Source organism: Kosakonia sp. MUSA4 (genome assembly GCF_013085925.1).
Lineage (GTDB): Bacteria > Pseudomonadota > Gammaproteobacteria > Enterobacterales > Enterobacteriaceae > Kosakonia > Kosakonia sacchari_B.
The window spans coordinates 4,734,739-4,847,296 of the sequence record NZ_CP025697.1; the positions used below are offsets into that span (position 1 = coordinate 4,734,739).

General features: G+C 55.2%; 115 protein-coding genes, 1 tRNA gene, 1 other RNA gene and 1 riboswitch (2 of these 118 running past the window's edge). Of the genes, 61 read left to right on the forward strand and 56 right to left on the reverse strand.

All coding sequences use genetic code 11. The annotated features are described in order from the left end of the window. Positions 1-210: the start of a formimidoylglutamate deiminase gene (locus tag C0557_RS22435; RefSeq protein ID WP_208661268.1), read on the reverse strand. Its footprint begins 1,158 nt before the window's first position; 210 of the gene's 1,368 nt are visible here — the first part of the coding sequence; it begins with the start codon at positions 208-210; its stop codon lies beyond the left edge, outside the window. A 110-nt stretch (positions 211-320) separates the two neighbouring features. Between C0557_RS22435 and hutC the strand changes: the two genes are divergently transcribed. Both hutC and C0557_RS22445 read left to right on the forward strand, forming a co-directional pair. After that, positions 321-1,082, forward strand: a complete 762-nt coding sequence (hutC, locus tag C0557_RS22440) for a histidine utilization repressor (protein ID WP_208661270.1) — start codon at positions 321-323, stop codon at positions 1,080-1,082. Beyond that, positions 1,079-1,633: a HutD family protein gene (locus C0557_RS22445; protein WP_208661277.1), complete on the forward strand. Its 555-nt coding sequence runs from the start codon at positions 1,079-1,081 to the stop codon at positions 1,631-1,633. Before hutC ends, C0557_RS22445 begins: the two co-directional genes overlap by 4 nt. Here the strand turns inward: C0557_RS22445 and C0557_RS22450 are convergent. Genes C0557_RS22450 through C0557_RS22485 form a run of 8 tightly spaced genes read right to left on the reverse strand, consistent with a single transcriptional unit; the run spans position 1,630 to position 9,398 of the window. Beyond that, the gene (locus tag C0557_RS22450) at positions 1,630-2,397 is read right to left on the reverse strand and encodes an enoyl-CoA hydratase-related protein (RefSeq protein ID WP_208661279.1); all 768 of its coding nucleotides are present in this window, start codon (positions 2,395-2,397) and stop codon (positions 1,630-1,632) included. The genes C0557_RS22445 and C0557_RS22450 overlap by 4 nt on opposite strands. After that, positions 2,390-3,286, reverse strand: a complete 897-nt coding sequence (locus tag C0557_RS22455) for a 3-hydroxyacyl-CoA dehydrogenase family protein (protein WP_208661281.1) — start codon at positions 3,284-3,286, stop codon at positions 2,390-2,392. The genes C0557_RS22450 and C0557_RS22455 overlap by 8 nt, the downstream gene beginning before the upstream one ends. A gap of 11 nt (positions 3,287-3,297) precedes the next feature. Next, positions 3,298-4,494, reverse strand: a complete 1,197-nt coding sequence (locus tag C0557_RS22460; RefSeq protein ID WP_208661284.1) for a CaiB/BaiF CoA-transferase family protein — start codon at positions 4,492-4,494, stop codon at positions 3,298-3,300. After that, a complete protein-coding gene (gene hutH, locus C0557_RS22465) occupies positions 4,487-6,046 on the reverse strand; it encodes a histidine ammonia-lyase (protein WP_208661286.1) in 1,560 nt (519 codons plus the stop codon). Before hutH ends, C0557_RS22460 begins: the two co-directional genes overlap by 8 nt. Before the next feature lie 14 nt (positions 6,047-6,060). Beyond that, complete coding sequence (locus C0557_RS22470) at positions 6,061-6,942, reverse strand: ABC transporter substrate-binding protein (RefSeq protein ID WP_208661288.1); 882 nt, start codon at positions 6,940-6,942, stop codon at positions 6,061-6,063. A 33-nt stretch (positions 6,943-6,975) separates the two neighbouring features. Beyond that, the gene (locus C0557_RS22475) at positions 6,976-7,656 is read right to left on the reverse strand and encodes an ABC transporter permease (RefSeq protein ID WP_208661290.1); all 681 of its coding nucleotides are present in this window, start codon (positions 7,654-7,656) and stop codon (positions 6,976-6,978) included. A 3-nt stretch (positions 7,657-7,659) separates the two neighbouring features. Continuing rightward, positions 7,660-8,304 (reverse strand): ABC transporter permease, encoded by a 645-nt coding sequence (locus tag C0557_RS22480; protein ID WP_208661292.1) that lies wholly within the window; start codon positions 8,302-8,304, stop codon positions 7,660-7,662. Next, complete coding sequence (locus C0557_RS22485) at positions 8,301-9,398, reverse strand: ABC transporter ATP-binding protein (RefSeq protein ID WP_208661294.1); 1,098 nt, start codon at positions 9,396-9,398, stop codon at positions 8,301-8,303. Before C0557_RS22485 ends, C0557_RS22480 begins: the two co-directional genes overlap by 4 nt. A 468-nt stretch (positions 9,399-9,866) precedes the next feature. Here C0557_RS22485 and hutU point away from each other — a divergent pair, with 468 nt between their 5' ends. Genes hutU through hutG form a run of 3 tightly spaced genes read left to right on the forward strand, consistent with a single transcriptional unit; the run spans position 9,867 to position 13,594 of the window. Further along, positions 9,867-11,543 (forward strand): urocanate hydratase, encoded by a 1,677-nt coding sequence (gene hutU / locus C0557_RS22490; protein WP_208661296.1) that lies wholly within the window; start codon positions 9,867-9,869, stop codon positions 11,541-11,543. Between the two features lie 49 nt (positions 11,544-11,592). Then, a complete protein-coding gene (hutI, locus tag C0557_RS22495) occupies positions 11,593-12,801 on the forward strand; it encodes an imidazolonepropionase (RefSeq protein ID WP_208661299.1) in 1,209 nt (402 codons plus the stop codon). Next, on the forward strand, positions 12,794-13,594 hold the full coding sequence (gene hutG, locus C0557_RS22500; protein ID WP_208661301.1) for an N-formylglutamate deformylase: 801 nt from the start codon (positions 12,794-12,796) through the stop codon (positions 13,592-13,594). Before hutI ends, hutG begins: the two co-directional genes overlap by 8 nt. A gap of 46 nt (positions 13,595-13,640) precedes the next feature. Here the strand turns inward: hutG and parE are convergent, their stop codons facing one another. From parE to nudF, 5 genes are read right to left on the reverse strand one after another with little or no spacing between them, the layout of a single operon-like run. After that, complete coding sequence (gene parE, locus C0557_RS22505) at positions 13,641-15,533, reverse strand: DNA topoisomerase IV subunit B (protein ID WP_208663098.1); 1,893 nt, start codon at positions 15,531-15,533, stop codon at positions 13,641-13,643. A 41-nt stretch (positions 15,534-15,574) separates the two neighbouring features. Next, the gene (gene yqiA / locus C0557_RS22510; RefSeq protein ID WP_208661303.1) at positions 15,575-16,150 is read right to left on the reverse strand and encodes an esterase YqiA; all 576 of its coding nucleotides are present in this window, start codon (positions 16,148-16,150) and stop codon (positions 15,575-15,577) included. Continuing rightward, the gene (cpdA, locus tag C0557_RS22515; RefSeq protein WP_074772472.1) at positions 16,150-16,977 is read right to left on the reverse strand and encodes a 3',5'-cyclic-AMP phosphodiesterase; all 828 of its coding nucleotides are present in this window, start codon (positions 16,975-16,977) and stop codon (positions 16,150-16,152) included. Before cpdA ends, yqiA begins: the two co-directional genes overlap by 1 nt. A 24-nt stretch (positions 16,978-17,001) precedes the next feature. Continuing rightward, positions 17,002-17,424, reverse strand: a complete 423-nt coding sequence (locus C0557_RS22520) for a DUF1249 family protein (RefSeq protein ID WP_007370088.1) — start codon at positions 17,422-17,424, stop codon at positions 17,002-17,004. Further along, the gene (gene nudF / locus C0557_RS22525) at positions 17,421-18,053 is read right to left on the reverse strand and encodes an ADP-ribose diphosphatase (RefSeq protein ID WP_007370087.1); all 633 of its coding nucleotides are present in this window, start codon (positions 18,051-18,053) and stop codon (positions 17,421-17,423) included. The genes C0557_RS22520 and nudF overlap by 4 nt, the downstream gene beginning before the upstream one ends. A gap of 208 nt (positions 18,054-18,261) precedes the next feature. Here nudF and tolC point away from each other — a divergent pair, with 208 nt between their 5' ends. The 3 genes from tolC (at position 18,262) to C0557_RS22540 (ending at position 21,696) form a co-directional block, all read left to right on the forward strand. Continuing rightward, positions 18,262-19,713, forward strand: coding sequence for an outer membrane channel protein TolC (gene tolC / locus C0557_RS22530; RefSeq protein WP_208661311.1), 1,452 nt, complete (start codon positions 18,262-18,264; stop codon positions 19,711-19,713). A gap of 148 nt (positions 19,714-19,861) precedes the next feature. After that, entirely contained in the window at positions 19,862-20,530 is a 669-nt protein-coding gene (locus C0557_RS22535) for a DUF1190 family protein (protein ID WP_035887827.1), read from the forward strand. A 5-nt stretch (positions 20,531-20,535) separates the two neighbouring features. Beyond that, positions 20,536-21,696 carry a glutathionylspermidine synthase family protein gene (locus C0557_RS22540; RefSeq protein ID WP_074774050.1) on the forward strand — a complete coding sequence of 387 codons (1,161 nt, stop codon included), beginning with the start codon at positions 20,536-20,538 and terminating at the stop codon, positions 21,694-21,696. An 80-nt stretch (positions 21,697-21,776) separates the two neighbouring features. Here C0557_RS22540 and C0557_RS22545 read toward each other — a convergent pair whose 3' ends face one another. The 5 genes from C0557_RS22545 to ygiD form a co-directional block, all read right to left on the reverse strand. After that, a complete protein-coding gene (locus C0557_RS22545; RefSeq protein WP_074772463.1) occupies positions 21,777-23,063 on the reverse strand; it encodes a TRAP transporter large permease in 1,287 nt (428 codons plus the stop codon). Positions 23,064-23,088: 25 nt separating this feature from the next. Beyond that, positions 23,089-23,598, reverse strand: a complete 510-nt coding sequence (locus tag C0557_RS22550; RefSeq protein WP_074772460.1) for a TRAP transporter small permease — start codon at positions 23,596-23,598, stop codon at positions 23,089-23,091. A gap of 74 nt (positions 23,599-23,672) precedes the next feature. Beyond that, the gene (locus tag C0557_RS22555; RefSeq protein ID WP_208661313.1) at positions 23,673-24,650 is read right to left on the reverse strand and encodes a TRAP transporter substrate-binding protein; all 978 of its coding nucleotides are present in this window, start codon (positions 24,648-24,650) and stop codon (positions 23,673-23,675) included. A 125-nt stretch (positions 24,651-24,775) separates the two neighbouring features. Beyond that, the gene (locus C0557_RS22560) at positions 24,776-24,958 is read right to left on the reverse strand and encodes a hypothetical protein (RefSeq protein ID WP_208661315.1); all 183 of its coding nucleotides are present in this window, start codon (positions 24,956-24,958) and stop codon (positions 24,776-24,778) included. 8 nt (positions 24,959-24,966) lie between these two features. Next, the gene (gene ygiD, locus C0557_RS22565) at positions 24,967-25,755 is read right to left on the reverse strand and encodes a 4,5-DOPA dioxygenase extradiol (RefSeq protein ID WP_202626016.1); all 789 of its coding nucleotides are present in this window, start codon (positions 25,753-25,755) and stop codon (positions 24,967-24,969) included. Positions 25,756-25,951: 196 nt separating this feature from the next. On the opposite strand from ygiD, the gene zupT reads away from it, so the two are divergent. Then, the gene (gene zupT / locus C0557_RS22570) at positions 25,952-26,728 is read left to right on the forward strand and encodes a zinc transporter ZupT (protein WP_074772448.1); all 777 of its coding nucleotides are present in this window, start codon (positions 25,952-25,954) and stop codon (positions 26,726-26,728) included. 34 nt (positions 26,729-26,762) lie between these two features. Here zupT and C0557_RS22575 read toward each other — a convergent pair whose 3' ends face one another. Beyond that, complete coding sequence (locus C0557_RS22575; protein WP_007370077.1) at positions 26,763-26,936, reverse strand: hypothetical protein; 174 nt, start codon at positions 26,934-26,936, stop codon at positions 26,763-26,765. Between the two features lie 235 nt (positions 26,937-27,171). Continuing rightward, complete coding sequence (ribB, locus tag C0557_RS22580; RefSeq protein ID WP_208661317.1) at positions 27,172-27,825, reverse strand: 3,4-dihydroxy-2-butanone-4-phosphate synthase; 654 nt, start codon at positions 27,823-27,825, stop codon at positions 27,172-27,174. Positions 27,826-27,931: 106 nt separating this feature from the next. Continuing rightward, positions 27,932-28,081, reverse strand: a riboswitch (FMN riboswitch). Between the two features lie 122 nt (positions 28,082-28,203). On the opposite strand from ribB, the gene ubiK reads away from it, so the two are divergent. Further along, entirely contained in the window at positions 28,204-28,500 is a 297-nt protein-coding gene (ubiK, locus tag C0557_RS22585) for a ubiquinone biosynthesis accessory factor UbiK (protein ID WP_007370074.1), read from the forward strand. Positions 28,501-28,566: 66 nt separating this feature from the next. Here the strand turns inward: ubiK and hldE are convergent, their stop codons facing one another. The 3 genes from hldE to C0557_RS22600 are packed head-to-tail and all read right to left on the reverse strand — an operon-like array spanning position 28,567 to position 34,211. Further along, positions 28,567-29,997: a bifunctional D-glycero-beta-D-manno-heptose-7-phosphate kinase/D-glycero-beta-D-manno-heptose 1-phosphate adenylyltransferase HldE gene (hldE, locus tag C0557_RS22590; RefSeq protein ID WP_208661319.1), complete on the reverse strand. Its 1,431-nt coding sequence runs from the start codon at positions 29,995-29,997 to the stop codon at positions 28,567-28,569. 46 nt (positions 29,998-30,043) lie between these two features. Then, positions 30,044-32,893 carry a bifunctional [glutamate--ammonia ligase]-adenylyl-L-tyrosine phosphorylase/[glutamate--ammonia-ligase] adenylyltransferase gene (gene glnE, locus C0557_RS22595; protein WP_208661321.1) on the reverse strand — a complete coding sequence of 950 codons (2,850 nt, stop codon included), beginning with the start codon at positions 32,891-32,893 and terminating at the stop codon, positions 30,044-30,046. A 16-nt stretch (positions 32,894-32,909) separates the two neighbouring features. Continuing rightward, positions 32,910-34,211, reverse strand: coding sequence for an inorganic triphosphatase (locus tag C0557_RS22600; protein WP_208661323.1), 1,302 nt, complete (start codon positions 34,209-34,211; stop codon positions 32,910-32,912). Between the two features lie 240 nt (positions 34,212-34,451). Here C0557_RS22600 and C0557_RS22605 point away from each other — a divergent pair, with 240 nt between their 5' ends. Then, a complete protein-coding gene (locus C0557_RS22605) occupies positions 34,452-35,066 on the forward strand; it encodes a TIGR04211 family SH3 domain-containing protein (RefSeq protein ID WP_064563527.1) in 615 nt (204 codons plus the stop codon). A gap of 64 nt (positions 35,067-35,130) precedes the next feature. Further along, the gene (locus tag C0557_RS22610) at positions 35,131-36,372 is read left to right on the forward strand and encodes a multifunctional CCA addition/repair protein (protein ID WP_208661331.1); all 1,242 of its coding nucleotides are present in this window, start codon (positions 35,131-35,133) and stop codon (positions 36,370-36,372) included. Positions 36,373-36,383: 11 nt separating this feature from the next. On the opposite strand, the gene bacA is transcribed toward C0557_RS22610, so the two are convergent. Both bacA and folB read right to left on the reverse strand, forming a co-directional pair. Then, positions 36,384-37,202, reverse strand: coding sequence for an undecaprenyl-diphosphate phosphatase (gene bacA, locus C0557_RS22615; RefSeq protein ID WP_208661333.1), 819 nt, complete (start codon positions 37,200-37,202; stop codon positions 36,384-36,386). 105 nt (positions 37,203-37,307) lie between these two features. Next, positions 37,308-37,676 (reverse strand): bifunctional dihydroneopterin aldolase/7,8-dihydroneopterin epimerase, encoded by a 369-nt coding sequence (gene folB, locus C0557_RS22620; protein WP_074772426.1) that lies wholly within the window; start codon positions 37,674-37,676, stop codon positions 37,308-37,310. A gap of 161 nt (positions 37,677-37,837) precedes the next feature. Here folB and plsY point away from each other — a divergent pair, with 161 nt between their 5' ends. Further along, positions 37,838-38,449 (forward strand): glycerol-3-phosphate 1-O-acyltransferase PlsY, encoded by a 612-nt coding sequence (plsY, locus tag C0557_RS22625; protein ID WP_074772423.1) that lies wholly within the window; start codon positions 37,838-37,840, stop codon positions 38,447-38,449. 35 nt (positions 38,450-38,484) lie between these two features. Here plsY and tsaD read toward each other — a convergent pair whose 3' ends face one another. Then, positions 38,485-39,498 (reverse strand): tRNA (adenosine(37)-N6)-threonylcarbamoyltransferase complex transferase subunit TsaD, encoded by a 1,014-nt coding sequence (tsaD, locus tag C0557_RS22630; protein ID WP_043956478.1) that lies wholly within the window; start codon positions 39,496-39,498, stop codon positions 38,485-38,487. A gap of 237 nt (positions 39,499-39,735) precedes the next feature. On the opposite strand from tsaD, the gene rpsU reads away from it, so the two are divergent. The 3 genes from rpsU (at position 39,736) to rpoD (ending at position 43,867) form a co-directional block, all read left to right on the forward strand. Beyond that, positions 39,736-39,951: a 30S ribosomal protein S21 gene (rpsU, locus tag C0557_RS22635; RefSeq protein ID WP_001144069.1), complete on the forward strand. Its 216-nt coding sequence runs from the start codon at positions 39,736-39,738 to the stop codon at positions 39,949-39,951. A gap of 171 nt (positions 39,952-40,122) precedes the next feature. Beyond that, a complete protein-coding gene (gene dnaG, locus C0557_RS22640; RefSeq protein WP_074772420.1) occupies positions 40,123-41,868 on the forward strand; it encodes a DNA primase in 1,746 nt (581 codons plus the stop codon). A gap of 157 nt (positions 41,869-42,025) precedes the next feature. Continuing rightward, positions 42,026-43,867 (forward strand): RNA polymerase sigma factor RpoD, encoded by a 1,842-nt coding sequence (gene rpoD, locus C0557_RS22645; RefSeq protein WP_208661335.1) that lies wholly within the window; start codon positions 42,026-42,028, stop codon positions 43,865-43,867. Between the two features lie 58 nt (positions 43,868-43,925). Here the strand turns inward: rpoD and mug are convergent, their stop codons facing one another. Further along, positions 43,926-44,432 carry a G/U mismatch-specific DNA glycosylase gene (gene mug, locus C0557_RS22650; protein WP_208661336.1) on the reverse strand — a complete coding sequence of 169 codons (507 nt, stop codon included), beginning with the start codon at positions 44,430-44,432 and terminating at the stop codon, positions 43,926-43,928. Between the two features lie 126 nt (positions 44,433-44,558). On the opposite strand from mug, the gene C0557_RS22655 reads away from it, so the two are divergent. Continuing rightward, positions 44,559-44,634 (forward strand) — tRNA-Ile (locus tag C0557_RS22655). A 593-nt stretch (positions 44,635-45,227) separates the two neighbouring features. After that, positions 45,228-46,172 carry a hypothetical protein gene (locus C0557_RS22660; protein ID WP_208661338.1) on the forward strand — a complete coding sequence of 315 codons (945 nt, stop codon included), beginning with the start codon at positions 45,228-45,230 and terminating at the stop codon, positions 46,170-46,172. 43 nt (positions 46,173-46,215) lie between these two features. Here C0557_RS22660 and C0557_RS22665 read toward each other — a convergent pair whose 3' ends face one another. Then, on the reverse strand, positions 46,216-46,608 hold the full coding sequence (locus C0557_RS22665) for a helix-turn-helix domain-containing protein (protein ID WP_074778433.1): 393 nt from the start codon (positions 46,606-46,608) through the stop codon (positions 46,216-46,218). A 98-nt stretch (positions 46,609-46,706) separates the two neighbouring features. On the opposite strand from C0557_RS22665, the gene C0557_RS22670 reads away from it, so the two are divergent. Further along, positions 46,707-47,438 carry an SDR family NAD(P)-dependent oxidoreductase gene (locus tag C0557_RS22670; protein ID WP_208661340.1) on the forward strand — a complete coding sequence of 244 codons (732 nt, stop codon included), beginning with the start codon at positions 46,707-46,709 and terminating at the stop codon, positions 47,436-47,438. Positions 47,439-47,678: 240 nt separating this feature from the next. Then, positions 47,679-48,848, forward strand: a complete 1,170-nt coding sequence (locus C0557_RS22675) for a DNA repair protein (protein WP_208661342.1) — start codon at positions 47,679-47,681, stop codon at positions 48,846-48,848. 35 nt (positions 48,849-48,883) lie between these two features. Here C0557_RS22675 and C0557_RS22680 read toward each other — a convergent pair whose 3' ends face one another. Beyond that, positions 48,884-49,654, reverse strand: a complete 771-nt coding sequence (locus tag C0557_RS22680; protein WP_208661344.1) for a siderophore-interacting protein — start codon at positions 49,652-49,654, stop codon at positions 48,884-48,886. 236 nt (positions 49,655-49,890) lie between these two features. Between C0557_RS22680 and C0557_RS22685 the strand changes: the two genes are divergently transcribed. Continuing rightward, positions 49,891-50,412: a PadR family transcriptional regulator gene (locus tag C0557_RS22685; RefSeq protein ID WP_208661346.1), complete on the forward strand. Its 522-nt coding sequence runs from the start codon at positions 49,891-49,893 to the stop codon at positions 50,410-50,412. On the opposite strand, the gene C0557_RS22690 is transcribed toward C0557_RS22685, so the two are convergent. After that, on the reverse strand, positions 50,409-51,971 hold the full coding sequence (locus tag C0557_RS22690) for a methyl-accepting chemotaxis protein (RefSeq protein ID WP_208661348.1): 1,563 nt from the start codon (positions 51,969-51,971) through the stop codon (positions 50,409-50,411). The genes C0557_RS22685 and C0557_RS22690 overlap by 4 nt on opposite strands. Positions 51,972-52,416: 445 nt before the next feature. After that, positions 52,417-53,937 carry a PAS domain-containing methyl-accepting chemotaxis protein gene (locus tag C0557_RS22695; RefSeq protein WP_208661358.1) on the reverse strand — a complete coding sequence of 507 codons (1,521 nt, stop codon included), beginning with the start codon at positions 53,935-53,937 and terminating at the stop codon, positions 52,417-52,419. A 431-nt stretch (positions 53,938-54,368) separates the two neighbouring features. On the opposite strand from C0557_RS22695, the gene ygjG reads away from it, so the two are divergent. Continuing rightward, positions 54,369-55,748: a putrescine aminotransferase gene (ygjG, locus tag C0557_RS22700; protein WP_208661360.1), complete on the forward strand. Its 1,380-nt coding sequence runs from the start codon at positions 54,369-54,371 to the stop codon at positions 55,746-55,748. A gap of 86 nt (positions 55,749-55,834) precedes the next feature. On the opposite strand, the gene lsrG is transcribed toward ygjG, so the two are convergent. Together lsrG and lsrF are read right to left on the reverse strand one after the other, a co-directional pair. Continuing rightward, positions 55,835-56,128 (reverse strand): (4S)-4-hydroxy-5-phosphonooxypentane-2,3-dione isomerase, encoded by a 294-nt coding sequence (gene lsrG, locus C0557_RS22705; protein WP_208661362.1) that lies wholly within the window; start codon positions 56,126-56,128, stop codon positions 55,835-55,837. Further along, positions 56,125-57,012 (reverse strand): 3-hydroxy-5-phosphonooxypentane-2,4-dione thiolase, encoded by an 888-nt coding sequence (lsrF, locus tag C0557_RS22710; RefSeq protein ID WP_007370001.1) that lies wholly within the window; start codon positions 57,010-57,012, stop codon positions 56,125-56,127. The genes lsrG and lsrF overlap by 4 nt, the downstream gene beginning before the upstream one ends. Positions 57,013-57,151: 139 nt before the next feature. Here lsrF and lsrK point away from each other — a divergent pair, with 139 nt between their 5' ends. Together lsrK and C0557_RS22720 are read left to right on the forward strand one after the other, a co-directional pair. After that, the gene (lsrK, locus tag C0557_RS22715) at positions 57,152-58,726 is read left to right on the forward strand and encodes an autoinducer-2 kinase (protein ID WP_208661364.1); all 1,575 of its coding nucleotides are present in this window, start codon (positions 57,152-57,154) and stop codon (positions 58,724-58,726) included. Positions 58,727-58,883: 157 nt separating this feature from the next. Continuing rightward, the gene (locus C0557_RS22720) at positions 58,884-60,905 is read left to right on the forward strand and encodes an NADPH-dependent 2,4-dienoyl-CoA reductase (RefSeq protein WP_208661366.1); all 2,022 of its coding nucleotides are present in this window, start codon (positions 58,884-58,886) and stop codon (positions 60,903-60,905) included. A 269-nt stretch (positions 60,906-61,174) separates the two neighbouring features. On the opposite strand, the gene rlmG is transcribed toward C0557_RS22720, so the two are convergent. Then, positions 61,175-62,302, reverse strand: coding sequence for a 23S rRNA (guanine(1835)-N(2))-methyltransferase RlmG (gene rlmG, locus C0557_RS22725; protein ID WP_208661375.1), 1,128 nt, complete (start codon positions 62,300-62,302; stop codon positions 61,175-61,177). A gap of 70 nt (positions 62,303-62,372) precedes the next feature. On the opposite strand from rlmG, the gene C0557_RS22730 reads away from it, so the two are divergent. The 4 genes from C0557_RS22730 (at position 62,373) to C0557_RS22745 (ending at position 65,509) form a co-directional block, all read left to right on the forward strand. Next, a complete protein-coding gene (locus tag C0557_RS22730) occupies positions 62,373-62,864 on the forward strand; it encodes a M48 family metallopeptidase (protein WP_007369996.1) in 492 nt (163 codons plus the stop codon). A gap of 69 nt (positions 62,865-62,933) precedes the next feature. Further along, positions 62,934-63,413: an Lrp/AsnC family transcriptional regulator gene (locus C0557_RS22735; protein WP_007369995.1), complete on the forward strand. Its 480-nt coding sequence runs from the start codon at positions 62,934-62,936 to the stop codon at positions 63,411-63,413. Positions 63,414-63,664: 251 nt separating this feature from the next. Next, positions 63,665-64,279, forward strand: a complete 615-nt coding sequence (locus tag C0557_RS22740) for a YitT family protein (protein WP_074778460.1) — start codon at positions 63,665-63,667, stop codon at positions 64,277-64,279. Positions 64,280-64,315: 36 nt separating this feature from the next. Further along, complete coding sequence (locus C0557_RS22745) at positions 64,316-65,509, forward strand: amino acid aminotransferase (protein ID WP_208661383.1); 1,194 nt, start codon at positions 64,316-64,318, stop codon at positions 65,507-65,509. A 38-nt stretch (positions 65,510-65,547) separates the two neighbouring features. Here the strand turns inward: C0557_RS22745 and C0557_RS22750 are convergent, their stop codons facing one another. The 5 genes from C0557_RS22750 to C0557_RS22770 are packed head-to-tail and all read right to left on the reverse strand — an operon-like array spanning position 65,548 to position 69,291. Continuing rightward, positions 65,548-66,309, reverse strand: coding sequence for an SDR family NAD(P)-dependent oxidoreductase (locus tag C0557_RS22750; protein ID WP_208661385.1), 762 nt, complete (start codon positions 66,307-66,309; stop codon positions 65,548-65,550). Between the two features lie 2 nt (positions 66,310-66,311). After that, positions 66,312-66,770, reverse strand: a complete 459-nt coding sequence (locus tag C0557_RS22755; protein ID WP_208661386.1) for an S-ribosylhomocysteine lyase — start codon at positions 66,768-66,770, stop codon at positions 66,312-66,314. Between the two features lie 16 nt (positions 66,771-66,786). Further along, on the reverse strand, positions 66,787-67,464 hold the full coding sequence (locus tag C0557_RS22760; protein ID WP_208661388.1) for a methionine ABC transporter permease: 678 nt from the start codon (positions 67,462-67,464) through the stop codon (positions 66,787-66,789). After that, positions 67,457-68,464, reverse strand: a complete 1,008-nt coding sequence (locus tag C0557_RS22765; RefSeq protein WP_208661390.1) for a methionine ABC transporter ATP-binding protein — start codon at positions 68,462-68,464, stop codon at positions 67,457-67,459. Before C0557_RS22765 ends, C0557_RS22760 begins: the two co-directional genes overlap by 8 nt. Before the next feature lie 8 nt (positions 68,465-68,472). Further along, complete coding sequence (locus C0557_RS22770; protein ID WP_208661393.1) at positions 68,473-69,291, reverse strand: MetQ/NlpA family ABC transporter substrate-binding protein; 819 nt, start codon at positions 69,289-69,291, stop codon at positions 68,473-68,475. A 196-nt stretch (positions 69,292-69,487) separates the two neighbouring features. On the opposite strand from C0557_RS22770, the gene C0557_RS22775 reads away from it, so the two are divergent. The 3 genes from C0557_RS22775 to C0557_RS22785 all read left to right on the forward strand — a co-directional run bounded on the left by C0557_RS22775 (position 69,488) and on the right by C0557_RS22785 (position 72,976). Continuing rightward, the gene (locus C0557_RS22775; RefSeq protein WP_208661406.1) at positions 69,488-70,669 is read left to right on the forward strand and encodes an aminotransferase class I/II-fold pyridoxal phosphate-dependent enzyme; all 1,182 of its coding nucleotides are present in this window, start codon (positions 69,488-69,490) and stop codon (positions 70,667-70,669) included. Between the two features lie 94 nt (positions 70,670-70,763). Next, positions 70,764-71,762: a Gfo/Idh/MocA family protein gene (locus C0557_RS22780; RefSeq protein WP_208661408.1), complete on the forward strand. Its 999-nt coding sequence runs from the start codon at positions 70,764-70,766 to the stop codon at positions 71,760-71,762. 245 nt (positions 71,763-72,007) lie between these two features. Continuing rightward, positions 72,008-72,976: a TerC family protein gene (locus C0557_RS22785; protein WP_208661411.1), complete on the forward strand. Its 969-nt coding sequence runs from the start codon at positions 72,008-72,010 to the stop codon at positions 72,974-72,976. Positions 72,977-72,987: 11 nt separating this feature from the next. Here the strand turns inward: C0557_RS22785 and C0557_RS22790 are convergent, their stop codons facing one another. The 3 genes from C0557_RS22790 to uxaC form a co-directional block, all read right to left on the reverse strand. Then, positions 72,988-73,539, reverse strand: a complete 552-nt coding sequence (locus C0557_RS22790) for a YgjV family protein (protein ID WP_208661413.1) — start codon at positions 73,537-73,539, stop codon at positions 72,988-72,990. A gap of 119 nt (positions 73,540-73,658) precedes the next feature. Beyond that, positions 73,659-75,146 (reverse strand): UxaA family hydrolase, encoded by a 1,488-nt coding sequence (locus C0557_RS22795; RefSeq protein WP_074778482.1) that lies wholly within the window; start codon positions 75,144-75,146, stop codon positions 73,659-73,661. A gap of 17 nt (positions 75,147-75,163) precedes the next feature. After that, a complete protein-coding gene (gene uxaC, locus C0557_RS22800) occupies positions 75,164-76,576 on the reverse strand; it encodes a glucuronate isomerase (protein WP_074778484.1) in 1,413 nt (470 codons plus the stop codon). Between the two features lie 465 nt (positions 76,577-77,041). Here uxaC and C0557_RS22805 point away from each other — a divergent pair, with 465 nt between their 5' ends. The 11 genes from C0557_RS22805 to C0557_RS22855 all read left to right on the forward strand — a co-directional run bounded on the left by C0557_RS22805 (position 77,042) and on the right by C0557_RS22855 (position 84,325). Then, positions 77,042-78,340: an MFS transporter gene (locus C0557_RS22805; RefSeq protein ID WP_208661415.1), complete on the forward strand. Its 1,299-nt coding sequence runs from the start codon at positions 77,042-77,044 to the stop codon at positions 78,338-78,340. Positions 78,341-78,471: 131 nt separating this feature from the next. Then, complete coding sequence (gene exuR, locus C0557_RS22810) at positions 78,472-79,248, forward strand: transcriptional regulator ExuR (protein ID WP_074778488.1); 777 nt, start codon at positions 78,472-78,474, stop codon at positions 79,246-79,248. A 337-nt stretch (positions 79,249-79,585) separates the two neighbouring features. Further along, positions 79,586-80,248, forward strand: coding sequence for a DedA family general envelope maintenance protein YqjA (gene yqjA, locus C0557_RS22815; protein ID WP_007369977.1), 663 nt, complete (start codon positions 79,586-79,588; stop codon positions 80,246-80,248). Positions 80,249-80,252: 4 nt separating this feature from the next. Further along, positions 80,253-80,639, forward strand: coding sequence for an EnvZ/OmpR regulon moderator MzrA (gene mzrA, locus C0557_RS22820; protein ID WP_208661424.1), 387 nt, complete (start codon positions 80,253-80,255; stop codon positions 80,637-80,639). 147 nt (positions 80,640-80,786) lie between these two features. Beyond that, positions 80,787-81,155 carry a DUF1090 domain-containing protein gene (locus tag C0557_RS22825; protein WP_074778651.1) on the forward strand — a complete coding sequence of 123 codons (369 nt, stop codon included), beginning with the start codon at positions 80,787-80,789 and terminating at the stop codon, positions 81,153-81,155. A 39-nt stretch (positions 81,156-81,194) separates the two neighbouring features. Beyond that, positions 81,195-81,497 (forward strand): YqjD family protein, encoded by a 303-nt coding sequence (locus tag C0557_RS22830; RefSeq protein WP_043956442.1) that lies wholly within the window; start codon positions 81,195-81,197, stop codon positions 81,495-81,497. Between the two features lies 1 nt (position 81,498). Further along, positions 81,499-81,897: a phage holin family protein gene (locus C0557_RS22835; protein WP_007369973.1), complete on the forward strand. Its 399-nt coding sequence runs from the start codon at positions 81,499-81,501 to the stop codon at positions 81,895-81,897. Continuing rightward, complete coding sequence (locus tag C0557_RS22840; protein ID WP_208661426.1) at positions 81,894-82,184, forward strand: YqjK-like family protein; 291 nt, start codon at positions 81,894-81,896, stop codon at positions 82,182-82,184. The genes C0557_RS22835 and C0557_RS22840 overlap by 4 nt, the downstream gene beginning before the upstream one ends. 194 nt (positions 82,185-82,378) lie before the next feature. Further along, entirely contained in the window at positions 82,379-82,771 is a 393-nt protein-coding gene (locus C0557_RS22845; protein ID WP_074778494.1) for a DoxX family protein, read from the forward strand. 76 nt (positions 82,772-82,847) lie between these two features. Beyond that, entirely contained in the window at positions 82,848-83,834 is a 987-nt protein-coding gene (locus tag C0557_RS22850; protein ID WP_071921582.1) for a glutathione S-transferase family protein, read from the forward strand. A gap of 125 nt (positions 83,835-83,959) precedes the next feature. Next, complete coding sequence (locus tag C0557_RS22855) at positions 83,960-84,325, forward strand: DUF805 domain-containing protein (protein ID WP_074778498.1); 366 nt, start codon at positions 83,960-83,962, stop codon at positions 84,323-84,325. Positions 84,326-84,331: 6 nt separating this feature from the next. Here C0557_RS22855 and C0557_RS22860 read toward each other — a convergent pair whose 3' ends face one another. After that, positions 84,332-85,228: a LysR family transcriptional regulator gene (locus C0557_RS22860; protein WP_074778500.1), complete on the reverse strand. Its 897-nt coding sequence runs from the start codon at positions 85,226-85,228 to the stop codon at positions 84,332-84,334. A gap of 106 nt (positions 85,229-85,334) precedes the next feature. Here C0557_RS22860 and C0557_RS22865 point away from each other — a divergent pair, with 106 nt between their 5' ends. Together C0557_RS22865 and C0557_RS22870 are read left to right on the forward strand one after the other, a co-directional pair. Next, entirely contained in the window at positions 85,335-86,036 is a 702-nt protein-coding gene (locus C0557_RS22865; protein ID WP_208661428.1) for a pirin family protein, read from the forward strand. A 25-nt stretch (positions 86,037-86,061) separates the two neighbouring features. Beyond that, positions 86,062-86,220 carry a hypothetical protein gene (locus C0557_RS22870; protein ID WP_208661430.1) on the forward strand — a complete coding sequence of 53 codons (159 nt, stop codon included), beginning with the start codon at positions 86,062-86,064 and terminating at the stop codon, positions 86,218-86,220. Between the two features lie 143 nt (positions 86,221-86,363). On the opposite strand, the gene C0557_RS22875 is transcribed toward C0557_RS22870, so the two are convergent. From C0557_RS22875 to C0557_RS22900, 6 genes are all read right to left on the reverse strand, one after another. After that, on the reverse strand, positions 86,364-87,119 hold the full coding sequence (locus C0557_RS22875; RefSeq protein ID WP_208661432.1) for a glutamine amidotransferase: 756 nt from the start codon (positions 87,117-87,119) through the stop codon (positions 86,364-86,366). A gap of 314 nt (positions 87,120-87,433) precedes the next feature. After that, positions 87,434-87,813: RNase P RNA component class A (gene rnpB, locus C0557_RS22880), an RNA gene on the reverse strand. A 32-nt stretch (positions 87,814-87,845) separates the two neighbouring features. Next, positions 87,846-88,991, reverse strand: coding sequence for a glycerate 2-kinase (garK, locus tag C0557_RS22885; RefSeq protein WP_208661434.1), 1,146 nt, complete (start codon positions 88,989-88,991; stop codon positions 87,846-87,848). Positions 88,992-89,095: 104 nt separating this feature from the next. Further along, positions 89,096-89,986 (reverse strand): 2-hydroxy-3-oxopropionate reductase, encoded by an 891-nt coding sequence (gene garR, locus C0557_RS22890; protein WP_035887912.1) that lies wholly within the window; start codon positions 89,984-89,986, stop codon positions 89,096-89,098. Between the two features lie 31 nt (positions 89,987-90,017). Then, positions 90,018-90,788 carry a 2-dehydro-3-deoxyglucarate aldolase gene (garL, locus tag C0557_RS22895; RefSeq protein ID WP_007369961.1) on the reverse strand — a complete coding sequence of 257 codons (771 nt, stop codon included), beginning with the start codon at positions 90,786-90,788 and terminating at the stop codon, positions 90,018-90,020. A 27-nt stretch (positions 90,789-90,815) separates the two neighbouring features. Beyond that, positions 90,816-92,153, reverse strand: a complete 1,338-nt coding sequence (locus tag C0557_RS22900) for an MFS transporter (RefSeq protein ID WP_208661436.1) — start codon at positions 92,151-92,153, stop codon at positions 90,816-90,818. A gap of 425 nt (positions 92,154-92,578) precedes the next feature. Here C0557_RS22900 and garD point away from each other — a divergent pair, with 425 nt between their 5' ends. The 8 genes from garD to C0557_RS22940 all read left to right on the forward strand — a co-directional run bounded on the left by garD (position 92,579) and on the right by C0557_RS22940 (position 100,654). Next, positions 92,579-94,150, forward strand: a complete 1,572-nt coding sequence (gene garD, locus C0557_RS22905; RefSeq protein WP_043956430.1) for a galactarate dehydratase — start codon at positions 92,579-92,581, stop codon at positions 94,148-94,150. Positions 94,151-94,339: 189 nt separating this feature from the next. Further along, entirely contained in the window at positions 94,340-95,194 is an 855-nt protein-coding gene (locus C0557_RS22910) for a tagatose bisphosphate family class II aldolase (RefSeq protein ID WP_208661438.1), read from the forward strand. Positions 95,195-95,238: 44 nt separating this feature from the next. Continuing rightward, positions 95,239-96,510: a tagatose-bisphosphate aldolase subunit GatZ gene (gene gatZ / locus C0557_RS22915; RefSeq protein ID WP_208661446.1), complete on the forward strand. Its 1,272-nt coding sequence runs from the start codon at positions 95,239-95,241 to the stop codon at positions 96,508-96,510. A 14-nt stretch (positions 96,511-96,524) separates the two neighbouring features. Beyond that, a complete protein-coding gene (gene gatA / locus C0557_RS22920) occupies positions 96,525-96,989 on the forward strand; it encodes a PTS galactitol transporter subunit IIA (RefSeq protein ID WP_208661454.1) in 465 nt (154 codons plus the stop codon). Between the two features lie 29 nt (positions 96,990-97,018). Then, positions 97,019-97,303, forward strand: coding sequence for a PTS galactitol transporter subunit IIB (gene gatB / locus C0557_RS22925; RefSeq protein ID WP_208661461.1), 285 nt, complete (start codon positions 97,019-97,021; stop codon positions 97,301-97,303). Between the two features lie 4 nt (positions 97,304-97,307). Continuing rightward, positions 97,308-98,681 (forward strand): galactitol-specific PTS transporter subunit IIC, encoded by a 1,374-nt coding sequence (locus tag C0557_RS22930; protein WP_208661463.1) that lies wholly within the window; start codon positions 97,308-97,310, stop codon positions 98,679-98,681. 45 nt (positions 98,682-98,726) lie between these two features. Beyond that, a complete protein-coding gene (gatD, locus tag C0557_RS22935) occupies positions 98,727-99,770 on the forward strand; it encodes a galactitol-1-phosphate 5-dehydrogenase (protein WP_208661465.1) in 1,044 nt (347 codons plus the stop codon). A 110-nt stretch (positions 99,771-99,880) separates the two neighbouring features. After that, the gene (locus tag C0557_RS22940; RefSeq protein ID WP_074778522.1) at positions 99,881-100,654 is read left to right on the forward strand and encodes a DeoR/GlpR family DNA-binding transcription regulator; all 774 of its coding nucleotides are present in this window, start codon (positions 99,881-99,883) and stop codon (positions 100,652-100,654) included. 62 nt (positions 100,655-100,716) lie between these two features. On the opposite strand, the gene rsmI is transcribed toward C0557_RS22940, so the two are convergent. Beyond that, positions 100,717-101,574 (reverse strand): 16S rRNA (cytidine(1402)-2'-O)-methyltransferase, encoded by an 858-nt coding sequence (gene rsmI, locus C0557_RS22945; RefSeq protein WP_007369950.1) that lies wholly within the window; start codon positions 101,572-101,574, stop codon positions 100,717-100,719. 62 nt (positions 101,575-101,636) lie between these two features. On the opposite strand from rsmI, the gene C0557_RS22950 reads away from it, so the two are divergent. From C0557_RS22950 to dolP, 4 genes are read left to right on the forward strand one after another with little or no spacing between them, the layout of a single operon-like run. After that, on the forward strand, positions 101,637-103,754 hold the full coding sequence (locus C0557_RS22950; protein WP_208661467.1) for a penicillin-binding protein activator: 2,118 nt from the start codon (positions 101,637-101,639) through the stop codon (positions 103,752-103,754). Further along, on the forward strand, positions 103,712-104,107 hold the full coding sequence (locus tag C0557_RS22955) for a YraN family protein (RefSeq protein WP_064563423.1): 396 nt from the start codon (positions 103,712-103,714) through the stop codon (positions 104,105-104,107). Before C0557_RS22950 ends, C0557_RS22955 begins: the two co-directional genes overlap by 43 nt. 22 nt (positions 104,108-104,129) lie before the next feature. Then, complete coding sequence (gene diaA, locus C0557_RS22960) at positions 104,130-104,720, forward strand: DnaA initiator-associating protein DiaA (protein ID WP_043956418.1); 591 nt, start codon at positions 104,130-104,132, stop codon at positions 104,718-104,720. A gap of 9 nt (positions 104,721-104,729) precedes the next feature. Continuing rightward, the gene (dolP, locus tag C0557_RS22965; protein ID WP_043956417.1) at positions 104,730-105,305 is read left to right on the forward strand and encodes a division/outer membrane stress-associated lipid-binding lipoprotein; all 576 of its coding nucleotides are present in this window, start codon (positions 104,730-104,732) and stop codon (positions 105,303-105,305) included. Between the two features lie 68 nt (positions 105,306-105,373). Here the strand turns inward: dolP and C0557_RS22970 are convergent, their stop codons facing one another. Continuing rightward, positions 105,374-106,411: a permease gene (locus C0557_RS22970; RefSeq protein ID WP_208661469.1), complete on the reverse strand. Its 1,038-nt coding sequence runs from the start codon at positions 106,409-106,411 to the stop codon at positions 105,374-105,376. A gap of 52 nt (positions 106,412-106,463) precedes the next feature. Next, complete coding sequence (locus tag C0557_RS22975; RefSeq protein WP_208661477.1) at positions 106,464-107,117, reverse strand: NAD-dependent epimerase/dehydratase family protein; 654 nt, start codon at positions 107,115-107,117, stop codon at positions 106,464-106,466. A gap of 121 nt (positions 107,118-107,238) precedes the next feature. On the opposite strand from C0557_RS22975, the gene C0557_RS22980 reads away from it, so the two are divergent. Then, positions 107,239-107,757 carry a type 1 glutamine amidotransferase domain-containing protein gene (locus C0557_RS22980; RefSeq protein WP_007369943.1) on the forward strand — a complete coding sequence of 173 codons (519 nt, stop codon included), beginning with the start codon at positions 107,239-107,241 and terminating at the stop codon, positions 107,755-107,757. On the opposite strand, the gene C0557_RS22985 is transcribed toward C0557_RS22980, so the two are convergent. Continuing rightward, positions 107,743-108,180, reverse strand: coding sequence for a YhbP family protein (locus tag C0557_RS22985; protein ID WP_208661484.1), 438 nt, complete (start codon positions 108,178-108,180; stop codon positions 107,743-107,745). The two genes, C0557_RS22980 and C0557_RS22985, sit on opposite strands and share 15 nt — an antisense overlap. 54 nt (positions 108,181-108,234) lie before the next feature. On the opposite strand from C0557_RS22985, the gene C0557_RS22990 reads away from it, so the two are divergent. After that, positions 108,235-108,528 (forward strand): GIY-YIG nuclease family protein, encoded by a 294-nt coding sequence (locus tag C0557_RS22990; RefSeq protein ID WP_208661487.1) that lies wholly within the window; start codon positions 108,235-108,237, stop codon positions 108,526-108,528. Here the strand turns inward: C0557_RS22990 and C0557_RS22995 are convergent. Beyond that, positions 108,515-109,018: a GNAT family N-acetyltransferase gene (locus C0557_RS22995; protein ID WP_074778538.1), complete on the reverse strand. Its 504-nt coding sequence runs from the start codon at positions 109,016-109,018 to the stop codon at positions 108,515-108,517. The two genes, C0557_RS22990 and C0557_RS22995, sit on opposite strands and share 14 nt — an antisense overlap. Continuing rightward, complete coding sequence (locus tag C0557_RS23000; RefSeq protein WP_208661489.1) at positions 109,012-109,536, reverse strand: SCP2 domain-containing protein; 525 nt, start codon at positions 109,534-109,536, stop codon at positions 109,012-109,014. Before C0557_RS23000 ends, C0557_RS22995 begins: the two co-directional genes overlap by 7 nt. 239 nt (positions 109,537-109,775) lie before the next feature. Between C0557_RS23000 and C0557_RS23005 the strand changes: the two genes are divergently transcribed. The 3 genes from C0557_RS23005 to C0557_RS23015 all read left to right on the forward strand — a co-directional run. After that, complete coding sequence (locus C0557_RS23005) at positions 109,776-110,771, forward strand: peptidase U32 family protein (RefSeq protein ID WP_208661491.1); 996 nt, start codon at positions 109,776-109,778, stop codon at positions 110,769-110,771. 7 nt (positions 110,772-110,778) lie between these two features. Next, positions 110,779-111,657 carry a U32 family peptidase gene (locus C0557_RS23010; protein ID WP_208661493.1) on the forward strand — a complete coding sequence of 293 codons (879 nt, stop codon included), beginning with the start codon at positions 110,779-110,781 and terminating at the stop codon, positions 111,655-111,657. Positions 111,658-111,798: 141 nt separating this feature from the next. Then, on the forward strand, positions 111,799-112,558 hold the 5' portion of the coding sequence (locus C0557_RS23015; RefSeq protein WP_007369936.1) for an LLM class flavin-dependent oxidoreductase. The gene runs 248 nt beyond the window's last position; the window shows 760 of its 1,008 coding nt (coding positions 1-760); it begins with the start codon at positions 111,799-111,801; the stop codon falls past the right edge of the window.

Sequence of the window (112,558 nt, forward strand, 5' to 3'; positions counted from 1 at the left end):
TTCGGTCAGCCCGGCCATGGCGCGCTGAAACGCGTGCGAATGCAGGTTTGGCATACCTGGCACCAGGAAACCGTCCAGGCGAATTGTGTGGTCGTCTGGCTGACTACCGCTTTCCAGCGCGGTGATGATGCCCTGCGCGGAAACCGTAATGCGGACATTCTCCGCCCAGCCCTGCGGCAACAATGCTTTTGCCGCGAAATATACCGTCATATATCCCCTCACCGCCTGCCGTTATAGAAGATGTATATACATGTTTATATATATACATCCAATTGTGCGTAGAGTAAACTTCAACGGTTATCCGGCCGAGGAAAGGGTTAATGGAGCAAAGCGAAATTTTTAAAGCAGTCGCAGGCGAGACGCATCTCGATCAGCCCGCCCCTTTCTATGAAAGGGTGAAGAGCATGATCAAAACCAATATCCACAGCGGTGCCTGGCCGGTGAACTACCGCGTGCCGTCCGAAAGCGAGCTGGTCAGCCAGTTTGGCTACAGCCGGATGACCATTAACCGCGCGCTGCGTGAACTGACCGCCGAAGGGCTGCTGGTGCGCATGCAGGGCGTTGGCACCTTTGTCGCCGAAGTGCGCGGGCAGTCGGCGCTGCTGGAAATCAACAACATTGCCGATGAGATTGCCAGCCGCGGCCATCGTCATCACGCCAGAGTGCTGGAGCTGACCCAATTGCATGCGGATGCCCAGCAAGCGCTCTCCTTTAATCTGCCGAAAGGCAGCCGCCTGTTCCATTCGCTAATTTGTCATTATGAAAACGGCGTTCCGGTGATGCTGGAAGACAGGCTGGTGAATGCGCTGATTGTGCCGGACTATCTGCAACAGGATTTCACCCGTATCACCCCGAATGCCTATCTCTCTTCCATCGCACCGATTATCGAGGGCGAGCATATTATCGAAGCCGTGAACGTGCCCCGCAGCGAGTGCGTTTATCTGGAAATCGATGAGCACACCCCCTGCCTGCAAGTGAACCGCCGCACCTGGACCGGTCGTCAGGACAAGAAAATCGTCACCAGCGTGCGCCTGGTCTATCCGGGTTCGCGCTACCGCCTGGAAGGAAGCATGCGCAAATGATACTGCTGCCTTACAGCGGCTACGCAGAGATGCGCTGGAAAAATGGCCAGGGCGTCACCCGCGAAGTGTGCCGTTTTCCCGCCAGCGAACAGTATGACTGGCGCATATCGGTGGCGACGATCCGCGAAGATGGCGCGTTCTCACGTTTCTCCGGCTACCTGCGAAATATCAGCGTGCTGGAAGGCGAAGGCATGTTTCTGACGGTTGATGACCAGCGCAGCGCGTTAATCCCGCCTTTTCAGGCAACGGATTTTAATGGCGACAGCGAAGTGTTTTGCGAGGTCGTCGGCGGGCCGTTACTCGATTTCAACGTGATTTATCGCCGTGAAACCACCCAGGCAACGGTGCGCTGGCTGCGCGATGGCGCATGGCAGCATCAACAGGGAACGATGCTGCTGTTCAACGCCGGAAAGTCGCTTGATGTCACCGTCGAAGGTGAACGCCATACTCTGCAACATTACGACAGCCTGCTTATTGATACCCCGGCGACGGTTGCCGTCCCCGCAGGCAGCGACACGCTTTTCGCCTGCGTGACGCTGGCATCCCGTTAACGCCCGCTAAACTGCGGCGTCTGCCGGTTCTGAAACGCCGCCAGCCCGGCGGCGCGATCTTCACTATCGGCAATCAGCGCCGAGAGCGCCCGCTCATACGCCACGCCCGCACTTAATGGCATTTCGTAGCTGGCCAGCACCGCTTTTTTGATCATCGCGGCCGCCAGCGGCGCGGCTTTGGCGATTTGTCGCGCGACGCTTAGCGCCTGCGCTTCCAGTTCATCCGGCTGAACCAGTTGGCTAAGCAGCCCCGCCTGGCGCGCCTCTTCGCCATTGATGCGTCTGGCGCAAAGCAGCATCTCCATCGCCAGCGATTTCCCGACCGCGCGCACCAGCCGCTGGGTGCCTCCGGCGCCCGGAATAATGCCGATGTGGCTTTCCGGTAACCCAAACTGCGCCGTGGTGTCGGCAATAATGATGTCGCACAGCAGCGCCAGCTCCAGCCCACCGCCGAGCGCGTAGCCTGAAACGGCAGCAATTAATGGTTTTTCGATGGCGGCAATACGATCCCATTTCTCGCTAAAACCGCTGCGCCATAAGGTGATGGCGGAAGCCGACGCCAGCGTGCCGGTATCCGCTCCGGCGGAGAAGGCTTTCGGGCCGCCCAGCAGCACAATGGCGCGCACCTGCGGATCCTGCTCAAGCTGCTGAAGCGTGGTGACCAGCGCATCCAGCATTTCTGCGGTCAGGGCGTTATATTTCTGCGGGCGATTCAGCGTAACAATGGCGACGGCATCTTCATGGCGGCAAACAATATCATTCATTGTCCGCGCTCCTCGCCGTCAGGCGGGTGACGATCGCTTCACGGTGACGCATTGCCGCCGCCGCGCTTTGCTCGTCCCAGGAATAAAAGCCTTCCCCGCTTTTCACTCCCAGTTGTTTCGCCGCGACTTTCTCCAGCAGCCAGGACGGCAACACCGTGCTGTTATCCAGCGCGGGCAGCAATATCCCGGCGACTTTCTCGACCGTATCCAGCCCGGCGAAATCCATCAGTTTCATTGGCCCCATCGCCGCCCAGCGCGGTGCCAGCGTACGCTGCACTGCACGGTCAACATCCTCAACCGAGCCAATCCCGGCGCTCACCAGGTAGAGCGCCTCGCGCAGCATGGCGTATTGCAGGCGATTGATAATAAAGCCCGGAATGTCCTGATTCACGGTGATGGTCTCTTTACCAAGTTGTTCGCACAAATCGCGAACGCGCTGGCAAACGTCGTCAGCGGTTTTCTCGCCGCGCACAATTTCAATCATCGGCATGGTATCTGCCGGGTTAAACCAGTGCATACCAATCAGCCGCTGCGGGTTACTGAGCACCGATGCCAGCTGCGTGATGGAGACGCTGGAAGTATTGGTGGTCAGCAGGCAGTCGGCGGAAACCTGTGGCTCAATGAGGCTAAACAGGTGCTGTTTGAGCGCTACATCTTCCGCCACGTTTTCCGACACCATATCCGCGCCTGCCAGGCAGCTTTCCAGCGATGTGCTGTACTGCACATCGGCCTGAGCGACCCGCGATTCGACAATCGCCTGAGCGTTATCCAGCGTTTCCTGCGAGCGGGAATAGAGACTGACGCGACAACCCGCGCGGGCCATCACGACAGCAATACGTGCGCCCATGGTTCCGGCGCCAATCACCGCTACATTGTTAATTTGCGACATGCTTTTCTCCACTAAATCACGCCCTGCGTTTGCAGTTGCGCGAGCGTTGCCTCATCCATACCCAGCACTTCACGTAATACCGAGAGCGTATGTTCCCCCAACACTGGCGGGATCAACGCCGGTTCGCCCGGCGCACCGCTCATTTTCACCGGCTGCGGCACAATGGAGATCGCGCCTGCACGCGGGTGCTGGGTCTGTTTCACCAGTTCGCGTTCCTGAGCGTAATCGCTGTCAAGGATCTGGTCGAGGCGCAGCACCGGCGAGGCCGGAACGCCAGCGCGATCCAGCACTGCCTGCGCGTCGCTGACGCTTTTATCTGCCAGCCAGCGTTCAATCTCTTCGCGCAATGGCTGTTGATGCGCCAGCCGCTGCGGATCGCTGGCAAAGCGAGGATCGTCCACCAGCGCGGGATTTCCCATTGCACCGGCAAGCTGGCGGAAGAGTTTGTCGTTGGCGACGGCAATAACAATATGTCCATCCTGCGCCCGGTAGCTGTCCATCGGCGCGCTGATCGGGTGCGCATTACCGAGCCGCCCGGCGCTGGGCTGGCCGCCGAGCCACTGGGTTAACGACACCATTTGCAGCGTCACCATGGTATCGAGCATCGAGACATCCAGATGCTGGCCTTTGCCGGTAATGCCACGCTGAAGCAGCGCCGCCAGTACCGCCCAACTGCCATACAGCCCGGCGACCACATCACCAATCGCATCGCCAACGCGCGTGGGTTCGCCGTTCGCCCAGCCAGTCACCTGCATAATGCCGCCAATCGCCTGGATGATATGGTCGTAAGCCGCTTTATGCGCCAGCGAACCTTGCTGGCCAAAGCCGGAAATGCTGACGTACACCAGCCGCGGATTGATGGCCTGTAGCGTCGCGTAATCGATCCCCAGCCGCTGGGTTACGCCGGGGCGAAAGTTCTCCACCAGCACGTCCGAACAGGCGACCAGATCTTTGAGGATCGCTAAGCCCTGCGCGCTTTTCAGATCCAGCGTGACGCTTTTTTTGCCGTGGTTGAGCTGCATAAAGTAGCTGCTCTCACCGTTGATATGCGGCGTAAAAGCGCGGGAATCGTCGCCGCTGCCCGGCATCTCGATCTTGATAACTTCAGCGCCAAGATCGTTAAGCAGCGAGGCGCACCACGGGCCCGCCAATACGCGCGACAGATCGAGTACCCGTACACCACTGAGCGGCTTAATGGCTTCACTCATCAGCCCCCTCCTTAATCAGTACAGCGAGCTGGCAGCTCAGTTCGCCATCCGCGATCAGATCGCGGACGGCGTGCATATCGGTGTACAGCGGCGTATCGGTTTCACGAAACGCCACTTGCTGGCGCACCTGCGACAGCGTCAGTTCCGCCCCCACCGAGGCGCGTAACGGGCGGTGAAATTCAATTGCCTGACAGGCGCACAGCAGTTCAATCGCCACGATGTCCACGGCGTTTGCCACCGCCTGCATCGCTTTTCGCGCCGAGGAAACGCCCATGCTGATATGGTCTTCCTGCCCGGCACAGGTGGAAACCGTATGTACGCTGGCGGGCGCCGCCAGGCTGCGGTTATCCCCGGCGAGCGCGGCGGCGACATACGGCGGGATCATCATCCCGGAATTGGCCCCGCTTTTGCCGACCAGAAACGCCGGTAAGCCGCTGAGATGCACGTTGGTGATACGGTCAGAGCGCGTCTGCGACGCCGTACTCAGTTGCGCGATAGCCACCGCCAGCGCATCGAGCGCCAGCGCCAACGGCGCACCGTGACCGTTGCCGCCAGGCAAAATCACCAGCGCATCGTCTTCAATTAAAAACACCGGGTTGTCAGTCACCGAATTGAGTTCAGTGGTGACGATATGACGGCAATGCGCCAGTTGATCGCGCACCGCGCCGTGAATTTGCGGGATGCAGCGCAAGCTGAGCGCATCCTGCACCCGATGGTCGCGGTAACGCTGAAGGATCTCGCTGCCGTGCAGTAAGCGGCGCAAAATCTGCGCCGTTTCTTGTTGCCCGTCATGGGGACGCAGAGCGTGCAGACGCGCGTCATAGCCGCGAGTGTTGCCTTTCAGCGCTTCGAGACACATGCCGCCAGCCATATCCGCGACCGGCAGCAACTGTTCGAAATCCCGCACCGCCAGACAGGCCAGTGCGGTAATTTCGTAGGTGCCACTGATCAGCGCGTGCCCTTCGCGCGGGCCGGGAATGCGCGGCGCAATGCCCGCTTTCGCCAGCGCTTCGGCGGAGGGCAACAACTCGCCCTGATACCAGCACTGCCCTTCGCCAAACAGCGATAAGCCGATATGCGCGGTCGCAATCAGATATCCCACGGAACCGCTGGCAGGCGACCACGGCGTCACCTGCCGGTTCAGCATCAGGCACATCCGCTGCGCCAGTTCAGCGCTGACGCCGCTGTAGCCCTGCAGCAGCGATTTCAGCATCACCGCCATCATCGCCCGCACTTCCCGCACCGACAGATCCGGCCCCATCCCGCAGGCATGGCTGCGCAGCATATTGAGCTGTACGCTGGCAATTTGATCCGCAGAGAGACGCTCAGTTACCAGGTCTCCCACGCCGGTCGTCAGACCATAAATCACCTTCCCTTCAGCAATCGCGTTGTGAATGTAGCCGCTGACCTTATCCATTTGCGCCAGCGCATCATCAGCCAGAACCACCGGCGCGCCATCGGCAATGCGCACCAGTTCATCAATGGTGGTGGCGGCAATGCCTAAGGTGACCGCATCCGCCTGCGGCGTGGAAGAACGGGTTGTTATCGTCATCTCGCAGCCGTTCCTTACTTGCTCAGTTGGTGTTTAACCAGCCACTGGTGCGCCACATCATCAATGCTGGCGAACTCAGCAAGCTGTTCGTTCATGGAAATCAGATCTTCGGTGGTGAGCTGCGCGGAGATTTTGTTCAGCGTGCTTTCAATGGTCGGGTTCAGCGTACTGCTGGCGACAATCGGCACGATGTTCTGCGCGGCAAACAGGTGCTTCGGATCTTCCAGCGCGACCAGGTGATCTTTTTTGATCTCCGGCGTTGTGGAGGTCAGGTCAGCGACCTGGATCTGGTTGTTTTTCAGCGCCGTCAGCGTCAGCGGGCCAGCGACATCCAGCACTTTGAAGGTTTTGAAATTCAGACCGTAAACGTCACGCAGGCCGGGAACGCCTTCATGACGGGTTTTCCACTCCGCCGGGCCGCCAAGCACTAACTGCGCCGCGACAGGCTTCAGATCGTCGATGGTTTTCAGTTTGTATTTGTCGGCCGTTTTCTTGGTTACCGCCAGCACATCGCTGTTCTGCGCCGTGGAAGTGTTGAGCATTTTCAGTTTTTCCGGCAGCTTAGCGGCCAGCGCTTTCGCTACATCTTCCGAGCTGTGCGCTTCGTTTTTCTCATCCAGGTAGCTCAGCAGCGCGCCGCTGTACTCCGGGATCACAGTGATGGAACCGTCCAGCAGCGCCGGGATATAGACTTCACGGCTACCAATATTGAGTTTTTTCTCAACGGGAATATTTTGCGCTTCCAGCGCCCCGGCGTAGATGGTCGCCAGCAGCTGGTTTTCCGGAAAATCCGCCGAACCAATAATCACTTTCTGACCGGCATCAGCAGCCCAGACAGAAGAAGCGACAGACAGCAGCGCGGCACTGAACAACGTTAAATAGCGTTTCTTAATCATCTTATTAACCTTCTGTAATTAAAGGACTCAACATCACTGGTTTTTGGTTTTCCGGGTGATGCCCGGTGAAACCACGACTTTCCCTGAAAGCGAAAAAAAGAGATCAATGATCAATGCCAGCAGCGCGACGAGGATGGCCCCGGCGGTCATCTGCGCAAAGTCATTGGCGGCGCGCCCGTCGATAATCAATCGCCCCAGGCCGCCGAGTGAAACGTATGCCGCGATGGTCGCGGTGGAGACAATTTGCAGTGCGGCGCTGCGGATCCCGGAGAGGATCAGCGGCATTGCGCAGGGCAACTCGACCTGCAACAGCACCTGAAGCGGCGTCAGACCAATCCCTTTTGCCGCGTCATGCACGCTGGGATCGACAGAACGGATACCCGCATGTACGCCCAGCGCCACTGGCGGTAGCGCCAGCACCACCAGCACGATGATGCAGGGCAAAACAAAGGCCATATCCGATTCGAAATAGCCCGCCAGCAGGATCACCAGCAAAATAATCAGGCCAAAAGAGGGCAACGAACGCAGGGCGTTGGTGGTGCCAATCAGCATCGCCTCCCCTTTCCCGGTATGGCCGGTATAGCAGCCGACCGGAAAAGCAATGGCAACGGCAATCGCCAGCGCCGCCGCGCTGTAACCGATATGCTGCAACAGCAGCGGCACAATGCCGTCGTCGCCGTACCAGTGGCTGAGATCGAGAAACCATTCACTCATCAGTTATCCCCTTTGCGGTTGCCAACGGCTTAAAGAACGGGTTATCGCCACCACCAGGCAATCCAGAATGAAAGCCAGCGCGATGCACAGCACAATCCCGGCGATAATCGGGGTGAGGAACTGAAGCTGAAAGCCCTGGGTAAACAGCGAACCTAGCTGCGGCGCGCCAATCAGCGCGGCCACCGACACAATGCTGACGTTAGAAACCACCGCCACGCGCAGCCCGGAACCGATCACCGGCACGGCAAGCGGCAGGTCGATCTGCAAAAATTGCTGTAGTGGTTTGTACCCCAGCGCGAAAGCGGACTGGCGGGTATCTTCAGCAACGGAATCCAGCCCGTCGCACACGGTTCTTACCAGCAGCGCGAAGCTGTAAATGGTCAGCGCCACGACCACGTTGATCGGGTCGAGAATCTGCGTATTCAGCAACGGCGGCAGCAGCACGAACAGCGCCAGCGAAGGAATGGTGTACAGCAGGCCGAACAGGTTCAGCACAATCCCTTTCACTTTCGGCAGGTTGTTCACCGTCCAGCCCACCGGGATCGCCAGCAGCAGGCCGATCAGGATCGGCGTAATCGACAAATAGCAGTGCCAGAGCAGCAGGTTGAGGATCCTGTCGCTTTGCCCCCACAGCCAGTCAAATCTCATAGCGCCTCCTGGGTCAGCGACTTGCAGGCATCCAGCACATTTTCCAGCGCCAGCGATCCCAGCGGGGCAAGCTGTTCATCAACCACCACGGCGCGATGGCAGGGAGAGCTGAGCGCCGAATCCAGCAACTGGCGCAGCGTGCCGCCCTGCGGAGAAAACGTCGCGCCGAGATTCACGTTTTCCGGCGCAATCACCGTGACCTGCTGATGCGTGTCAAACCAGCCGCAGGCTTTGCCCTGCTGCGTTACCAGCAGCCAGCGTTGCGCGCTGACACCACGCGCCTGCGCAAGAGTGGCGCCCATTTCGATGGCCGGTTCCGCCTGCAACGCGGTCAGCGGCGCGGAGGTGTGGAAACTGAGTTTGCGATAACCGCGATCGCGGCCAATGAAGTCGGCAACAAATTCGCTCTCCGGCGCATTCAGCAATTCGCCCGGCGTCGCCAGCTGCGCCAGCTTGCCGCCGGGTTTCAGCACCGCAACGCAATCACCCAGTTTCATCGCTTCATCGATATCGTGGGTGACCATAATGATGGTCTTGCTGACCTCTTTCTGAATGCGCAGAAACTCTTCCTGCAACTGTTCACGCACCACGGGATCGACGGCGCTGAAGGGTTCATCCATCAGCATAAATTCCGGGTCGGCAGCCAGCGCGCGCGCCACGCCGACGCGCTGCTGTTGCCCGCCGGAGAGCTGCCACGGGTAGCGTTTCGCCAGTTGCGGCGCCAGACCGACCACTTCCAGTAATTCCGCCGCTCTGGTCCTGGCTTTGCTTTTCGCCGCGCCATTAAGGATGGCAGTAGTGGCGATGTTATCGATGATGGTTTTATGCGGGAACAACCCGGCATTCTGGATCACGTAACCAATGCGCCGACGCAACTGCACCACATCCATCTGCGCGGTGGATTCGCCATTGAGCAAAATCGTGCCGGAAGAGGGTTCGACCAGCCGGTTGATCATGCGTAATGAGGTGGTTTTGCCACAGCCCGACGGCCCTACCAGCACGGTAATCTTGCCTCCTGGCGCGACAAAGTTCAGGCCATCGACCACGACGGTACCGTCGTCGTAATGCTTGGTCACATTGTTGAAAGTAATCATCGTTACGCCTTATGGTCATCATTTGCCGTCCCGTTGTGACGGCGATGCAAAAATGCTTTATGTATATCCTTGTATGTACAACTTGCAAGCCATGTGCCATAACGTAATCGCAACATATACCGATAAATTAAAAATCATATAAAACAATAATATAATAATATTTCGTTAATAAAATCAGTATAACCTGGCAGATTACCCCTGCTTGATTGCCCTGGTCTCTCGCCATAAAACAGCGCATAGATGCACTTAAAATGATCACTTTTCTGCCGTTAAGCACAATAATGGTGCAGGAAAGCGCGCTAAAATCCTTACCCTCAGCGCCACGTAAAAAAGCAAATAATTACAAATTACTGTTTTTTATAGATAATAAATAAATAGATCAAAGTGGCACCATATGTGCTTATCATGTATATACAAGACAACATCAATAAGCATTTATTCTGCTATCAAACAAAGAAGGTAAACCGCATGAGTAGTGAATTTTCCCGTTATCGTGATGTTGAGATCAGAGCGCCGCGCGGCACGACATTGAATGCGAAAAGCTGGCTGACCGAAGCGCCGCTGCGCATGCTGATGAACAACCTTGATCCCGAAGTCGCGGAAAACCCGAAAGAGCTGGTGGTTTACGGTGGGATTGGACGTGCAGCGCGTAACTGGGAGTGCTTTGACAAAATGGTGGAAGCACTGAAGCAGCTTAACGATGACGAAACGCTGCTGGTGCAGTCCGGCAAACCGGTCGGCGTGTTTAAAACCCACAGCAATGCGCCGCGCGTACTGATCGCCAACTCCAACCTGGTTCCCCACTGGGCTACCTGGGAGCACTTCAACGAACTGGACGCCAAAGGGCTGGCGATGTACGGCCAGATGACCGCAGGCTCCTGGATCTACATCGGCAGCCAGGGGATCGTTCAGGGCACCTATGAAACCTTCGTCGAAGCGGGTCGCCAGCACTATGACGGTTCGCTGGTCGGCCGCTGGGTGCTGACCGCCGGTCTGGGCGGTATGGGCGGCGCACAGCCGCTGGCCGCCACGCTGGCGGGCGCCTGCTCGCTGAACATTGAGTGTCAGCAATCCCGCATCGATTTCCGCCTGCGTACCGGTTATGTGGATGAGCAGGCAACGGATCTGGACGATGCGCTGGCGCGTATTGAACGTTACACTCGCGAAGGCAAAGCTATCTCTGTTGCGCTGCACGGCAATGCGGCGGAAGTTTTACCGGAACTGGTTAAACGCGGTGTCCGACCGGATATCGTGACCGATCAAACCAGCGCCCACGATCCGCTGAACGGCTATCTGCCGATTGGCTGGCAGTGGGAAGAGTATCGCGAACGCGCGAAGACAGAACCCGCAGTGGTGATTCAGGCGGCGAAAGCCTCAATGGCAGAGCACGTTAAAGCGATGCTCGCCTTCCAGCAGCAGGGCATTCCAACCTTCGATTACGGCAACAATATTCGCCAGATGGCGAAAGAGATGGGCGTCAGCAACGCCTTTGATTTTCCGGGTTTTGTGCCCGCCTATATTCGCCCGTTGTTCTGCCGCGGTATCGGGCCATTCCGCTGGGCCGCGCTCTCCGGCGATCCGGAAGATATCTATCGCACCGATGAAAAGGTGAAAGAGCTGATCGCGGATGATGCGCATCTGCACCGCTGGCTGGATATGGCGAAAGAGCGCATCAGTTTCCAGGGCCTGCCAGCACGTATCTGCTGGGTTGGTCTGGGGCAGCGCGCGCGTCTGGGGCTGGCGTTTAACGAAATGGTGCGTCGCGGCGAAGTCTCGGCACCGATTGTCATTGGCCGCGATCACCTGGACTCCGGCTCCGTTGCCAGCCCGAACCGCGAAACCGAGGCGATGAAAGATGGCTCCGATGCGGTTTCCGACTGGCCGCTGCTGAACGCCTTGCTTAATACCGCCAGCGGCGCAACCTGGGTTTCCCTGCACCACGGCGGCGGCGTCGGCATGGGCTTCTCACAGCATTCGGGGATGGTTATCGTCTGCGATGGCACGGATGAAGCGGCAGAACGTATCGCCCGCGTACTGCATAATGATCCGGCGACGGGCGTGATGCGCCATGCCGATGCAGGCTATGATTCCGCTGTCGCCTGTGCCAAAGAGCACGGCCTCAACCTGCCGATGATTACCAAGTAAAACCGGCGGCGCGGTGATTGCCGCGCCGAACCATGACGGGAGAACGCGGATGCGCATTTTATGGCGTCACTGCCAGATTGCCACCATGGAAGCAGGCAAATACAACCTGATTCCCCATGCGGCGATGATCACCGATGGCCCGCGCATTGTATGGCTGGGCGAAGAGGGAACGCAGCCGGACGATGCAATTGATCGTGAAGTGGATCTGCACGGACGGCTGGTTACGCCCGGGCTAATCGATTGCCATAGCCATAGCGTGTTTGGCGGCGATCGCAGCCAGGAGTTTGAGATGCGCCTCAACGGCGCGAGTTACGCGGAGATCGCCGCAGCCGGCGGCGGCATTATCAGTACCGTGAATGCCACCCGCCACGCCAGCCAGCAACAACTGCTGGAAAGCGCCCGCAAGCGCATTCACGCGCTGCGCAAAGACGGCGTTACCGCGCTTGAGATCAAATCCGGCTACGGCCTTAGCTTCGCCGACGAAGGCAAAATGTTGCAGGTGATCCGCGCGCTTGGCGCAGAAATGCCGCTCACTGTCTTCAGCACCTGCCTTGCAGCGCATGCATTGCCGGGCGAGTATCAGGGACGCCCCGACGACTACATCGACGAGATTTGCCAGCACTGGCTGCCCGCCTGGCACGCACAAGGGCTGGTCGATGCGGTCGATGCTTTTTGTGAACATCTGGCCTTTTCGCCGCCGCAAGTGGAGCGGGTTTTCCACAAAGCTCAGCAGCTTGGCTTGCCGGTAAAACTGCATGCCGAACAGCTTTCACTGCTGCACGGTGCAGGGCTGGCGGCCCGCTACAACGCGCTTTCCGCCGATCATCTGGAGTATTTGTGCGAAGAAGATATCGTGCTGATGGCGCAGCATGGCACCACGGCCGTTCTGCTGCCGGGCGCCTTTTACTTTTTACGCGAAATCCAGCAGCCGCCGGTGGCGCTACTGCGTCAGCATCAGGTGCCGATGGCCATTTCCAGCGATCTGAACCCCGGCACGTCACCGGTATTGTCTCTGCGCCTGATGATGAATATGGCCTGCACGTTGTTCCGTCTGACGCCTGAAGAAGCGCTGGCGGGAGTGACCTGTCACGCCGCCCGCGCATTAGGTATCAGCGATCGCTGCGGTACGCTACAGGCAGGTAAAGAGGCCAGCTTTGTCGCGTGGGATGTCGCTCATCCGGCAGAACTCAGCTACTGGCTGGGTGGAACGCTGTCGAAACAGGTTATTTATCAGGGGGAGGAAGTGTGGCATGACTAACGGATTCGAATTACATCAGGGTCGGCTGCCGCTGCTGGTCAGCATGCCCCATCCTGGCACGCAATTGACGCCGGAGATCGCTGGCGCTCTTACCGCGCGGGCGCAGCGCCTGGAGGATACGGACTGGCATATTCCGCTGCTGTATCAGCCGATTCGCGAGCTTGGCGCCAGCGTGCTAAGCGCCAGGTATTCCCGCTATGTGGTGGATTTAAACCGCCCGGCGGATGACAAACCGCTATACAGCACGGCGACCACCGGCCTGTTCCCGGGGACTTTTTTTGACGGCGAGCCGCTGTTCGAAGCGGGCAAAGCGCCGGATGACGCCACGCAAGCCGCCATTTTGCACAACATATGGCAGCCTTATCACCAGGCACTGGCGCAGGAACTGGCGCGGTTGCGCGACACCTTCGGCTACGCGTTACTGTGGGATGCGCACTCCATCAAATCGGTGGTTCCGCGTCTGTTTGAAGGCAAACTGCCGGATCTGAATTTCGGCACTGCCGATGGGGCAAGCTGCGCACCGGAACTAAGCCGCGCATTGCTGGACTGCTGCGAGGCGTTTCCGCACTACAGCAAAGTGCTCAACGGCCGCTTTAAAGGCGGTTATATCACCCGCCATTACGGCGCACCGCAACAGAACATCCATGCGGTACAACTGGAAGTGGCGCAGTGCTGTTACATGGATGAGACGAGCTTTGCGTTCTCCGAAGAGAAGAGCGAACGCTTTCGCGAACTGCTGAGCGCCCTGATAAGCACGGCGCTTGCGTGGGGCGAACAAAACCTGAGCCGCTAAATAAAAAAGGGATGCGCTAAGCATCCCTTTTTCGTGATGGGGTTTATCAGGCTTCGATATCGGCCATATCGCCTTTTTCTTGCAGCCAGTTGCGGCGATCTTCGGAACGCTTTTTGGCCAGCAGCATATCCATCATGGCTGTGGTTTGCTGCTCATCTTCATCGCTGATGATCAGCTGTACCAGACGGCGGGTGTTCGGATCGAGCGTGGTTTCACGAAGCTGCATCGGGTTCATCTCACCCAGCCCTTTAAAGCGCTGCACGTTCGGTTTGCCTTTCTTGCGCTTCAGTTGCTCCAGCACGCCGGTTTTCTCTTCTTCCGTCAGCGCGTAATACACCTCTTTGCCGAGGTCGATACGGTACAGCGGCGGCAGCGCCACGTAGACGTGACCATGCTTCACCAGCGCGCGGAAGTGACGCACGAACAGCGCGCACAGCAGCGTGGCAATGTGCAGACCATCAGAATCCGCATCGGCGAGGATACAGATCTTGCCGTAGCGTAGCTGGCTGAGATCGTCGCTGTCCGGATCGATGCCGATCGCCACGGAAATATCGTGCACTTCCTGCGAGGCCAGCACTTCGTCCGAAGAGACTTCCCAGGTGTTCAGGATCTTACCTTTCAGCGGCATGATCGCCTGATATTCACGATCGCGCGCCTGCTTGGCGGAGCCGCCCGCCGAGTCACCTTCCACGAGGAACAGCTCGGTACGGTTCAGATCCTGCGCGGTGCAGTCCGCCAGTTTACCCGGCAGCGCCGGACCGCTGGTCAGCTTTTTACGCACCACTTTTTTGGCGGCGCGCATGCGACGCTGGGCGCTGGAAATCGCCATTTCGGCCAGCAGTTCAGCAATCTGAATATTCTGGTTCAGCCACAGGCTGAAAGCATCTTTCACCACGCCGGAGACAAACGCGGCGCACTGACGGGAAGAAAGGCGCTCTTTCGTCTGACCGGCAAACTGCGGATCCTGCATTTTTACCGACAGCACGTACGCACAGCGTTCCCAGATATCTTCCGCCGAAAGCTTCACGCCGCGCGGCAGAATATTGCGGTATTCGCAGAACTCGCGCATGGCATCCAGCAGCCCCTGGCGCAGGCCGTTAACGTGCGTCCCGCCCTGCAAGGTCGGGATCAGGTTGACGTAGCTTTCCGTCAGCAGCTCGCCGCCTTCCGGCAACCACAGCAGCGCCCAGTCCACCGCTTCAGTTTCGGCAGAGAAATTGCCAATAAACGGTTTTTCCGGCAGCGTCGGCAGGCCGTTGACCGCTTCACACAGATAGTCGTTCAGGCCATCCTGATAACACCAGCGCTGCTCGGCGTTGTTCACCTCATCTTTGAAGAGGATTTCCACGCCGGGGCAGAGTACAGCTTTTGCTTTCAGCAAATGCGTCAGACGGGAAACCGAGAAACGCGGGCTATCAAAGAAGGACTCATCCGGCCAGAAATGAACGCTGGTTCCGGTATTGCGTTTGCCGCAGGTACCGATAACCTGCAGATCCTCGACCTTTTCGCCATTTTCAAACGCAATGCTATAAATCTGTCCGTCACGTTTTACCTGCACTTCCACGCGACGCGACAGGGCGTTCACCACGGAAATGCCAACGCCGTGCAGGCCACCGGAGAACTGATAGTTCTTATTTGAGAATTTACCGCCCGCGTGCAGACGGCAGAGGATCAGCTCAACGGCAGGAACGCCCTCTTCCGGGTGAATGTCCACCGGCATGCCGCGCCCGTCATCGATAACTTCCAGCGACTGGTCGGCGTGCAGGATCACCTCCACGCGTTTGGCGTGCCCCGCCAGCGCCTCATCGACGCTGTTATCAATGACTTCCTGCCCGAGGTGGTTCGGGCGAGTGGTATCGGTGTACATCCCCGGACGGCGGCGAACCGGCTCAAGCCCGGTGAGTACCTCTATGGCATCAGCGTTATAGGATTGCGTCATGGTTTGTTCGTAGATAGTGACCGCATCGTTTCCCTGTTGGCTCAATGCAGCCCAAGGAAATCGATAATCTGTGTGAAATGATTCTCAAAGCCCACAAAGGCATGATTCCCGCCCTCTTCTACAGTCTGGCGACAGGCATCGTAATAGGCCACCGCCTGGCGGTAATCGAGCACTTCGTCCCCGGTCTGTTGCAGCAGCCAGATAAGATCCGGCGCTTCAAGCGGGTCAACTTGCATCACTTTGAGCTCGTAAATATGGCGAGACTCTAGCACATATTGTTCCCCAGTGTAGGGATTCTCGTTATTGCCGAGGTAATTGGCCAGTAACTCAAACGGGCGCACCGCCGGGTTGATCACCACCGCTGGCACCATAAAGCATTGCGAGAGCCAGGTTGCGTAGTAACCGCCCAGCGACGATCCGACGACGCCAAGCTGCCGCCCGCCCTGCTCAAGCACCAGCGACTCCAGCAATTCGGCAGCCGCGGCGGGATAAGGCGGCAACTGCGGCACCAGCACGTCGATGTCGGGATAGTGCTGCGACAACCATTGCGACAACTGCGTGGCCTTCGCCGAACGCGGCGAACTGTTAAAGCCATGCAGATAGAGAAGAGTGGACATTAGTAGCCTTCTGAAGCCGTATCGGGGCGGAACTGCGTGCTCTCCAGCCGGCAGACTTCGGTATGCAGCGTTCCGTCATCGTACAGATCCAGCCAGCGCCAGCCCGGTGCAATGGTATCGAGCGTAAAGTTGGCGCAGTGCGGTTTGAACTGCACGCAGGTTGACGGCGTCGCCAGCAGGCGGCGGCCATTCCAGTCGAGATCCAGCTCCTGGTGAATATGCCCGCACAGCAGGTGGCGCACTTTCGGGAAGCGCTGAAGCACATTATTCAGTTCGCCCGCGTTACGCAGGCTGTGCTGATCGAGCCAGCTACAACCGGATGGCAGCGGATGATGGTGAAGCAACAGCAAGGTGTGCCGCTCCGGGCTGTCGGAAAGTTTATTCTCCAGCCACTCAAGCTGAAATTCGCTCAATTCGCCGTGTGGGACGCCAAATACCTGGCTGTCCAGCAGCAGAATTTGCCAATGATCGCCGATAAATACGCGTTTTGCCGGTGAAATCCCCGCGTCCTGCAACGCGCTGTACATGGCGGGCTGGAAATCGTGATTACCCGGTAACCAGACGCAAGGCGCAGTGAATCTTGCGATGCCTTCAGCAAAATGCTGATAAGCCGCAGCGGAGTGATCCTGTGCCAGGTCGCCGGTGGCGACGATCAGATCGCAAGGGCGCTGCTGGGCCTGGATAGCGTCCAGTACCGCCTGATAACTTTCCCAGGTATTGACCCCTAACAGCGTCTCGTGCTTTTCGGCAAACAGGTGAGAATCAGTAATTTGTAAGACCCTGACTCTGGACTCACCGGCCAGAGAGAGGTTTAACAGGCTTTCCAAATGGTGTCCTTAGGTTTCATGACGCTAACAAACCGGAATCGCCATTGCTCCATGTGCTAAACAGTAACGTAGCCAATCGGCCAGAAACTGATTAATTTGATGCTTTTCGTCGCGTTGATGCAACTTTTTATTAGGATAATCATAACGTGCTTTGAAACGAAAGATCTGCTGACTTGAACACACTTCAGCGACCATCGCATCGTGGTACAGGCGCACCGTCATGGACGGCAGGCTCCAGTAGCTCACGGCAGGCACCGTCTGTTCAATTTCCACCAGCGTCGTATAACGCGTCGCTTCTACAATCGTTAACCGATATTGTGCGTTAGTCACCTGATAGCTCACCGTTTGGCCCGCTTCATCATTACGCGGCAACAGACGACGCAATTGAGCGAAATTGGTTTCGCACAGGCGCATCATTTCAGGGAAGTCAGGTGTATAGCGCTTCATTTTTTCCACTCGTTTCGTAAGCTCTCATGATGCAGTTGCAGCCATTGCAGGGCGATGACAGATGCTGCGTTATCGATTTTCCCCTCTTCTACCCACTGGTAAGCCTGCTCCCGACTCACCACATGAACCCGAATATCTTCGTTTTCATCCACCAGACCATGAACACCTTCGGCCTGAGTGGCATCCACTTCACCGACAAAGACGGCAGAACGCTCGCTGGTGCCGCCAGGGCTTGCCAGATAGCTCAATACTTTTTTTGCGCGCCCGACGGTTAACCCCGCCTCTTCAACAGCTTCACGGCGCACAACATCTTCTTCGGTTTCGCCCTCTTCAATCATACCGGCGACCATCTCCAGCAGCCACGGGCTTTCGCTGGTATCGAATGCCGCAATGCGGATCTGTTCGATCAGCACAACTTCGTCGCGCACTGGGTCAAAGGGTAGCAAGACTGCGGCGTGACCGCGTTCAAAAATTTCACGGCGTACTTCGCCACTCATCTCACCATTGAATAAACGGTGGCGAAAGCGGTAAAGATCAAGCGAAAAAAAACCGCTATAGAGTGTTTCTCGTGCAATAATTTCTACATCGTTTTTTGTGAAAGTCATTTCGGGGGATATTGGCTTACTCATTGGCGGCATCTCATTCGAAAATAATGACAAAAATCTGGATTTCAGACCCGTTTAATTACTGTTGCAAGCGCTATATGGTACATTGGTGCAAATTTATGCCAATGGCACGGAACGCCAAGCTGAGGCGATGCCCGTTTCTGCTAGAATCGGCGATTATTTTTTCCCAATTTAGACCAGCGCTAATACTGCTTCACAACAAGGAATGCAAATGAAGAAATTGCTCTCCCTCCTTATCGGTCTGAGCCTCACCGGTTTCAGCACCATGAGCCAGGCAGAAAACCTGCTTCAGGTATACCAGCAGGCTCGTTTGAGTAACCCGGATCTGCGTAAATCCGCCGCCGATCGCGATGCTGCCTTTGAGAAAATTAACGAAGCGCGCAGCCCTTTATTACCTCAACTCGGTTTGGGCGCTGATTATACGTATACCAACGGCTTCCGCGATAATAATGGCGTTGATTCGAATGTCACCAGCGGCTCTCTGCAATTGACGCAGACTATTTTTGATATGTCAAAATGGCGCGCGCTGACGTTACAAGAGAAGACAGCCGGTATTCAGGATGTCACCTGGCAAACCGATCAGCAAACCCTGATTCTGAACACTGCGACTGCCTATTTTAACGTGTTAAGCGCCATCGACGCGCTTTCTTACACTGAAGCGCAGAAACAGGCGATTTACCGTCAGTTGGATCAAACCACCCAGCGCTTTAACGTTGGCCTGGTCGCCATTACCGACGTACAGAACGCCCGTTCCCAGTATGATACCGTGCTGGCGAACGAAGTGACCGCTCGCAACAATCTCGACAATGCCCTGGAATCACTGCGTCAGATCACCGGCAACTACTATCCGGAGCTGGCGTCACTGAATGTCGACGGCTTTAAAACCGACAAACCGAAGCCGGTGAATGCCCTGTTGAAGGAAGCGGAAAGCCGCAACCTGACACTGCTGCAGGCGCGTCTGAGCCAGGATCTGGCGCGTGAGCAAATTCGCCAGGCACAGGACGGCCATCTGCCGACGCTTAACTTAACGGCGTCCACCAGCGTTTCGAATACCAAATACAGCGGTTCCGCGACACGTGGCAACGCAATTTCCTCCTCTTCCTATGCGGATCGGGACATTGGTCAGAACTCTGTTGGCCTGAGCTTCAGCCTGCCGCTTTATAGCGGTGGTTCGGTAACGTCCCAGGTTAAACAGGCGCAGTACAACTTTGTTGGCTCGAGTGAACAGCTGGAAAGCGCGCATCGTAGCGTCGTACAGAACGTGCGTTCCTCTTTCAACAACGTGAACGCGTCTATCAGCAGCATCAACGCCTACAAACAAGCGGTTGTTTCGGCCCAAAGCTCCCTGGATGCGATGGAAGCAGGTTACTCCGTGGGTACGCGTACCATTGTTGATGTGCTGGACGCGACCACCACGCTGTATAACGCCAAACAACAGCTCTCCAGCGCACGTTATAACTACCTGATCAATGAGCTGAATATTAAATCGGCGCTGGGTACGTTGAACGAGCAGGATTTGCAGGCGCTGAACAACTCGCTGGGTAAAAACGTCTCCACAACGCCGGAAAGCGTCGCGCCGGAGAACCCGCAGCAGGATGCAAGCGTTGATAACTTCAACGGTAACGTACAGCCTGCCGCAGCACGCACCAGCGTTAAACGTTAATTAATCAGCATCGATCCGCAACGGGGGCAATCCAGCCCCCGTTTTTACGTAAGGCAACGTAAAGGCTTCCCCTCCTCGCTTTAACTTCAACCACTCATCCTCTATCCTGAGCGTTTTACATATGCCTTTGGGATCCAGGAAGATAACAATGAAACGGACAAAAAACATCCAACACGCGACGTTCCGCAAAAGCTGGAGCGCACGTCATTTAACACCTGTCGCACTGGCGGTGACTGCCGTTTTCATGCTGGCAGGCTGTGAAAAAAGCGACGAAACGGTTTCCCTGTACCAGAATGCGGACGATTGTTCGTCGGCAAATCCGGGGAAAAGCGCTGAGTGTAAAACCGCTTACAACAACGCGCTGAAAGAAGCAGAGCGTACGGCGCCGAAATACGCGACGCGCGAAGACTGCGTGGCAGAATTCGGCGAAGGCCAGTGCCAGCAGACGCCGGTTCAGGCAGGCATGGCGCCGGAAAATCAGGCGCAGGCACAGTCCGGCGGCAGCTTCTGGATGCCGCTGATGGCGGGCTATATGATGGGCCGCCTGATGGGCGGTGGCGCAGGTTTTGCCCAGCAGCCGCTGTTCAGCTCGCGTAATCCGGCAAGCCCGGCTTATGGTCAGTACACCGATGCATCCGGTAAAGGCTATGGCGCAGCGCAGCCGGGCCGCACCATGACCGTACCGAAAACGGCTATGGCGCCAAAACCGGCGACCACAACCACGGTGACCCGTGGCGGCTTTGGTGAGTCTGTCGCGAAGCAGAACACGATGCAGCGCCGCGTAAGCGGTACGCCGACCCGCTCAATGGGCGGTTGACGGTCATGGAAAGAATCGCAATTACCGAGCGCCCGGACTGGCGCGAAAAAGCCACCGAATATGGTTTTAATTTCCACACCATGTACGGAGAACCGTACTGGTGTGAAGACGCTTACTACAAGTTGACGCTTGCTCAGGTTGAGAAGCTGGAAGAGGTTACCGCTGAGCTGCACCAGATGTGCCTGAAAGTGGTGGAAAAAGTGGTAGCCAGCGACGAGCTGATGGCCAAATTCCGCATTCCAAAACACACCTGGGGCTTTGTACGCCAGTCCTGGGCCACGCAGCAACCGTCGCTCTATTCGCGTCTCGATCTTGCCTGGGATGGCGTGGGCGAACCCAAATTGCTGGAGAACAATGCAGATACGCCAACGTCTCTGTATGAAGCCGCTTTTTTCCAGTGGATCTGGCTGGAAGACCAGCTTAACGCCGGAAACTTGCCTGCGGGCAGCGATCAATTCAACAGTCTGCAAGAGCAGCTCATTGCGCGTTTCGCCGAGCTTCGCGAGCAGCACGGTTTCCAGTTGCTGCACTTCACCTGCTGCCGGGATACCGTTGAAGATCGCGGTACCGTGCAGTATTTGCAGGATTGCGCGGCAGAAGCGGAGCTGGCGTCGGAGTTCCTCTATATCGAGGATATCGGCCTTGGCGAGAAAGGCCAGTTTACCGATCTTCAGGATCAGGTGATTGGCAACCTGTTCAAGCTTTATCCATGGGAATACATGCTGCGCGAAATGTTTTCCACCAAGCTGGAAGATGCCGGTGTTCGCTGGCTGGAACCCGCCTGGAAGAGCATTATTTCCAATAAAGCGCTGTTGCCGCTGCTGTGGGAGATGTTCCCCAATCACCCCAATCTGCTGCCTGCGTACTTTGCCGAGGACAATTATCCGCAAATGGAAAAGTACGTCGTGAAACCGATTTTCTCCCGTGAAGGCGCAAATGTGTCGATCGTTGAGAACGGGAAAACGGTTGAGGCGGTTGAAGGGCCGTACGGCGAAGAGGGCATGATTGTGCAGCAGTTCCACCCGCTGCCAAAATTCGGCGACAGTTATACGCTGATCGGCAGCTGGCTGATCAACGATCAGCCGGCAGGAATCGGCATTCGTGAAGATCGCGCGCTGATCACCCAGGATCTGTCACGTTTCTACCCGCATATCTTTATCGAATAACGTAAAAGCGCATCTCCGTGATGACCATAACAACCCGGCCAAACGCGCCGGGTTTGTTTTTACAGGCCCAACTGCCATCCCTAAAGTACGCCAAACAGTTTCGGCAGAAACAGCGAGATCGCCGGAATATACGTCACCAGCATCAGCACCAAGAACAGAATCGCATAGAACGGCAGCATCGCTTTCACCACCTGCTCGATCTTCTGTTTACTCACCGCGCTGGCGACAAACAATACCGATCCCACCGGCGGTGTAATCAGCCCAATACCGAGGTTAACCAGCATGATCATGCCGAAGTGCACCGGATCGATCCCCAGCGCATTTGTCACCGGCAGCAACACCGGCGTGAGGATCAGGATCAGCGGCGCCATATCCATCAACGTGCCAATCAGTAACAGCATGATATTAATACACATCAGAATAACGTACTTGTTATCTGAGATACTGGTGAACGCTTCGGTGATGCGGGCAGGAAGCTGCATATAGGTCATGATCGCGCCGAATGCAGCGGCAAAACCAATCAGGATCATCACAATGCTCACCGTTTTTACGGTGCGATACATTAGCTTCGGTAACTCCGACCATTTGTAATCGCGGTAGATGAACATAGTGACGAAGAAAGCCCACAAGCAGGCAATTGCCGCTGATTCCGTGGCGGTAAAGATCCCCGAGAGGATGCCCCCCATGATGATCACCACCGTCATCAGCCCCCATAGCGTATCAACAAAAATCTTTAACGCCTGGCGAAACGGTACGCGCTCTCCTTTCGGATAACCGCGTTTGTGGGCAAACGCCACGCACATCACCATCAGGGTAAAACTCAGCAGCAACCCCGGCAGGATCCCGGCGATAAACAGCGCAGCAATCGAGACTGTGCCGCCAGTTGCCAGCGAATAGATTACCGAATTATGGCTGGGCGGCGTCAGGATAGCCTGTACCGAGCCGCTGGCAGTTACGGCCGCAGCAAAATCGCGCGGGTAACCTTTTTTATCCATCTCCGGGATCATCACCGAGCCGATCGAGGCAGTATCCGCCACCGACGATCCGGAGATCGCGCCGAAGAATGTCGATGCGACAATATTCACCAACGACAGGCCGCCGCGAATAAAACCGACAAATATATAAGCAAAATTCACCAGCCGGCGCGCAATACCGCCCTCGGCCATGATCGCTCCGGCGAGAATAAAGAAAGGGATCGCCAGCAGTGAGAATTTATTGACGCCGTTGGTAAGTTGGATCATTACAGCTTCCAGCGGAATATCGATATACCACGCGCCCAGTACCGCGCTAATCCCCACGGCATAAGCGACAGGAACACCCACCGCCAGCATAATGGCTAACGTAAAAACGAGAATAAATGCATCCATAAACATTCCTTACTGGATGATCGGATTAACCCGACGAGCCCACCATCACCACCGGGCGGTGATATTGCGCGCCACACAACATCTTTTCGAGAATAAACAGCAACGTGATTGCCGAACCGATCGGCAGCGGTAAATAGGTTTCACCGGCGGTAAAAAACGGGAATTCAGCGACAGGCTGCTGCCATAATTCGGCACACAGCGCGCTGCTGTACCAGAGAATAAAGAGGCTAATCGCCATCAGCATCAGATCGGCGACCACAAAACAGATCTTACGCGCGCGCTCGTTTAAGCGGTCAGTGACCATACTGACGGCGATATGTGAACCCGCGCGGTAACTTACCGCTGCGCCGACAAAGGTAAACGTCACCATGCAAATAATGGCGATCGGTTCCGGCCAGGATAAAGCGCTGTTCATCACGTAGCGCGCAAAGATCCCCACAGGAATAATCGCCACCATAATCAGTAGCGCAATACCGGTGATCCACATCGATATTCGGTAAAGAATATCCATCAACAACGAATAGCGTTCAGCCATAACGATTTTCCCGCGGCAGAAAATAAAGATATAACCAATAATTATCGGGGCAAGGTTTCCCCTGCCCGTCGCCTTTATTGCACGTCTTTAATGCGGGTCATCAGATCCTGATGGTCTTTGCCGTATTTATCGCGTACCGATTGTGTCGCCTCGTAAAAGGCAGTGGTATCCATCTCATGGAATTGCACGCCGCCCGCTTTCATGGCTTCCAGCGACTTCTCATTGTAGGTTTTCCACAATTCACGCTGTTCAGCCTGGGCTTCTTTCGCCAGCTTGAGAATCAATTCCTGATCCTCTTTTTTCAACTTATCCCATTTAACTTTAGAAAATAAAAACAGCTCCGGAATAATAAAGTGCTTACTCCAGGTGTAATTCTTCACAACGGGTAAATAGTTATGCGCAACAAAGGTTGGAGGGTTATTTTCTGTGCCATCAATCACGCCGGTTTGCATACCGCTAAATACTTCGCTAACGCCCATGGCGACCGAGTTGGCACCCATGGCTTTCAGCGTATCGAGCGCAATCGGGCTACCCTGCACGCGGATTTTCATCCCTTTCAGGTCTTCCGCTTTCGTGACGGGTGCTTTGGTAATCAAATTACGCGTACCGGCATCCATCCAGCCAAGGAATACTAACCGCGATTTACTGCTCTCCGACAGGCGATTGCCAATCTCCTGGCCAATCATTCCGTCGAGCACTTTATGCATATGATCTTCATCGCGGAAAATATAGGGCAGCGTAAAGACATTGATCTCCGGTAATATTGCCGCCACTGGCGTCATCGACACGCGAATAATATCTATTGCGCCGATTTGCGCCTGCTCAATAACCTGTTTCTCATCGCCTAACACACCGCCAGGAAAGGTTTTAATATCCAGTCGGCCGTCCGTAGCTGCACTGAGTTTTTCCCCCATATGTTTTACCGCAACAACATTGGGGTAATCCGCAGGGTGAACATCGGCGGCACGAAAAGTTTGGGCTAAAGAGGCGTGAGAGATAAACAGCAGAGCGGAACTAATACAGACTTTTAGTAAGGTTTTCGCTGAATTCATATTTCCGTGTCTCCAGAGGTTTACTGCTTTTTAGGTAAATAAGAGCGACCACGAACAAGGGTTCGAGGTACAACACCAGATAATTTTTATGGGATTGTCTGAGACATTAGACTCTTTGAGAGTAGTCACTCGGCGGGATTCTTGCGACGATAATGTTCACAAAAAAGAGTAAATTCAGCACAGCGTTTTATTTTTGCAGCACAGGTCTTTTTATTTTCAAAAAAACCGTATTTCAGTTGTGATTTTTTGCGATCTTCCTCGAATTTCTCCACATCCAGGAGAATGAAAAGGGTGGCTGCCAGAGCCACCCTTTATTTTAACCCACCTGAACCGAAAGCATACTCAGCGAACCCATCTCAATACCGTCCACCGGGATAGTAATGGCCTCGGTACCGTTCCATGCGCCCAGCACGTACAGCAGCGGCAGGTAGTGATCCGGCGTTGGGTTAGACAACGATCCGCCTTCATGATCGAGGTAATTTACCAGCGGATGCTGCTCAACCGGCCCCTGCCACGTGAGGTTCGCTTTCACATAATCGTTGAATGATGTGGCCCACGGATACGGCGTATTTTCGCCATGCCAGCGCGCGGTACGCAGGTTATGCACCACGTTGCCACTCGCCACCAGCATAATGCCCTCATCACGCAGCGCCGCCAGCTTGCGGCCCATCTCAAAATGCCATGCCGCGGGTTTCGTGCTGTCGATACTGAGCTGCACCATTGGGATGTCGGCATTCGGGTACATTTTAATCAGCACGCCCCAGGAGCCGTGGTCAAAACCCCAGGCTTCCTTATCAAGCACAACGGGCACCGGCGCCAGTAAATCAACCAGGTGCTGAGCCAGTTCCGGCGATCCCGGTGCCGGATAATGGGTATCGTACAACGCCTGTGGGAAACCACCGAAATCATGAATAGTTTTCGGCGCTTCCATCGCGGTAACGCCAGTACCGCGGGTAAACCAGTGGGCGGACACCACCACAATCGCTTTCGGGCGCGGCAGCGTCTCGCCTAACATTCCCCAGGCGCGGGTATAAACGTTATCTTCCAGAACATTCATTGGGCTACCATGGCCCAGGAACAGTGCTGGCATACGAGGTGCAGACATGGTGATATCCTTACTGAGTGTGTCAATTTGATAACGACACATTACGCCTTTTCATGGTGCGAAGAACTCAGATAACCATGATGAAGATCTTCAGTAATTTTGAATGTAAGCATCAAGTAAAGATAAGGCTCCGGCCTCGCTTTTCAGGTAACAAACTCTTACATTAATGAGAATGATTATCATAAAGGAGTGATTCATGTCAGTACCGTTGATTCTGACCATCCTGGCTGGCGCTGCGACCTTTATCGGCGCGATTCTTGGCGTAATAGGCCAGAAACCATCAAACCGCGTACTGGCGTTCTCACTCGGCTTTGCTGCCGGAATCATGTTATTGATTTCGTTAATGGAGATGTTGCCCGCTGCACTGGCGACGGAAAATATGTCACCGATGCTCGGTTATGGCATGTTTGTCGTGGGTCTGTTGGGGTATTTCGCGCTGGATCGCATGTTACCCCATGCACATCCGCAGGATTTAATGCAGGGTACACAGAGAACCTTCCCGCGCGGTCTGCGCCGTACCGCCATTTTGCTGACGCTGGGTATCAGTCTCCACAACTTCCCGGAAGGCATCGCCACCTATGTCACCGCCAGCAACGACCTGGAATTAGGGCTCGGTATCGCCTTTGCAGTCGCATTGCACAATATTCCTGAAGGACTTGCGGTTGCCGGGCCGGTTTACGCGGCGACCGGTTCAAAACGCAGCGCGGTATTCTGGGCGGGGATCTCAGGGCTGGCGGAGATCCTCGGCGGCGTCCTGGCGTGGTTGATCCTCGGCAGTCTGGTCTCGCCAGTGGTAATGGCCGCCATTATGGCAACCGTCGCCGGGATCATGGTGGCATTGTCGGTGGATGAACTGATGCCGCTGGCGAAAGAGATCGATCCCAACAACAATCCCAGCTACGGCGTGCTGTGCGGTATGTCGGTGATGGGCTTAAGCCTGGTGGCGTTGCAGGCGATGGGATTTAGCGGCTGAGAATCGGGGTGCTCTTGCTGAGGGCTGGCGCGTCTTATTCGCCCTGCCCAACGCGGCGAGTTTTCTTCAACTCTTCGAGCACCCGTTGATACGCTTTATAGATCGCTTCGCGATCGTGGCGGCAGGCTTTGCAATGACGTTTAAGTACGTGGACATAGCCGAAAACGACGATGACAATCGCCAGAAGCCAGTACCATGAGATAAACATATTGCCTCCCTTATTTCCAGCAAACATTGGTTAACAAACCAATGACAAAATAGCGTTAACTTAATGACTTATAAGTTTTTAAACCTGTTTTTCATGCCCGTAGAGCAGGTACCACTTTATAAGTAGCTCCGTGGAATTTCAATGTGTGAATATTATAAACGCGACAAATATTGACGCAGGACAGGCAAAAAAAATCCGCAGCTTTCGGCCGCGGATTTTTTATCACTAACGCAAGTTAGCTGGCTTTGCGCTCATGTTCCTGGCGGTAGGCCACCAGATCTTCAATGGTCACAACAGCCATATTGTGCCGCTTAGCAAATTCGATGCACTCCGGCGCGCGCGCCATTGAGCCATCATCATTGGTTAATTCACACAGCACGCCCGCCGGTTTAAAACCAGCCAGCGTCACTAAATCGATCGTTGCTTCAGTATGGCCGCCACGGGTCAATACGCCGCCCGGCTGCGCGCGCAGCGGGAAAACGTGGCCAGGACGGTTCAGATCGGAAGGTTTCGCGCCATCGGCAATCGCCGCGCGAACGGTGGTAAGACGGTCAGCCGCCGAAACACCGGTTGTCACGCCATGCGCCGCTTCGATGGTCACGGTAAAACCGGTGCCGTAAGCACTGGTATTGTTCTCGACCATCATCGGCAGATCGAGCTGTTTACGGCGCTCGTCGGTCAGGCACAGGCAAACAATGCCGCTGCCGTGGCGAATAGTCAGCGCCATCTGCTCAACGGTCATGGTTTCTGCGGCGAAAATCATATCGCCTTCATTTTCACGGTCCTCGTCGTCGAGCACCATCACACCACGGCCTTCGCGCAGCGCGGCGAGAGCATGTTCAATACGTTCGAAAGGCGTGCCAAAAGAAGAAAGCAGCGTCTGATTCATGGTAAAAGACCTCAATAAAGTTATGGTTACCAGAATCAGGGCAGTCTTAGGAGTGTCGCAATGCGGCAAAAAAATAACGCGAGCGGGCGTCATTGCCCGACAGATTCGTTACTCTCTCCCATCCGGACTTTAACCGTCGGCCCCGGAATTACACCGGATCTGCTGACCTTCAAACGTTAGCCTGAAGCGCTCGCGGGCTTTCAGCATCTGCTGATTTACCGCCGGTGGGGAATTTCGCCCCGCCCTGAGAATAAGCGGGATAACTATAACGCCATTGATAATCTTCGGCAATGCATAACCTTCAAACAATTCTGGTTTATCACCTGGGGTTATCACACTACAATGACTTATTGAGCCTATCCGAGCAGGGAACCTAAAATGATTGACCCAAAGAAAATTGAACAGATTGCGCGTCAGGTTCACGAATCCATGCCCAAGGGGATCCGTGAGTTCGGGGAAGATGTGGAAAAGAAAATTCGTCAGACGTTACAGGCGCAGTTAACCCGCCTGGATCTGGTGAGCCGCGAAGAATTTGACGTGCAAACGCAGGTATTACTGCGCACCCGCGAGAAACTGGCGCTGCTGGAGCAACGTCTGAGTGAACTCGAAAACCAGGGTAAAAGCGCAGAAGTCAAACCCGCTCCGGCCATTCCACCGGTAGACGATCAGGCGTAATTATTTTTGCGCCGAATGGCGCGAGCGCTTTCCGGGCCTGCTCATTATGCAGGCCCGATAACAGGTTTAATCGCCCTGCTTCTGGATCTTTTTGATGATATTGGTGGTTGAACAACCATCTTCAAAGTTGAGCACCAGCACTTCCCCGCCGTTAGCCCAGACTTCTTTGCTACCGGCAATATCTTCCGCCTTGTAGTCACCGCCTTTTACCAGCAGATCCGGCAGGATCCCGGCAATCAGACGCTGCGGCGTATCTTCTTCAAACGACACGACCCAATCCACCGCTTCCAGCGCGCTCAGCACGATCATGCGTTGCTCCAGCGGGTTGACCGGACGGGTTTCGCCTTTCAGCCGTTTGGTGGAAGCGTCGCTGTTAACCGCAACAATCAGGCGATCGCCGAGCTTGCGCGCATTCGCCAGATAAGAGACATGCCCGGCGTGCAAAATGTCGAAGACACCGTTCGTCATCACCACCTTTTCACCGCGCTTACGCGCCGCAGCGACTGCCGCTTTCAGCTCTTCTTCGCCCATCACGCCGAAGCCGGTTTCTGCACGGCCGCGCACGGCGTTTTCCAGCTCGATAGGCGATACCGTTGAGGTACCGAGTTTACCGACCACCACGCCTGCGGCTGCGTTCGCAAAGTAGCAGGCTTCTTCCAGCGAATTACCCGCCGCCAGCGTTGCCGCCAGCACGCCAATCACCGTATCGCCGGCACCGGTTACGTCATACACTTCCTGCGCCTGGGTCGGCATGTGCAGCGGCGCTTTGCCCGGTTGCAGCAGTGTCATACCTTGCTCGGAGCGGGTCACCAGCAGCGCAGAAAGGTCGTAATAGGCAATCACTTTCATGCCGCGTTCGACTATCTCGTCTTCGTTTTTGCATTTCCCGGCCACCGCTTCAAACTCCGACAGGTTCGGGGTCAGCAGCGTAGCGCCGCGATAGCGCTCAAAATCAGTGCCTTTCGGATCGATCAGCACCGGCACGCCCGCTTTACGCGCCAGCGCAATCATCTGCTGAACGCTGGACAGCGCACCTTTGGCGTAATCAGAAAGTACCAGCGCGCCAATGCTGCCGAGCGCCTGGCTGATGCGCTCATGCATCGGCAGGGGATCGACGCCTTCAAACCCTTCTTCAAAGTCCAGGCGGATCAGTTGCTGGTTGCGCGACAAGACGCGCAGCTTGGTAATGGTGGGATGTGTGGGGACAGAAACGAAGTCGCATTTTACATTGACATCCGCCAGCGCCTTGCTCAGCGCGCGCGCCGCATCATCAATACCGGTCAGACCCACCAGACGCGCCGTTGCGCCCAGCGAAGCAATGTTCATCGCCACGTTCGCCGCGCCGCCCGGGCGTTCTTCAATCGTATCGACTTTCACCACCGGCACCGGGGCTTCCGGAGAGATGCGGCTGGTTGGCCCGTACCAGTAACGGTCCAGCATCACATCGCCAACCACCATTACACCCGCCTGGTTAAACTCTGGCAGCGTCACTTTCATTCCTGTCTCCTGAGAGATACAAAATTTGCGCGCGATAATATCACACTTACGCCGGGGCGCACGGTTCCACCAGCCACTTGTCCCAACTGGTTTTGATCAGCTGGCGTTCGGCGACAAAACACGACAACGCCACATGCCCCGGCAATTCCTGTAATGCCAGGTGGTGCAACGCATCGCGCAGCGTGGTGTAAGCCTGCGTCAGCGCCAGCGCTTCCTGTTCATCCATGATATTGTTCTGCGCCAGCCCTTCCAGAATGCGCACGTTATCAGACCAGCGCGTCAGCTTCGGTTTGTCATGCGCATAGCGCAGCACCAGATACTGAGCGATAAACTCAATGTCGGTAATACCGCCTTCATCGGCCTTCAGATCGAATCGATCTTTATGCTTGTTGCCAAGATGGGCGCGCATCTTCTCGCGCATCTCACGCACCTCAGTTTGCAATGTTGCGCCATCGCGCGGGCTCATCAGAATATCGCGGCGAATGGCATCAAACTCCACGGCCAGTTGCGGATCGCCGTACACCACGCGGGCGCGCGCCAGCGCCTGATGTTCCCACGTCCAGGCTTCATTTTTCTGGTAATCCGCGAAGGATTCGGTGGTCGTCACTAACATTCCCGCCGCGCCGGACGGGCGCAAGCGCGCATCCACTTCATAGAGAATGCCGGACGAAGTACGCGTGCTGAACAGGTGCATGATGCGCTGGGCAAGGCGCAGATAGAACTGTCGGCCATCGATCTCCCGCTCGCCGTCGGTCATCACATCCATCGGGCAATCGTGCAAAAAGACCAGGTCGAGATCGGAACTGTAACCCAGTTCCCAGCCGCCCAGTTTACCGTAACCGACCACGGCAAACCCGCGCCCTTCCCGATCGCGCAGATGCATTGGCTGGCCAAAACGCGCCACCATTTGTCCCCACGCCTGCTGCACTACCGCATCGATAATCGCTTCCGCAAGCCATGTCAGATGATCGCTCACTTTCATTACCGGTAGCGTACCGGCGATATCCGCCGCGGCGACGCGCAGCAACTGCGCCTGTTTAAACTGCCGCAGCGCTTCCAGTTGTTGCTCTTCATCATCCTCCGGCACGCGGAGCAGATATTGCCGCAGTTCGTCGCGGTAGGCGTTCATCGCCGTCGGCTGGTAAAGCGTAGTGGGATCAAGCAGCTCATCGAGCAGGATCGGGTAACGCGCCAGTTGGCTGGCCACCATCGGCGATGCCGCACAAAGGGAAATAAGATGCTTCAGCGCGCCGGGGAATTCGCTCAGTAACTCAAGATAAGTGGTACGCGTAATGATGCCTGTCAGCAGCGGCGTCAGGCGCGACAACGGCACTGGCGCGTCGTCGCGCGAGCAGACATCGCTCAGCAAATGCGGCATCAGATGATCCAACACCTGGCGCCCGCGCGGACCGATGGTGCGCTTATCCATCTCTTTACGGAAATCCGCAATCAGCGCCACTACACGACGGCGATCGTCATCGGAAAGATGCGCCAGCACCGGCGTGGTGTCATCTTCCTGCAGCGCATCCTGCCACAGTTCACGCCAGTTTTCGGAAAGCACATCTTCCGGCGAGTCGCTCTCGTCGTCGCCGATCAACTCATTGAAAACACGGCGTACAGCGGCCATATGCGTTTCCAGCGTGCTGCTGAGTTCATCCCAGCTTGCCACACCCATTCCCCAGGCAAGACGGGCGCGGTTGAGATCGTCGCCCGGCAAGGTCTGCGTCTGTTCGTCATTAATGCTTTGCAGCAGGTTTTCCAGACGCCGCAACCAAAGGTAGGCCGCCCGTAACCTGCCAGCTTCGCCTTCAGGTAACAGGTGCAACTGATCGATGGCTTCCAGCGTTGGCAACAGCGAGCGGGATTGCAGCGCCGGTTCACGGCCGCCGCGAATCAACTGAAAAACCTGCACGATAAATTCGATTTCACGAATGCCGCCCGCGCCGAGCTTAATGTTGTCTTTCAGGCCACGGCGGCGCACTTCGCGGGCAATCATGCCTTTCATATTACGCAGCGACTGGATCACGCTGAAATCGATATAGCGGCGGAAAACGAAGGGGCGCAGCATGGCGCGTAGTTCACGCGCGTGTTCACCGTCGTTATCGCCCATAATGCGCGCTTTCACCATCGCATAGCGCTCCCAGTCGCGCCCCTGCTCCTGGTAATAATCCTCCAGCGCGGCAAAGCTGAGCACCAGCGGACCGCTATCGCCGAAGGGGCGTAAACGCATATCCACGCGGTAGACAAACCCATCCTGCGTTGGCTGGTCGAGCACCTTGATCAGCCGTTGCCCAAGGCGGGTGAAGAACTGCGCGTTATCCAGCTCGCGTCGGCCGCCACGGGTTGCGCCGTTTTCCGGCCAGGCAAAGATCAGATCGATATCGGAAGAGAAATTGAGTTCGCCGCCGCCAAGTTTGCCCATGCCTAAAATCAGCATCGGCTGCGCAACGCCTTGCGGGTTACAGGGCGTTCCCCATTCGCGACAGCAGGCGTCGTACAGCCAGTCGCGCGCGGCGACGATCAGCGTTTCCGCCAGCACGCTCAGTTGCTGCAGGACATCTTCTTCTGCCACCAGCCGCAGTGCCTGCACCCAGGCAATACGCACCATCACCCGACGGCGGAACTGACGCAAAACGCGCATCAGCGCCGCTTCATCCGTGACATCCCGCAGTGCCGCGCTAAGCCATTGCGCGTAGTGCTGCCACTCCGTTGCCTGCGGCGGCGCGCTTTCCAGCTCAGCCAGCCATTCAGGATATGTGATGATACTGTCCTGAACAAAATCACTAAAAGTGAGTACTGACTGCGCCTGCGCACTGAGTGGCTGCGCGGTTAGCGACTCCGGCAGACGGGAAAGCACAGTGTGCCAGTGCTGCGATAACGGCGAGGCATGCGGCATCCGAAGTATCCTTTAGTTAGCGTTTTCCGCTGTGCAGCCAGAACGGCTCCTGCGTAATTGCGGTATTACGAAAGTGTTCGATCTCGATTCTCTGGCGCGTGTCAATGGCGTGGTACAGCCCCTGCCAGTTCTCCAGCCATTCGTTTGCCAGCGCGCGATCGTAATGGCCCGCCAGCAGCAATGCGCTGTCGATGTCACGCGCCAGACGCGGCAACTGGTCGCGATAGCTGTCACCCAGCGGTTGCGCGAAAGCTTTTTTCAGCTCTGCCGCGATGCGCGAAAGATGTACATCGGCGAAGCGTTTAAATGAATCGGCAAATTTTGCCTGCGCTTTTTCATCAAGGAAGGCGCGCCAGCCCTGCGTCACCAGCCACTCGGTCAACAGCAGTTTTGCCATTGCCGAAGGCGCATCCCACACCGCAGTAGCGGCAGAAACCGCCGAAGTCAGCGTGGCTTCCACCTGCGTCAGTAAATCACGTAAGTGAGCGCTCGCTTTACGCGGCACAATACCGCCAAAAAGCGCCAGCGTATGACGGATTAACGCAATTGCACGCAGCACATCCTGCTTTGCCGCGTTGTTGTCGCGCACCCACAGCTCTTCATGGTATTGCCACTGGGAAAGCGCCAGTTCCAGTGCGGCAGCAAAAGCTTGCTCAACGCTGGCCTTCGGGGCCGTTTGCAGAATGGCCGTTGGACGGCGCTCACGTGGAGCATTGCCCTGCGCCAGATGGTAACCGCGCGCCGCTTTGCTCAGGCTTCCCTGACGCAAAACGGAGAGCGTCACTAATTGGCGCGCCAGTTTAAGGATATCCGCGGGATCGCCACTCAGCAGTTCCAGCTCCAGCTCGCAAATCGGCTCGGCGGATTCCCCGGCTTTTACTTCGCCGAGATCAAGGCCAATCTCAATTCGGCTCTCCCCTACATTGACCAGCCATTTTTCACGGTAAAAATCGGTGCTGAACAGCGGACGCGTACGCGCCTGTAAATCGGCAGGCAGCTCGCCGTCCGGCCACACTTCGGCGGGAAAGCGCGACAGATCAAGCTCCGGGCTGGTAAGCGGAATATTGTATTCAGGACGTTGATGTAAACCGCCGATCACCCGTCCGGCAATTTTCATCGTCATCTCATACTGACCGTCAAAACCCCGGATGCGCAGCCCCATATCATGGCCGCGCAGCCAGTTGTCCGGTGTCTCATAGTAAATATTCAGTAACTGGCTGGCGGCGATATGTTCTTCGGTCAGCGTATGCAAATGGTGACGAAGCGTTTCCACGCTGTCGGCATTAACGATAAACTTTAATTCGATTTCCTGAGCCATGGCCTTGCACTTATGGTTATGTCACATCAGTGAAAATTTCGGCGAACTAACGCCCCTGATGTTTGTCAGTAGATAGTATTGTGTGCCAAATTGCCATGCAATGCGCAAATTTGCTGGGTGCAAAAGTTCGTATAAGCGCGCAGTTTGACCCGGAAGATTCCGATTGATGCCACCTGCCGGGTGTCGTCAGACTGATGTCACTGTTTCCCATTCACATTTAACGAAAATAATGACTGCCTGATGCCAAAATTACGCCTGATTGGATTGACCCTGGTTGCACTGAGTGTGTCCGTTGGGATCCACGCTGAAGAAAAACGGTATGTTTCCGACGAACTGAATACCTGGGTACGTAGTGGCCCTGGCGATAACTATCGCCTTGTCGGTACGGTAAATGCCGGCGAGGAAGTGACTCTGCTGCAACAAAACAACGATTACGGCCAGGTGCGCGACAGCACCGGGCGCACCTCCTGGATCCCGCTGAAAGAGTTGAACGTAGAGCCGAGCCTGCGTACGCGCGTACCGGAGCTGGAAAACCAGGTCAAAACGTTGACCGATAAATTGAACAATATCGATAACACCTGGAACCAGCGCACGGCTGAAATGCAGCAAAAAGTGGCGCAGAGCGACGGGGTGATCAACGGCCTGAAAGACGAAAACCAGAAGCTGAAAAATGAGTTAATCGTCGCGCAGAAGAAAGTGAACGCGGCGAATCTGCAACTGGACGACAAGCAGCGCACCATCATTATGCAGTGGTTTATGTATGGCGGCGGCGTGCTGGGCGCGGGTTTAATCCTCGGCCTGCTGTTGCCGCATATGATCCCAAGCCGCAAGCGCAAAGATCGCTGGATGAATTAAGGACATTCGCCATCTTCTCTACACTTACGTATTATCTGTCGACTTATGTGTAGAGGAGAGTGGCGTGAAGAGTTATCTGGTCGGTGGTGCTGTACGTGATTCGTTGTTAGGCCTGCCAGTCAAAGACAGAGACTGGGTTGTGGTCGGCGCCACGCCGGAAGAGATGCTCAACGCGGGCTACCAGCAGGTCGGCCGCGATTTCCCTGTGTTCCTCCACCCGCAAAGCCGCGAAGAGTATGCGCTGGCCCGCACCGAACGTAAATCCGGCTCGGGTTATACCGGTTTTATCGTTCATGCCGCTCCCGATGTCTCCCTTGAACAAGATTTACTGCGCCGCGACTTAACGGTCAACGCACTGGCGCAGGACGAAAACGGGCACATCGTTGACCCGTTTAATGGCCAGCACGATCTGCGTAACCGCATTTTGCGGCATGTCTCCCCGGCGTTTAGCGAAGATCCGCTGCGCGTGCTGCGCGTTGCCCGCTTCGCAGCCCGCTATGCTCACCTCAGTTTTCGTATTGCCGACGAAACGATGTCGCTGATGCGCGCCATGACCGATGCTGGCGAACTGGCGCATCTGACCACGGAGCGCGTCTGGAAAGAGACCGAGAATGCGCTGCATGCCCGTAATCCTCAGGTCTATTTCCAGGTGCTGCGCGACTGCGGCGCGCTGAAGGTGCTGTTCCCGGAGATCGACGCGCTGTTTGGCGTGCCCGCTCCGGCGAAATGGCACCCGGAAATCGACACCGGCGTTCACACGCTGATGACGCTGACGATGGCCGCGATGCTTAGCCCGGAAGTGGACGTGCGTTTCGCCACGTTATGTCACGATCTGGGAAAAGCGCTGACGCCAAAAGAGCTTTGGCCGCGCCATCACGGCCACGGCCCTGCGGGCGTCAAGCTGGTCACAGGGCTGTGCCAGCGTCTGCGCGTACCGAACGAGATCCGCGATCTGGCAAAACTGGTGGCAGAGTTTCACGATCTGATCCACACCTTCCCCATTTTGCAGCCCAAAACCATTGTGAAGCTGTTCGACTCAATTGATGCGTGGCGTAAACCGCAGCGCGTAGAACAAATTGCCCTGACCAGCGAAGCCGACGTGCGCGGGCGTACCGGGTTTGAAGCCTGCGACTATCCGCAAGGACGTTTATTGCGTGAAGCGTGGGAAGTGGCTCGTGCCGTTCCAACCAAAGCAGTGATTGAAGCCGGTTTTAAAGGGGCGGAAGTCCGCGAAGAGTTGACGCGCCGCCGGATAGCCGCGCTGGCGGAGTGGAAAGCCCATCGTTGCCCTCAGCCCGCAGACTGAGGGCGCGAGCCTTAGAAGAAGACCAGGTACACTGCCGCTGCAACAATAAAACGGTAAATCGCGAACGGGATAAAGGAGATGCGTTTAATCAGCTCCAGGAAGGTTTTGATGGCGACCAGCGCGACAATAAACGCGGTGATGAAACCGACGGCAAACATCGGAATATCGCCCGTGGTGAGAAAACCCATGCTTTTGTAGAGATCCAGCGCGGTTGCGCCCAGCATCATGGGTACAGCCAGCAGGAAAGAGAACTCCGATGCGGCATAACGGCTAACGCCCATCAGCATCCCGCCGGAAATGGTCGCCCCGGAACGGGAAAAACCCGGCCACAACGCCAGACACTGGAAACAACCAATAATAAACGCCTGGCGATAAGTCATATCATCCACGCCCTGCGCGCGCGGCACTTTCGGTTTCAGCACTTCTGCGGCAATCAGCAGGAAACCACCAACCACCAGCGCATAGGTTACGTTGAGCGGGTTAAACAATGATTTGATGGTGTCATGGAATACCAGCCCAATCACCACTGCCGGAATCATACCTAAAATGATATGAATCAGAGAAAGGCGTCCCGTACCGGTGCCTTCATGCGGTTGCTTGCCGAAGTGAATGCCAATTAAACCAAACAGGCGTCGCCAGAACATCACGACAACCGCCAGAATCGAGCCCAGTTGAATCACAACCTCGAACGTTTTTGCTGTATCGCCTTCAAATCCCAGCAAATGCCCGACGATAATCATGTGACCCGTACTGGAAACCGGCAGGAACTCCGTTAATCCTTCAACGACACCCAAAATGGCTGCCACCAGCAGCGAATGCAGATCGCTCATCAATAAACCCCTAAAAAAGATATAAAAAACGGCCCCCCGAGGAGTAGCCGTAAATGGCCATCATCTATGACCTGAATACTAGCGCTTGGTTTAATTATTATGAATTTAAATAGTTTCTTTCAGATTTAACCCACGCTCAATGATGACGCCGACGCTTTGCGCCCGCGCAACGGCGCCAGGTTTGCTTAGTTTGATGCGTATCCACGGCGACTGAAAACGCGCCAGCAGCAGTTCAGCAACCTCTTCCGCAACACGCTCGACCAGCGCAAAACGCCCGCCTTCCACATGAGCGACAACCACCTCGGCAATATCGGCATAGCTGAGACAATCATTTACATCATCGCTTTTCGCCGCCTGGCGGTTATCCCAGGCCATTTCGATATCGAACACCAGCTTCTGCTCAATGGTCTGTTCCCAGTCGTAAACACCAATGGTGGTGATTACCGAAAGCTGCTCAATAAATACAATATCCATCACATTCCACCCGCAGTTTGTTTCAACACTGTGCTGCCAGGCCCGATCTTTCCTGCGCTCTGGCAGATTTTGCGCATTCACTGGATACCACTTTCCAGAATTTATGCGTATTATCCATCGATGCAGAGAATAAAACGACTTTTTCACAACGGAACAGCGTCATGAGTGCAATCGCGCCTGGAATGATCCTCCTTGCGTACCTTTGTGGCTCAATCTCCAGCGCCATTCTGGTCTGCCGCCTCGCCGGTCTTCCCGATCCGCGAGCAAGTGGTTCCGGCAATCCCGGAGCGACCAACGTTTTACGCATTGGCGGCAAGGGAGCAGCCGTAACGGTACTGATTTTCGATATTCTGAAAGGAATGCTGCCCGTCTGGGGCGCTTACGCGCTTGGCGTAACGCCGTTCTGGTTGGGGCTTATTGCTATCGCCGCCTGTCTTGGTCATATCTGGCCGGTATTTTTTAAATTTCATGGTGGCAAAGGCGTAGCGACGGCGTTTGGCGCGATTGCGCCGATAGGCTGGGATTTAACGGGCGTCATGGCGGGAACCTGGCTTTTAACCGTGCTGTTGAGCGGTTACTCATCGCTGGGCGCGATTGTCAGCGCGCTGATCGCGCCGTTTTATGTCTGGTGGTTCAAACCGCAGTTCACCTTCCCGGTGGCGATGCTTTCCTGTCTGATTCTGCTGCGTCACCATGACAATATTCAGCGCCTGTGGCGCCGCCAGGAAACCAAAATCTGGTCGAAGCTGAAGAAGAAGAAAAAAGAAGAGTAAGCCCGGCGGCATCTCAGCAACCGGGCAGTCGCAGTTTACGCCGCCGGCAGATCCGCCAGTGGCCAGCGCGGACGAACCGTTACGCCGAGCCCGGCATCATTTCCTGCTTTCAGACGGACCATGCCCGCATAGGCGATCATCGCGCCATTATCGGTACAAAACTCCGGACGCGCATAAAAGACTTCGCCGCGACGCTTTTGCATCATTTCTGCCAGTTTTGCCCGCAGAGTGCGGTTGGCGCTCACACCGCCCGCCATCACCAGACGCGTAAAACCGGTCTGATCCAGCGCGCGTTTGCATTTGATCATCAGCGTATCAACCACCGCATCCTCAAACGCTCGTGCAATGTCGGCACGGGTTTGCTCGTCATCGCCATTGGTACGAATGGTGTTCGCAGCAAAGGTTTTCAGCCCGGAAAAGCTGAAATCCAGCCCCGGACGATCGGTCATCGGGCGCGGGAAGACAAAACGGCCTTCCGTGCCCTGCGATGCCAGTTTTGACAGCATCGGCCCGCCCGGGTAATCAAGCCCCAGCAGCTTGGCGGTTTTATCAAATGCTTCCCCTGCGGCATCGTCAATTGACTCACCCAGCAGTTCGTAATGACCAATGCCGGTAACGCTGATGAGCTGCGTGTGCCCGCCGGAAACCAGTAGTGCCACAAACGGGAAAGCCGGCGGGTTTTCTTCCAGCATCGGCGCCAGCAGGTGCCCTTCCATATGGTGAACCGGAATCGCCGGGACATCCCAGGCGAAAGCCAGCGAACGTCCGACCGTCGCGCCAACCAGCAGTGCGCCGACCAGGCCGGGCCCAGCCGTGTAGGCCACCGCATCAATGTCTTTTGCCGCCAGCCCGGCTTCTTTCAGCGCGGCCTGAATCAGCGGCACGGTTTTACGCACATGGTCGCGGGAAGCCAGTTCCGGCACCACGCCACCGTAATCAGCGTGCAGTTTTACTTGACTATACAGTTGGTTGGCTAAAAGCCCTTGCTGGTCGTCATAAATTGCGATGCCAGTTTCATCGCAGGATGTTTCAATGCCCAGTACGCGCATGGATCTGTTTACCTCTTTGCAATACCGCGCAGTGTAGGGCGAATGCCGGTCGATGTAAAACTTTGCTCACCCCAGGTGAGGAGTTCGTGTATACTCCTCACCCTTACAAAAGTCCCTTTCAAAAAGCGCGTCGGTGCTTTACAAAGCAGCAGTAGTTGCAGTAAAATTCCGCACCATTTTGAAATATGCTGGTGTGAACGCCAGCGGCAAACCGAATTAATCAAAGGTGAGAGGCACATGCCGGTAATTAAAGTACGTGAAAACGAGCCGTTCGACGTAGCTCTGCGTCGCTTCAAACGTTCCTGTGAAAAAGCAGGTGTTCTGGCGGAAGTTCGTCGTCGTGAGTTCTATGAAAAACCGACTACCGAACGCAAACGCGCTAAAGCATCCGCAGTGAAACGTCACGCGAAGAAACTGGCTCGCGAAAACGCACGCCGTACTCGTCTGTACTAATCTCTTGAGAGCAGCACGCTCTCAGATTTAGACCGAGTTGTAGTTGTAAGGCCGTGCTTCCGAAAGGAATGCGCGGCTTATTTTCGTTTATAACCTGATATAACCAGCGTGATTTGCGCCACATTCAGCGGCCTGAAGAACGGGGGGTTATAAAAGATCAAAACGGGGCCTATGGCTGGACGAATCCCACGTGTTTTTATCAATGACCTGCTGGCGCGCACCGACATCGTCGATCTCATCGACGCGCGTGTAAAGCTGAAAAAGCAGGGCAAGAACTACCACGCGTGTTGTCCATTTCATAATGAAAAAACCCCTTCTTTCACCGTAAACGGTGAAAAACAGTTTTATCACTGCTTTGGCTGCGGCGCGCACGGTAACGCCCTCGACTTTTTAATGAACTACGACAAGCTCGAGTTCGTGGAAAGCGTCGAAGAGCTGGCTGCCATGCACAACCTTGAAGTGCCTTTTGAAGCAGGCAGCGGGCCCAGCCTGATAGAGCGCCATCAACGGCAAACGCTCTACCAGTTGATGGACGGGCTCAACGCATTTTATCAGCAATCTCTGACGCAACCTGCCGCTGAACCGGCGCGCCAGTATCTGGAAAGGCGCGGTTTGAGTAGCGAAATTATTGCGCGTTTCGCCATTGGTTACGCCCCTCCCGGTTGGGACAACGTGTTAAAGCGTTTTGGCGGCAATAGCGAAAACCGCAAATCTCTGATCGATGCCGGCATGCTGGTAACGAACGATCAGGGGCGCAGTTACGATCGCTTCCGTGAACGGGTGATGTTCCCCATTCGCGACAAGCGTGGCCGGGTGATTGGTTTTGGCGGGCGTGTTTTGGGTAACGATACTCCCAAATACCTCAACTCCCCGGAGACCGATATTTTCCATAAAGGCCGCCAGCTGTATGGCCTTTATGAAGCGCAACTGGATAACGATGAACCTCAGCGCCTGTTGGTCGTCGAAGGGTATATGGACGTGGTCGCGCTGGCGCAGTACGGCATCAATTATGCGGTTGCTTCGCTGGGCACCTCCACCACGGCGGATCATATCCAGCTGTTATTCAGAGTGACGAAAAACGTCATCTGTTGTTATGACGGTGACCGGGCAGGTCGTGATGCCGCCTGGCGTGCGCTGGAAACCGCGCTACCTTATATGAGCGACGGTCGCCAGCTGCGTTTTATGTTCCTGCCGGATGGTGAAGATCCGGATACGCTGGTACGTAAAGAGGGCAAAGCGGCGTTCGAAGCACGGATGGAGCAGGCTCAGCCGCTCTCCACGTTTTTGTTTAACAGCCTGTTGCCGCAGGCGGATTTGACAACGCCGGATGGCACCACGCAACTTGCCGCGCTGGCGCTGCCGTTAATCAATCAGGTGCCAGGCGAGACGTTACGCATTCAACTGCGGCAGCTGCTGGGGAACAAGATTGGTATTTTCGACGATGCACAACTTGATCGTTTAATGCCAAAACAGGCGGAAAACAGCGCTCCGCGCCCCGCTCCGCAGCTAAAACGCACAACCATGCGTATACTTATAGGGTTATTGATCCAGAACCCGGAGCTGGCATCGGCGGTTCCGTCGTTAGAGGGGCTGGATCAATCCAGGCTTCCCGGGCTTGGCTTATTTGCAGAACTGGTCAACACTTGTTTGTCACAGCCAGGCCTGACTACCGGGCAGTTGCTGGAGCACTATCGCGGCACCAAAGAGGCTGCAACCCTTGAAAAACTGTCGATGTGGGACGATATAGCAGATAAGGAAATCGCAGAAAAAGCGTTTACCGACTCGCTCAATCATATGTTTGATTCGATGCTTGAACGGCGACAGGAAGAGCTGATAGCTCGCGATCGTACGCACGGTTTAAGCAGCGAAGAACGCCGGGAGCTCTGGCAGTTAAACCAGGAACTGGCGAAAAAATGAATTCAACGGCTTAAGTGCCGATAACCGATCGGGTTGATCCCGACAGCCGCGATGAGGGCCAGCGGCAAAAATATAAATACACCCTCGCGTTAAATGTTGGCTGTTTATTTCGCCGACCGACACCAACCCTCATGAATTTAAGTGTGGATACCGTCTTATGGAGCAAAACCCGCAGTCACAGCTGAAGCTTCTTGTCACCCGTGGTAAGGAGCAAGGCTATCTGACCTATGCCGAGGTCAATGACCATCTGCCGGAAGATATCGTCGACTCCGATCAGATCGAAGACATCATCCAAATGATCAACGACATGGGCATTCAGGTGATGGAAGAAGCACCGGATGCTGATGATTTGCTGCTGGCTGAGACCACTGCCGACACGGACGATGACGCTGCCGAAGCGGCTGCGCAAGTGCTTTCCAGCGTGGAATCTGAAATCGGGCGCACGACCGACCCGGTTCGCATGTATATGCGTGAAATGGGTACCGTTGAACTGCTGACCCGTGAAGGCGAAATTGACATCGCCAAACGTATCGAAGACGGGATTAACCAGGTTCAGTGCTCTGTTGCCGAGTACCCGGAAGCCATTACCTATCTGTTAGAACAATACGACCGCGTCGAAGCGGAACAGGCACGTCTGTCTGATTTGATCACCGGCTTTGTCGATCCGAATGCGGAAGAAGATCTTGCGCCTACAGCAACGCACGTCGGCTCTGAGCTCTCCAGCGAAGAGATGGATGACGACGATGAAGACGAAGATGAAGAAGACGACGACAGCGATGATGACAACAGCATCGATCCTGAACTGGCACGTGAAAAATTCGGCGAGCTGCGTACCCAGTACGAACTGACTCGTGACACGATCAAAGCCAAAGGCCGCAGCCACGCTGCAGCACAGGAAGAGATCCTCAAGCTGTCTGAAGTCTTCAAGCAGTTCCGCCTGGTGCCGAAACAGTTCGACTACCTGGTGAACAGCATGCGTGTCATGATGGATCGCGTGCGCACTCAGGAACGCATTATCATGAAGCTGTGCGTTGAACAGTGCAAAATGCCGAAGAAAAACTTCATTACGCTGTTCACCGGCAATGAAACCAGCGAAACCTGGTTCAATGCCGCACTGGCGATGAACAAGCCGTGGTCCGAAAAGCTGCATGAAGTAACGGAAGAAGTTCAGCGCAGCCTGCAAAAACTGCAACAAATCGAAGAAGAAACCGGCCTGACCATCGAGCAGGTAAAAGATATCAACCGTCGTATGTCCATTGGCGAAGCGAAAGCGCGCCGTGCGAAGAAAGAGATGGTGGAAGCGAACCTGCGTCTGGTTATTTCTATCGCCAAGAAATACACCAACCGTGGTCTGCAATTCCTCGATCTGATTCAGGAAGGCAACATCGGTCTGATGAAAGCGGTTGATAAGTTCGAATACCGCCGTGGTTACAAGTTCTCCACCTACGCAACCTGGTGGATCCGTCAGGCAATTACCCGCTCCATCGCGGATCAGGCGCGCACCATCCGTATTCCGGTGCATATGATTGAGACCATTAACAAACTCAACCGTATCTCCCGCCAGATGCTGCAGGAAATGGGTCGCGAACCGACGCCGGAAGAGCTGGCCGAACGCATGTTGATGCCGGAAGACAAAATCCGCAAAGTGCTGAAAATCGCCAAAGAGCCAATCTCCATGGAAACACCGATTGGTGATGATGAAGATTCGCATCTGGGTGATTTTATCGAGGATACCACCCTCGAGCTGCCGCTGGACTCAGCCACCACCGAGAGCCTGCGTGCGGCGACGCACGACGTTCTGGCCGGTCTGACCGCCCGTGAAGCGAAAGTGCTGCGTATGCGTTTCGGTATCGATATGAACACTGACCACACGCTGGAAGAAGTGGGTAAACAGTTTGACGTTACCCGCGAACGTATCCGCCAGATCGAAGCGAAAGCGCTGCGTAAGCTGCGCCATCCGAGCCGTTCTGAAGTGCTGCGTAGCTTCCTCGACGATTAACTTGTCACATCGTTATAATGAAAGGCTCCCACCGGGAGCCTTTTTTATTTCCGCCGCACTACAGACCTCTCGTCACCAGCGCGTCATCCAGTTCGCGGTAAGCGGCGACCAGTTTATCCAGCGTCGCGCGATTTAACCCACTGGGGTTCGGCAGTACCCAGATCTGCGTCACGCCGATGCTCATCGTCTGCTTACCCCAGTTAGCGCCTCTGACGCTGAATGCCTGCTCGAAGGCCTGTTTACCGAGGATCGCCAGCGCCGCAGGCTGATACTCTTCGATCTTCATAACCAGCTCTCTGCCGCCGGTACGCAGCTCGTGCAGCGCCACTTCGCTGGCCTGCACCGTCGGGCGTTCCACCAGCATGGTGATGCCACAGCGCGTATCCAGCAGATGCTTTTCCTCTTCCGGTCGCAGCTGCTGGTCGGTAAAGCCAGCCTGATGGATCACCTTCCAGAAACGGTTGCCAGGGTGCGCAAAGTGGAAGCCGGTATGGGCAGAAGATTTACCCGGATTGATACCACAAAACACCACGCGCAGCCCGGGAGCGAGAATATCATTGATCATAGTTATTCCTGGTCAATTGTCATAAATATCAGTATAAGGGATTGAAAATCCGCTGTTTATAAAAACATCAGCCAGGATATTCTTGCTGGATTGCAGGGGTAAGTTACTTTATAATCCCCCCGCTATGGCCCCTTAGCTCAGTGGTTAGAGCAGGCGACTCATAATCGCTTGGTCGTTGGTTCAAACCCAACAGGGGCCACCAAATTTTAGATTTAGAAACAGACAGTTAAACCACCTCTTATGGTGGTTTTTTGTTTTTTTAAATCCTGAGTGTCCCAAATGTGTCGCTCAAGCTTTTGACAATCCCCGCCACTCTGTCGGCTTCTATCGCTACAGCTACGGTCACAGAATGGCGCAACGCTTTCCCTTCCCGATGAAGCCATCACTCAAGCGACAATATTTTCATGCAGTGTCTTCAGAATATTAATAAGATCTGCATCTCTTCACATGAGAATAACGTATGCCCAGCACTAACATAAACAGTTAATCAATGCCTTACTAAAAAATAATTATTCTCTGCACTATAATTTCCTTAATAAATTACCCATGATATATCTTAATATAAATTATCAAATAAGAACATAATACAAAACGTGATAACACCTATTAATAACCATCACCGCATACGCTAGAATAAATTCCATAGCACTGTCTGGATTACTCCAGCGACGTGAATTATGGGTTATTTTTCTACGCACCTTGTTATAAGGCAGAAACGGATAATGTATCGCTATAATGCTTTTGACTATCCGTATTGAGATAACCACCTATATAAAATATATCCAGGATGATTCAATGAAGAAAATGATATTCGGTAACAATACCCAGCCAGGACATTCAGCCAGTAAACCTGAATTAAAAAATGGTCTGGAAGCTGCAACAGCGATAACAAACAAAATGCCGAAACAAGGTTATCTGTACATCCCTTTTGCCGCAGAGGATCTGGTTGATCAAAGTCTTGGCTTAAATTTGCTTCGCCACCTCAAAGGGAAAAGGTTATACCCTTTAATTGCACCAAATCAGAAAATTCTAATCGAGATGGAAAGACTACGGGCGGTGGAAATTACGAAACTAACGGAGCAAATAAATACCATCAGCGATAAATTGCAGGACGTAGATAAGTCTCTGAAAAATGAAGCTGGCTGGAATGCTGAAACCTTAAGAAATAGGGTTTCACCAGAAGTGTTCGATACATTTACGACAGGTATCGCAAGATTATCGCAGCAGCTGTCAGTATTAAAGAAAATGAGTTTCATACATAAACCATTGAGCCAATTATCGTCCGTAAGAGATAAATTATATATCCTTGGGCACGGAGCCGCCGGAAGAAACATATTGGCAGCGGATCAAGCAGCGACTCTGGGGCAGATGACGGCAAAAAGCCTCGCGGAGCAATTACACGCATGCGGGCTACCAAAAACATTCAGCGATCTGCGAATAACGGCCTGCTTCAGTGCAGATTCAATCGAACCGCTCTCATTTGAAGCCGACGAACTGGATGAAACGTCCGGAACGGTTAGCGAAAAAAGGAGAGGAATAAAAGGAATATTCAAGCCGCTGAAAGACACAAATCCCCTTGCGCTCACAATAAGTAAAGAAATGAAGCGCCTCGGTTACCACAATATTCAGGTAACCGGGTACCACGGTGCAGGGGTAACATACAGCCCTACGGAATTCCGGGCGCGCAGGCTTGAGAAGGGGACGGATATTCGCCGTTCACTTGTCAGACGTACTTTCTGATATGTTTGTTCAGGGGCGTTCCGGCAAGCAGAACGCCCTCGTTTCAGGACGCTAACGCTCTTTCAGCATCTGCAGATTTTTGATCATACTCATCCTGCGCCGCCGTAAGCTGCGGCCCATATTCCAGCGCCCAGCGATACAGCGCTTCAAATGGCTGTCGGAGTGATTCGCCAAGCGGCGTAATCCGGTATTCAACGCCCACCGGCATTGTCGGCAACACTTCCCGATGCACCAGCCCGTTGCGCTCCAGCCGTTTCAGAGCGTCGGCCAGCGCCTTATGGGTGATACCATCCAGCCTGCGCCGGATCTCATTGAAACGAGAGGGTTTTGTACACAGCACGGTCAGGATCAAAATCGACCATTTATTGGTGATGTGCTCAAGTATCGGGCGCGTTTTGCCCACATTTCCTAAATCGCAGTCATCAATTTTTGTCATAGCGGTATATCCATTGATATCTAATATAAATAAAGTGCGTAATTGATACTAAATATAAAACTTATATCATCGATTTTCCACTCAACAGGAGAATCATCATGAACAGACTGCACAACAAAACGGCCCTTATACTGGGCGGCGCAAAAGGAATTGGCCTGGCGATAACCCAGCGTTTTGCCCAGGAAGGCGCCACGACATGGTTTACCTCCCGCCGCGAGGAAGAGTTACAGAACGCCGCCGCTAGAATCGAAGGAGATGCGCTGCCGCTGCGTGCTGATGTCAGCCAGCACAGCGAACTGGCACGCATAATGGAAAACATTCAGCAGCAATCCGGGAAACTGGATGTGCTGGTGATTAATGCCGGCATGTCAGAGTACGCCACCCTTGAGCAGGTTTCAGAAACGCACTTTGAAAACACCTTCGGGTTGAATGTCCGCTCGCCGCTGTTTGCCCTGCAAGCTGCGTTGCCGCTGCTCAAACCTGGCGCCAGCGTGGTGCTGATAGGTTCGATTGCCGACGTTATCGGGACGGAAGGCTATGGTGTTTATAGCGCCAGCAAAGCCGCGCTGCGCTCTTTTGCCCGAACCTGGACGCGCGAACTGGCGGCCAGAGGCATTCGCGTTAACGTCGTCGCGCCCGGCCCTATTGATACCGAAATGATGGCTGCGGCATCGGAAAATGTTCGTCAGGGGTTAACGCAGGCCATTCCGCTGGGTCGCATGGGCCAGCCGGAAGAAGTGGCCAACGCCGCGCTGTTTCTTGCGAGTGACGAAAGCAGCTATATCGCCGGTGCCGAGATTTGTGTCGATGGCGGGTTAACGCAAGTGTAAAGGCTCCTTTCAGGCCGCAATGCACGCCAGCGGAGTGGCCTGAAAGCCGCAATGCGCGCACTTTTTCGCGTATTTCGCCGATTTAAGCCACCATAAGCGCAATTTTCACAGAAACACTAACGCATTGAAATATGTCCCATGTAATATGGATGCAGACTATTGCGAGATTCATATCTATAGTCCAGATTTGTTGAATAACCACACCCCTTAATAAACTCTTAAGCGCTTTGACGAAACGCCATGAACAAACCTATAAAACGGCTTGAAATCATCAAATACGCCATCGAACTGGAGGATGACGGCATCATCCACAGCCAGCTTCCTTTGTTGAAAAATGAAGTTACGGATCCGGAGTTAGCGTTTATCGTCCATGCGCTTGAAGAGAAGAATTACAGCGAAGCGATGCGCGCCATAACGAACTGGCTGCAAAACCAGCGTTCCGTCGTGAGCTGGCAGGATCCGCAGGTGGCCGCCAGCAAGCTGGAACTGAAAGCGCTGGAAGAACAGCTGCGCGAACTGATTGATAAACGCAACGCGCGCATCCAGTTGCTCGACGAGTTCAACGATCTCTACTTAACCCGCCTTGGGCCGCTGATGTCGCAGATCCTGCGTCTGCGCAAAACCCTGGCAGAAGCCGCCGTTCGCCGCCAGGAAGCGGAAGCGCGCCGTCGCGAAGCCGATTATTTACGTTGCCAGAAGTATCTGTCGCAGGCGGTAGAAGTGCTGGTTACCTTGACGCAGCGCTGGCAAAGCATGCCGCCGCACTCATTGCAGGCTGCCAAAGCACGCAAACATTTGCAACAGCAAAGCGAGCTGATCGCCTCGTTGCTGGCCGAAGCGCAAGAGCTGGAACGCGGTCTGACGCGTGAAGAAGAACCGGCTCGCCAGGCGCGTGACGAAGCGCGTCAGGAATACGAGAGCTATCAGGAACAGCAGCACGATGCGGAAAAACGCTTTAGCTTCGAGCAGAAGATGTCAGAGGATGAGCGTCACGAGCTGAAGCGCCTGTGGCGCCAGGCCAGCAAACTCTGCCATCCGGATCTGGTGGACAACGATTTCAAAAACGAAGCGCACGGTATGATGGTGCAGCTCAACCAGGCGCGCCAGCGCGGCGATCTTAGCGCTATCCGCGCCATTCTGACTCGCCTGCAGAAAGGGCTGGAGCCGTTGATGGCCAGCGATCGTTTAAACGATCTGCAGCGCCTGCGTCAGCGAATTGCTGAAGTGAAACAGCATATCGCCAGCCTGATTGAAGAGCTGGCAACGCTCGAGAAAGAGGAGTCCTGGCAGCTCGTGTCGTCGCTGGGCGATCGGGAAACCTACTTCCGCCAGCAGGAAAAAGCGCTGGGCGAAATTCGCCAGACGCTGGAGCAGCAAGTCAGCGAAGCCGAATACGACGAAGTGGCCTGAAAGCAGCAAGCCCGGTGAAATACCGGGCTTCGTCGTTATTTCTTGTGCCAGTACGCCTGCGCGCGTACCCGTTGCTGATCGATATTGTCGGTCGCATAGCGCGCCATCAGCGATTTCACCACCTCTCCTTCCCCGGTCAGCCAGATAAAATAGTCCTCATCGGCGACGGTCAGCGAAGCCAGTTTATCGTGCAGCGCCTGCGGGTTATGACCAACCACCCATTGAATATCAAAGCCGCTCAGATGCGCCAGATAATCCTGATACGCCGCATCGGCAACCGTCACCACAGCCGTCACTTTCGGGCGAACCGCGAGCAGGCTTAGCGCTTCCAGACGGCGACGCAGCGCGGGCATACCGGATTCATCGCACACATAGAGTTGCCAGGCGTAATCTTCCGGCACCACCAGCGAACCGCGCGGGCCGCCAATCGTCAATGTATCTCCTGCCTGCGCATTGACCGCCCAATGGCTCGCCACGCCACCGTCGTGAATATAGAAATCCACCACCAGTTCGTGACGGCTGGCGTCATAGATCGGCGTGTAATCGCGGGATGCCGGGCGCGGTCCATCGCCCCAGACGATGCCGTCGTCGGTCACCGTCGGCGGCACAAAGTGCGACCCCGGCTGCGGAAAGAAGACTTTTGTATGATCGTCAAAACCGCGCGACGTAAAGCCTTCCAGTTGTTCACCTCCCAGCACAATGCGCTGAAAACCACTGCCAGCGCGTTCCGCGCGCAGAACAGTTAACTCGCGAAAGCGCAGTTCATTGCGTACGCGTTGGGGATAACGTTGAGAATGAGTTGTCATAATCGGCCTTCGTGAAAGTGAATACGATATATCTAAATGTTGTGCAAATGATAATGATTGTTGATTGCGCAGAAGACAAGCCATTTTTATGATATAAACCACATGAAAGCACCGATTGCCAAAAAATAAAATTATTACGTTTATTATCAATAATATAAAAACAAAACCCATTATAACATTGTCTAAAGAATCAATTTAGATATAAATTAGATATATCAATTCATCAGGAGCACAGTATGCGCCATCATCATGAGCGGGCCGACCGCGAACACCCGCACCACGGCGGTGGACGACGCCAGCGCTTTTTTGGTCACGGTGAGTTACGTCTGGTCATTCTCTACTTGCTGAGCAGCAACGCCAGCCACGGCTATGAGCTGATCAAAGCCATTGAATCCCTGACTCAGGGCAACTATACGCCCAGCCCTGGCGTTATTTATCCCACGCTTGATTACCTGCAAGAGCAGGGTTTCATTACCATTGACGATGAAGAGAATGGGCGCAGAACCATTGCGATAACGCCGCAGGGTTTGCGCTGGCTGGAAGAGAGCCAGGCGCAGATTGCAGAGATTCAGGAACGCATCCGGGTGCGTAACGTCGGTTATCAGCTGCGCAGAAACCCGCAAATGAAGCGGGCGCTGGATAACTTTAAAGCGGTACTGGATTTACGGGTGAATCAGGGGGAACTCAGCGCCGCACAGCTTAAGCAGATAATTGGCATTATCGACCGCGCGGCGCTGGATATTTCACAACTCGATTAAGCCATTTCTGGCGTATCGCGCAGACGGAAAACCTGAACCAGTTCGCGCAGGTGCAGCGCCTGATCGTTCAGTGCCGCCGCCGCCGCAACCGACTCCTCCACCAGGCTGGAGTTCTGCTGGGTGGTTGAATCAATCAGGCCAATGGCGCTATTAATCTGCGAAATGCCATCGGTCTGTTCGCGGCTCGCCTGGCCGATCTCACGCAGGATCACATCCATCTCTTGTACGTTGCTCACCATGCCATTAATCAACCCGCTGGCTTTTTCCACCAGCGCCATCCCTTCACGGGTCTGACTGGTGGAATTTTCGATCAGATGGCGGATCTCATTCGCCGATGAAGCGCTTTTCTGCGCCAGTTGACGGACTTCGCCCGCAACCACCGCAAAACCACGCCCGTGTTCCCCTGCACGCGCAGCTTCAACGGCGGCGTTCAGCGCGAGGATGTTGGTCTGAAACGCAATGGAATCAATCAGGTTGATAATGTCAGACATCCGGTTCGAGGTGTCGTTAATGACACGCATCTTCTCCGTAACCTGTTTCATCATCTCGCCGTTATTTTTCACCACCGTCGCCGCGCCCGCGGAAAGCTGCGTGGCTTCTGACGTGTGATCGGCGGTATTTTTCACCGTGGCGGTGATTTGCTCCATCGATGCTGCGGTCTGTTCCACTGAGCTGGCCTGTTCTTCCGTTCTTGCCGCCAGATCCTGGTTACCGGCAACAATCTGCGCCGCCGCGCTGGAGATGCTCTCCGAACCGTTCTGTACCTGATGAACAATCTCTACGAGGCGCTCTTTCATCTCCATTAATGCCCGCAGCAGTACACCGGTTTCGTCGCGATGGTGAGCGTCGATCGTACGGGTCAAATCACCGTTCGCGATGGCTTCTGCGAAGGTGACGGCCTCACGCAATGGACGCGTAATCATCCGTACAATGATCCAGCCGATCAGGCTGCCAAAGCCAATGCTAAAGACCGCGAGTAGAATGAGGATCAAGCGGCTCACGGCAAAATCGTGCTGCACGACCTCACCCGCCCCTTTCATCTGCGCATCCTGGATAGCAATCAGCTCCAGCACCTTTGCTTTGTAGGCGTTCTGGATATTCACCGTGTTGCTCATCATCTCCTGTATCGCAGCCGCACGATCGTTATTTTTCACGGCGCCGAGGATACGAAAGCGAGAATCAAGGTACTGCTGGCGTACGGTGCGGATTTCAGCGAGGATTTTCTGTGATTTGTCATCACGCAGGTTTTTCGCCAGATCTTCGAGCAACGCGGTAATGTGGCTGCTGATCTCAGAAAGCTGCTTCTGCGACTCGCCGGTCCACTTCCCTTCACTATCAAGTAGCATCAGTTGCTGAATGCTGACAAAAGAGTTGAAGTTATCGATCAGCTGATTGGCTTTAACAGTGGTTGGATAGTCATCACGCACGATTTCCTGCATTCCATTATTTGCGCGATCCAGGCTGGAGAGTGACATTGAGGAACTTATCACCATCAACACAATAAAAAAGCCGAACGCCAGAAATAATTTCGTGCCTATTTTTACATTATGTAAAAACATATTTTCTCCATGGGTTTGATTATTTTACCGACGAAAGTGTCGGGCGCTTAACCCTAAAGGCCCGCTTAAGTCCCTGGCGCAAATTAAAGATATGCAACCAAAACACGTTATCGGTAACCACATCGCTAACTTTATGAGTTTGATCGTTTTTTTAATTATTTATTGACAGATCTGATAGTTAAGAACTATTAATTGCTGTTTATCGATCGTTATATTCGCGAGAAGAATGATTTGCGCAGCACATATTAACGCTGCTTAAAGAGGTTTAATTCGTGGTTAAGTAGAAGTGATGGGAATATATTAATACTTCGCATTGCCAACTATAATTAATAATATTTTAACAAAAAATAAAAAATATCATTACATATGCGTATTGGATTTATTCTTAACAGATAAAAAAACCGCCACAGTATTGCATGGCGGTTTTTAATAGGGCAATAAAACGTTAATGCAAGACGGACACGGCATCCTGCAGGCGACCAGCGCGATGTTTCACCATCGCCGAGACGGTAGCACTTTCCTCTACTAAACCGGCATTCTTCTGGGCGATGGCATCCAGCTCAGCCACCGCGCGTGTCAGATCGGAAAGCCCGTCAACCTGTTCGGAAGTGGAACGGCTGATCTGCCCAATCAGCGACGTCACGTTCTGCACCTGGCTGACAATATCTTCCATCGTACGACCAGCGGCATGCACCTGATCGTAACCCGACTGCACTTTGCTGGCGCTGGCATCGATAAGCTTACGGATGTCGTTTGCCGCGCTGGCGCTGCGGCTGGCGAGATGGCGAACTTCACCCGCCACCACAGCAAAGCCCTTGCCCTGCTCCCCGGCCCGCGCCGCCTCCACCGCTGCGTTCAGTGCGAGGATATTGGTCTGGAAAGCAATGTCGTTAATCAGCGTCGTAATGGAGCCAATACGTTGCGTGCTGTCGGCAATCTCATCCATGGTTTTTACTACCGTCTCCATCGCTTTACCGCCGTGGGTTGCCGCGCTACTGGCAGAACTGGAGAGCTGATCGGCCGCCGAAGCGGTTTCCGAGTTAGTTTGCAGCGACGCCGCCATCTGGCTCATGGTCGCCACCGTCTGCTGTACATTCACCACGGTTTGGCGAGTGCGTTCATTCAAATCATCATTGCCTTTCGCCAGCGTCTCGCTGCCGCTAAGCACGCTGCTAACCTGGCCAGAAACATCATTGATCAACCAGCGGCACATCAGCCCAAGCTGGCCGATGGCGCGTAACGTCAGCCCGAGTTCGTCGCTACGGTTCAGCGGCTGTATGCTGTTGCTCTCGCCGGTAGCCACGCTGAGCGCCTGCCGGGCGACATTCTCCGCCGGGCGGACAATCTGCCACTCAACGGCCATACAGCCCACCAGCATCGCCAGCGTACCGATCGCCAGCGCCATCCCACCTGCGCCACTCAGCCACAGCCCGGCCATCTGCGCAAGCCACAGCAGCGACATCACGCTGCGCGTACGCCAGCGCAGCGACAAGGAAGCGAGTTTCCCCCACCAGCCTTTGCTGATCACCAACCCTTTATGCACCCGTTTATTACAGCGCCCCTCATTCAGGGCTTTGTACAACGGTTCAACCGCGGCAATCTCTTCATCGGTCGCCTGGGTACGAATCGACATATAGCCGATAGTCTTACCGTTGCGCACCATCGGTACGGCGTTAGCGCGAACCCAGTAGTGATCGCCGTTCTTGCGGCGGTTTTTCACCACACCGCTCCACGGTTCGCCCTGTTTGAGGGTGTACCACATATCGGCAAATGCCGCTTTGGGCATATCAGGATGCCGCACCACGTTATGGGGCTGGTCGAGCAGTTCGGCCAGGGTGTAACCGCTGGCATGGATAAAAGCGTCGTTCGCGTGGGTAATGTAGCTTTGCTGGTCAGTCGTTGACATCAGAGTTGTATCAGCATCCAGCATAAAACGCTGCTGGCTGACATAAGGAGGAGAAGACATGGTTGCGTCCTGTGCGGGTTATATTGCTGTTAAAAATTAATGCGAATGTTATTTCGGCGATAATGAGTTTATCTTTAATTGTTAAATTTGATTTAGATCGCAATTCGCAATAAAACCCTGGTTTTCATGGGCTCGTTAACTTTCTGTTTTTAATAGTTTCACTATGTTACCACTAAACGGCGTTAACATAATTGCTCCATCATCGCGCATTAACCGCACCATATTGGCGCAACGCTGCAATAACCCGGCCAAACATGTACAAATTTTAATCACAAAAGATACAAAATATTAACGTAGCGGCATGATTAAATTTTGTACGCCAGCGTTTTCCCCTGGTGTTTATCCCGATTTCATCTGCCCACGCCGATGTGGCGCAATCCCTGCAATACTTAAATCGGTATCATGTGATACGCCAACCCCCGGAGGCCATTTTGAACAGGTTACCTTCCAGCGCATCGGCATTAGCGTGCAGCGCTCACGCCCTGAATCTCATTGAGAAGCGAACGCTTGATCATGAGGAGATGAAAGCATTAAACCGAGAGGTGGTGGATTACTTTAAAGAGCATGTCAATCCGGGGTTTTTGGAGTACCGCAAATCTGTTACCGCCGGCGGGGATTACGGAGCCGTAGAGTGGCAAGCGAGCAGTCTCAATACGCTTGTCGACACCCAGGGACAGGAGTTTTTAGATTGCCTGGGTGGTTTTGGAATATTTAATGTGGGGCACCGTAATCCAGTTGTGATTTCCGCCGTACAGAATCAACTCGCCAAACAACCTCTTCATAGTCAGGAACTGCTCGACCCACTGCGGGCGATGCTGGCAAAAACGCTGGCGGCTCTTGCGCCAGGCAAACTGAAATACAGCTTCTTTAGTAATAGCGGGACGGAATCCGTCGAAGCCGCCCTGAAACTCGCCAAAGCGTACCAGTCGCCGCGCGGCAAATTCACCTTTGTCGCCACCAGCGGCGCGTTCCATGGCAAATCATTAGGCGCGCTGTCCGCGACCGCAAAATCCACCTTCCGCAAACCCTTTATGCCGCTGCTGCCGGGCTTTCGCCACGTGCCGTTCGGCGATATCGAGGCGATGCGTACCCTGCTTAGCGAATGCCATAAAACCGGCGACGATGTGGCGGCGGTGATCCTGGAACCTATTCAGGGTGAAGGTGGCGTGATCCTGCCGCCGGTCGGTTATCTGCCGGCGGTTCGCAAGCTGTGCGATGAGTTTGGCGCATTGCTGATCCTCGACGAAGTGCAAACCGGCATGGGTCGCACCGGTAAAATGTTCGCCTGTGAACATGAAAACGTGCAGCCGGACATTCTGTGTCTCGCCAAAGCGCTGGGCGGCGGCGTAATGCCGATTGGCGCGACGATCGCCACGGAAGAAGTTTTCTCTGTGTTGTTTGATAACCCGTTCCTGCACACCACCACCTTTGGCGGTAACCCACTGGCCTGTGCGGCCGCGCTGGCGACCATCAATGTGCTGCTGGAGGAGAACCTTCCGGCGCAGGCGGAGCAGAAAGGCGATATGTTGCTGGATGGCTTCCTGGCGCTGGCGCGCGCGTACCCGGATTTGGTACACACCGCGCGGGGCCGTGGCATGCTGATGGCGATCGAATTTGTCGATAACGAAACGGGTTACAACTTCGCCAGCGAAATGTTCCGCCAGCGCGTGCTGGTTGCCGGAACGCTCAACAACGCGAAAACCATTCGCATTGAACCACCGCTGACGCTGACTATTGAGCAGTGTGAACAGGTGCTGAAAGCGGCAGGCAATGCGCTGGCCGCGCTGCGGGTGGCGGTAAACGCTGAGTAATCCTGTGCCCGGTCGCGTCTGCGCTTACCGGGCCTGCAAATCCCCCATGCCGGAGAGGTGCCTGCGCCCTCCGGCTTTTTTTGACGCTACTCCGGCAGCAAGCCAATAAAACTGCGTTTTTTGCGCGGCTCGGACATCAGCGCCTCCAGCTTCTCCACGCACGCCAGGTAATGCGGCGTCTTCTTATGCGCCGCAACGGCCGCATCATCCTGATAGGCTTCGTAAATAAAAAAACGGGTCTTCACTTTGGGATCCTGCAACACATCAAAACGCAGATTGCCCGGCTCGCGGATTGCGCCTTCATGATTGGCGCGAAACACCTGCAAAAAATCCTCCACGCAATCGGGTTTAATATTGATTTCCACCAGCGTCACATTCATGGTTGCTCTCCTTGTTTTTCTTCCAGCCAGAACTGATAAGCCTCATGGGCGCTCATATTGTCGTGAACCACTTTTTTCACCGCTTTCAGCATGGCGAGCGGCGCGCTGGACTGGAAGATGTTGCGCCCCATATCCACGCCGGATGCGCCCTGATCGATGGCGCGGAAACACATCTCCAGCGCCTCCTGCTCCGGCAATTTCTTGCCGCCAGCAATCACAATCGGCACCGGACAACTGGCGGTGACTTTTTCAAACCCCTGCTCCACAAAATAGGTTTTCACAAACTGCGCGCCCATTTCAGCGGCGATACGGCTGGCGAGCGAGAAATAACGGGCATCGCGCGTCATCTCTTTGCCAACGCCGGTCACCGCAAGCACCGGAATACCGTAGCGGCTCCCCGCATCGACAAGCTTGATAACGTTGCCGATGGACTGATGTTCATATTCGCTGCCGATATACACCTGTGCCGCTACGGCCGATACATTCAGGCGCAGCGCATCTTCCATCGCCACCGCGACGCATTCATGGGAAAGCTCAGTCAGCATCGAATTTCCGCCGGAGGCGCGCAGCACTACCGGTTTGTTAGTGGCCGGAGGCACCACGCTGCGTAAGATCCCCCGCGTACACATCAGCACATCGGTTTCACCAAACAGCGGCGCAAGGGAGAGATCGATACGTTCAAGCCCGGTGGTTGGCCCCTGAAAGTATCCGTGATCGAAGGCCAGCATTACCGTGCGATTGCTCTTCGGGTTAAAGATCCTTGCCAGTCGCGACTGCATCCCCCAGTCCAGCGCGCCGCAGCCTTTCAGGGTAAAGGGCACATTCTGTTGCGGTATGCCAACGCCAAAATCCTTCCCCTCTTTGTGATCGTCCAGGTCCGCCATCTCTCCTCCCGCGCAAAGCTGTGATTGAACTGTTGATTTTGTGATTGAAGATTGTTCAAAAGCGTAGGCGCTGAACTATATTTTCGACCATACGAGGATCACAGTTTTATCTATAACGCTGGTCGAGGGGGCCAAACCCATGAGTTACCTGATGGCACTAGATGCAGGAACCGGCAGCATTCGCGCAGTGATCTTCGACTTATCCGGGCGGCAAATCGCCGCAGGCCAGGCCGAATGGAAACACCTGAGCATCGAAAACGTGCCGGGATCAATGGAGTTCGATCTCGACAGCAACTGGCAGCTCGCCTGCCAGTGCATCCGCAAGGCGCTGGACAGCGCTGGCCTGAGCGGTGCCGATATTCAGTCCATTGCCTGCTGCTCAATGCGTGAAGGCATTGTGCTCTACGATCGCAACGGCGATGCCATCTGGGCTTGCGCTAATGTCGATTCCCGCGCCAGCCACGAAGTGGCAGAGCTCAAAGAGATCCACGACTGGCAGTTTGAATCCGAAGTCTACAGCGTCTCCGGGCAGACGCTTGCGCTCAGCGCCATGCCGCGCCTGCTATGGCTGGCGCACCATCGTCCCGATATCTACCGCAATACCGCGACCATGACCATGATCAGCGACTGGCTGGCGTCACGCCTCTCCGGCTGGCTGGCGGTTGATCCTTCCAACGCCGGAACCACCGGCATGCTCGATCTCTTCACCCGCGACTGGCGAGCAGAGCTGCTGGATATGGCCGGGCTGCGTGCGGATCTTCTGTCGCCGGTGAAAGAGACCGGCAGCCTGCTCGGCGAAGTGACACAGCAGGCAGCGCAAGAGTGTGGGCTGCGCGAAGGAACGCCCGTGATTATGGGCGGCGGCGATGTGCAGCTTGGCTGCCTCGGGCTTGGCGTGGTCCGCGCCGGGCAAACTGCGGTGCTCGGCGGCACATTCTGGCAGCAGGTGGTTAATCTGCCGCAGGTGCGTACCGATCCGGATATGAATATCCGCGTGAATCCGCATGTGATCCCCGGCATGGTGCAGGCGGAGTCGATCAGCTTTTTTACCGGGCTGACCATGCGCTGGTTCCGCGACGCGTTCTGCGCGGAAGAGAAGCTGATCGCTGAACGTCTCGGCACCGACGCGTATCACCTGCTGGAAGAGATGGCCAGCCGGGTGCCCGCCGGTTCGTGGGGCGTGATGCCAATCTTCTCCGACGCCATGCACTTTAAGCAGTGGTATCACGCCGCACCATCGTTTATTAACCTCTCCATCGATGCGGAAAAATGCAATAAAGCCACGCTGTTTCGCGCGCTGGAAGAGAACGCCGCCATCGTCTCGGCCTGTAACCTGGCACAGATCTCACGCTTCTCCGGCGTACAATTCGATAGCCTGGTGTTTGCTGGCGGCGGCGCAAAAGGGGCGCTGTGGAGCCAGATTTTAAGCGATGTTACCGGCCTGCCGGTACGCGTGCCGGAAGTGAAAGAGGCCACTGCGCTCGGCTGCGCGATTGCGGCCGGTTTCGGTGCCGGGCTGTATGACGACATGGCGGCAACCGGCGAGCGGCTGGTGCGCTGGAGCCAGACCTACATGCCAAACCCGGGGCATCGTGAGCTGTACGACAACATGATGCTGAAGTGGCAAAAAATCTATGCCGATCAGCTGGGCCTAGTCGATAGCGGGCTGACGACATCAATGTGGCGCGCGCCCGGCCTTGCGGAAAAAGCCTGACCTCCCTCCTCATCCGGCCCCTTTCCCCCTGCGGGGAACGGGGTCACTATTTTGAATCCCATCACAATCATTACCTCCCGCTTTTCCCTTTTTGGCGGCGACGGCTAAAGTAGAACTCATCCGACCACATAACAATAATTTTACACTGGAAGCGCGCATGAGCCATTACCCGTCGTTATTCGCCCCACTCGATCTGGGCTTTACCACATTGAAAAACCGTGTGCTGATGGGATCGATGCACACCGGTCTGGAGGAGCGCCCGGATGGCGCAGAACGGCTGGCGGCCTTCTACGCGGAGCGCGCACGTCACGGCGTAGCGCTGATTGTGACGGGCGGAGTCGCGCCTGCGCTCTCCGGCGTTACGATGGAGGGTGGTGCCGTATTGCAGGATGCCAGCCAGCTTCCGCATCACCGGCTGATCACCGATGCCGTGCATCAGGAAGGCGGCAAAATCGCGCTGCAAATTCTGCATACCGGTCGTTACAGCTATCAGCCGCATCTGGTGGCGCCCTCTGCGCTACAGGCGCCGATCAACCGCTTTACGCCGCATGCCCTGAGCCACGACGAGATCCTTGCGCTTATCGATGACTTTGCCCGTTGTGCGCAACTGGCGCAGCAGGCCGGTTATGACGGCGTGGAAATTATGGGCTCCGAAGGCTATCTGATTAATGAATTCCTCGCCGCCCGTACCAACCAGCGGGAAGATGAATGGGGAGGCGATGAAGCCCGCCGCCGCCGTTTTGCGCTGGATGTGGTGCGCGCGGTGCGCGAACGAGTCGGTCGCGAGTTTATTATTATCTACCGTCTGTCGATGCTGGATCTGGTCGAAGGCGGCGGCACGCTGGAGCAGACCATCACGCTGGCGCAGGCAGTCGAAGCGGCAGGCGCGAACCTCATTAATACCGGTATCGGCTGGCATGAAGCGAGGATCCCGACGATCGCCACGCCGGTTCCGCGCGGAGCCTTTAGTTGGGTGACGCGCAAGCTGAAAGGGAAAGTGGGCATTCCGCTGGTCACCACTAACCGCATCAACGATCCGCAGGTTGCCGAAACGATCCTGAGTCACGGCGATGCTGATATGGTGTCGATGGCGCGTCCGTTCCTTGCCGATGCCGAGCTGCTTTCTAAAGCGCAAAGCGGTCGCGCAGATGAGATCAACACCTGCATCGGATGCAACCAGGCGTGCCTCGATCAGATCTTCGTCGGCAAGGTGACCTCCTGCCTGGTCAACCCGCGCGCCTGCCATGAGACGCTAATGCCGGTACTTCCGGCGATACGCAAGAAAAACCTTGCCGTTGTTGGCGCTGGCCCCGCCGGGCTGGCGTTTGCCGTGAATGCTGCCGCACGCGGGCACAGCGTGACGCTGTTTGACGCACAAGCGGAGATCGGCGGGCAGTTTAACGTTGCCAAACAGATCCCCGGCAAAGAGGAGTTTTACGAAACGCTGCGCTACTACCGGCGCATGCTCGATCTGACGGACGTGGCGCTGTGCCTGAACCAGCGCGTCGATCCTTCGATGCTGATGCTGTTCGATGAGGTGATCCTCGCCTGCGGTATTGAACCGCGCATTCCGCCGATCGAAGGCATCGATCATCCTAAGGTGCTGAGCTACCTCGACGTACTGCGCGACAAAGCCCCGGTCGGCGAAAGTGTGGCGATCATCGGCTGTGGCGGGATCGGTTTTGATACCGCGATGTATTTAAGCCAGCCAGGCGAACCGACCAGCCAGAACATTGCCGAGTTTTGCGTGGAATGGGGGATCGACACCAGCCTGAACGAAGTGGGCGGTCTGCGCCCGGAAGGGCCGCAACTGGCGAAAAGCCCGCGGCGCATTGTGATGCTGCAACGTAAAGCCGGTAAACCGGGAGAAAATCTGGGTAAAACGACCGGCTGGATCCATCGCGCTACGCTGCTGTCACGCGGGGTGAAAATGATCCCGTCGGTCAGTTATCAGAAGATCGATGATGCCGGGCTGCACCTGTTGGTTGGCGGCGAACCGCAACTGCTGGCAGTGGATAATATCGTGATCTGCGCCGGGCAGGAGCCAAAGCGCGAGCTGGCACAACCGCTGCGTGAAGCGGGCAAAACGGTGCATCTGATTGGCGGCTGCGATGTGGCGCTGGAGCTGGACGCTCGCCGGGCGATTGCCCAGGGCACCACGCTGGCGCTGGAGATTTAACGCAAAGTGCCGGATAGCGGCGTTGCCTTATCCGGCTGAAACAGCGACAAACATCGTAGGCCTGATAAGCGAAGCGCCATCAGGCAAAGTACCGGAGGGCGGCTTCACCTTCTCCGGCCTGGAACAGCGACAAACATCGTAGGCCTGATAAGCGAAGCGCCATCAGGCAAAGTACCGGAGGGCGGCTTCACCTTCTCCGGCCTGAAACAGCGACAAACATCGTAGGCCTGATAAGCGAAGCGCCATCAGGCATGGCGTTCATCCAACCGTTAGCGCTTCTTACGCACTTTCACCGCTTTAAGGATCACGAATTTGTTGTTCGTCGCGATCGTTTCACAGTTGCCAAAGACGCGCTTCAGCTTGCGGAAGTAATCCAGGTGGCGGTTGCCAACGATCCGCAGCTCGCCGCCATATTTCAGGCAAAAACGCGCATCGTTAAACATCTGCCAGGCGATGTGATCGGTGATGGCGCTTTGCTGATGAAACGGCGGGTTGCACAGCACCGCATCAAAGCGATCCGGCTCAATCCCGGCGAGGGAGTTGTTGATCATAAAGTCGCTGCGCGCGCTTGCTTCCGGGATATTGCTTTCCACATTCAGCCGCGCGGATGCCACAGCCATTGCCGACTCATCGGCAAACAGCACGCGGCCAGGATTTTGCGCCAGCAGTTGCAGGCCAATCACCCCGTTGCCGCAGCCGAGATCCACCATCTCGCCTTCTATCCCTTCCGGCAGATGTTGCAGGAAGAAGCGTGCGCCGATATCCAGCCCGCTGCGCGAAAAGACATTGGCATGGTTATGGATAGTCCAGTCGGTACCCTCCAGCTTCCAGCTGGCGAGCTGCAACCCGCTGGCGAGCGCAGGCGCAGTAAAGGTGCAGTTGATCAAACGCGCCTTTTTCCATGCCAGCGTGGTCGTCGTTGGGCCAAGGATTTTTTCGAACAGCGCCAGCGTCGAATTATGAATATCACGCGCTTTCGCCCCGGCGATAATCCGCGTTTGCGGCGTCACCACGTCGCGCAGCGCGTGCAGTTGTTGCTCCAGCAACGCCAGTTGTTTCGGGACTTTGATCAGCACCAGCGCCGGGTTGGCAGGCAGCGGGCTAAGGCTGTCTTGCAGCGTGACGGAGCTTTCATCCATCGCATTGATGCGCAGGTTATGCTGCGTCGCTAATTCGGCAATGTACGAATCATTAATGCAAACCGGGTGATGCTCCGCCAGTGCGCAGGCCAGCGCACCGAAACTGTCGTTAAAGATCAGAACCGGGCCTTCGACCTCATTCACCTGTTGCAGCAGATATTCGTCCGCCGCGTCCCACGCCTGTAATGACGCCTCTTCCACGCCGACAGGAAAGCGGTCTAAAGTAAATGATTGTCCGTTTAACTCAACCTGGCTCATCGCCCCTCCGAAGTGCTAAAATTCGCGCGTTTTATCGCTTAATTATCCGGAGATGTAAACACATTTCGCCATGAATACGCTTACCTACCTTCAGGGCTATCCTGAATCCCTGCTGGCGCAGGTAACCACGCTTATCGAACAGAACCGGCTTGGCGAGGTGCTGCAAAAACGCTATCCGCTCAGCCATGACATCACCACCGATAAGGCGCTGTATCAGTACACGCAGGAGATGAAAAACCAGTATCTGCGTAACGCCGCGCCGGTCAATAAAGTGATGTACGACAGCAAAATTCACGTGCTGAATAATGCGCTCGGCCTGCATACAGCGGTCTCGCGCGTGCAGGGCGGCAAGCTAAAGGCGAAAGCGGAAATCCGCGTGGCGACGGTGTTTCGCGAAGCGCCGGAAGCGTTCCTGCGGATGATCGTGGTGCATGAGCTGGCGCACCTGAAAGAGAAGGATCACAATAAAGCGTTCTATCAACTCTGCTGCCATATGGAGCCGCAATACCACCAGCTTGAGTTTGATACCCGCCTGTGGCTGACGCACCTGGCGCTGAAATAATCCCGCCTTTGCGCCGGGCAAAAAACTGGTAGTCTGTTAGCCACTCTTTTTTGCCCACCAGGCAGACCTATGTACAACATTGATGATTTCGATCTGAAGATCCTGACGCTACTGCAATCCAACGGTCGTTTGACCAACCAGGAGCTGAGCGAGCTGATTGGCCTCTCCGCGTCGCAGTGTTCCCGCCGCCGAATTGCGCTGGAACAGGCGCAGTTGATTCTCGGCTATCACGCAAGACTCGCGCCGGATGCCGCAGGCCAGGAGATGCTGGGCCTGATCGAGGTGCGTCTGCTGAACCATACGCCGGAGTGCGTGGCGAGCTTTCACCAGATGGTCAGCGGCGTGGATGCTATCATTGACGCCTATAAAACGACGGGTGACGCGGACTATTTACTCAAAGTGGCGGTTGCCGATCTGCCGGGGCTAAACCACTTAATTAGCGGCATCCTCGCGCAAAATAAGAGTGTCGCGCATCTGAAAACCTCGGTGGTGCTGAATCGCCTGAAAGAGAACGGTTTGTTGATGCCGGGCAGCAGCGCATTGCCCTGAAATGGGGCATAACGCCTCTTTCTGGTGCGACGCAGTAATGTTTTCATGCATAAATCATCGTCGATACGCACATATCACCCGAAAATAACGCCATACACGCACGTAACGTGCAAAATCTTCTTTTCCGACATTTCAATATGTTAGTGAGTGTGTCGGTGGTTTATCCACCGTTCGCGCTTCACAGCCCCACCATCTGGTGCATTTATTGCAGGTGATACTTATCTTTATCACTTAAATAATTGTGCACACTTATGGATAACGTCCTTACCCCAGATAAACTCGCCCATAGCTGGCTGGAAGATGCGCTGGCGCTGCTGTTTGGCACGCTGATGATCTCTTTTGGCGTCGTGCTGTTTCGTCAGTCCGGCGCGCTGACCGGCGGGACGGCTGGACTGGCGTTTCTGATCCACTACACCACCCATGTTTCGTTTGGCGTGGCGTTCTTCCTGATTAACCTGCCGTTTTACTGGCTCTCCGTGCGCCGCATGGGCGCGCAGTTTACGTTGAAGACCTTCTGCGCCGTAGCGATGGTATCGCTCTTTTCCGATCTGCATGGCCGTTTTATTCATATCGATCAGCTCAACCCGTTCTACGCCACGCTGTTTGGCAACATCATGATGGGGATTGGTTTTGTGGTGCTGTTCCGCCATAAAGCCAGCCTCGGCGGCATGAATATTCTGGCGCTCTGGCTTCAGGAAAAGAGCGGGATCCGCGCCGGGAAATTCCAGATGGTGGTGGATGCCTGCATCGTCACCGCTTCGCTGTTTGTGGTGAATTTGCCGATGCTGGTGGTGTCGGTTGTCGGCGCAACCATCCTTAATTTGATTATCGCCATGAACCACCGCCCCGGACGCTACGCAGTGTAATGGATTGAACCTCTGACCAACCCCAGGAGTTGTAACGTGTTCCAGAATGTTGATGCCTATGCGGGCGATCCGATCCTCTCTCTGATGGAAGCTTTCAATCAGGATAACCGTGGCGACAAGGTCAATCTCAGTATCGGTCTTTATTACAATGAGCAGGCGATCATTCCGCGCCTCGACGCCGTACAGCAGGCAGAAGCACGTCTGCAAAGCCAGCCGCAAAGCGCCAGCCTCTATCTGCCGATGGAAGGCTTTGCGCCTTACCGCAGCGCAGTGCAAACGCTGCTGTTCGGTGAGTTACATCCGGCGCTGCGTGCCGGGCGTATTGCAACCATCCAGACGCTGGGCGGCTCCGGTGCGCTGAAAGTGGGTGCGGACTTTCTCAAAAGCTACTTCCCGGATTCCGAAGTCTGGGTCAGCGATCCGACCTGGGAAAACCATATCGCGATTTTCGCCGGTGCCGGGTTCACGGTGCATAGCTATCCCTACTTTGATAACGCCAGCCGCGGCGTCGATTTCGCTGCGATGCTCGCCACGCTGAAAACGCTGCCGCCGCGCAGTATCGTGCTGTTGCATCCCTGCTGCCATAACCCAACCGGGGCGGATCTGACGCGTAATCAGTGGGATCAGGTCATTGAAGTGCTGATTGCCCGCGAACTGATCCCGTTCCTCGACATCGCTTACCAGGGCTTTGGTGCCGGGCTGGATGACGATGCCTATGCCATTCGCGCCATTGCCAGCGCCGGTTTGCCTGCGCTGGTCAGCAATTCGTTCTCGAAAATCTTCTCACTCTACGGCGAGCGCGTCGGCGGATTGTCAGTGGTGTGTGAAGATGCGGACGCTGCTGGCCGTGTGCTTGGGCAGCTTAAAGCCACGGTGCGGCGTAACTACTCCAGCCCGCCGAATTTCGGCGCACAGGTGGTTTCGCTGGTGCTGAACGACCCGCAACTGAATGCACTCTGGCGTGCTGAAGTGGAAGCGATGCGTAGCCGTATCAGCGAGATGCGGCACGCGCTGGTAGCGGCGCTGAAAACCGCGTTACCGGAGCAGGATTTTAGCTTCCTGCTAAGCCAGCGCGGCATGTTCAGTTACACCGGTTTTAGCCCTGAGCAGGTGGAAAAACTGCGTGAAGTCTTTGGCGTCTATCTGATCGCCAGCGGCCGGGTCTGCATGGCAGGGCTGAACCACCACAATATCGCCCGCGTGGCGCAGGCGTTCGCCGCCGTTCAGTAAACGGTGGCGGGTTCCGCAGGGACGCGGAACCCGGTTTGTTAATGCATGGTCATGCCGCCGGTGACATTGATGGCCTGCCCGGTCATATACGAGGCTAACGGGCTGGCGAGAAAGGCGACCACGTTGGCGACATCCAGCGGCTGTGCCGTGCGCCCGAGCAGCACTTGCGAGCAATCTTCCGCGTAGATATCTTCCGCCGTTAAACCGCGCAATGCAGCACCTTCGCGACGTTCGCGCCACTTCATCTCCGTCTCGACAATACCGGGGCAAACGGCGTTCACCAGAATGTTATGTCGCGCCAGTTCGATAGCCATCACCCGCGTCAGCCCCAGCACCGCATGCTTGGTGGCGACATATTGCCCCATCAACCGGTAACCGTTTTTCCCGGCCTGCGACGCAATATTGATGATGCGCCCGGCGGATTGCGGCTTCATCACGCGGATCGCCGCTTCTGACAAATAACTCAGCCCTTTGACATTGATGTCCAGCAACCTCTGCCAGTCGCTATCGCGCATGGCATCTACCGGGCTCATCGCCGAAACGCCGCAACTGTTGACCAGAATATCCACCCCGCCAAACCTATTCACCGCAGCGTCGATCAAGGCCTCCGCCTGCGTGCGCGAAGCCACATCGCAAGGTTGCAGCAGATAGCGTGCATGCGGCTGTGCGGCTGTCGCGGCGATATCGCCGACGACGACATTCGCGCCGCCCTGGTGCAGCAGATCGGCAATCGCTTTGCCGATCCCCTGTAACCCGCCGCTCACCACGGCGGTTTGCCCGCTAAAGTCGAGGGCAATCATGGTTAGTTACGCCGGAACGGATCATCGCTGATCCCGACTTCAAGCACCTGTTTTGCGTACTCCTGCGCCGAGAAAAGCGAATGGTCGCGATAGTTGCCGCAGGCCAGCGGCGTCACCGCCGGAACGTCGGTCGCGTCAAGTACGCGGCGCAGGACGCGCGTCAGAGCGGCAGCCACATCGGCAGGTTTGTGCTCATCCCACAGGATCAAGTAGAAACCGGTGCGGCAGCCCATCGGCGAAATATCGATAATGCCGTCCAGCTCCTCGCGCAGGCCAAAGGCCAGCAGATGCTCCAGCGTGTGCAGCGCCGCCGTGGGAATGGCGTCAACATTCGGTTGCAGCAAACGCAAATCAAACTTTTGCACCACGCTGCCCAGCGCGTGGCGTTCAACGCCAGCAACGCGAACGTAAGGGGCTTTCACTTTGGTGTGGTCGAGCGTAAAGCTTTCAACAACAGGCATGATTTTCTCCTCAGGGTTACCGCGACGACTCGCGGCGCAGACGGCGCGCCAGGCGGGTGCCGAGGGTCTGGATTAACTGCACAATGACAATCAGAACAAGGGCGGTCACCAGCGTGGCAAACGCATCAAAGCGCTGGTAACCGTAAGTAATGGCGAGATCGCCGATGCCACCGCCGCCGACCGTTCCGGCCATTGCGGTGGCGCCCAGCAGACCAATGGTGGCGGTTGTTAATGCGAGGACCAGCGAAGAGGCAGCCTCCGGCAGCATAAAGTGCCAGATCGTTTGCAGCGGAGAAGCGCCCATCGCATCTGCCGCTTCCAGAATGCCGTCGTCAATATCCAGCAGTGAACTCTCCACCAGCCGCGAAATATACGGCGCGATAAAGACAATCAGCGGCACAATCGCCCCGGCAGTGCCGATAGTGGTGCCAACCAGCAAGCGGGTGAAGGGCAGAATGGTGATCAGCAAAATGATAAAAGGCAGCGAGCGCACGACGTTGATCACCGGGTTTAGCAGCTGATGAACCACGCGATTAGGCACAATGCCGCCGGGTCGGCAAATCACCAGCACAATCCCCAGCGGAATGCCAAGCAGCGAGCCAAATCCTAACGACACGCACACCATCACCAGCGTGTCATGCAGCGCCAGCACAAACTGGTCGCCGGTCACGGCAGTATCAAATAACTCAAACATCGCTGATTTTTACCCCCGCCTCGTGAAGATCGGCAATGGCGCTGGCCACCGCCGCGTCGTCCCCCTGAATTTGCACAATCATAAAACCGATAATGCGGTTCTGGACTTCCGACATGCTGGCAAAAAGGATATTGATTTCAATCGCATAACTTTTGATGATGCGGTTGATGATCGGCTGTTGCGCGGTGCTGCCGACAAACTCCAGCCGCAACCCGCGCCCGTACGCCTGAAGCAATGCATCAACGCGCGCCGGAAGCCGGTCATGGATCACCGACTGCACAAAGCTGGCGGTTACGGCATGACGGGGTTCAGCAAACAACGTAAACACCTCGCCGTGCTCCACTACCCGGCCCCGCTCCATCACCGCCACTTTGTTGCAGATCTTTTGCACCACTGACATTTCATGGGTAATCAAGACGATAGTGATGCCATAGCGCTGATTGATCTCTTTCAGTAGCAGCAGGATCTGCACGGTGGTGTGCGGATCCAGCGCCGAGGTCGCTTCGTCGCACAGCAATACCGAGGGGTTAGTGGCCAGCGCGCGGGCGATGCCAACACGCTGTTTCTGCCCGCCGGATAACTCGTCCGGGTAGCTGTGCGCCTTGTCGCCAAGGCTGACGAAATCGAGCAGCTCCGTAACACGCGCCTGGATAAAAGCTTTATCTTTCCCTTGCAGAATCAATGGGATGGCCACGTTATGAAAAACAGTTTTCGCATTCAGCAAATTAAAATTCTGAAAGATCATGCCGATGTTTTTTTTGATCGCCTGCAAGCGCTTTCCGGTTACGCCCTGCAGCGATTCGCCATTCAGCACGACATCGCCTTTCCCTGGCGATTCAAGACGATTGATTAAACGTAGCAAGGTACTTTTCCCTGCACCGCTGTAACCAATAATCCCGAAAATATCGCCCTTTTCAATTTTCAGAGAAATGTTATCCAGCGCCTGGATTTGGTGGCCGTTACGCGCAAAGGTTTTACTGACGTTACGAAACTCAATCATCGGATTATTTATTTAAAGTAATCAGGCAACAGATAGCCGCTATATTGCGATTGTCCGTGAATATAATTTTTGAATTCGGCCGAGTGATAGCCAGCAATAATATCTTTGGCAAACTGCGCATCTTTATTTTTGCCTGCGATGGTCACGACATTAATAAAATTGCTGGTGGGATCTTCCAGTTTTAATGCCGAAGCCAGTTTCATTCCGCTGGAGACCGCAAAATTCCCCTGAATTAATCCATAATCCACATCCGGCAGGGCGCGAACCTGCTGGGCGTTATCCATCTCTTTCAACACGATTTTATACGGGTTTTCACTGATATTACGCTGGGAGAAGGTGGCCGGATCGCTCTTCGGATCGATCTTTATCCAGCCCAGACTTTGCAGCACCAGCGCGGCGCGATACTCGTTTGAGGGCTGATTCGGTACTGAAACCGTGGTGCCAGCTTCGGGTTTCGCCAGTTGTTTTATCTTCGCGGAATAGAGCCCCATCGGCGGCGTCGGCACCTGCACAATGCCGATATTATCGATGCCTAAACGTTCATTCACCGATTTAAGGTACACCGGGTGCTGCATGATATTGGCTTCAATATTCCCACGCGCCACCGCATCATTAACCTGAATACCGTCGCTGAAATCTTTAAATTCAACGGTGTAACCCTTCGCTTGCAGAAAAGGCACTACCCCTTTTTCAAATTGCTCTTTATAAGGGCCAGGGTTAAAACCCACGCGGATAATTTTATTAGTTTGCGCATCCGCCGCCTGCGCCAGCGAAGAGGAAGTGGCTAATAATGCAAAGATAACACCCAATATGACTGGCCTGCTCATTAACAATGTCCCCATCAGAATAAATTTCAATCTGATTAAATCACAGGCGATATATTTTTATTTTGCTTTTTTAGCATAACGATAATTACCCACCGAATATTCAAAAAATAAAAAACCATTGCCGCTTTTATTCTTTAGTGAATCCGCTATTTGCTGTTATGCCATAGGGAATAATGAATAGTGTGTTGAGCAAACTATGCCTGATTTTTCCCCTTCACCGTTGATCGATGCGCTGGAAGAGAACCTGTTTAGCGCGCTGGAAAAGGTGGCGGCAACCATTGATACCGCCGCGTTGCCGCTTGTCGATCTCTCCAGCGGCAGCCCTGGGCAACCCACACCGCCGGAAATCATTGCCCGCCTGCAACAGGCCGTTGCCGACGAGCAGAACCACGGCTATCCCTCGTTCTGGGGCAAAACAGAGGTGCGTCAGGCGATTGCCGATTTTTACCGGCAACGCTATGGCGTCGAACTGGATCCGGAGCGGGAAGTGGCGGTTTTCCAGGGATCGCATATCGGCGTCAGCGGTCTGCCGCGCGCGCTACTCAAGCCTGGGCAATACCTGATCTCCACCGATCCTTGTTACCCCATTTACCGCTCTGCCGCGCTACAGGCGCAGGCTCGCTTTTATGGCATCCCGCTGGAGGAAGCCGATGACTTTTTACCGGACTTCAGCCGCGTACCTGCCGACGTCGCCCGTGATGCCGGTTTGTTGATGCTCAACTATCCGCACAACCCCACCGGCGCGCTGGCCACGCCAGCGTTATTCGCGGCAGCGCTCGATTTTGCCCGCGAGTACCATCTTCCGGTGGTGCATGATTTTGCCTATGCGGCGATTGGCAGCCACGTAGAAGAAGCGCCATTAAGCCTGCTGTCGATGCCCGGCGCTAAAGCGTGGGGCGTGGAAACCTATACGCTGTCGAAAACCTTCAGCATGGCGGGCTGGCGCTTTGGTTTTGCCGTCGGCAATGCGTCTGTCATTCAGGCGTTTAAAAAGCTGCATACCCACAGCTACAGCACCGTTTTTGGGGCAGTGCAGGATGCGGCAATCGCGGCGTTAGCGCTGCCGCCACAGCGTATGCAGCAACTGGTCGCGGTTTACCATCAGCGGCGCAAATGGGTGCTGGAAATGCTGGCCGCGATATCATGGCCGGTACATGCCAGGCAAGGCACATTCTTTCTCTGGTTGCCCGTACCTGCGGGCTTTAATGCCGCGACGTTTTCCGCTTTACTGCTGAACGAGGCGCATGTGCTGGTTGCACCGGGTTCTGGCTTTGGTAAAGGAGGCGAGCAGTTTATTCGTATCAGCCTGACGGCCAGCGATGAAGCGCTCGAAACCGCGCTTGCGCGTATTGCCGCGCTGCGTCTCTTTCCCGGTTGAGGCCATTTGTGCTTCTGCGTAGCAGTGCACTGGTTTTGTCATTATGACGTGGTAGAGTGCACAAAGACCCCATTTACGGAGAAATTGCGCCCTTATGATACGTTTCGCTGTCATAGGTACAAACTGGATCACCCGCCAGTTTGTCGATGCCGCCCATGAGACGGGCAAATATAAACTCGCCGCCGTTTTTTCCCGCAGCCTTGAACAGGCGCAAACCTTCGCCAACGACTATCCGGTAGAACATCTTTTTACCTCACTGGAAGAGATGGCGAAAAGCGATGCCATTGACGCGGTGTATATTGCCAGCCCGAACTCTCTCCATTTCCCGCAGACCCGACTGTTTCTGAGCCACAAAAAGCATGTGATCTGTGAAAAACCGCTGGCCTCGAACTTACAGGAAGTCGAAGCGGCGATTGCCTGCGCGCGGGAAAATCAGGTGGTACTGTTTGAAGCCTTCAAAACCGCCAGCCTGCCGAACTTCATCCTGCTGAAACAGTCGCTGGCGAAAGTGGGCAAAGTGCGAAAAGCCTTTATCAACTACTGCCAGTACTCTTCGCGCTACCAGCGTTATCTGGATGGCGAAAACCCGAATACCTTTAATCCGGCGTTCTCGAACGGTTCGATTATGGATATCGGCTTCTACTGCCTGGCATCTGCGGTAGCGCTGTGGGGCGAGCCGCACAGCGTGCAGGCCACCGCCAGCCTGCTCGACAGCGGCGTTGATGCGCACGGCGTGGTGGTAATAGATTACGGCGATTTCAGCGTCACGCTGCAACACTCGAAAGTGAGCGACTCCGTTTTGCCAAGCGAAATCCAGGGTGAAGCCGGTTCGCTGCTGGTGGAAAAGATCTCCGAATGCCAGAAAGTGTCGTTCGTGCCGCGCGGCAGTAAAGCGCAGGAGCTGACGCAGCCGCAGCATATCAACACCATGCTCTATGAAGCGGAGACATTCGCCCGGCTGGTGGAAGAGAACGAGATCAATCATCCGGGGCTGGCCATCAGCCGTACCACGGCCAAACTGCAAACGGAAATCCGCCGTCAGACCGGCGTGAAATTCCCGGCAGATGATGTGGGTGCCGAACTCACTGCGTAAAGGTTCGTAAACCAGGTAAGCCGAATCATTGACGGCGCGAATGGACTGACATATTTTGTTACTCGCAAAGGGGAGTAACTTCATTGCCGGTGGATCGTCATTACGATGCGTTACCGCATCCGGTCGCCGGGCGTCTTCACCGACGTAAGTGAGACCTTGCCGAAAGGCGAGACTCCCTGCATCTAAAGCAAGCGGCTGACGTCTTTCGACGTTAGCCGTTTTTTGTTTTAGGTAAGGAATTCACTATGAATACAGTCGGCACACCAATGTTATGGGGCGGGTTCGCTGTCGTGGTCGTGATTATGCTGGCCATCGACCTCTTGCTTCAGGGACGACGCGGCGCGCACACCATGTCCATGAAGCAAGCGGCCGTCTGGTCGATCGTCTGGGTTAGCCTCTCGTTACTCTTCAATGCCGCGTTCTGGTGGTATCTGACGCAAACCGAAGGGCGCGCGGTGGCAGATACGCAGGCGCTGGCGTTTTTCACCGGTTATCTGATTGAAAAAGCGCTGGCGGTGGATAACGTCTTTGTCTGGCTGATGCTGTTCAGCTACTTTGCGGTTCCGGCGGCACTCCAGCGGCGGGTGCTGGTTTACGGCGTACTCGGCGCGATTGTGCTGCGTACCGTGATGATCTTTGCCGGTAGCTGGCTGATCACGCAATTCTCATGGTTGCTGTACGTGTTTGGCGCTTTCCTGCTGTTTACCGGCGTGAAGATGGCGCTGGCGAAAGAAGATGAAACCGGGATCGGCGATAAGCCGCTGGTCCGCTGGCTGCGCGGGCATTTGCGCATGACGGATCGCATCGAAAACGAGCATTTCTTCGTGCGTAAAAATGGATTGCTGTCCGCCACGCCGCTTTTACTGGTGCTGATTCTGGTGGAATTGAGCGATGTGATTTTTGCCGTTGACAGCATTCCGGCGATCTTTGCAGTGACCACCGATCCCTTTATCGTGCTGACCTCAAACCTGTTCGCGATTCTCGGTCTGCGCGCCATGTACTTCCTGCTGGCGGGCGTCGCGGAGCGCTTCTCAATGCTGAAGTACGGGCTGTCGGTGATCCTGGTGTTTATTGGCATCAAGATGCTGATCGTGGATTTCTTCCATATTCCGATCGCCATTTCGCTGGGTGTGGTCGGCGGGATCCTGGCGCTGACGCTGCTGATCAACGTCTGGGTTAACTACCAGAACGACAAGAAAAAAGCGCAGGAATAGCAAACCTGCCGTCAGCGGGCGGCAGGCTCTTTATGCACCGCGGTTTCGACTTTAAACGGATCGATACCGCGTCGCTGCATACGCCAGAAACGAATGATGTTCAGCCCGTTCATCACCAGAAAACTGCCTTCGATCAGCGTACCGCCAATCGATCCGAGCCAGAAGTTGTGGATCACCCAGCATGCGGTCGAACACCAGATAACGCAGCGCATCGGCAAACCTTTAAAGCGGAACAGCGCCCAGGTACTGACGATCGTGCCCGCCACCGGCAACAGCTCGATCGGATTATGGAATTTTGCCAGCCCCAGCCCGCTGGTCAGCACAATGAACAGCACCATCACCCACACATTGCGGGTGCGCAGCGTGATCAGCGTTCGTATCGCGTTGAGCATGGCGCTCGATCCGGCGGGAAATGCACCCATGAGAAAAAAATGTACGCCGATAATGGCGCTGTAGAGCGAGAGCTGCTTTTTGAAGCGCCGCTCATCACGATTGATGAAGGTTGTAATACCAATCAGAAAGGCAATGACACCAACGCCCTGGGCAAGCCAATACGCGGTCATGAAAAATCCTTGTCAGGTCCAAAAAAGAAAATGTTACACCAGGTCAGCACTCACGTACTTAGCAAAATATTTCGCGCCAGGGCTACTTTGGCGGCCCTGGCGCGAAAGAGAAAGGTCAATCAGAGCGTAACGCCGCTTTTGAAAATCGCTAACTCGCGGAAATCGTTCTTCTCGTTACAGGTTTGCTTACCGTTAGCGATATCGACAATCACATCAACAAACTCGTTCAGCAGTTGCGGCATCGCTTTGCCGTGAATCAGTTGACCTGCGTCGAAGTCGATCCAGTGTTTTTTCTTCCCGGCCAGTTCGCTGTTGGTGGCGATTTTCACCGTCGGCACAAAACCGCCGTACGGCGTACCGCGACCGGTACTGAACAGCACCATATGGCAGCCAGCACCTGCCAGTGCGCTGGTGGCAACGGCATCGTTACCCGGCGCGCTCAGCAGATTCAGGCCGTGAGTTTTCAAACGTTCGCCGTAGCGCAGCACATCCACGACCTGGCTGGCCCCTGCTTTTTGCGTACATCCGAGGGACTTCTCTTCCAGTGTGGTGATGCCGCCTGCTTTGTTACCCGGTGATGGGTTTTCATAAATCGGCTGATTGTGAGCGATGAAGTACTGTTTGAAGTCGTTCACCATGGTGACGGTCTTCTCAAAGGTACTTTCGTCGCGGCAATGGCTCATCAGAATACGCTCAGCACCGAACATTTCCGGCACTTCGGTCAGCACGGTAGTACCGCCGTTACCGATCACATAATCGGAGAAACGACCGAGCATCGGGTTCGCGGTAATACCGGACAGGCCGTCTGAGCCGCCGCATTCCAGACCGAATTTCAGCTCGCTCAGTTTACCCGGCTCGCGTTTGTCGTTACGCATTGCCTGATAGAGCTCATGCAAATGTTCAAGCCCGGCTTCCACTTCGTCGTCCTGGTGTTGGCAAATCATAAAGTGAACGCGTTCCGGGTCGAACTCACCCAGCGTCTCGCGGAAAGCATCGACCTGGTTGTTTTCGCAACCCAGACCAATCACCAGCACCGCTCCGGCGTTAGGGTGACGCACCATGTTTTGCAGCATGGTGCGGGTGTTGATGTGGTCGTCGCCCAACTGGGAACAACCATAGGTGTGGCTGAACAGGTAAACGCCGTCGATACCTTCGGCATCCTGGGTCTCTTTCAGGAAACGGTTCTGGATCTGGCGGGCGATGCCGTTAACGCAGCCCACGGTCGGCAGGATCCACAGTTCGTTGCGGATCCCGACTTCACCCTTTGCGCGACGGTAGATCTGAATGTCCCGATCCACCGCCTGTGCGCCTTCATCCTGAAAATCAGGTTGATAGCTATACTCGTCCACATCGCTCAGATTGGTACGCGCGTTATGGGAATGAATGTACTCGCCCGGCGCGATATCTGATGTCGCATGACCAATTGGCAGACCATACTTGACAACATTTTCACCTTCGGCAATGGCTTGCAGAGCAAACTTGTGCCCGCGTACCACCGCCTGGCGCAGCCGAACGGTCTGGTTGTCGACAACGACTTCCGTCCCTTCGGCGAGATCCGCCAGTGCTACCGCAACGTTATCCAGCGAATGGATCTTGATGTATTGCATATCAACCTCAAACGGCCTTAGTTCAGTTCAATCGCGAAATAATCACGCGCATTGTTAAAGCAGATATTTTTCACCATCTCGCCCAGCAACTGGATATCTGCCGGCGCTTCGCCTGCTTCCACCCAGCGACCAATCATCTGGCACAGAATGCGGCGGAAGTATTCGTGGCGGGTGTAAGACAGGAAGCTGCGGCTGTCGGTCAGCATGCCGACGAAACGGCTCAGCAGGCCGAGCTGCGCAAGCTGGGTCATCTGACGTTCCATGCCATCTTTCTGATCGTTAAACCACCAGCCGGAACCGAACTGCATTTTGCCCGGCATACCTTCACCCTGGAAGTTGCCGACCATGGTGCCCAGCACTTCGTTGTCGCGCGGGTTCAGACAGTAGAGGATGGTTTTCGGCAGCAGGTTTTCTTCATTCTGCTTGCTCAGCAGCTTAGAAAGCTCTTCCGCCAGCGGACGGTCATTGATGGAGTCAAAGCCGACATCCGGCCCCAGCAGTTTGAACTGGCGCAGGTTGTTGTTACGCAGCGCACCAATGTGGTACTGCTGCACCCAACCGCGACGTGCGTATTCCGCACCCAGCCAGACCAGTACTGCCGTTTTGAACTGCGCGATCTCTTTTTCGCTCAGGCTTTCACCGGACAGGCGGCGGGCCAGGATGCTATCCAGCTCTGCTTCGCTGGCTTCGGCGAACAGCACAACATCCAGCGCGTGGTCGGAAACTTTACAACCGTGTGCCGCAAAGTGATCCAGACGTTTGGCCAGTGCAGTTTGCAGATCGGCAAAACGACGAATGTCGGTATCGGACACTTCACCCAGTTTCGCCATGTAATCGTTAAAGGTCGCCTGTTCAATGTTGAACGCTTTATCCGGGCGCCAGCTCGGCAGCACTTTGACACTGAACGTTTTGTCTTTGGCGACAGAAGCGTGATGCTCCAGAGAGTCGATCGGATCGTCAGTGGTACCGACCATTTTCACATTCATCTGCTGCATGATGCCGCGCGCGGAGAATTTATCCTGCGCCAGCAGTGCATTGCCCTGCTCCCAGATTTCATCCGCAGTCGCCGGGGAAAACAGCTTACCTGTAATACCAAATGGGCGACGCAGCTCAAGATGTGTCCAGTGGTATAACGGGTTACCGATCGTGTGCGGCACCGTTGCCGCCCAGGCGTCAAACTTCTCGCGATCGGACGCATCGCCGGTACACAGGCGCTCAGGCACACCATTGGTACGCATCGCGCGCCACTTGTAGTGGTCACCTTTCAGCCAGATGTCATACAGGTTTTTAAAACGATAGTTTTCAGCGATCTGCTGCGGCGGTAAGTGGCAGTGGTAGTCGAAAATCGGTTGGTCTTTGGCGTAGTCGTGGTACAGGCGGCGCGCAAATTCGGTATCTAATAGAAAATCTTCAGTCATAAACGGGGTCATTATCGTCTTCCTCTCAACGAGTGCGTCTGATGTTTACCTTTGATGCTGACAAAGTTATCACACCAATTTCTATAGACCGAAGATATTTTCGTGAGTTGGATCAATAAAAACAGACAAAAATTTACGCTTCTGCGCGATAAATACCCCGCCAGACCGCGCCAAATCTGGCTTCTTCCGGCAAAGTTAAAGACCACACAAAGAAAAACACTTTTGTGATATCACTCACCTTTTCAAGTTGTATGACAAGTTATCTTTCAGCCGTCGAACACATAGCCGACGGAATGCATTCCCGATAACACATTAAATCGGTCTTGACGGTACGGATGCCGGATTAAAAAAACGCTTACTTGTGGCAAGGTTTGGGCCGTACCGGGGACGATCCCGGTTACGTCCTCCCGTTTTCATCCTCCGAACACGATCGAAGGGTGACCGCGCAAGCGGTAATAACATAACGATGAGGTTTACATGCGTAAAATCAAAGGATTACGTTGGTACATGATAGCACTGGTGACGGTCGGCACCGTATTGGGCTATCTGACACGTAACACAGTGGCAGCCGCGGCTCCGACATTAATGGAAGAGCTGCACATTTCTACCCAGCAATATTCTTACATCATTGCAGCGTATTCCGCGGCTTATACTGTTATGCAGCCTGTAGCCGGCTATGTGCTGGATATTCTGGGCACCAAAATTGGTTACGCCTTCTTCGCGATTACCTGGGCTGTATTCTGCGGCGCAACTGCGCTGGCAGGCAGCTGGGGCGGCCTGGCGCTGGCGCGTGGTGCGGTCGGTGCGGCTGAAGCAGCCATGATTCCGGCAGGCCTGAAAGCCGCGTCTGAATGGTTCCCGGCCAAAGAACGTTCTATTGCCGTCGGCTATTTCAACGTTGGTTCTTCTATTGGCGCCATGATCGCTCCGCCGCTGGTGGTGTGGGCAATTGTGATGCACAGCTGGGAAATGGCGTTCATCATCTCTGGTGTGCTGAGCTTCGCATGGGCAATGGCCTGGTTGTTCTTCTATAAACACCCGCGCGACCAGAAAAAACTGAGCGAAGAAGAACGCGAATACATCATTGGCGGTCAGGAAGCACAGCACCAGACCAACAATGGCAAGAAAATGTCCGTCTGGCAGATTCTGGGCACCCGTCAGTTCTGGGGTATCGCACTGCCGCGCTTCCTGGCAGAACCGGCCTGGGGCACCTTCAACGCCTGGATCCCGCTGTTCATGTTTAAAGTGTACGGTTTCAACCTGAAAGAAATCGCCATGTTCGCCTGGATGCCGATGCTGTTCGCTGACCTGGGTTGTATCGTCGGTGGTTACCTGCCGCCGCTGTTCCAGCGCGTGTTTGGTGTTAACCTGATCGTTTCCCGTAAAATGGTGGTGACCATGGGCGCGCTGCTGATGATCGGCCCTGGCATGATCGGCCTGTTCACCAGCCCGTACGTTGCAATTGGTCTGCTGTGCATCGGTGGTTTTGCTCACCAGTCTCTGTCCGGCGCGCTAATTACGCTCTCTTCCGACGTCTTTGGTCGTAATGAAGTGGCAACGGCAAACGGTCTGACTGGTATGGCTGCCTGGACCGCAAGTACGATGTTCGCTCTGGTCGTCGGTGCGCTCGCGGATACTATTGGTTTCAGCCCGCTGTTCGCTGTGCTGGCACTGTTTGACCTGATGGGCGCTATCCTGATTTGGACGGTACTGAAAAACCAGACCGCCGAAGAGGTCGTAAACCATACCGTTGGCGACACCGCTGCGCAAAATTAGCGGTTCACGAGAGTGTGACAAAAATATGTAAAAGCCGCCCCTGAGGCGGCTTTTTCGTCAGAGATTCTGGTGAGTAAGCAGTAAAAGTGGTATAACAAATCTACTCTCGCCTTTCTTCCCCTGGAGCCTATATGGAAATTTCCGAGTCACGTCGTTTGTACCAGCAGCTTGCCGCCGAGCTTAAGAACCGAATCGAGCAAGGTGTGTATCTTGTGGGGGACAAACTGCCCGCGGAGCGCTTTATTGCCGATGAGAAAAGCGTCAGCCGCACCGTGGTTCGTGAAGCGATCATTATGCTGGAAGTGGAAGGGTACGTTGAAGTTCGCAAAGGCTCCGGCATCCATGTCATTTCCAACCAGCCGCGCCATACGCAAGCGCCGGATGAGAGCCTGGAGTTTGCCAATTACGGCCCGTTTGAACTGTTGCAGGCACGTCAGCTTATCGAGAGTAATATCGCTGAATTCGCCGCCACTCAGGTGACGAAACAGGACATTATGAAGCTGATGGAAATCCAGGATAACGCCCGCAAAGAGAAGTGCTTCCGCGATTCAGAATGGGATTTGCAATTCCATGTGCAGGTCGCACTGGCCACGCAAAATAGCGCACTGGCGGCGATTGTCGAGAAGATGTGGACGCAGCGCGTACATAACCCGTACTGGAAAAAACTGCACGATCATATTGATTTACGCACCGTCGATAACTGGTGTGACGATCATGACCAAATTCTGAAGGCGCTAATCCGCAAAGATCCGCACGCGGCGAAAGTGGCGATGTGGCAGCATCTGGAAAACACCAAGCAGATGCTGTTTAACGAAACCAGCGATGATTTTGAGTTCAATGCTGACCGTTACCTGTTTGCCGAAAACCCGGTCGTACATCTTGATGCTGCCGCTACCGGCACGAAATAAAAAACCGCTATCCAGGCGCACACTTACGCTGCGCCGCCCCCTTTTTGGGTCAGTGAATGGTATAGAGTGTCAGCCTTTGTAAATACCCTCGCCACCCCCTCTCCTGGCAAGCAAAATCGGTTGCGAGCGTTATTCTGACTGACGCACACGGTCAGCTTTTGTTACAATTAGATGCATTTCGCCATTGAATGAGTTAGCGCTTACTCACAGCGTCTTTTAGCTGCATAACAATCGCACCCGGATGTGCCATGCGCGGTCATAATATATTAGAGCCCGCCGCCGTGTTGTTCTGTGCCAGTAACAGACGTGACGTAAACCGATGTACCAGGAACACCGAATGGAACTTTTAAGCCAATTACTCCATGCCCTCTGGAGCCAGGATTTCGAAACGCTTTCGCATCCCGGCATGATCGGCATGCTCTATTTTGTTTTATTTGTCATCTTATTTCTGGAAAACGGTCTGCTTCCGGCGGCGTTTCTGCCTGGTGATAGTCTTCTGGTGCTGATCGGCGTGTTGATTGCCAAAGGCGCACTGGGCTACCCGCAAACCATCCTCCTCCTGACCGTTGCGGCCAGCCTTGGCTGCTGGCTGAGCTACATCCAGGGACGATGGCTTGGCAATACGCGCATCGTACAAAACTGGCTATCGCATCTGCCGGCGCATTATCACCAGCGCGCGCATCACCTGTTCCATAAGCATGGGCTTTCCGCGCTGTTAATCGGGCGTTTTATTGCCTTTGTTCGCACATTGTTGCCAACGATTGCCGGACTTTCTGGTCTGAGTAATGCACGCTTTCAGTTCTTCAACTGGATGAGCGGCCTGCTGTGGGTGTTGATTCTGACATCGCTCGGTTACCTGCTGGGTAAGACGCCCGTGTTTCGTAAGTATGAAGATGCACTGATGTCCTGCCTGATGTTGCTTCCGGTCGTATTGCTGGTGATTGGCCTGGTCGGCTCACTGGTGGTGCTGTGGAAGAAAAAATATCGCGATCGAGGCTAAGAACATGGCATTGCAACGTCCCTTCCTGCGCCGGTTATTCATAGGCTTAATGACGATGGCGATTTTCAGCGTCATGTTTATTGCATGGGCGACGCTGCAAAACCGCGAATCCACGCTGGCGATTCGCCCGGCGATGCAGAACGTCAGCGTGCCGGATGGTTTCTCCGTCTGGCACCATCTGGACGCCAACGGCATACAATTCAAAAGTATTACGCCGAAAAACGATACGTTATTGATTACTTTCGAATCCAGCGACCAAAGCGCAGCGGCGAAAGCCGTCCTCGATCGTACCTTGCCCCGTGGCTATATCATCGCCGCCCTGGATGATGACAACGGCCAACCCTCTGCGTGGCTGGCGCTTCTGCGCAATACCACTCACCGATTCGGTTAATCCTTCCAGGATTCTGAATCTTTTCACTCACTTTGGTGTTTAGCAGTTTACTTACTATGCTTGAGTAAACGGAACCAGGGTTCACTTTGTACAACTGGATGCTGGCGCAACGACCGTTTCGCTGGCCAACAATGGAAGGTTTCGATGATGAAAAACCGCATCGCACTGGCGTTGGTTCTTCTTTCTCTGAGCGCTGTTGCACAGGCTGCAAGCCCCTGTCAGGAGAAAGAACATGATATCCAGCGCGAAATCAGTTATGCCGAAAAGCATAACAACCAGAGCCGAATTGTGGGGCTGAAAAAGGCGCTGCGTGAAATGCGCGCTAACTGTTCAGATACCCAACTCCGCGCCGCCCACCAGAAAAAAATAGCCGAGCAGAAAGAAGAGGTTGCCGAGCGCCGTCGCGATCTGGCGGAAGCAAAGCAGAAAGGCGACGCAGAGAAAATAAGCAAACGCGAACACAAGCTGAAAGAAGCACAGCTTGAGCTAAAAGAGCTGGAGGCTCGCGATTACTGATTTTTAAGGACGTTACCACTCACTCACCTGGAGAAAATTATGTCAAAAGATAATGCCGATCATTTGCGCGCTGAACTGAAATCCCTCGCGGATACGCTGGAAGAAGTGCTGAGTAATTCTGGTGAAAAATCGAAAGAAGAGCTGAGTAAATTACGTGGAAAAGCCGAGCAGGCTTTGCGTGACAGTCGTCATCGCCTCGGCGAAACGGGTGATGTTATCGCCAAACAAACGCGTGAAGCCGCCGCCCGTACTGACGAATATGTCCGCGAAAACCCATGGGCCAGTGTAGGCATCGGCGCCGCTATTGGGGTGGTGTTGGGCGTGCTGCTGACGCGTCGTTGATATGACGGAGCCACGACACGCGCAGGGGCCTGGCAAAAGCGCACTGGGGATTGGTCAGCGTATTCTGACGATCCTTGTAGAGATGGTTGAGACCCGCCTGCGGCTGGCGGTTGTCGAGCTGGAAGAAGAGAAAGCCAATCTGTTCCAGCTGTTGATGATGCTGGGTCTGACCATGCTTTTTGCCGCATTTGGCCTGATGAGTCTGATGGTGCTGATTATTTGGGCCATTGATCCGCAATATCGCCTCAACGCGATGATTGCCACCACGGTAGTGTTACTGGTGCTGGCGCTGATTGGCGGCATCTGGACGCTACGCAAAGCGCGCGCATCAACACTGCTGCGCCATACCCGGCAGGAGCTTGAAAATGACCGCGCCCTGCTGGAGGATGATAAATCGTGAGCAGCAGAGCGGAGCGTCTGAAACGTAAAGCGCGCCTGCTCAGCGAGATCCAGCAGCAACGGCTGGATCTCACCGCCGGGCGTCGCGACTGGCTTGAAGCGACCAGCCCTTACGATCGCGGCTGGAATACTCTGCTCAGCCTGCGTTCATGGGCATTAATTGGCAGCAGCGCGCTTGCTATCTGGTCGGTTCGCCATCCGAATATGCTGGTGCGCTGGGGTAAACGCGGTCTCAGCATCTGGAGCCTGTGGCGCCTGGTTAAAACCACGCTCAACTCACCGCGTTAATGCATTAAGGGCGGTCACGACGATCGCCCTTTTCTCCTTGCTCAGTTTTTTTGATAAAATTCGACAGTTTTCCTTGCTAACAATCTTTTCCCGCCACGATTACTATCCTCTCCATCGACAGCAAGCACGCGGCATCTGCCCGTAATTGCACACTATTTACTGATAGCCGCGGTAGTGGCCCCCTGGAGAGAAAGATGAAAAAATTAGAAGATGTTGGTTTTCTGGTCGCACGTATCCTGATGCCGATTCTGTTTATCGTGGCTGGCTGGGGAAAAATTACCGGTTATGCAGGTACACAGCAGTATATGGAAGCAATGGGCGTGCCGGGATTCCTGCTGCCGTTGACCATCCTGCTTGAGTTCGGCGGCGGTCTGGCAATTCTGTTCGGTTTCCTGACCCGTACCACCGCACTGTTCACTGCGGGCTTCACACTGCTGACCGCATTCCTCTTCCACAGCAACTTTGCGGAAGGCGTGAACTCACTGATGTTTATGAAAAACCTGACCATCGCTGGCGGTTATCTGCTGCTGGGCATCACCGGGCCGGGTGCCATCAGTCTCGACCGCGTGCTGAATAAAAAATGGTAAGCGCTCTATACTGAGTAAAGAGATCAAAGCGAGGAGTTCACTCCTCGCTTTTTTGCTATCAGAAGGAGGAAGCAAAATGGGACAACTGATTGACGGCGTCTGGCACGACACCTGGTATGACACCAAATCCACCGGTGGGCGGTTTAAGCGCTCCGTTTCCGCATTTCGCAACTGGCTCACTGCCGACGGCGCGCCTGGCCCGTCCGGCGAAGGGGGCTTCGCCGCAGAGAAAGATCGCTATCATCTCTATGTTTCACTGGCTTGTCCGTGGGCGCACCGCACGCTGATCCTGCGTAAACTGAAAGGCCTGGAGCCGTTTATCTCTGTTTCCGTCGTTCACCCATTGATGCTAGAAAATGGCTGGACGTTTGATGACGATTTCCCGGCGGCGACCGGTGATACCCTCTATCAGCACGAATTTCTCTATCAGCTTTATCTGCATGCCGATCCGCACTACAGCGGCCGCGTCACCGTGCCGGTGCTGTGGGATAAAAAGAATCACACCATTGTCAGTAATGAGTCAGCGGAAATTATCCGCATGTTCAATACCGCTTTTGACGGGCTGGGCGCCAGAGCCGGGGATTACTACCCGCCGGAACTGCGCGCGCAAATCGATGAGCTCAATAGCTGGATCTACGACAACGTCAACAATGGCGTTTATAAAGCGGGTTTCGCCACCAGCCAGCAGGCCTACGACGAAGCCGTGACGAATGTCTTTACCTCGCTGGAACGGCTGGAGCAGATCCTGGGTCAGCACCGTTATCTGACCGGCGATCGGCTGACAGAAGCCGATATTCGCCTGTGGACCACGCTTATTCGCTTCGATCCGGTGTATGTCACCCACTTTAAATGCGATAAACACCGCATCAGCGACTACCTCAATCTGCACGGTTTTCTGCGCGATATTTACCAGATGCCGGGCGTTGCGGAAACCGTCGATTTTGCGCATATCCGCAATCACTATTTCCGCAGCCACAAAACCATCAACCCAACCGGGATCATCTCTGTCGGGCCGTGGCAGGATCTGGATGAACCTCACGGGCGCGACATTCGTTTCGCCTGATCTTTCGGGCGCGTGACCGCGCGCCCAAATTATTTCCCGCCGGATTTATCGCTTTGTATTTTTGCCGTCTATTCTTACTTTGATCGTTTAGAAAACAACGAATTGACCATTGTTCGAGGTTAAAAATGGACTGGTATTTTAAGGTACTGGGTAACTATGCCACCTTCCACGGACGGGCGCACCGGCGTGAGTTTTGGATGTTCGTGCTGGTCAATATCATTCTTTCCGGCGTGCTGGTGATGGTGGACCACATTCTTGGCTGGCACTTTGACGGCGGATTTGGCCCATTGAGCCTGATTTACACGTTGCTGGTGCTGGTGCCTTCGCTGGCGGTGCAGGTTCGCCGCCTGCACGATACCGATCGCCGCGGTCGCTGGTTGTTGTTGCTCCTGCTTCCGGTGCTGGGCTGGTTAATGTTGCTGGCCTTTTACAGCCAGCGCAGTACGCCGGAGGAGAACCGTTTTGGGCCGCAGCCGAAAGCGTTTCCCTGAAAGCGATTATTTACCGGCGAACAGCTTGGGGATTTCACGCAGGCACCAGGCTTTACCTTCACCCATGCTGTCGCGACGCCACGCCATAATGATATCCACCTGGCTGGTATATTCCGGGCTCACCACCCGTAACCGGCCTTCGGCAATATCCTGTTCCACCAGCGGGTAAGGCATTGTCGCCACGCCGAGGCCTGCCAGCAACGCCTGGCGTTTATCTTCAATGGTACTGACCGTCAGACGCGGCTGTTTGTCCAGCAGTTGTACTGTTAACACCGGCCGTTCGCGGGCGGTATCCGCCACTGCCACGCCGCGGTATTTCACCCGAGTAACTTCCGACAGCGGTTCCGGCTCCTGATGAATCGGGTGATCCGGCGCGGCAACATACACATTCATTACCGAGTAGAGCTTGCGGGAGTTAATTTCCGAGGAGGAACGAAAGTGCATATCCGGCGCGACAACAATATCCGCACGCCCCTGCTCCAGCCGCTCCCACGCCCCAGCCAGCACTTCGGTAATAATCGATAATTGCGTATTGGCTTTCGCCGCCAGCCTCTCCACCAGCGGGAAGAGTTCAACCGTCGGCACCAGCGCTTCGGTAACCAGCGTCAAGTGCGTTTCCCAACCGCGCGCCAGCGCTTCGGCATCGGTCGTTAGTTTATCTGCCGCTTCCAGCAGCACGCGTCCGCGCTCCAGCAGCATACGCCCGACGTTAGTGAATTTGGTCCGGTGGCCGGAGCGGTCAAAGAGCACCACGTCCAGTTCTTCTTCCAGTTTTTGCATGGTGTAGCTGAGTGCGGAAGGAACGCGCCCCAGCTCATCCGCCGCAGCGGCAAAGCTTCCGCGCCGATCAATCGCATCCATCACGCGCAACGCTTCCAGCGTAAGTGCCCTTTCTTTCGACATTTATTGTTCTCATTCAGTAAATTTGAACATACCAGGCAGAATATCTGGCTAACAATGCATCGTCCATACCTTTAACATTGTTTTAAGTAAAGAGAGGTCAATAACGATGATTACTACCCGTACTGCAAAACAATGCGGACAAGCTGACTTCGGCTGGCTTCAGGCCCGCTACACTTTTTCTTTTGGACATTACTTTGACCCGAAACTGTTAGGTTATGCCTCCCTGCGTGTACTGAACCAGGAAGTCCTTGCTCCAGGTGCCTCCTTCCAGCCACGGGCCTACCCGAAAGTGGATATTCTGAACCTGATCCTTGAAGGTGAAGCAGAATACCGCGACAGCGAAGGGAACCATGTCCAGGCGAAAGCCGGTGAAGCGCTGCTTATCGCCACTCAACCCGGCATCAGCTATAGCGAACATAACCTGAACAAAGACAAGTCGTTAACGCGTATGCAGTTGTGGCTTGATGCCTGCCCGGAGCGCGAAAATCCACCGGTGCAGAAAATGACGATTGCCGATGCATCGCAACAACTGCTGGCTTCGCCGGATGGCAGCCAGGGAAGTTTGCAACTGCGTCAGCAAGTGTGGCTGCACCATATCGAATTGAAAAAAGGCGAAGAGCTGACAATTCAGTTACATGGTCCGCGCGCCTATCTGCAATCGATCCACGGCACGGTGCATGCGGTTACGCATTGCGAAGCGAAAGAAGCCCTGACCTGCGGTGACGGCGCTTTTATTCGTGATGAGGCTAACATAACGTTAGTTGCCGACACGCCGTTGCGCGCTTTGCTGATAGATTTACCAGTATGACAGTTATGTTTTAGCAGGTGAGTATATGAATAGCTGCGTAACTAAAATATCTTTTGAGAGCGTCCTCGCACAGCCTACGCTCCATGAACCGCTTCCGGCCTTTGGGTTTGAAGAGATGCTGACCGAGCTGGAAGCTATCGTCGCCGAAGCCGAAATCCGGCTGGCCGAAGAAGAAGCCGCCTGACCTTCCTGCCCCGGTTTATACCGGGGCATTTTCATGCATTTCCCCAGCGATAAGCCTCTATGGCAATAAAGCCGCTTCCCCAAAAATGGGGAGGCAAAAGCGCAAGAGATTTAATGCGCGCGTTCTTTTCAGCGGAAGATCGTTCACTGGGCAGCGTGAATTGAGCGCCGCACCTTGCTGTAACCGGTAACGTCCTGCACGAAGCGACGCAGGATCTCTGCGGCATCCGGCGCAGGAAGCACACCAGCGACTAAGCGATCGGCATCGGTGCCCTCTTTTTCGATGTTAGCGCGGTTAAGACGCAGCAGATCCGTGGCAATTTCCGGCGTCATTTCCGGGTGGAACTGTACGGAAACCGCGCGCGGGCCATAGCGGACGATTTGATGATTATCATGCGCAGACGAGGCCAGTACCGCTGCGCCTTCCGGCAAGCGAGTGACCGTTTGCCGGTGCGTCAGGTGCGCCGGAAAAGGCTCCGTCAGATGGCTGAGCAGCGGATCGTTTGCCGCTGCGGCATTCAGGTAGACCGTTTGCGTTCCCGCTTCCCGGCCTTTCGGATGATATTCCACGTCGCCACCCAGCGCCCATGCCATTAACTGATGACCATAACAAACGCCAAACAGCGGCATCTCTATCGCCATTGCATCGCGGATCCATGCGGCAGTCTTTTCACTCCATGGCAGTCTGTCCGAAACCATCGCCCACGAACCCGTGATGATCGCCACCCGGCTGGCATCCGGGGCGGGCAGCGTTTCGCCCTCGAAGACGCGCACAACGTCCACTTCCTCCGGCGAATATCCAAGCAGCTCGCAAAACCAGAGCGGAATATCGCCATGAGCCTGGCGCAGCGGTTCCGGGGCATCTCCCACCTGAATGATAAGCACTGAATTTTGTTCCATAGCGGCAAGACTCCCGTAGCAATAAAACCCTTCTGAAACAGAGTAGCGCTTTTCGTCATATGCCCGGGTGGATATTTTTTTATATGGTTAGAAGCAATGGAGCTTAAGGGAACAGTACGATGTTCTTGATGGTTGTGGAGTTGAGGAGTTGCAGGTCAGGGAGTAGGCCTGATAAGGCGTAGCCGCCATCAGGCAATTTGCCGGATGGCGCTGCGCTTATCCGGCCTACGAAAAGTGGCAGAAAACGGAGTGGACAGTCATTCATCTCTCGCCGCAGAAAAGCAAAAACCCGCCGAAGCGGGTTTTGCCTGAAAAATTGAAACTGACCGATAAGCCGGGTTCTGTCGTGGACAGTCATTCATCTAGGCCAGCAATCGCTCACTGGCTCAAGCAGCCTACCCGGGTTCAGTACGGGCCGTACCTTGTGAACCCCTATTTGGCCTTGCTCCGGGTGGAGTTTACCGTGCCGCGAACTGTTGCCAGACGCGCGGTGCGCTCTTACCGCACCCTTTCACCCTTACCTGATCCCACTTGCGTGGGCCATCGGCGGTTTGCTCTCTGTTGCACTGGTCGTAGGCTTGCGCCCCCCAGGCGTTACCTGGCACCCTGCCCTATGGAGCCCGGACTTTCCTCCCCTCTGCCCGTCTCCCCCGAAGGAGGACTGCAACAAAGCGGCGACTGTCTGGTCAGCTTCGGCGCGCAGTATAGTGGGTTTGCGCGCGCCTGTCACCCTTCCGTCAGCATTCCGACCTGCAATGTGGCCGCAATATTGCGTGACGCGCGGTAAATATTATCAAACGCGCCGCGGAACGCCTCTTCCAGCGTGGTAATGCCGGTCAACACGCTGAACACCGCATCGATACCGTACTGGTGAACCACGCCGACATCGCTGGTCAGACTGCCGGCAATCCCGATTACGGGCTTATGGTATTTTTTAGCAACGTGCGCTACGCCGACCGGTACTTTGCCGTGAATGCTCTGACTGTCGATACGCCCTTCGCCGGTCACCACCAGCGTACAGTCATGAATATGCTCTTCGAGATTCAACGCCTGGGTCACAATCTCAATACCGCTGCGCAGTTCCGCGCCGAGGAAAGCCATCAGCGCCGCGCCCATACCACCTGCCGCACCGGAGCCAGGAACCTCTTTCACATCCACTCGCAGCGATTTTTTGATGACGTCGGCGAAGTGACCAAGGTTTCGATCCAGCTCAACGATCAGCGCTTCGGTGGCCCCTTTTTGCGGCCCAAAAATACGCGATGCGCCCTGCTCGCCGGTCAGCGGGTTGGTCACATCGCAGGCCACGCGAATCGTACAATCGCTCAGGCGCGGATCCAGCCCGGAAATATCAATCGCATTCAGGCTTATCAGGCTGCCGCCGCCGTAACCAATCTCGGTGCCGTTCGCATCGGTCAGTCTGGCGCCCAGCGCCTGTACCATACCCGCCCCGCCATCGTTGGTCGCACTGCCGCCAATGCCGATAATAATGTTGGTCGCCCCATGTTCCAGCGCATGCAAAATAAGTTCCCCGGTGCCGCGCGAAGTGGTAATCAAAGGGTTACGTAATTCTGGTGGCACCAGCGCCAGACCGCTGGCCGCCGCCATTTCAATAAAAGCGGTTTTCCCGTCGCTGGACATCCCCCACCGGGCATCAACATTATTCCCCAGCGGGCCTGTAACGTGCGCGGTGTGCACAGTACCTTTAGTGGCGGCAATCATGGCTTCAACTGTTCCCTCGCCGCCGTCGGCAACCGGAACTGACACGTAGTGAGCATCAGGAAAAATTTCCCGAAATCCTTTTTCTATCGCCTGAGCTACTTCAGTAGCAGAAAGGCTTTCTTTATAAGAGTCTGGGGCGATTACGATTTTCATAATTGTGAGCCTGATAGTGCCGCGCACTTCACCCTTCAGGCCCACAGTGGCCTGAAGATGTGGATGTACAAGAAATCCAGGGCGCAGAGCCGCGCCCTTCTTAATTAACGAGTCACTTCGATTTTCGCCAGTTTCTCGTAGTAGCACGCAATGGCGCTGTGGTCGGCGTTGCCCAGACCATCAGCACGCAGCGCCTGCATCATTTCCATCACTGCGGCGGTCAGCGGCAGTTGAGCGCCCACGCCATGCGATGTATCCAGCGCGTTGGAGAGATCTTTGATGTGCAGATCGATACGGAAACCCGGTTTAAAGTTGCGATCCATCACCATTGGCGCTTTCGCGTCCAGCACGGTGCTGCCCGCCAGACCACCACGGATAGCCTGATACACCAGATCCGGGTTAACACCGGCTTTGGTTGCCAGCGTCAGCGCTTCAGACATCGCAGCGATGTTCAGCGCCACAATCACCTGGTTTGCCAGTTTGGTCACGTTGCCCGCACCGATATCACCGGTGTGCACGACAGAACCGGCCATGGATTTCAGCAGGTCGTAGTATTTGTCGAAGACCGCTTTGTCGCCGCCAACCATCACAGACAGCGTACCGTCGATCGCCTTCGGTTCGCCACCGCTTACCGGCGCATCAAGCATTTGCACGCCTTTCGCTTTCAGCGCGTCACTGATTTCACGGCTGGCCAGCGGTGCGATGGAGCTCATGTCGATCAGCACGGTACCGGCTTTAGCGCCTTCAATAATGCCGCCTTCGCCCAGCGCCACTTCTTTCACATGCGGGGAGTTCGGCAGCATGGTGATGATGACATCGCACTTCTCAGCAATCGCTTTGCCGTTCGCTGCCGTTTCCGCACCCGCAGCGATAAGTTCAGCCACCGCTTCCTGGTTACGGTCCACGACCACCAGTGAGTAACCTGCTTTAATGAGGTTTTTACTCATTGGTTTACCCATGATGCCAAGGCCAATGAAACCAACTTTCATCGTCATAATTGCGTCTCTCTTTTAAAGGGTGGTTTGGTTATTTTTTAAAGGTGTCGGCCAGTTTCTGCGTCGCCGAACGGAACACGCCCAAATCGCTGCCAACCGCAACCACGGTCGCGCCCCACTCCAGGTAGCGGCGAGCATCAGCTTCCACCGGCGCCAGAATGCCGCTCGGTTTGTTGTGCGCTTTCGCACGGGCAAAAATGTGCTGAATGGTGCGCTGAACTTCCGGGTGTGCCGCGTTACCGATATAACCCAGCGTCGCCGCCAGATCGCTTGGGCCGACAAACACGCCATCCACGCCGTCGGTGGCAAGGATTGCATCAAGGTTATCCACACCGGCCTGGCTTTCGATCTGTACCAGGATGGTGATATTGGCGTTGGACTGACGGAAGTAATCCGGCACGGTGCCGAACATATTGGCGCGATGCGAAACCGACACGCCACGAATGCCTTCCGGCGGATAACGGGTTGCCGCTACCGCATTTACCGCTTCTTCTTCGGTTTCCACGAACGGGATCAGGAAGTTGTAGAAGCCAATATCCAGCAGGCGTTTGATGACCACCGGCTCGTTAGTCGGCACGCGTACTACCGGCGCGCTGACGCTGCCTTTCAACGCCATTAATTGCGGTACAAAAGTGAGCACGTCGTTTGGGGCGTGTTCGCCGTCCAGAAGCAGCCAGTCAAAGCCTGCCAGGCCCAGAACTTCAGTGCTGATATGACTACCCAGCGCAGACCAACAACCGATTTGAATCTGTTGGGCCGCCAGCGCGGCCTTGAATTTGTTTGGGAAGATATCGTTATTCATCTTTTGTACCTTAAAATGTGTCGTTGCTTATTTCTTCAATTCCATACGTTTGATGTCGCCAACCACGAACAGATAGCAGACCATCATCATCAGCGCTGAACAGCCTACGAACACCAACGCACCGTTGAAAGAATGCAACTCTTTAACCATGTATCCGATGACCAGCGGCGTCACGATAGAAGCCACGTTACCAAATACGTTGAATACACCACCGCACAGACCGACGATCTCTTTCGGCGCGACGTCGGAGATAACCGGCCAACCCAGCGCGCCAAAACCTTTACCGAAGAAGGCGAGCGCCATCAGTGCGACTACCATCGCCGTGCTATCGGTGTAGTTACACAGAATGATGCTGGAAGCCAGTAACATCCCGACCACGATAGGGAACTTACGCGCCATCGTCAGGGTGGAGCCGCGCTTGATCAGATAATCAGAAAACAGCCCGCCCAGCACGCCACCGGCAAAACCACACAGCGCCGGAATGGACGCGACAAACCCAACTTTCAGTATCGACATGCCTTTTTCCTGCACCAGGTAAATCGGGAACCATGTCAGGAAGAACCAGGTAATGGTGTTCAGGAAGTATTGCCCGAAGAACACGCCGAGCATCATGCGGTTGCACAGCAACTGCTTGATATAATCCATTTTTGGACCCGCATTTTTGCCATCGTCGGCTTTTTTGTGGTCCATATCGACAACCGCGCCGTTTTTCTCAATATACTCCAGCTCTTCGCGGCTCATACGCGGGTGATCGGTCGGGTTGTGGACAAATTTCACCCAGGCAAAGGTCAGCACAAAACCGATCACGCCCATCACGGTGAACACATGTTCCCAGCCCCAGGCAAAGGTCAACCAGCCCAGCAGCGGCGAGAACAGCGCCAGCGAGAAATACTGCGCAGAGTTAAAAATCGCTGATGCCGTACCGCGCTCTTTCGCCGGGAACCATGCCGCAACAATGCGGGCATTCGCCGGGAATGAAGGCGCTTCAGAGAAGCCCAGCATAAAACGCATGAAAAACATGGAAATGCCGGCCCAGGCGATCGGGAAAACATCGACAAAACCTTGCAGGAAAGTAAAGAGCGACCAGAAAAAGAGGCTCCACGTGTACACTTTTTTAGAGCCGAAGCGGTCAAGCAGCCAGCCGCCAGGGATTTGCATCAGCAGGTAAGCCCAGCCGAAAGCCGAAAAAATGTAGCCCATCGATACAGCATCCAGTTGCAGCTCTTTCGCCACTTCTGTCCCGGCAATGGACAGTGTGGCGCGGTCTGCATAATTCACTGCTGTTACGATAAATATAATCAGCAGAATTAAATAACGGGTGGGCAAACCCCGTTTTGTTTCCACGGCAGAATGTTCGATAGTCATTTTTAATTTCCTCGGGCACCGCTAACTTTAAAATATAATTATTGTGATGTTTCTTATCTGAGATTTTATTTAAGCACTCGAAACTTATTATCAGATAATTGGCACTTCGATTTTATTAGCCTCAGTATAATCACCGACCGGACGCCACACACTGGTGGGTTGCTCAATTTTAACAATGCCCTAAAAGATTATTTTGAGCATTTGCACATAAGCCTGGGCGCTGATGCACAGATCTTGCAATATGCAGCCCCGCCAGATAGGGAATCGGGATAATAAGTGATTTAGATCACATTTTACTATTTAAACTCCTGACATTCTTATTTCAGCAAACAAGATTTTTATTCCCGATATTAATTCCAGAATAAAGAATGATTCCGCTTTTATAGAGCACTGCATCGTATAAGTTAGCTGGAGATTACTTGACAATGTCCAACATTGAAATTAGACAGCAACCGCCAGGGGCGTTTTATATTAAGGTACACGACACGGATAATGTCGCTATCATCGTCAATGACAATGGCTTAAAGGCGGGAACCCGTTTTCCGGATGGTCTCGAGCTAATTGAGCATATTCCGCAAGGCCATAAAGTGGCGCTGGTTGATATCCCCCATCACGGCGAAATCGTGCGCTATGGCGAGATCATTGGCTACGCCATGCGCGATATCCCCCGCGGTAGCTGGATTGATGAATCCATGGTTGAGCTGCCGAAAGCACCGCCGCTGAATACACTGCCGCTGGCGACGAAAGTCCCGGAGCCGCTGCCGCCACTGGAGGGGTATACCTTTGAAGGTTACCGCAACGCGGATGGCAGCGTCGGCACCAAGAACCTGCTCGGCCTGACCACCAGCGTGCACTGCGTTGCAGGCGTGGTGGATTACGTCGTGAAGATCATTGAGCGCGATCTGCTGCCGAAATACCCGAACGTTGACGGCGTGGTCGGCCTGAATCACCTGTATGGCTGCGGCGTGGCCATTAACGCACCGGCGGCAGTCATTCCCATTCGCACCATTCATAACATTTCGCTGAACCCGAACTTCGGCGGCGAAGTCATGGTCATTGGTCTGGGCTGTGAAAAATTGCAGCCGGAACGTCTGCTGGAAGGGACCGAGGACGTGAAAGCCATTCCGGTCGACAGCGCCAGTATTGTTCGTTTGCAGGATGAGCAGCATGTGGGCTTCCGCTCGATGGTTGACGATATTCTGCAGGTTGCAGAGCGCCATCTGGCCAAGCTGAACCAGCGTAAACGTGAAACCTGCCCGGCTTCCGAACTGGTAGTCGGTATGCAGTGTGGCGGCAGCGATGCATTCTCCGGCGTTACCGCGAACCCGGCGGTGGGTTATGCCTCTGACCTGATTATTCGCTGCGGCGGTACGGTGATGTTCTCCGAAGTGACCGAAGTCCGTGATGCGATTCACCTGCTGACGCCGCGCGCCATCAACGAAGAAGTGGGCAAACGCCTGCTGGAAGAGATGGCCTGGTACGATAACTATCTCGACATGGGTAAAACCGACCGCAGCGCCAACCCTTCTCCGGGGAACAAAAAAGGCGGCCTGGCGAATATCGTGGAAAAAGCGCTGGGTTCGATCGCGAAATCCGGTAAGAGCGCCATCTCTGAAGTGCTCTCTCCGGGTCAACGTCCGACCAAACGCGGGCTGATTTATGCCGCAACACCGGCGAGCGACTTCGTCTGCGGTACGCAGCAGGTGGCTTCCGGGATCACTGTACAAGTGTTTACCACCGGGCGTGGCACGCCGTACGGCCTGGTTGCCGTACCGGTAATCAAAATGGCGACCCGCACTGAGCTGGCAAATCGCTGGTATGACTTAATGGATATCAATGCCGGGACGATCGCTACGGGCGAAGAGACCATCGAGGATGTGGGCTGGAAGCTGTTCCACTTTATCCTTGATGTCGCCAGCGGTCGTAAGAAAACCTTCTCCGATCAGTGGGGGCTGCATAACCAGCTGGCTGTGTTTAACCCGGCTCCGGTGACTTGATTTTAATAACAAAAGCGTAAACCTCACTTTTAAGCATGGCTTCGGCCATGCTTTTTTTTGTCTGCTTTTTCTTTCACAACCTTCCTTTCACTTTCGAACCTTTCATTTTTCAGACGCCAATCACAAAAAAACATTACGAAAGCCTATAAATTCTTTCGAAGAAAACAAACGAAAGATTTCGGAGGCTGTGTGTATATCATTTCGACGAAAACCATGCTTAACAAAGCACAACGTGAAGGTTACGCGGTGCCCGCCTTCAATATCCACAATCTCGAAACCTTACAAGTGGTGGTCGAAACGGCTGCCGAATTGCGCTCCCCGCTGATTGTTGCGGGTACACCAGGGACATTCAGTTATGCAGGCGTCGGCAATCTGGTCGCTATCGCCGGTAATCTGGCAAGGCACTATAACCAGCCGCTGGCCATTCACCTCGATCACCATGAAACACTCAGCGACATAGAAACCAAAGTTCAGGCCGGAATTCGTTCGGTGATGATTGACGGTTCCCACTTCCCCTACCACGACAACGTTGCGCTGGTGAAAGCGGTAACGGATTTATGCCATCGCTACGACGCCAGCGTGGAAGCGGAGTTGGGCCGCCTCGGCGGGCAAGAAGACGATCTGATTGTCGATGCAAAAGACACCCGCTACACCAACCCACAACAGGCCAAAGATTTCGTCGAGAAAACCGGTATTGATTCGCTCGCAGTGGCGATTGGCACTGCGCACGGCCTTTATACCGCCGAGCCGAAACTCGATTTTGAACGGCTGGCGGAAATACGCCAACAAGTTGATATTCCGCTGGTTTTGCACGGCGCATCCGGGCTGCCTGCTGCGGATATTCGCCGCGCCATCGCGCTGGGCGTTTGCAAGGTGAACGTCGCCACCGAACTGAAAATCGCCTTCTCGGATGCGTTAAAGGCCTGGTTTGCCTCGCACCCGGATGCCAGCGATCCGCGCCACTACATGGTTCCGGCCAAAACAGCCATGAAAGAGGTGGTGCGCAAAGTGATCGGCGTTTGCGGCTGCGAAGGCAAGCTGTAACGCCACAACCTTTTGAAAATATTGCGTAATAACCGGAGGAAGAAGTGAAAGAGATTATTGCCCGCCATAAAGCGGGGGAGCACCTCGGTATCTGTTCTGTTTGCTCAGCGCACCCGCTGGTCATTGAAGCCGCGCTGCGCTTTGATTTATCGACCGACGCGAAAGTATTGATCGAAGCAACCTCGAATCAGGTCAACCAGTTTGGCGGCTATACCGGTATGAAGCCCGCCGATTTTCGCGACTTCGTCTACCGCATCGCCGATGAGGTCGGCTTTCCACGGGAGCGGCTGATCCTGGGCGGCGATCATCTTGGGCCAAACTGCTGGCAGAACGAAACCGCCGCCGCTGCGATGGAAAAATCCGTCGAGCTGATTAAAGCCTATGTCGCTGCCGGTTTCAGCAAGATCCATCTGGATGCATCGATGTCATGCGCTGACGATCCAGTTCCGCTGGAACCGCATGTTGTCGCCGAACGCGCCGCACGTCTGTGCCAGGCAGCGGAAGAAACCGCCAGCGACGCGCTGAAAAAAAACCTGACCTATGTGATTGGCACTGAAGTACCGGTTCCCGGCGGCGAAGCCAGCAGTATCAATACGGTTCACGTTACGCGCGTCGAAGATGCCGCACGCACGCTGGAAACGCACCGCGTCGCTTTCCACGCATTGGGGCTGGATGACGCAATGAACCGCGTCACCGCGATCGTCGTGCAGCCAGGCGTTGAATTCGATCATACCCAGGTGATCCACTATCAGCCGCAGGCAGCAGAAGCGCTTTCCGGCTGGATCCGCCAGACGCCAATGGTCTACGAAGCGCACTCCACTGATTACCAGTCCCGCCAGGCTTACCGTGCGCTGGTACGCGACCATTTCGCCATTCTGAAAGTTGGGCCTGCGCTGACCTTTGCGCTGCGCGAAGCCATTTTTGCGCTGGCGCAAATGGAAAACGAACTGATTGCGCCGGAAAACCGCAGTCGCGTACTGGAGGTGATCGATGAAGTGATGCTTAACGAACCGGGTTACTGGAAAAAGTATTACCGTCCGACCTGGAGCCAGTCGATGGTGGATATCCACTTCAGCCTTTCGGATCGCATTCGCTACTACTGGCCGCACCCACGCATTCGCCAGAGCGTCGAGAAACTGCTGGCGAACCTCAGCGCCACAACGCTGCCGTTAGGGCTGATTAGCCAGTATTTACCCGTACAACTGGAACGCGCGTCGCTAAATGAGATCGCCGCAACGCCACACAGCCTGATCATTGACAAAATACAGGATGTATTGCGCGCCTATCGCTATGGATGCGCCCCTGAAATTGCCTGATGACTGGAGAATGTATGAGCCAACTGTTTGTCCGTACCGGAATTGAATTTACCTCGCGTCAGCATGTGCTGGCGCATATTGGCGAGGAGATGCTGGCGCAGGGCGTCGTGCATGAAAGCTATCCGGCAGCGCTTCTGGCGCGCGAAGCAATTTACCCGACCGGCATTGCCCTTGAACACCACGCGGTGGCCATCCCGCACTGCGAGGCTATACATGCTAAGTCCCCGGCACTGTATCTGATCCGCCCGGATAAACCGGTTTATTTTCAACAAGCTGACGATGATGCCGACATCGCCGTCTCGCTGATTATCGCCCTGATTGTGGAAAACCCGGCCGAGCAATTGAAGTTGTTACGCCGTCTTTTTAGTGAGCTGCAAAACCCGAACACGCTGCAAGCGCTGCTGGATACGCCTGCCGATAACCTGGCGACGCTTTTTCGGGACACGATCCTGGAGCCTGAGAAGTGCGAGCAGGCTTAATAACATACTGATAATAAAAGGAGTACCCTATGAAACGTAAAATAATCGTCGCCTGCGGCGGTGCGGTCGCCACCTCCACCATGGCAGCGGAAGAGATCAAAGAGCTCTGCGCCGACCACCAGATCGAACTCGACCTCGTGCAGTGCCGGGTGAATGAAATTGAAACCTATATGGACGGCGCAGATCTGATCTGCACTACGGCGAGAGTCGATCGTACCTTTGGCGATATTCCTGTGGTACACGGCATGCCTTTCGTCTCCGGCGTGGGCATTGAGGCGCTGCAACAAAAAATCCTGACGATCCTCAGGGGGTAACGCGATGTTTAGCGAAATTATGCGTTATATCCTCGACTTAGGTCCTACCGTCATGCTGCCGGTGGTGATCATCATCTTCTCGAAATTGTTGGGGATGAAGCTCGGGGATTGCTTTAAATCGGGCCTGCACATCGGGATTGGCTTTGTCGGTATTGGGCTGGTGATTGGCCTGATGCTGGACTCCATTGGCCCGGCGGCGAAAGCGATGGCTGAACATTTCCAGATTAACCTGCATGTGATTGATGTCGGCTGGCCTGGCTCATCACCGATGACCTGGGCGTCACAGATCGCGCTGGTCGCCATCCCGGTCGCGATTGCCGTGAATATCCTGATGCTGGTCACCCGCATGACGCGCGTAGTGAACGTCGATATCTGGAATATCTGGCACATGACTTTTACCGGCGCCATGCTGCACCTCGCTACTGGCTCTTACTGGATCGGCATACTCGGCGTTGTGGCGCATGCGGCATTCGTCTTCAAGCTGGGCGACTGGTTTGCAAAGGACACGCGGGATTTCTTCGGGCTGGAAGGGATTGCCATCCCGCACGGCACCTCCGCTTACCTCGGCCCCATTGCCGTACTGGTTGATACGATCGTCGAAAAAATCCCCGGTCTTAACCGCGTTCACTTTAGCGCCGACGATATTCAGAAACGTTTTGGCCCGTTTGGCGAGCCGGTCACCGTGGGGTTTGTGATGGGGATTGTCATTGGTCTGCTGGCAGGCTACGACCTGAAAGGCGTACTGCAACTGGCGGTGAAAACGGCTGCCGTGATGCTGCTGATGCCGCGCGTCATCAAACCGATTATGGATGGGCTAACGCCTATCGCGAAACAGGCACGTAAACGGCTACAGGCTAAATTTGGCAGCCAGGAATTCCTGATTGGTCTCGACCCGGCGCTGCTGCTCGGCCACACCTCAGTGGTCTCCGCCAGTTTGATCTTTATTCCGCTCACCATTTTAATTGCGGTGCTGGTGCCGGGTAACCAGGTACTGCCCTTCGGCGATCTGGCAACCATCGGGTTCTTTGTGGCGATGGCGGTTGCGGTACATCAGGGCAACCTGTTTCGCACGCTGATCTCCGGCATCATTATCATGAGCATCACGCTGTGGGTCGCCACGCAAACCATCGGCCTGCATACGCAGCTTGCCGCCAACGCAGGCGCGCTGAAATCGGGCGGTCTGGTGGCATCAATGGACCAGGGCGGTTCGCCGTTCACCTGGCTGCTTATTCAGCTTTTCACCTGGCAAAACGTGGTGGGGTTTGTAGTGATTGCCACCCTTTATCTGGCCGGTGTGCTGCTGACCTGGCGCAGAGCACGCAACTTCAGAGCGGCCGAAAAAGCCTCGCTCGCCGCACAAAACCAGACCGTATCCTGATCCCCGGGGAGCCCCGCTCCCCCTTTGTTGTTCCTGGAGAGTGTTATGAAATCAGTGGTTATCCATGCTGAGGGCCACGTCTGCGTTGAAGAACGCCCGGAACCTCAGTTGCAGCACGATGATGATGTCAAAGTCAGGGTCGTCAGCTCCGGCCTGTGCGGTTCTGACATCCCGCGTATCTTTGCCGGTGGCGCACACTTTTACCCGATTACCCTGGGACATGAATTCAGCGGTTATGTCGAAGCCTGCGGCGCGGCAATCAACGACTTACACGCCGGAGATGCGGTGGCATGCGTGCCGCTGTTGCCCTGCTTTAACTGCCCGGAGTGCCGCCGCGAGTTCTTCTCCTTGTGCAAGCGCTACCAGTTTGTCGGTTCGCGCAGCGATGGCGGTAATGCAGAATACATCGTGGTGAAACGGGCAAATCTGATCGCGTTGCCGAAGGATATGACGATTGAAGATGGCGCATTTATTGAACCCATCACCGTCGGCCTGCACGCCTTCCACCTTGCTGGCGGTTGCGAAAACAAAAACGTGATCGTTGTCGGTGCCGGTACCATTGGCCTGCTGGCCATGCAGTGCGCACGGGCGCTGGGCGCCAAAAGCGTTACCGCTATCGATATCAACCCCGACAAGCTGCAACTGGCACGCGAACTCGGCGCAACCTACACCTTCAATAGCCGCGAGCAGAATGTGAGCAAGATTGCCGCTGGCCTGGAAGAGGCGCGTTTCGACCAGTTGGTGCTGGAAACGGCAGGAACGCCGCAAACCGTCTCACTGGCAATCGAAATCGCCGGGCCGCGCGCCCAACTGGCATTGATCGGTACACTGCATCATGACCTGACGTTAACCGCGCCCGTGTTCGGCCAAATCCTGCGCAAAGAGATGACCCTGATTGGCAGTTGGATGAACTACTCCGGCCCGTGGCCGGGCGAAGAGTGGACAACGGCTACACGCCTGCTGACAGAGAAAAAGCTAGTGCTAGAGCCGTTGATCGCCCATCGCGGTGATCCGGAAAGTTTCGCCCGTGCAGTACAGAACCTTAACGGTGCGCCGATGCAGGGCAAAATCCTGTTACGACTCGATTAAGCGAGAGAGCCAGCAACCTGCGCTGGCTCACATTTCCTTTCGAAAGTTAGCGTTCAACTTTCACAATCCTTCGATTACACTAGAGGAAGTTAATTATCAGGCAAATTAATATGAACTCATTTGAACGAAGGAATAAGATCGTCGAACTGGTTAACTCACAGGGAAGTGTGCTGGTGATTGACCTTTCGAACAGCTTTGGCATTTCTGAAGTCACCATCCGCGCAGATCTGCGTCTGCTGGAAGAGAAAGGCCTGGTAACACGCTTTCACGGCGGCGCCGCGAAACCCGGCGCAACGGTGCTGGATAACGAAAATCAGGAAGTGGTGCTGGAAGAACGCTACCGACTGGCGAGCGATCCGAAAAAACGTATCGCCCAGGCCGCCGCCAGCATGATCGAAGAGGGTATGACGGTGATCCTCGACAGCGGTAGCACCACCATGCTGATTGCTGAGGCACTGACGAAAAGAACCAACATTACCGTTATTACCAACAGCCTGCCCGCCGCATTTGCCCTGTCGGAAAACAAAGACATCACCCTTGTGGTTTGCGGCGGTACCGTGCGGCATAAAACGCACTCCATGCACGGCACCATTGCCGAACGCTCTTTGCAGGGCATCAGCGCAGATTTAATGTTCGTCGGTGCGGATGGCATTGATGCAACGAACGGCATCACCACCTTTAATGAAGGCTACTCCATTAGCAGCGTGATGGCCGCCGCCGCGCATAAAGTCGTTGCAGTCGTGGATGCCAGCAAATTCAACCGTCGCGGTTTTAATCAGGTGCTACCGATGGAGAAAATCGATGCGGTGATCACCGATGACAGTATCAGCGACAAGGACAGAGCCGCGTTTCGCAAAATGGAGAAGGAACTGGCGGTAGTGTAAAAAAACCGGGGCTACGGCGCTGTGGTCGCTGACGCGGCTCTCCAGCGCCTGTATTGATCGGGTTACTGCTGATCCAGCGCGTACTTGTACAACGCGTTTTTCTTCACGCCGTGGATCTCCGCGGCAAGGGCTGCGGCTTTCTTCAGCGGCAGTTCAGCCTGCAACAGCGCCAGCGTACGCAGCGCATCAGCGGGCAACTCATCTTCCTGCGCTTTATGGCCTTCGACAATCAGCACCATCTCGCCTTTACGGCGGTTTTCATCCTCTTTCACCCACGCCAGCAGTTCGCCTACCGGCGCGCCCTGAATGGTTTCCCAAGTTTTGGTCAGCTCGCGGGCCAGCACGACATAGCGGCTCTCGCCCCACACTGCGACCATATCTTCCAGGCTTTCCAGTAAACGGTGGGTGGATTCATAGAAAATCAGCGTGCGACTTTCCGTTTCCAGCGCTTTTAACGTATCGCGACGCCCTTTCGATTTGGCGGGCAGAAACCCTTCGTAACAAAAACGATCCGACGGCAATCCCGCGGCGCTCAACGCGGCGATCGCAGCGCACGGGCCAGGCAAAGGCACAACGCGAATCCCCGCTTCACGGCAGGTGCGCACCAGGTGATAACCCGGATCGTTGATCAGCGGCGTTCCGGCATCCGAGACCAGCGCAATGTTCTGCCCCTCTTTCAGCTTTGCCACCAGCGTTTCCGCCTTCTGCTGCTCGTTATGGTCATGCAAAGCGAACAGGCGGGCATTAATGGCAAAGTGTTGCAGCAATAAACCGGTGTGGCGGGTATCTTCCGCCGCAATTAAATCAACGGCCTGCAACACGTTGAGGGCGCGTTGCGTAATATCAGCCAAATTCCCAATGGGAGTAGGTACAATATAAAGCTGACCCTGAGAATTCTCCGCCGATTCGTGTTGTTTCATTGTTTCATCCGTATTGCCGATTTAATATTGAGCATTGCGTAAAAATTATCACTGGATACAGTATGCTACCGTCAAGATTTCTACGTTCGAAAGCCACGCGCTGCGTGCCTGTGGTGCTGGCCGCCCTGCTGTTTGCAGGCTGCGGTACCCAGTCGACAGACCAGAGCGCCACGCATCTGCAAGGCTCGGCGCAAGCTGATTCTGGCTATTACCTGCAACAGATGCAGCAAAGCACAGATGATAGCAAGACCAACTGGCAATTACTCGCCATTCGTGCACTGCTTAAAGAGGGCAAAACCCAGCAGGCAAGCGAACTCTTCAGCCAGCTACCGCAGAATCTGAACGACAATCAGCGTAAAGAATATTCTCTGCTCGCCGCCGAAATGAAACTGGTGCAGAAAGATTTCGCCGGCGCACAGGCGCTGCTGAGTAAGATCGATCCTGCCGATCTGGAGCAAAATCAGCAGGCGCGTTACTGGCAGTTAGGGATTGAAGCCGCGCAAGGCAAGCCGTCCCTGACATTGCTGCGCGCGCTGATTGCCCAGCAGCCGCTGTTAACAAAACCTGAAGCGAAGCAGAAAAACATCGATGCTACCTGGCTGGCGCTGGCTTCGATGACGCAGGATCAAGCCAGAGCGCTGGTGATCAACGCGGATGAAGTCACCTTGCAGGGCTGGCTCGATCTGCAACGCGTCTGGTTTGATAATCGCAACGATCCCAACATGCTGAAAGCGGGCATCACCGACTGGCAGACCCGCTACCCGCAAAACCCGGCGGCGAAAATGCTGCCGACGCAACTGTCGAATCTACAAAACTTCAAACCGGCATCGGCCAATAAAATCGCGCTGCTGCTGCCGTTAAATGGCCAGGCCGCAGTTTTTGGCCGGGCGATTCAGCAGGGCTTTGAAGCCGCTAAAAACGGCGTTTCCACCGTTTCCGGCCCGGCCGTTCCGCAGCAGGTGGCGCAAGCAGCCAATGCCGCGGTGGTTAGCCCATCGCAGACCAGCGTCAGCGATTTAACCAGCGCTGCCGCACCGGACGCCCAGCAGGTGCAGGCACCGGACAGCGCCGCGCAGAGCGAAACAGACACGCAATCCGAAACCACAGCAGAGCAGGATCCCGCAGCGGTAACGCCGCCTCAACCTGCCGATGCCAATGCGACGCAGCCGGTTGCCGCGCCAGCCGTTGCCGGTACGCCAGCAAACCCGGGCGCTGAACTGAAAATTTACGATACCAGCGCGCAACCGATGGATCAGATCCTCAATCAGGTGCAGCAAGATGGCGCGAGTATCGTGGTCGGCCCGCTGCTGAAAAACAATGTTGAAGAGCTGATGCGCAGCCACACCACGCTGAACGTACTGGCGCTCAACCAGCCTGAAAGCGTCGAAAACCGGGCAAATATCTGCTATTTCGCACTCTCGCCGGAAGATGAAGCACACGATGCCGCACGCCACATCCATGAACAGGGCCGTCATGCGCCACTGCTGCTGGTGCCGCGCAGCAATCTGGGCGAACGAATCAGTAAAGCCTTTGCCGAAGAGTGGCTGAAACTTGGCGGCGGCGTGGTTCTGGAACAGAAATTTGGATCTACCGCTGAACTGCGGATGGGTCTGAATGGCGGTTCCGGTATTGCCATGACCGGCAGCCCGGTGGTTGCCAGCCTGCCACAGCAGCAGGGCGTGACTATTGGCGGTCTGAACATTCCGGCCCCACCGACCGACGCGCAAATCAGCGGCAGCGGCAACGTGGATTCGGTCTATATCGTGGCGACACAGGATGAGATCGCGCTGATTAAACCGATGATTACTCTGCGCACCGGAAGCCAGAGCAACGTGATGCTGTACGCCAGCTCACGCAGCGCGCAGGGCGGCGCAGGCCCGGATTTCCGTCTGGAGATGGAAGGCCTGCAATTTAACGAAATCCCGATGCTGGCGGGCGCGAACCCATCGTTAATGCAGCAGGCGCTGAAAAGCGTTAACAATGACTACTCACTGGCGCGCCTGTATGCCATGGGCGCAGATGCCTGGTCGCTGGCGAATAACTTCTCGCAGATGCGTCAGGTTCCGGGGTTTGAACTGAACGGAAATACCGGTGATTTAACCGCCACTCAGGATTGCGTGATCAACAGGAAGTTGTCATGGCTCAAATACCAGCAGGGGCAGATCGTCCCGGCCAGTTAACCCGTAAACAGACTGGCGACGCGTGGGAAGCCAAAGCGCGTCGCTGGCTGGAAAGCAAAGGACTGCATTTTTTAGCCGCCAATGTGCGCGAGCGCGGCGGCGAAATCGATCTGATAATGCGGCACAAAACTACCACCGTATTTATTGAAGTGCGCTATCGCAGATCGTCACGTTTTGGCGGCGCTGCGAGCAGTATCACACGCGCGAAACAGGCCAGGCTCCTGCAAACAGCCCGTTTATGGCTCGCCCGACACAATGGGAGTTTTGATACTGTGGATTGCCGGTTTGATGTGGTAGCCTGCACCGAAAATGACGTTGAGTGGATACAAAACGCCTTTAACGACCACTCATAATTACAAAATGATAGGGATTACTGTGCTCGAACGAATTAAAGTTTGCTTTACGGAAAGCATTCAAACCCAAATTGCGGCGGCGGAAGCGTTGCCTGATGCCATTTCCCGCGCAGCCATGACGATGGTTCACTCCCTGCTTAACGGCAACAAAATCCTCTGTTGTGGCAACGGCACTTCTGCCGCCAATGCACAGCATTTTGCTGCCAGCATGATCAACCGTTTTGAAACAGAACGTCCCAGTTTACCTGCCATTGCACTTAATACCGATAATGTGGTCTTAACCGCGATAGCAAATGATCGTCTGCATGATGAGATTTACGCCAAGCAGGTTCGCGCGCTCGGTCACAGCGGGGATATCCTGCTGGCCATTTCCACGCGCGGCAACAGCCGCGATATTGTTAAAGCCGTGGAAGCGGCGGTAACGCGTGATATGTCCATCATCGCGCTGACCGGCTACGACGGTGGCGAGCTGGCGGGTCTGCTGGGGCCGCAGGATGTCGAAATCCGTATTCCTTCCCATCGCAGCGCGCGCATCCAGGAAATGCACATGCTGACAGTGAATTGCTTATGCGATCTGATTGATAACACGCTTTTCCCTCACCAGGATGATTAAGGAGTACACATGAAGGCATTTACGCCCCTCGCAGTCCTTATTTCCGCGCTGCTGTTACAAGGTTGTGTTGGCGCAGTCGTGGTCGGTTCTGCCGCCGTTGGCACTAAAGCCGCGACGGATCCGCGAACCGTTGGCACCCAGGTGGATGACAGCACGCTGGAACTGCGCGTCAACAGCGCACTGTCCAAAGATGAGCAGCTTAAAAAAGAAGCGCGTATTAACGTCACCGCGTATCAGGGAAAAGTTCTGCTGACCGGGCAGGCCCCGAATACCGAGCTCTCTTCCAGAGCGAAACAGATTGCCGTGGGCGTTGAGGGCGCAACCGAAGTATTCAACGAAATTCGCCAGGGTCAGCCAATCGGCCTCGGTACGGCGTCTTCAGACACCTGGATCACCACCAAAGTCCGCTCGCAGTTGTTGGGCAGCGATCAGGTGAAATCCTCTAACGTGAAAGTGACCACCGAGAACGGCGAAGTGTTCCTGATGGGTCTGGTCACCCAGCGCGAAGGCCAGGCAGCGGCAGATATCGCCAGCCGCGTCAGCGGTGTGAAGCACGTAACGACGGCATTTACCCTGCTGAAATAACCAAAAAGGCCCGGCAAATTCTGGACTGCACCCCATAATTCGCCGGGCCTTTCTTGCTCTGTCAAACCTCAGAACAACGCAATAGCGCCAGTGATCGTCCCGCACAGCGCCACCAGCCCGCCGGTCAGCCACAACGCTTTTAACGGAAACGATTTACGCAGCATGATCAGCGACGGCAGGCTTACCGCCGGCAGCGTAATCAACAGCGCCAGCGCAGGCGCCATTCCCATACCCGCCAGCATCATGGTCTGCACAATCGGGATCTCGGCGGCCGTCGGGATCACAAACAGGCAACCGACAATCGCCATCGCAATCACCCACAACAGCGTGTTATCGATCGCGCCATCCGCATGCGGGAATACCCACACGCGCGCCGCGCCCAGCACCAGGACAGCGAGAATATAGACCGGAATGGTGCTCCAGAAGAGTTGCCATAAGGCTTTGCCCCAGCGCGCCATAAAGTTGCCCTGCGGCTCCGTAAGCGTAATATCCACCGCTTCAGCCTGCTGCGGGTTCTCTTTGACCAGCGCCTGTACCAATAAAGCAACGCCCAACACTGTCACCAGACCCGCAACCAGACGGATTGCGGCAAAATGCCAGCCAAGAACAAAGCCCATAAACACCAGCGTAGCCGGGTTAAGCAGCGGGTTGCCCATCCAGAATGCCAGTGCGCCGCCCATAGAAACGCGCTGACGGCGCATGCCTGCCGCCACCGGTGCGGCACAGCAGGTGCACATCATGCCAGGCAGAGAGAACAGCGTACCAAACAGCGTGCCGCTAAAGCGTTTTTGCCCCAGCGTGCGCAGTAGCCAGTCGCGCGGGATCAATACCTGAATCAACGAGCCCAGCACTACGCCCAGTACGGCCGCTTTCCAGACGGCAAGAAAATAGACCAGCGCATAATCCCACGCCGCCTGAATCGGGCTGGAATCGGCCTGCGCAAGAATAGATTTACCAATGCTGTGCGTCTCGGCAGCAGTGAAGGCTTTACCGTAATAAGGCTGCCATTTCACGTACCAAAGACCAACGATAACCACAAGAAAGAACAGCGCGGGTTTCCACCACTGAATGGGTGTTGCCGCCTGAGGTGAAGACTGACCAGTCATAACATTCCCCGGGGAAATAGGTAATAAGCCAGGGAATAGTACGCCGGGAAAACTATTTTGCCAATTGCGAGCCTGCTGCAATCGCGCGTAACTGCGCGGAGGCGACAACCTCGATGCGATTTTCCGCTGGCGTGAAGGACAATGCCAGCAGCGCGCGGGCGACATCCTGTGCGCGGATCGACTTCCAGTTGCCCGGCAGCAGACGAAACAGCGGTGCGAGCAGAGATTCACTGGAGCGCGGCTTTTCGCGCGCCCCCAGCAGCATCGACGGACGGGCAATAACCAGCCGGCGCCACTCCTGCGCGATGAGCGCTTTTTCCATTTCACCTTTTACCCGGTTATAGAAAAACGGTGAACGCGCGTTTGCGCCCATCGAACTGACCACCAGCATCTGCCTGGCGCCAAGCCGCAGCCCGGTTAATGCCGTATCGACCACCAGCGTATAGTCCGCATGCACGAAAGCCTCTTCGCTCCCCGCTTCGCGCCGCGTGGTACCAAGGCAGCAAAAAACCGTATCCACCGCGCCATTCACCTGCGCCAGCGCATCGCTTAACTGCGGATCATATGGATTTTCAACATCGGGAAATCCCGATAACGGGCGGCGCGTTGGCGCTACGATCGTGCCAACCCGCGCGTCGTTGCTCAGCAATCGCAGCAGATGTCCGCCAACCAGACCCGTTGCGCCAGTGATCATTACGCGTGGCATTTACTCTCCTTTTGCAGATGAATCTGCCTTGCAATACCCGCCTGCTAAACCAGGCTTAATAGTCTGATGGGTTATCAGTATGGATAGCAACGAGCGCTGAAGCCAAAACAACGGAGGAACTATGAGCAAGAAAATCGCAGTCTTGATCACCGACGAGTTTGAAGATTCAGAATTCACCTCTCCGGCACAGGAGTTTCGTCAGGCCGGTCATGAGGTGATCACCATAGAGAAACAGGCGGGGAAAACCATCCACGGCAAACAAGGCGAAGCTGAAGTGGTGATTGATAAAGCCATCGATGAGGTGCGGCCAGCGGATTTTGACGCCCTGCTGCTACCGGGCGGCCACTCACCCGATCATTTGCGCGGCGACGACCGGTTTGTCACCTTCACCCGCGATTTTATCAGCAGTGGCAAGCCCGTCTTCGCCATTTGTCACGGCCCGCAGTTGCTGATCAGCGCGGACGCCATACGCGGGCGTAAGCTGACAGCGGTGAAACCTATTGTCGTCGATGTGAAAAACGCCGGGGGCGAGTTCTATGACCAGGAAGTGGTGATCGATAAAGATCAACTGGTGACCAGCCGCACCCCCGAAGATTTGCCTGCGTTTAACCGCGAAGCATTGCGTTTACTGGGTGCCTGAGTCGCGGATCCAGTGTAATTTTTTACCAAAACCCAGCGTGTTGTCAGTGAATTTCAATTCGTGAAGGCGAATCTCCCACATTGGGGCTGACAACACGCGCGCAACAGGAAAGCGACGGTTGTACTGCGTACGCGGCACCTCGCTTTCCTCCCCCTCCAGACGACGGATCTCCCCGGTAAATTGCACGCCGCGAATCAGCGCCACGGTTTTCGGCTGGCCGTTGACGGTTCCCGCCACCTTCGCCTGAAGCCCGGTCATCTGCGAGTGGCGCGTGTGATCTTCACTGAGGATGTAAAACGCCACTTTTTGCGCATCGTAAACGTAAAACGCATTCGCACACCACAATTCGCCCCGGTTCGCCACGCACCAACTGACAACATGCTGTTTCGCCAGCCAGCGGTTAATGGCTGCAAGCGTCTCCATTTTTTCTCTTCCTCGTGTTATTTTTTCGTTCACATTAACACAATGAATAATGCCATGACGCTCTGGTTTCTTTATCTAATTCGCACCGCCGACAACATGCTGTATACCGGCATTACCACCGATGTGGCGCGTCGCTTTACGCAGCATCAAAATGGCAAAGGGGCAAAAGCGCTGCGGGGAAAAGGCGCACTGGCGCTGGTTTTTTCAGCTCAGGTAGGAGAAAGATCGCTGGCGTTACGCCTGGAGTACCGCATCAAGCAGCTAACTAAAAGCCAGAAAGAGCGCCTCGTCGCCGGAGATGGCACATTCGAGGCGCTACGGGAAAGCCTCGTCGTTAAAGGCGATTGAAGTGATCGCTGTATTCCACCAGTCCACTGACGCCATTCAGCGCATCATCCGCAAGAGGGTGAACTAAAAACGCCTCATCCGTTTGCGGCCAGCGGCAGCGCAGATCGTTCTGCGAGGCATTTTTAAACCCCAGACGGCTATAGAACGCCGGATCGCCCAGCGTAACCACGGCGGCATAACCAAACTCATTCAGCGAATCCAGCCCTTCATAGACAAGCTGGCGCGCAATGCCCTGGCCGCGATACTGCTCATCGACCGCCAGCGGCGCAAGCCCGACCCATTGCAGCTCTTCACCGGCAACCGTGACCGGGCTAAAGGCCACATAGCCCACAACCTGACCTTCATCATCAGTTGCGACAAATCCCAGCGTGATCAAACCGTCCTCACGCAGATTGTGCACCAGCATGGCTTCGCCTTCACCACCAAAACTACGACGCAATAACGCGTCGATACCGGGTGCATCAATGGGAATTTCAACTCTAATCAGCATGGCTCACCTACAGAAGGTTGTGTCGTTGCAGGCGGCGCTTGCAGGCCGGCCTCAACAAATTCCGCCAGTTGCAGCAGCATCACCCGCAGGGGTTTTGGCATCTGCTCCAGTTCAATGGCGTCCATCAGATTTTTTACGTACAGCCCAAGCTCCGTATCGCCTTCAATCGCCAGCCGACGCTGGAAAAAAAGCGTGTCCGGATCCTGTTTGCGCGCGGCAATCATCAGCAAATCGCTGGCGTCCGCGCTGAAGCTGACATCGGCATCAGCTGACTCACGCACAATCAACTGACCATTCTCAACAGAGGTATACCACGTCAGGCCGATATCCCGTACCTGAATACTTAACCAGCGACCTTCGAGAAACTCAAGCTCTCCGTCCGCCAGCGCCTGCTGGAATTGCCATCGCAGCACCTGCTCCAGCACCTGACGCTTAATGGCGAAAGGTGTGAGCTTAACCGGAACACTCAATAATGCCGGGCCGAAGTGAACAAGACGTGAGCGCAATGAATCCAACACGGGCTTAACTCCCAGAAATGATAATTGCGGCTATTTTGCCACATTCCCGTCATGGCATAGCGGCGCAAATCAACAATCCGGCAATAAATAGACGGCAGTTATGGCTCCATCAATACGCATTTAACTGCCTCAAATCAAAAATTGTCGCCAGCAGGTTAACTAAAATCCCAGTTCGTTAACAATTTGGCGGCCCTGCGGGGTACGTCCGGGCCTTCTGGCCACTGATTGCAGGATACACTATGGAGTTGCTCTGCCCTGCCGGAAACCTTCCGGCATTGAAGGCGGCTATCGAAAACGGTGCCGACGCGGTTTATATCGGCCTGAAAGATGATACGAACGCCCGCCATTTCGCCGGACTCAACTTTACGGAGAAAAAACTCCAGGAGGCGGTGAGTTTTGTTCATCAGCACCGCCGCAAACTGCATATCGCCATTAATACTTTTGCGCACCCGGATGGTTACCAGCGTTGGGAGCGGGCCGTGGATATGGCCGCGCAGATGGGTGCCGACGCGCTGATCCTCGCCGATCTGGCGATGCTGGAATACGCCGCCGAGCGTTATCCGCATATTGAGCGTCATGTGTCCGTGCAGGCCTCCGCCACTAACGAAGAAGCAATCCGCTTTTACCACCGTCACTTTGATGTCGCACGTGTGGTACTGCCGCGCGTTTTATCCATTCATCAGGTGAAACAATTGGCGCGCGCAACGCCCGTTCCGCTGGAGGTCTTCGCTTTCGGTAGCCTGTGCATTATGGCCGAAGGCCGTTGCTACCTCTCCTCCTATCTCACCGGCGAATCACCCAATACCGTCGGCGCCTGTTCGCCCGCGCGTTTTGTCCGCTGGCAGCAAACGCCGCAGGGGCTGGAATCCCGTCTGAATAACGTGCTGATCGACCGTTATCAGGAGGGTGAAAACGCGGGTTATCCCACGCTGTGCAAAGGGCGTTATCTGGTGGATGGCGAGCGTTATCATGCGCTGGAAGAGCCTACCAGCCTGAATACGCTGGAGCTGTTGCCGGAATTGTTGGCAGCCAATATCGCCTCGGTAAAAATCGAAGGCCGCCAGCGCAGCCCGGCGTATGTCAGCCAGGTGGCGAAGGTGTGGCGTCAGGCTATCGATCGCTGCATGGCCGCGCCGCAGGACTTTGTCCCGCAATCCGCATGGATGGAGACGTTAGGAGCCATGTCGGAAGGCACACAAACCACGCTCGGCGCATATCACCGTAAATGGCAGTAGGAAGACAATGAAATATTCATTAGGGCCGGTCCTTTATTACTGGCCAAAAGAGACGCTGGAAGATTTTTACCGCCAGGCAGCCAGCAGCAGCGCTGATGTGGTTTATCTTGGCGAGGCGGTGTGCAGCAAGCGTCGCGCGACCAAAGTGGGCGACTGGCTGGATATGGCAAAAGCGCTCGCCGGTAGCGGCAAACAGGTGGTGCTCTCCACGCTGGCGCTGGTACAAGCCTCTTCAGAATTAAATGAACTGAAGCGCTATGTTGATAACGGCGAATTTCTGCTGGAAGCCAGCGATCTGGGCGTAGTGAACATGTGCGCCGACCGTAAGCTGCCGTTCGTCGCCGGGCATGCCCTTAACTGCTATAACGCCGTGACGCTGCGTCTGCTGCTCAAGCAAGGCATGGTGCGCTGGTGCATGCCGGTCGAGCTTTCCCGGGACTGGCTGGTCAATCTACTCGAACAGTGCGAAACGCTGGGCATTCGTCGACAGTTCGAGGTAGAAGTGTTGAGCTACGGCCACCTGCCGCTGGCGTATTCCGCCCGCTGCTTTACCGCGCGCTCGGAAGACAGGCCGAAAGATGAATGTGAAACCTGCTGCATTAAATACCCGAACGGACGCAGCATGGTGTCGCAGGAGAACCAGCAAGTATTTGTTCTCAATGGCATCCAGACGATGAGCGGCTATGTCTATAACCTCGGCAATGAACTGGTTTCGATGAAAGATGTTGTCGATATCGTGCGTCTGTCGCCGATGGGACCAGAAACGTTCGCCATGCTGGACGCGTTTAAAGCTAATGAAACGGGCAACGCGCCGCTGCCGCTCACGTCTCACAGCGACTGTAATGGCTACTGGCGCAGACTGCCCGGCTTGCAGTTAGAACTTTAATAAAGCTCACTTTGTTAACAGCTTTCAGCAAAGGTTAATGCACTATAAAAGTTGCAGCTTTTCTGGCCTGTCCCGCGACTCTGGGCCAGGCTGGAAGAAGACCTTCAATCTGATGACGATGCTGTAGCAAAGTGAGTTTCTATGTCTGAGAAAACAATTCCCTTTTCGGTGCTGGATCTCGCGCCGATCCCACAAGGATCCTCTGCCCGCGAGGCGTTTACCCATTCGCTGGATCTGGCGAAATTGGCTGAGAAGCGTGGCTATCACCGTTACTGGCTGGCCGAACACCACAATATGACGGGCATCGCCAGCGCCGCGACGTCGGTGCTGATTGGCTACCTTGCCGCCAATACGCAAACCCTGCACCTGGGTTCCGGCGGCGTGATGCTGCCGAACCACTCGCCGCTGGTGATTGCCGAGCAGTTCGGCACGCTGAATACACTCTATCCGGGGCGCATTGATCTGGGTCTCGGCCGCGCGCCGGGCAGCGATCAGCGCACCATGATGGCGTTACGTCGCCATATGAGCGGCGATATCGATAACTTCCCGCGCGATGTTGCCGAACTGGTGGACTGGTTTGACGCCCGCGATCCGAATCCACATGTCCGTCCGGTGCCGGGTTACGGCGAGCAGATCCCGGTCTGGTTGCTGGGATCCAGCCTGTACAGCGCGCAACTGGCTGCACAACTCGGCCTGCCGTTTGCTTTTGCCTCGCACTTTGCGCCGGATATGTTGTTCCAGGCGCTGCATCTCTATCGCACGAATTTCAAACCTTCCGCGCGGCTGGAGAAACCTTATGCGATGGTGTGCATCAACATTGTCGTCGCCGACAGCAACCGCGATGCGGAATTCCTCTTTACCTCCATGCAGCAGGCGTTTGTGAAACTGCGTCGGGGTGAAA

What these genes read in the sequence shown, in the direction of transcription:
- hutC (WP_208661270.1), top strand. Translation starts at nt 321, where the DNA reads ATGGAGCAAAGCGAAATTTTTAAAGCAGTCGCAGGCGAGACGCATCTC.
- C0557_RS22445 (WP_208661277.1), top strand. Translation starts at nt 1,079, where the DNA reads ATGATACTGCTGCCTTACAGCGGCTACGCAGAGATGCGCTGGAAAAAT.
- C0557_RS22450 (WP_208661279.1), bottom strand. Translation starts at nt 2,397, where the DNA reads ATGAATGATATTGTTTGCCGCCATGAAGATGCCGTCGCCATTGTTACG.
- C0557_RS22455 (WP_208661281.1), bottom strand. Translation starts at nt 3,286, where the DNA reads ATGTCGCAAATTAACAATGTAGCGGTGATTGGCGCCGGAACCATGGGC.
- C0557_RS22460 (WP_208661284.1), bottom strand. Translation starts at nt 4,494, where the DNA reads ATGAGTGAAGCCATTAAGCCGCTCAGTGGTGTACGGGTACTCGATCTG.
- hutH (WP_208661286.1), bottom strand. Translation starts at nt 6,046, where the DNA reads ATGACGATAACAACCCGTTCTTCCACGCCGCAGGCGGATGCGGTCACC.
- C0557_RS22470 (WP_208661288.1), bottom strand. Translation starts at nt 6,942, where the DNA reads ATGATTAAGAAACGCTATTTAACGTTGTTCAGTGCCGCGCTGCTGTCT.
- C0557_RS22475 (WP_208661290.1), bottom strand. Translation starts at nt 7,656, where the DNA reads ATGAGTGAATGGTTTCTCGATCTCAGCCACTGGTACGGCGACGACGGC.
- C0557_RS22480 (WP_208661292.1), bottom strand. Translation starts at nt 8,304, where the DNA reads ATGAGATTTGACTGGCTGTGGGGGCAAAGCGACAGGATCCTCAACCTG.
- C0557_RS22485 (WP_208661294.1), bottom strand. Translation starts at nt 9,398, where the DNA reads ATGATTACTTTCAACAATGTGACCAAGCATTACGACGACGGTACCGTC.
- hutU (WP_208661296.1), top strand. Translation starts at nt 9,867, where the DNA reads ATGAGTAGTGAATTTTCCCGTTATCGTGATGTTGAGATCAGAGCGCCG.
- hutI (WP_208661299.1), top strand. Translation starts at nt 11,593, where the DNA reads ATGCGCATTTTATGGCGTCACTGCCAGATTGCCACCATGGAAGCAGGC.
- hutG (WP_208661301.1), top strand. Translation starts at nt 12,794, where the DNA reads ATGACTAACGGATTCGAATTACATCAGGGTCGGCTGCCGCTGCTGGTC.
- parE (WP_208663098.1), bottom strand. Translation starts at nt 15,533, where the DNA reads ATGACGCAATCCTATAACGCTGATGCCATAGAGGTACTCACCGGGCTT.
- yqiA (WP_208661303.1), bottom strand. Translation starts at nt 16,150, where the DNA reads ATGTCCACTCTTCTCTATCTGCATGGCTTTAACAGTTCGCCGCGTTCG.
- C0557_RS22520 (WP_007370088.1), bottom strand. Translation starts at nt 17,424, where the DNA reads ATGAAGCGCTATACACCTGACTTCCCTGAAATGATGCGCCTGTGCGAA.
- nudF (WP_007370087.1), bottom strand. Translation starts at nt 18,053, where the DNA reads ATGAGTAAGCCAATATCCCCCGAAATGACTTTCACAAAAAACGATGTA.
- tolC (WP_208661311.1), top strand. Translation starts at nt 18,262, where the DNA reads ATGAAGAAATTGCTCTCCCTCCTTATCGGTCTGAGCCTCACCGGTTTC.
- C0557_RS22535 (WP_035887827.1), top strand. Translation starts at nt 19,862, where the DNA reads ATGAAACGGACAAAAAACATCCAACACGCGACGTTCCGCAAAAGCTGG.
- C0557_RS22540 (WP_074774050.1), top strand. Translation starts at nt 20,536, where the DNA reads ATGGAAAGAATCGCAATTACCGAGCGCCCGGACTGGCGCGAAAAAGCC.
- C0557_RS22545 (WP_074772463.1), bottom strand. Translation starts at nt 23,063, where the DNA reads ATGGATGCATTTATTCTCGTTTTTACGTTAGCCATTATGCTGGCGGTG.
- C0557_RS22550 (WP_074772460.1), bottom strand. Translation starts at nt 23,598, where the DNA reads ATGGCTGAACGCTATTCGTTGTTGATGGATATTCTTTACCGAATATCG.
- C0557_RS22555 (WP_208661313.1), bottom strand. Translation starts at nt 24,650, where the DNA reads ATGAATTCAGCGAAAACCTTACTAAAAGTCTGTATTAGTTCCGCTCTG.
- ygiD (WP_202626016.1), bottom strand. Translation starts at nt 25,755, where the DNA reads ATGTCTGCACCTCGTATGCCAGCACTGTTCCTGGGCCATGGTAGCCCA.
- zupT (WP_074772448.1), top strand. Translation starts at nt 25,952, where the DNA reads ATGTCAGTACCGTTGATTCTGACCATCCTGGCTGGCGCTGCGACCTTT.
- C0557_RS22575 (WP_007370077.1), bottom strand. Translation starts at nt 26,936, where the DNA reads ATGTTTATCTCATGGTACTGGCTTCTGGCGATTGTCATCGTCGTTTTC.
- ribB (WP_208661317.1), bottom strand. Translation starts at nt 27,825, where the DNA reads ATGAATCAGACGCTGCTTTCTTCTTTTGGCACGCCTTTCGAACGTATT.
- ubiK (WP_007370074.1), top strand. Translation starts at nt 28,204, where the DNA reads ATGATTGACCCAAAGAAAATTGAACAGATTGCGCGTCAGGTTCACGAA.
- hldE (WP_208661319.1), bottom strand. Translation starts at nt 29,997, where the DNA reads ATGAAAGTGACGCTGCCAGAGTTTAACCAGGCGGGTGTAATGGTGGTT.
- glnE (WP_208661321.1), bottom strand. Translation starts at nt 32,893, where the DNA reads ATGCCGCATGCCTCGCCGTTATCGCAGCACTGGCACACTGTGCTTTCC.
- C0557_RS22600 (WP_208661323.1), bottom strand. Translation starts at nt 34,211, where the DNA reads ATGGCTCAGGAAATCGAATTAAAGTTTATCGTTAATGCCGACAGCGTG.
- C0557_RS22605 (WP_064563527.1), top strand. Translation starts at nt 34,452, where the DNA reads ATGCCAAAATTACGCCTGATTGGATTGACCCTGGTTGCACTGAGTGTG.
- bacA (WP_208661333.1), bottom strand. Translation starts at nt 37,202, where the DNA reads ATGAGCGATCTGCATTCGCTGCTGGTGGCAGCCATTTTGGGTGTCGTT.
- folB (WP_074772426.1), bottom strand. Translation starts at nt 37,676, where the DNA reads ATGGATATTGTATTTATTGAGCAGCTTTCGGTAATCACCACCATTGGT.
- plsY (WP_074772423.1), top strand. Translation starts at nt 37,838, where the DNA reads ATGAGTGCAATCGCGCCTGGAATGATCCTCCTTGCGTACCTTTGTGGC.
- tsaD (WP_043956478.1), bottom strand. Translation starts at nt 39,498, where the DNA reads ATGCGCGTACTGGGCATTGAAACATCCTGCGATGAAACTGGCATCGCA.
- rpsU (WP_001144069.1), top strand. Translation starts at nt 39,736, where the DNA reads ATGCCGGTAATTAAAGTACGTGAAAACGAGCCGTTCGACGTAGCTCTG.
- dnaG (WP_074772420.1), top strand. Translation starts at nt 40,123, where the DNA reads ATGGCTGGACGAATCCCACGTGTTTTTATCAATGACCTGCTGGCGCGC.
- rpoD (WP_208661335.1), top strand. Translation starts at nt 42,026, where the DNA reads ATGGAGCAAAACCCGCAGTCACAGCTGAAGCTTCTTGTCACCCGTGGT.
- mug (WP_208661336.1), bottom strand. Translation starts at nt 44,432, where the DNA reads ATGATCAATGATATTCTCGCTCCCGGGCTGCGCGTGGTGTTTTGTGGT.
- C0557_RS22660 (WP_208661338.1), top strand. Translation starts at nt 45,228, where the DNA reads ATGAAGAAAATGATATTCGGTAACAATACCCAGCCAGGACATTCAGCC.
- C0557_RS22665 (WP_074778433.1), bottom strand. Translation starts at nt 46,608, where the DNA reads ATGACAAAAATTGATGACTGCGATTTAGGAAATGTGGGCAAAACGCGC.
- C0557_RS22670 (WP_208661340.1), top strand. Translation starts at nt 46,707, where the DNA reads ATGAACAGACTGCACAACAAAACGGCCCTTATACTGGGCGGCGCAAAA.
- C0557_RS22675 (WP_208661342.1), top strand. Translation starts at nt 47,679, where the DNA reads ATGAACAAACCTATAAAACGGCTTGAAATCATCAAATACGCCATCGAA.
- C0557_RS22680 (WP_208661344.1), bottom strand. Translation starts at nt 49,654, where the DNA reads ATGACAACTCATTCTCAACGTTATCCCCAACGCGTACGCAATGAACTG.
- C0557_RS22685 (WP_208661346.1), top strand. Translation starts at nt 49,891, where the DNA reads ATGCGCCATCATCATGAGCGGGCCGACCGCGAACACCCGCACCACGGC.
- C0557_RS22690 (WP_208661348.1), bottom strand. Translation starts at nt 51,971, where the DNA reads ATGTTTTTACATAATGTAAAAATAGGCACGAAATTATTTCTGGCGTTC.
- C0557_RS22695 (WP_208661358.1), bottom strand. Translation starts at nt 53,937, where the DNA reads ATGTCTTCTCCTCCTTATGTCAGCCAGCAGCGTTTTATGCTGGATGCT.
- lsrG (WP_208661362.1), bottom strand. Translation starts at nt 56,128, where the DNA reads ATGAATGTGACGCTGGTGGAAATCAATATTAAACCCGATTGCGTGGAG.
- lsrF (WP_007370001.1), bottom strand. Translation starts at nt 57,012, where the DNA reads ATGGCGGACCTGGACGATCACAAAGAGGGGAAGGATTTTGGCGTTGGC.
- lsrK (WP_208661364.1), top strand. Translation starts at nt 57,152, where the DNA reads ATGAGTTACCTGATGGCACTAGATGCAGGAACCGGCAGCATTCGCGCA.
- C0557_RS22720 (WP_208661366.1), top strand. Translation starts at nt 58,884, where the DNA reads ATGAGCCATTACCCGTCGTTATTCGCCCCACTCGATCTGGGCTTTACC.
- rlmG (WP_208661375.1), bottom strand. Translation starts at nt 62,302, where the DNA reads ATGAGCCAGGTTGAGTTAAACGGACAATCATTTACTTTAGACCGCTTT.
- C0557_RS22730 (WP_007369996.1), top strand. Translation starts at nt 62,373, where the DNA reads ATGAATACGCTTACCTACCTTCAGGGCTATCCTGAATCCCTGCTGGCG.
- C0557_RS22735 (WP_007369995.1), top strand. Translation starts at nt 62,934, where the DNA reads ATGTACAACATTGATGATTTCGATCTGAAGATCCTGACGCTACTGCAA.
- C0557_RS22740 (WP_074778460.1), top strand. Translation starts at nt 63,665, where the DNA reads ATGGATAACGTCCTTACCCCAGATAAACTCGCCCATAGCTGGCTGGAA.
- C0557_RS22750 (WP_208661385.1), bottom strand. Translation starts at nt 66,309, where the DNA reads ATGATTGCCCTCGACTTTAGCGGGCAAACCGCCGTGGTGAGCGGCGGG.
- C0557_RS22755 (WP_208661386.1), bottom strand. Translation starts at nt 66,770, where the DNA reads ATGCCTGTTGTTGAAAGCTTTACGCTCGACCACACCAAAGTGAAAGCC.
- C0557_RS22760 (WP_208661388.1), bottom strand. Translation starts at nt 67,464, where the DNA reads ATGTTTGAGTTATTTGATACTGCCGTGACCGGCGACCAGTTTGTGCTG.
- C0557_RS22765 (WP_208661390.1), bottom strand. Translation starts at nt 68,464, where the DNA reads ATGATTGAGTTTCGTAACGTCAGTAAAACCTTTGCGCGTAACGGCCAC.
- C0557_RS22770 (WP_208661393.1), bottom strand. Translation starts at nt 69,291, where the DNA reads ATGAGCAGGCCAGTCATATTGGGTGTTATCTTTGCATTATTAGCCACT.
- C0557_RS22775 (WP_208661406.1), top strand. Translation starts at nt 69,488, where the DNA reads ATGCCTGATTTTTCCCCTTCACCGTTGATCGATGCGCTGGAAGAGAAC.
- C0557_RS22780 (WP_208661408.1), top strand. Translation starts at nt 70,764, where the DNA reads ATGATACGTTTCGCTGTCATAGGTACAAACTGGATCACCCGCCAGTTT.
- C0557_RS22785 (WP_208661411.1), top strand. Translation starts at nt 72,008, where the DNA reads ATGAATACAGTCGGCACACCAATGTTATGGGGCGGGTTCGCTGTCGTG.
- C0557_RS22790 (WP_208661413.1), bottom strand. Translation starts at nt 73,539, where the DNA reads ATGACCGCGTATTGGCTTGCCCAGGGCGTTGGTGTCATTGCCTTTCTG.
- C0557_RS22795 (WP_074778482.1), bottom strand. Translation starts at nt 75,146, where the DNA reads ATGCAATACATCAAGATCCATTCGCTGGATAACGTTGCGGTAGCACTG.
- uxaC (WP_074778484.1), bottom strand. Translation starts at nt 76,576, where the DNA reads ATGACCCCGTTTATGACTGAAGATTTTCTATTAGATACCGAATTTGCG.
- C0557_RS22805 (WP_208661415.1), top strand. Translation starts at nt 77,042, where the DNA reads ATGCGTAAAATCAAAGGATTACGTTGGTACATGATAGCACTGGTGACG.
- exuR (WP_074778488.1), top strand. Translation starts at nt 78,472, where the DNA reads ATGGAAATTTCCGAGTCACGTCGTTTGTACCAGCAGCTTGCCGCCGAG.
- yqjA (WP_007369977.1), top strand. Translation starts at nt 79,586, where the DNA reads ATGGAACTTTTAAGCCAATTACTCCATGCCCTCTGGAGCCAGGATTTC.
- mzrA (WP_208661424.1), top strand. Translation starts at nt 80,253, where the DNA reads ATGGCATTGCAACGTCCCTTCCTGCGCCGGTTATTCATAGGCTTAATG.
- C0557_RS22825 (WP_074778651.1), top strand. Translation starts at nt 80,787, where the DNA reads ATGAAAAACCGCATCGCACTGGCGTTGGTTCTTCTTTCTCTGAGCGCT.
- C0557_RS22830 (WP_043956442.1), top strand. Translation starts at nt 81,195, where the DNA reads ATGTCAAAAGATAATGCCGATCATTTGCGCGCTGAACTGAAATCCCTC.
- C0557_RS22835 (WP_007369973.1), top strand. Translation starts at nt 81,499, where the DNA reads ATGACGGAGCCACGACACGCGCAGGGGCCTGGCAAAAGCGCACTGGGG.
- C0557_RS22845 (WP_074778494.1), top strand. Translation starts at nt 82,379, where the DNA reads ATGAAAAAATTAGAAGATGTTGGTTTTCTGGTCGCACGTATCCTGATG.
- C0557_RS22850 (WP_071921582.1), top strand. Translation starts at nt 82,848, where the DNA reads ATGGGACAACTGATTGACGGCGTCTGGCACGACACCTGGTATGACACC.
- C0557_RS22855 (WP_074778498.1), top strand. Translation starts at nt 83,960, where the DNA reads ATGGACTGGTATTTTAAGGTACTGGGTAACTATGCCACCTTCCACGGA.
- C0557_RS22860 (WP_074778500.1), bottom strand. Translation starts at nt 85,228, where the DNA reads ATGTCGAAAGAAAGGGCACTTACGCTGGAAGCGTTGCGCGTGATGGAT.
- C0557_RS22865 (WP_208661428.1), top strand. Translation starts at nt 85,335, where the DNA reads ATGATTACTACCCGTACTGCAAAACAATGCGGACAAGCTGACTTCGGC.
- C0557_RS22870 (WP_208661430.1), top strand. Translation starts at nt 86,062, where the DNA reads ATGAATAGCTGCGTAACTAAAATATCTTTTGAGAGCGTCCTCGCACAG.
- C0557_RS22875 (WP_208661432.1), bottom strand. Translation starts at nt 87,119, where the DNA reads ATGGAACAAAATTCAGTGCTTATCATTCAGGTGGGAGATGCCCCGGAA.
- garK (WP_208661434.1), bottom strand. Translation starts at nt 88,991, where the DNA reads ATGAAAATCGTAATCGCCCCAGACTCTTATAAAGAAAGCCTTTCTGCT.
- garR (WP_035887912.1), bottom strand. Translation starts at nt 89,986, where the DNA reads ATGACGATGAAAGTTGGTTTCATTGGCCTTGGCATCATGGGTAAACCA.
- garL (WP_007369961.1), bottom strand. Translation starts at nt 90,788, where the DNA reads ATGAATAACGATATCTTCCCAAACAAATTCAAGGCCGCGCTGGCGGCC.
- C0557_RS22900 (WP_208661436.1), bottom strand. Translation starts at nt 92,153, where the DNA reads ATGACTATCGAACATTCTGCCGTGGAAACAAAACGGGGTTTGCCCACC.
- garD (WP_043956430.1), top strand. Translation starts at nt 92,579, where the DNA reads ATGTCCAACATTGAAATTAGACAGCAACCGCCAGGGGCGTTTTATATT.
- gatA (WP_208661454.1), top strand. Translation starts at nt 96,525, where the DNA reads ATGAGCCAACTGTTTGTCCGTACCGGAATTGAATTTACCTCGCGTCAG.
- gatB (WP_208661461.1), top strand. Translation starts at nt 97,019, where the DNA reads ATGAAACGTAAAATAATCGTCGCCTGCGGCGGTGCGGTCGCCACCTCC.
- C0557_RS22930 (WP_208661463.1), top strand. Translation starts at nt 97,308, where the DNA reads ATGTTTAGCGAAATTATGCGTTATATCCTCGACTTAGGTCCTACCGTC.
- gatD (WP_208661465.1), top strand. Translation starts at nt 98,727, where the DNA reads ATGAAATCAGTGGTTATCCATGCTGAGGGCCACGTCTGCGTTGAAGAA.
- C0557_RS22940 (WP_074778522.1), top strand. Translation starts at nt 99,881, where the DNA reads ATGAACTCATTTGAACGAAGGAATAAGATCGTCGAACTGGTTAACTCA.
- rsmI (WP_007369950.1), bottom strand. Translation starts at nt 101,574, where the DNA reads ATGAAACAACACGAATCGGCGGAGAATTCTCAGGGTCAGCTTTATATT.
- C0557_RS22950 (WP_208661467.1), top strand. Translation starts at nt 101,637, where the DNA reads ATGCTACCGTCAAGATTTCTACGTTCGAAAGCCACGCGCTGCGTGCCT.
- C0557_RS22955 (WP_064563423.1), top strand. Translation starts at nt 103,712, where the DNA reads ATGGCTCAAATACCAGCAGGGGCAGATCGTCCCGGCCAGTTAACCCGT.
- dolP (WP_043956417.1), top strand. Translation starts at nt 104,730, where the DNA reads ATGAAGGCATTTACGCCCCTCGCAGTCCTTATTTCCGCGCTGCTGTTA.
- C0557_RS22970 (WP_208661469.1), bottom strand. Translation starts at nt 106,411, where the DNA reads ATGACTGGTCAGTCTTCACCTCAGGCGGCAACACCCATTCAGTGGTGG.
- C0557_RS22975 (WP_208661477.1), bottom strand. Translation starts at nt 107,117, where the DNA reads ATGCCACGCGTAATGATCACTGGCGCAACGGGTCTGGTTGGCGGACAT.
- C0557_RS22980 (WP_007369943.1), top strand. Translation starts at nt 107,239, where the DNA reads ATGAGCAAGAAAATCGCAGTCTTGATCACCGACGAGTTTGAAGATTCA.
- C0557_RS22985 (WP_208661484.1), bottom strand. Translation starts at nt 108,180, where the DNA reads ATGGAGACGCTTGCAGCCATTAACCGCTGGCTGGCGAAACAGCATGTT.
- C0557_RS22990 (WP_208661487.1), top strand. Translation starts at nt 108,235, where the DNA reads ATGACGCTCTGGTTTCTTTATCTAATTCGCACCGCCGACAACATGCTG.
- C0557_RS22995 (WP_074778538.1), bottom strand. Translation starts at nt 109,018, where the DNA reads ATGCTGATTAGAGTTGAAATTCCCATTGATGCACCCGGTATCGACGCG.
- C0557_RS23005 (WP_208661491.1), top strand. Translation starts at nt 109,776, where the DNA reads ATGGAGTTGCTCTGCCCTGCCGGAAACCTTCCGGCATTGAAGGCGGCT.
- C0557_RS23010 (WP_208661493.1), top strand. Translation starts at nt 110,779, where the DNA reads ATGAAATATTCATTAGGGCCGGTCCTTTATTACTGGCCAAAAGAGACG.